This is a genomic window from Herbaspirillum seropedicae (genome assembly GCF_001040945.1).
GTDB lineage: Bacteria > Pseudomonadota > Gammaproteobacteria > Burkholderiales > Burkholderiaceae_D > Herbaspirillum > Herbaspirillum seropedicae.
The window spans coordinates 5,018,843-5,134,185 of sequence record NZ_CP011930.1; the positions used below are offsets into that span (position 1 = coordinate 5,018,843).

At 63.7% G+C, this 115,343-nt stretch carries 101 protein-coding genes and 2 riboswitches (1 of these 103 cut by a window edge); of the genes, 44 read left to right on the forward strand and 57 right to left on the reverse strand.

All coding sequences use genetic code 11. From position 1 onward, the window contains the following. Window positions 1-11: 11 nt before the first annotated feature. Window positions 12-1,148, reverse strand: a complete 1,137-nt coding sequence (locus ACP92_RS21910) for a gamma-glutamyl-gamma-aminobutyrate hydrolase (RefSeq protein WP_013236312.1) — start codon at window positions 1,146-1,148, stop codon at window positions 12-14. Window positions 1,149-1,441: 293 nt separating this feature from the next. Between ACP92_RS21910 and kefF the strand changes: the two genes are divergently transcribed. Together kefF and kefC are read left to right on the forward strand one after the other, a co-directional pair. Beyond that, window positions 1,442-1,963 carry a glutathione-regulated potassium-efflux system oxidoreductase KefF gene (kefF, locus tag ACP92_RS21915; protein WP_013236313.1) on the forward strand — a complete coding sequence of 174 codons (522 nt, stop codon included), beginning with the start codon at window positions 1,442-1,444 and terminating at the stop codon, window positions 1,961-1,963. A 69-nt stretch (window positions 1,964-2,032) separates the two neighbouring features. Further along, window positions 2,033-3,853, forward strand: a complete 1,821-nt coding sequence (gene kefC / locus ACP92_RS21920; RefSeq protein ID WP_013236314.1) for a glutathione-regulated potassium-efflux system protein KefC — start codon at window positions 2,033-2,035, stop codon at window positions 3,851-3,853. Between the two features lie 197 nt (window positions 3,854-4,050). Here the strand turns inward: kefC and ACP92_RS21925 are convergent, their stop codons facing one another. From ACP92_RS21925 to ACP92_RS21945, 5 genes are all read right to left on the reverse strand, one after another. Beyond that, on the reverse strand, window positions 4,051-5,535 hold the full coding sequence (locus ACP92_RS21925) for a DegQ family serine endoprotease (RefSeq protein ID WP_013236315.1): 1,485 nt from the start codon (window positions 5,533-5,535) through the stop codon (window positions 4,051-4,053). Between the two features lie 209 nt (window positions 5,536-5,744). Then, window positions 5,745-7,079, reverse strand: a complete 1,335-nt coding sequence (locus tag ACP92_RS21930) for an ATP-binding protein (protein ID WP_013236316.1) — start codon at window positions 7,077-7,079, stop codon at window positions 5,745-5,747. Then, window positions 7,076-7,732 (reverse strand): response regulator, encoded by a 657-nt coding sequence (locus ACP92_RS21935; protein ID WP_013236317.1) that lies wholly within the window; start codon window positions 7,730-7,732, stop codon window positions 7,076-7,078. Before ACP92_RS21935 ends, ACP92_RS21930 begins: the two co-directional genes overlap by 4 nt. A gap of 22 nt (window positions 7,733-7,754) precedes the next feature. Beyond that, window positions 7,755-7,949, reverse strand: a complete 195-nt coding sequence (locus ACP92_RS21940) for a DUF2905 domain-containing protein (RefSeq protein ID WP_006461312.1) — start codon at window positions 7,947-7,949, stop codon at window positions 7,755-7,757. 10 nt (window positions 7,950-7,959) lie between these two features. Further along, on the reverse strand, window positions 7,960-9,120 hold the full coding sequence (locus ACP92_RS21945; RefSeq protein WP_041311319.1) for a class I SAM-dependent methyltransferase: 1,161 nt from the start codon (window positions 9,118-9,120) through the stop codon (window positions 7,960-7,962). Between the two features lie 72 nt (window positions 9,121-9,192). On the opposite strand from ACP92_RS21945, the gene ACP92_RS21950 reads away from it, so the two are divergent. The 4 genes from ACP92_RS21950 to ACP92_RS21965 all read left to right on the forward strand — a co-directional run bounded on the left by ACP92_RS21950 (window position 9,193) and on the right by ACP92_RS21965 (window position 11,203). Beyond that, window positions 9,193-9,960 carry an SDR family oxidoreductase gene (locus tag ACP92_RS21950; protein ID WP_013236319.1) on the forward strand — a complete coding sequence of 256 codons (768 nt, stop codon included), beginning with the start codon at window positions 9,193-9,195 and terminating at the stop codon, window positions 9,958-9,960. 17 nt (window positions 9,961-9,977) lie between these two features. Next, on the forward strand, window positions 9,978-10,373 hold the full coding sequence (locus ACP92_RS21955; RefSeq protein ID WP_013236320.1) for a dihydroneopterin aldolase: 396 nt from the start codon (window positions 9,978-9,980) through the stop codon (window positions 10,371-10,373). A gap of 126 nt (window positions 10,374-10,499) precedes the next feature. Then, a complete protein-coding gene (locus ACP92_RS21960) occupies window positions 10,500-10,793 on the forward strand; it encodes a type II toxin-antitoxin system HigB family toxin (protein WP_041311320.1) in 294 nt (97 codons plus the stop codon). 17 nt (window positions 10,794-10,810) lie between these two features. Next, the gene (locus ACP92_RS21965) at window positions 10,811-11,203 is read left to right on the forward strand and encodes a helix-turn-helix domain-containing protein (protein WP_041312347.1); all 393 of its coding nucleotides are present in this window, start codon (window positions 10,811-10,813) and stop codon (window positions 11,201-11,203) included. Window positions 11,204-11,289: 86 nt separating this feature from the next. On the opposite strand, the gene ACP92_RS21970 is transcribed toward ACP92_RS21965, so the two are convergent. The 3 genes from ACP92_RS21970 to ACP92_RS24765 all read right to left on the reverse strand — a co-directional run bounded on the left by ACP92_RS21970 (window position 11,290) and on the right by ACP92_RS24765 (window position 13,552). Further along, the gene (locus tag ACP92_RS21970; RefSeq protein WP_013236323.1) at window positions 11,290-11,922 is read right to left on the reverse strand and encodes a YitT family protein; all 633 of its coding nucleotides are present in this window, start codon (window positions 11,920-11,922) and stop codon (window positions 11,290-11,292) included. Continuing rightward, window positions 11,915-13,105, reverse strand: coding sequence for an amino acid aminotransferase (locus ACP92_RS21975; RefSeq protein ID WP_013236324.1), 1,191 nt, complete (start codon window positions 13,103-13,105; stop codon window positions 11,915-11,917). Before ACP92_RS21975 ends, ACP92_RS21970 begins: the two co-directional genes overlap by 8 nt. Before the next feature lie 96 nt (window positions 13,106-13,201). Continuing rightward, window positions 13,202-13,552, reverse strand: coding sequence for a hypothetical protein (locus ACP92_RS24765; RefSeq protein WP_013236325.1), 351 nt, complete (start codon window positions 13,550-13,552; stop codon window positions 13,202-13,204). Between the two features lie 30 nt (window positions 13,553-13,582). On the opposite strand from ACP92_RS24765, the gene ACP92_RS21980 reads away from it, so the two are divergent. From ACP92_RS21980 to ACP92_RS24090, 14 genes are all read left to right on the forward strand, one after another. After that, window positions 13,583-14,506 (forward strand): LysR family transcriptional regulator, encoded by a 924-nt coding sequence (locus ACP92_RS21980; RefSeq protein WP_013236326.1) that lies wholly within the window; start codon window positions 13,583-13,585, stop codon window positions 14,504-14,506. Between the two features lie 177 nt (window positions 14,507-14,683). Continuing rightward, on the forward strand, window positions 14,684-15,646 hold the full coding sequence (gene ttcA, locus ACP92_RS21985) for a tRNA 2-thiocytidine(32) synthetase TtcA (protein ID WP_013236327.1): 963 nt from the start codon (window positions 14,684-14,686) through the stop codon (window positions 15,644-15,646). A 428-nt stretch (window positions 15,647-16,074) separates the two neighbouring features. After that, complete coding sequence (gene rfbG, locus ACP92_RS21990) at window positions 16,075-17,148, forward strand: CDP-glucose 4,6-dehydratase (protein ID WP_013236328.1); 1,074 nt, start codon at window positions 16,075-16,077, stop codon at window positions 17,146-17,148. 54 nt (window positions 17,149-17,202) lie between these two features. Continuing rightward, on the forward strand, window positions 17,203-18,213 hold the full coding sequence (gene galE / locus ACP92_RS21995) for a UDP-glucose 4-epimerase GalE (protein ID WP_013236329.1): 1,011 nt from the start codon (window positions 17,203-17,205) through the stop codon (window positions 18,211-18,213). A gap of 14 nt (window positions 18,214-18,227) precedes the next feature. After that, window positions 18,228-19,244 (forward strand): dTDP-glucose 4,6-dehydratase, encoded by a 1,017-nt coding sequence (rfbB, locus tag ACP92_RS22000; protein WP_013236330.1) that lies wholly within the window; start codon window positions 18,228-18,230, stop codon window positions 19,242-19,244. Further along, complete coding sequence (gene rfbC / locus ACP92_RS22005) at window positions 19,241-19,786, forward strand: dTDP-4-dehydrorhamnose 3,5-epimerase (protein ID WP_013236331.1); 546 nt, start codon at window positions 19,241-19,243, stop codon at window positions 19,784-19,786. Before rfbB ends, rfbC begins: the two co-directional genes overlap by 4 nt. A 520-nt stretch (window positions 19,787-20,306) precedes the next feature. Then, complete coding sequence (locus tag ACP92_RS22010) at window positions 20,307-21,305, forward strand: GHMP family kinase ATP-binding protein (RefSeq protein WP_013236333.1); 999 nt, start codon at window positions 20,307-20,309, stop codon at window positions 21,303-21,305. Continuing rightward, the gene (locus tag ACP92_RS22015; protein ID WP_013236334.1) at window positions 21,305-22,294 is read left to right on the forward strand and encodes a GDP-L-fucose synthase family protein; all 990 of its coding nucleotides are present in this window, start codon (window positions 21,305-21,307) and stop codon (window positions 22,292-22,294) included. Before ACP92_RS22010 ends, ACP92_RS22015 begins: the two co-directional genes overlap by 1 nt. Window positions 22,295-22,378: 84 nt before the next feature. Further along, the gene (locus ACP92_RS22020; RefSeq protein WP_240727276.1) at window positions 22,379-23,533 is read left to right on the forward strand and encodes a DegT/DnrJ/EryC1/StrS family aminotransferase; all 1,155 of its coding nucleotides are present in this window, start codon (window positions 22,379-22,381) and stop codon (window positions 23,531-23,533) included. Between the two features lie 3 nt (window positions 23,534-23,536). Beyond that, window positions 23,537-24,259 (forward strand): sugar phosphate nucleotidyltransferase, encoded by a 723-nt coding sequence (locus ACP92_RS22025; RefSeq protein ID WP_013236336.1) that lies wholly within the window; start codon window positions 23,537-23,539, stop codon window positions 24,257-24,259. Then, window positions 24,256-24,843, forward strand: a complete 588-nt coding sequence (locus ACP92_RS22030; RefSeq protein ID WP_013236337.1) for a D-sedoheptulose-7-phosphate isomerase — start codon at window positions 24,256-24,258, stop codon at window positions 24,841-24,843. Before ACP92_RS22025 ends, ACP92_RS22030 begins: the two co-directional genes overlap by 4 nt. 164 nt (window positions 24,844-25,007) lie before the next feature. After that, on the forward strand, window positions 25,008-25,598 hold the full coding sequence (gene gmhB, locus ACP92_RS22035; protein WP_013236338.1) for a D-glycero-beta-D-manno-heptose 1,7-bisphosphate 7-phosphatase: 591 nt from the start codon (window positions 25,008-25,010) through the stop codon (window positions 25,596-25,598). Window positions 25,599-25,608: 10 nt separating this feature from the next. Next, entirely contained in the window at window positions 25,609-26,757 is a 1,149-nt protein-coding gene (locus ACP92_RS22040) for a glycosyltransferase (protein WP_013236339.1), read from the forward strand. Between the two features lie 106 nt (window positions 26,758-26,863). Then, window positions 26,864-27,934 (forward strand): class I SAM-dependent methyltransferase, encoded by a 1,071-nt coding sequence (locus ACP92_RS24090; RefSeq protein WP_013236340.1) that lies wholly within the window; start codon window positions 26,864-26,866, stop codon window positions 27,932-27,934. A 97-nt stretch (window positions 27,935-28,031) separates the two neighbouring features. Here the strand turns inward: ACP92_RS24090 and ACP92_RS22050 are convergent, their stop codons facing one another. Then, window positions 28,032-28,952, reverse strand: coding sequence for a hypothetical protein (locus ACP92_RS22050; protein WP_156181821.1), 921 nt, complete (start codon window positions 28,950-28,952; stop codon window positions 28,032-28,034). 47 nt (window positions 28,953-28,999) lie between these two features. Then, window positions 29,000-30,049, reverse strand: coding sequence for a glycosyltransferase family 4 protein (locus ACP92_RS22055; protein WP_013236342.1), 1,050 nt, complete (start codon window positions 30,047-30,049; stop codon window positions 29,000-29,002). A 268-nt stretch (window positions 30,050-30,317) separates the two neighbouring features. Between ACP92_RS22055 and glmU the strand changes: the two genes are divergently transcribed. Further along, window positions 30,318-31,676, forward strand: a complete 1,359-nt coding sequence (gene glmU / locus ACP92_RS22060) for a bifunctional UDP-N-acetylglucosamine diphosphorylase/glucosamine-1-phosphate N-acetyltransferase GlmU (protein ID WP_013236343.1) — start codon at window positions 30,318-30,320, stop codon at window positions 31,674-31,676. A gap of 49 nt (window positions 31,677-31,725) precedes the next feature. Here glmU and ACP92_RS22065 read toward each other — a convergent pair whose 3' ends face one another. Both ACP92_RS22065 and ACP92_RS22070 read right to left on the reverse strand, forming a co-directional pair. Continuing rightward, window positions 31,726-32,772, reverse strand: coding sequence for a glycosyltransferase family 4 protein (locus tag ACP92_RS22065; protein WP_013236344.1), 1,047 nt, complete (start codon window positions 32,770-32,772; stop codon window positions 31,726-31,728). 172 nt (window positions 32,773-32,944) lie between these two features. Then, window positions 32,945-33,424 (reverse strand): Lrp/AsnC family transcriptional regulator, encoded by a 480-nt coding sequence (locus tag ACP92_RS22070; protein WP_013236345.1) that lies wholly within the window; start codon window positions 33,422-33,424, stop codon window positions 32,945-32,947. Window positions 33,425-33,583: 159 nt separating this feature from the next. On the opposite strand from ACP92_RS22070, the gene glmS reads away from it, so the two are divergent. Next, window positions 33,584-35,401 (forward strand): glutamine--fructose-6-phosphate transaminase (isomerizing), encoded by a 1,818-nt coding sequence (gene glmS, locus ACP92_RS22075; RefSeq protein WP_013236346.1) that lies wholly within the window; start codon window positions 33,584-33,586, stop codon window positions 35,399-35,401. Between the two features lie 413 nt (window positions 35,402-35,814). Here the strand turns inward: glmS and ACP92_RS22080 are convergent, their stop codons facing one another. The 11 genes from ACP92_RS22080 to ACP92_RS22130 all read right to left on the reverse strand — a co-directional run bounded on the left by ACP92_RS22080 (window position 35,815) and on the right by ACP92_RS22130 (window position 50,559). Further along, entirely contained in the window at window positions 35,815-36,726 is a 912-nt protein-coding gene (locus ACP92_RS22080) for a DUF4365 domain-containing protein (RefSeq protein ID WP_013236347.1), read from the reverse strand. A gap of 156 nt (window positions 36,727-36,882) precedes the next feature. Further along, window positions 36,883-39,456 (reverse strand): DEAD/DEAH box helicase, encoded by a 2,574-nt coding sequence (locus ACP92_RS22085; protein WP_013236348.1) that lies wholly within the window; start codon window positions 39,454-39,456, stop codon window positions 36,883-36,885. Continuing rightward, window positions 39,449-40,420: a HamA C-terminal domain-containing protein gene (locus ACP92_RS22090; RefSeq protein WP_013236349.1), complete on the reverse strand. Its 972-nt coding sequence runs from the start codon at window positions 40,418-40,420 to the stop codon at window positions 39,449-39,451. Before ACP92_RS22090 ends, ACP92_RS22085 begins: the two co-directional genes overlap by 8 nt. A 989-nt stretch (window positions 40,421-41,409) precedes the next feature. Continuing rightward, window positions 41,410-41,751, reverse strand: a complete 342-nt coding sequence (locus tag ACP92_RS22095) for an MFS transporter (RefSeq protein ID WP_041311325.1) — start codon at window positions 41,749-41,751, stop codon at window positions 41,410-41,412. A gap of 135 nt (window positions 41,752-41,886) precedes the next feature. Next, entirely contained in the window at window positions 41,887-42,468 is a 582-nt protein-coding gene (locus ACP92_RS22100; RefSeq protein WP_013236351.1) for a mechanosensitive ion channel family protein, read from the reverse strand. Between the two features lie 163 nt (window positions 42,469-42,631). Beyond that, window positions 42,632-43,153, reverse strand: a complete 522-nt coding sequence (locus tag ACP92_RS22105) for a DUF2846 domain-containing protein (RefSeq protein ID WP_013236352.1) — start codon at window positions 43,151-43,153, stop codon at window positions 42,632-42,634. Continuing rightward, complete coding sequence (locus ACP92_RS22110; RefSeq protein WP_013236353.1) at window positions 43,143-46,364, reverse strand: CusA/CzcA family heavy metal efflux RND transporter; 3,222 nt, start codon at window positions 46,362-46,364, stop codon at window positions 43,143-43,145. Before ACP92_RS22110 ends, ACP92_RS22105 begins: the two co-directional genes overlap by 11 nt. Window positions 46,365-46,393: 29 nt before the next feature. After that, entirely contained in the window at window positions 46,394-47,656 is a 1,263-nt protein-coding gene (locus ACP92_RS22115) for an efflux RND transporter periplasmic adaptor subunit (protein WP_041311327.1), read from the reverse strand. Window positions 47,657-47,663: 7 nt separating this feature from the next. Next, window positions 47,664-48,950 carry a TolC family protein gene (locus tag ACP92_RS22120; RefSeq protein WP_013236355.1) on the reverse strand — a complete coding sequence of 429 codons (1,287 nt, stop codon included), beginning with the start codon at window positions 48,948-48,950 and terminating at the stop codon, window positions 47,664-47,666. 68 nt (window positions 48,951-49,018) lie between these two features. Then, complete coding sequence (locus ACP92_RS24445; protein ID WP_013236356.1) at window positions 49,019-49,372, reverse strand: hypothetical protein; 354 nt, start codon at window positions 49,370-49,372, stop codon at window positions 49,019-49,021. 263 nt (window positions 49,373-49,635) lie between these two features. Further along, window positions 49,636-50,559, reverse strand: coding sequence for a LysR family transcriptional regulator (locus tag ACP92_RS22130; RefSeq protein WP_013236357.1), 924 nt, complete (start codon window positions 50,557-50,559; stop codon window positions 49,636-49,638). A 303-nt stretch (window positions 50,560-50,862) separates the two neighbouring features. Here ACP92_RS22130 and ACP92_RS22135 point away from each other — a divergent pair, with 303 nt between their 5' ends. From ACP92_RS22135 to groL, 3 genes are all read left to right on the forward strand, one after another. After that, entirely contained in the window at window positions 50,863-51,498 is a 636-nt protein-coding gene (locus ACP92_RS22135; protein WP_013236358.1) for a hypothetical protein, read from the forward strand. 147 nt (window positions 51,499-51,645) lie between these two features. Further along, a complete protein-coding gene (locus tag ACP92_RS22140) occupies window positions 51,646-51,963 on the forward strand; it encodes a co-chaperone GroES (RefSeq protein WP_013236359.1) in 318 nt (105 codons plus the stop codon). A 48-nt stretch (window positions 51,964-52,011) separates the two neighbouring features. Beyond that, window positions 52,012-53,634, forward strand: coding sequence for a chaperonin GroEL (groL, locus tag ACP92_RS22145; protein WP_013236360.1), 1,623 nt, complete (start codon window positions 52,012-52,014; stop codon window positions 53,632-53,634). Between the two features lie 110 nt (window positions 53,635-53,744). Here groL and ACP92_RS22150 read toward each other — a convergent pair whose 3' ends face one another. The 7 genes from ACP92_RS22150 to ACP92_RS22180 form a co-directional block, all read right to left on the reverse strand. Then, entirely contained in the window at window positions 53,745-55,181 is a 1,437-nt protein-coding gene (locus ACP92_RS22150) for an FGGY-family carbohydrate kinase (RefSeq protein WP_013236361.1), read from the reverse strand. Further along, the gene (locus tag ACP92_RS22155) at window positions 55,178-55,492 is read right to left on the reverse strand and encodes an L-rhamnose mutarotase (RefSeq protein ID WP_013236362.1); all 315 of its coding nucleotides are present in this window, start codon (window positions 55,490-55,492) and stop codon (window positions 55,178-55,180) included. Before ACP92_RS22155 ends, ACP92_RS22150 begins: the two co-directional genes overlap by 4 nt. Then, the gene (locus ACP92_RS22160; RefSeq protein WP_013236363.1) at window positions 55,492-56,520 is read right to left on the reverse strand and encodes an ABC transporter permease; all 1,029 of its coding nucleotides are present in this window, start codon (window positions 56,518-56,520) and stop codon (window positions 55,492-55,494) included. Before ACP92_RS22160 ends, ACP92_RS22155 begins: the two co-directional genes overlap by 1 nt. Continuing rightward, complete coding sequence (locus ACP92_RS22165; RefSeq protein ID WP_013236364.1) at window positions 56,517-57,575, reverse strand: ABC transporter permease; 1,059 nt, start codon at window positions 57,573-57,575, stop codon at window positions 56,517-56,519. Before ACP92_RS22165 ends, ACP92_RS22160 begins: the two co-directional genes overlap by 4 nt. After that, a complete protein-coding gene (locus ACP92_RS22170; protein WP_013236365.1) occupies window positions 57,566-59,206 on the reverse strand; it encodes a sugar ABC transporter ATP-binding protein in 1,641 nt (546 codons plus the stop codon). The genes ACP92_RS22165 and ACP92_RS22170 overlap by 10 nt, the downstream gene beginning before the upstream one ends. 65 nt (window positions 59,207-59,271) lie before the next feature. Continuing rightward, window positions 59,272-60,306: a rhamnose ABC transporter substrate-binding protein gene (rhaS, locus tag ACP92_RS22175; RefSeq protein WP_013236366.1), complete on the reverse strand. Its 1,035-nt coding sequence runs from the start codon at window positions 60,304-60,306 to the stop codon at window positions 59,272-59,274. Between the two features lie 93 nt (window positions 60,307-60,399). Further along, window positions 60,400-61,203: a DeoR/GlpR family DNA-binding transcription regulator gene (locus ACP92_RS22180; RefSeq protein WP_013236367.1), complete on the reverse strand. Its 804-nt coding sequence runs from the start codon at window positions 61,201-61,203 to the stop codon at window positions 60,400-60,402. 263 nt (window positions 61,204-61,466) lie between these two features. Between ACP92_RS22180 and ACP92_RS22185 the strand changes: the two genes are divergently transcribed. After that, a complete protein-coding gene (locus ACP92_RS22185; RefSeq protein ID WP_013236368.1) occupies window positions 61,467-63,593 on the forward strand; it encodes a bifunctional rhamnulose-1-phosphate aldolase/short-chain dehydrogenase in 2,127 nt (708 codons plus the stop codon). An 81-nt stretch (window positions 63,594-63,674) separates the two neighbouring features. Continuing rightward, on the forward strand, window positions 63,675-64,970 hold the full coding sequence (rhaI, locus tag ACP92_RS22190) for an L-rhamnose catabolism isomerase (protein ID WP_013236369.1): 1,296 nt from the start codon (window positions 63,675-63,677) through the stop codon (window positions 64,968-64,970). Between the two features lie 62 nt (window positions 64,971-65,032). Here the strand turns inward: rhaI and ACP92_RS22195 are convergent, their stop codons facing one another. The 7 genes from ACP92_RS22195 to ACP92_RS22225 form a co-directional block, all read right to left on the reverse strand. Beyond that, the gene (locus tag ACP92_RS22195; RefSeq protein WP_013236370.1) at window positions 65,033-65,962 is read right to left on the reverse strand and encodes an amidohydrolase family protein; all 930 of its coding nucleotides are present in this window, start codon (window positions 65,960-65,962) and stop codon (window positions 65,033-65,035) included. Between the two features lie 50 nt (window positions 65,963-66,012). Continuing rightward, window positions 66,013-67,308, reverse strand: coding sequence for an MFS transporter (locus ACP92_RS22200; RefSeq protein WP_013236371.1), 1,296 nt, complete (start codon window positions 67,306-67,308; stop codon window positions 66,013-66,015). Window positions 67,309-67,388: 80 nt separating this feature from the next. Continuing rightward, window positions 67,389-68,315, reverse strand: a complete 927-nt coding sequence (locus ACP92_RS22205; RefSeq protein ID WP_013236372.1) for a hydroxyacid dehydrogenase — start codon at window positions 68,313-68,315, stop codon at window positions 67,389-67,391. Beyond that, the gene (locus tag ACP92_RS22210) at window positions 68,312-69,001 is read right to left on the reverse strand and encodes an RraA family protein (RefSeq protein ID WP_013236373.1); all 690 of its coding nucleotides are present in this window, start codon (window positions 68,999-69,001) and stop codon (window positions 68,312-68,314) included. The genes ACP92_RS22205 and ACP92_RS22210 overlap by 4 nt, the downstream gene beginning before the upstream one ends. Window positions 69,002-69,038: 37 nt before the next feature. After that, window positions 69,039-69,959 carry an SMP-30/gluconolactonase/LRE family protein gene (locus tag ACP92_RS22215; RefSeq protein WP_013236374.1) on the reverse strand — a complete coding sequence of 307 codons (921 nt, stop codon included), beginning with the start codon at window positions 69,957-69,959 and terminating at the stop codon, window positions 69,039-69,041. Further along, complete coding sequence (locus ACP92_RS22220) at window positions 69,956-71,293, reverse strand: MFS transporter (RefSeq protein ID WP_013236375.1); 1,338 nt, start codon at window positions 71,291-71,293, stop codon at window positions 69,956-69,958. The genes ACP92_RS22215 and ACP92_RS22220 overlap by 4 nt, the downstream gene beginning before the upstream one ends. A gap of 11 nt (window positions 71,294-71,304) precedes the next feature. After that, window positions 71,305-72,252 carry an amidohydrolase family protein gene (locus ACP92_RS22225; RefSeq protein WP_013236376.1) on the reverse strand — a complete coding sequence of 316 codons (948 nt, stop codon included), beginning with the start codon at window positions 72,250-72,252 and terminating at the stop codon, window positions 71,305-71,307. A 127-nt stretch (window positions 72,253-72,379) separates the two neighbouring features. Between ACP92_RS22225 and ACP92_RS22230 the strand changes: the two genes are divergently transcribed. Continuing rightward, on the forward strand, window positions 72,380-73,303 hold the full coding sequence (locus ACP92_RS22230) for a LysR family transcriptional regulator (RefSeq protein WP_048348635.1): 924 nt from the start codon (window positions 72,380-72,382) through the stop codon (window positions 73,301-73,303). An 11-nt stretch (window positions 73,304-73,314) separates the two neighbouring features. Here the strand turns inward: ACP92_RS22230 and ACP92_RS22235 are convergent, their stop codons facing one another. Further along, a complete protein-coding gene (locus tag ACP92_RS22235; protein WP_013236378.1) occupies window positions 73,315-73,983 on the reverse strand; it encodes a GntR family transcriptional regulator in 669 nt (222 codons plus the stop codon). A gap of 201 nt (window positions 73,984-74,184) precedes the next feature. Here ACP92_RS22235 and ACP92_RS22240 point away from each other — a divergent pair, with 201 nt between their 5' ends. The 3 genes from ACP92_RS22240 to ACP92_RS22250 all read left to right on the forward strand — a co-directional run bounded on the left by ACP92_RS22240 (window position 74,185) and on the right by ACP92_RS22250 (window position 77,159). Beyond that, entirely contained in the window at window positions 74,185-75,051 is an 867-nt protein-coding gene (locus ACP92_RS22240) for an NAD(P)-dependent oxidoreductase (protein WP_013236379.1), read from the forward strand. Between the two features lie 30 nt (window positions 75,052-75,081). After that, window positions 75,082-75,720 (forward strand): 4-carboxy-4-hydroxy-2-oxoadipate aldolase/oxaloacetate decarboxylase, encoded by a 639-nt coding sequence (locus ACP92_RS22245; protein WP_013236380.1) that lies wholly within the window; start codon window positions 75,082-75,084, stop codon window positions 75,718-75,720. 113 nt (window positions 75,721-75,833) lie between these two features. Next, a complete protein-coding gene (locus ACP92_RS22250) occupies window positions 75,834-77,159 on the forward strand; it encodes an MFS transporter (protein ID WP_013236381.1) in 1,326 nt (441 codons plus the stop codon). Between the two features lie 150 nt (window positions 77,160-77,309). Here ACP92_RS22250 and ACP92_RS22255 read toward each other — a convergent pair whose 3' ends face one another. Beyond that, entirely contained in the window at window positions 77,310-78,059 is a 750-nt protein-coding gene (locus ACP92_RS22255; protein WP_013236382.1) for a glucose 1-dehydrogenase, read from the reverse strand. A 191-nt stretch (window positions 78,060-78,250) separates the two neighbouring features. Between ACP92_RS22255 and ACP92_RS22260 the strand changes: the two genes are divergently transcribed. Both ACP92_RS22260 and ACP92_RS22265 read left to right on the forward strand, forming a co-directional pair. Further along, on the forward strand, window positions 78,251-79,150 hold the full coding sequence (locus ACP92_RS22260) for a LysR family transcriptional regulator (protein ID WP_013236383.1): 900 nt from the start codon (window positions 78,251-78,253) through the stop codon (window positions 79,148-79,150). A gap of 4 nt (window positions 79,151-79,154) precedes the next feature. Continuing rightward, window positions 79,155-80,288 (forward strand): TraB/GumN family protein, encoded by a 1,134-nt coding sequence (locus ACP92_RS22265; RefSeq protein ID WP_081441930.1) that lies wholly within the window; start codon window positions 79,155-79,157, stop codon window positions 80,286-80,288. A gap of 28 nt (window positions 80,289-80,316) precedes the next feature. On the opposite strand, the gene ACP92_RS22270 is transcribed toward ACP92_RS22265, so the two are convergent. Next, a complete protein-coding gene (locus tag ACP92_RS22270) occupies window positions 80,317-83,658 on the reverse strand; it encodes an Ig-like domain repeat protein (protein ID WP_013236385.1) in 3,342 nt (1,113 codons plus the stop codon). A 676-nt stretch (window positions 83,659-84,334) separates the two neighbouring features. Beyond that, window positions 84,335-84,571: a hypothetical protein gene (locus ACP92_RS22275; RefSeq protein WP_041311333.1), complete on the reverse strand. Its 237-nt coding sequence runs from the start codon at window positions 84,569-84,571 to the stop codon at window positions 84,335-84,337. Between the two features lie 484 nt (window positions 84,572-85,055). On the opposite strand from ACP92_RS22275, the gene ACP92_RS22280 reads away from it, so the two are divergent. Further along, entirely contained in the window at window positions 85,056-85,742 is a 687-nt protein-coding gene (locus tag ACP92_RS22280) for a YitT family protein (RefSeq protein ID WP_232284881.1), read from the forward strand. Between the two features lie 128 nt (window positions 85,743-85,870). Then, window positions 85,871-87,115, forward strand: a complete 1,245-nt coding sequence (locus tag ACP92_RS22285) for a nitrate regulatory protein (protein ID WP_013236388.1) — start codon at window positions 85,871-85,873, stop codon at window positions 87,113-87,115. A gap of 17 nt (window positions 87,116-87,132) precedes the next feature. Here ACP92_RS22285 and atzF read toward each other — a convergent pair whose 3' ends face one another. The 7 genes from atzF to ACP92_RS24935 form a co-directional block, all read right to left on the reverse strand. Continuing rightward, window positions 87,133-88,548 (reverse strand): allophanate hydrolase, encoded by a 1,416-nt coding sequence (gene atzF, locus ACP92_RS22290; RefSeq protein WP_013236389.1) that lies wholly within the window; start codon window positions 88,546-88,548, stop codon window positions 87,133-87,135. Beyond that, window positions 88,545-92,168, reverse strand: a complete 3,624-nt coding sequence (gene uca / locus ACP92_RS22295; protein ID WP_013236390.1) for an urea carboxylase — start codon at window positions 92,166-92,168, stop codon at window positions 88,545-88,547. The genes atzF and uca overlap by 4 nt, the downstream gene beginning before the upstream one ends. Window positions 92,169-92,277: 109 nt before the next feature. Next, the gene (locus ACP92_RS24770) at window positions 92,278-92,913 is read right to left on the reverse strand and encodes an urea amidolyase associated protein UAAP2 (RefSeq protein WP_013236391.1); all 636 of its coding nucleotides are present in this window, start codon (window positions 92,911-92,913) and stop codon (window positions 92,278-92,280) included. 15 nt (window positions 92,914-92,928) lie between these two features. After that, window positions 92,929-93,660, reverse strand: a complete 732-nt coding sequence (locus tag ACP92_RS24775) for an urea amidolyase associated protein UAAP1 (protein ID WP_013236392.1) — start codon at window positions 93,658-93,660, stop codon at window positions 92,929-92,931. A gap of 1 nt (window position 93,661) precedes the next feature. Further along, on the reverse strand, window positions 93,662-94,438 hold the full coding sequence (locus ACP92_RS22310) for an ABC transporter ATP-binding protein (RefSeq protein WP_013236393.1): 777 nt from the start codon (window positions 94,436-94,438) through the stop codon (window positions 93,662-93,664). Next, window positions 94,435-95,250: an ABC transporter permease gene (locus ACP92_RS22315; protein WP_013236394.1), complete on the reverse strand. Its 816-nt coding sequence runs from the start codon at window positions 95,248-95,250 to the stop codon at window positions 94,435-94,437. The genes ACP92_RS22310 and ACP92_RS22315 overlap by 4 nt, the downstream gene beginning before the upstream one ends. A 147-nt stretch (window positions 95,251-95,397) precedes the next feature. Beyond that, window positions 95,398-95,498, reverse strand: a riboswitch (guanidine-I (ykkC/yxkD leader). A 75-nt stretch (window positions 95,499-95,573) separates the two neighbouring features. Beyond that, window positions 95,574-95,720: a hypothetical protein gene (locus ACP92_RS24935; protein WP_167578371.1), complete on the reverse strand. Its 147-nt coding sequence runs from the start codon at window positions 95,718-95,720 to the stop codon at window positions 95,574-95,576. A gap of 446 nt (window positions 95,721-96,166) precedes the next feature. Beyond that, window positions 96,167-96,266, forward strand: a riboswitch (guanidine-I (ykkC/yxkD leader). A 67-nt stretch (window positions 96,267-96,333) separates the two neighbouring features. On the opposite strand from ACP92_RS24935, the gene ACP92_RS22320 reads away from it, so the two are divergent. The 8 genes from ACP92_RS22320 (at window position 96,334) to ACP92_RS22355 (ending at window position 106,940) form a co-directional block, all read left to right on the forward strand. Beyond that, complete coding sequence (locus tag ACP92_RS22320) at window positions 96,334-97,410, forward strand: putative urea ABC transporter substrate-binding protein (protein ID WP_013236395.1); 1,077 nt, start codon at window positions 96,334-96,336, stop codon at window positions 97,408-97,410. A gap of 149 nt (window positions 97,411-97,559) precedes the next feature. Further along, the gene (locus ACP92_RS22325) at window positions 97,560-98,480 is read left to right on the forward strand and encodes a TorF family putative porin (protein WP_013236396.1); all 921 of its coding nucleotides are present in this window, start codon (window positions 97,560-97,562) and stop codon (window positions 98,478-98,480) included. 195 nt (window positions 98,481-98,675) lie between these two features. Next, on the forward strand, window positions 98,676-99,383 hold the full coding sequence (locus tag ACP92_RS22330) for a gluconate 2-dehydrogenase subunit 3 family protein (RefSeq protein ID WP_013236397.1): 708 nt from the start codon (window positions 98,676-98,678) through the stop codon (window positions 99,381-99,383). 50 nt (window positions 99,384-99,433) lie between these two features. Then, entirely contained in the window at window positions 99,434-101,215 is a 1,782-nt protein-coding gene (locus ACP92_RS22335) for a GMC family oxidoreductase (RefSeq protein WP_013236398.1), read from the forward strand. Between the two features lie 10 nt (window positions 101,216-101,225). Further along, window positions 101,226-102,674 (forward strand): cytochrome c, encoded by a 1,449-nt coding sequence (locus ACP92_RS22340; protein WP_013236399.1) that lies wholly within the window; start codon window positions 101,226-101,228, stop codon window positions 102,672-102,674. A 174-nt stretch (window positions 102,675-102,848) separates the two neighbouring features. Then, window positions 102,849-103,358: a sigma-70 family RNA polymerase sigma factor gene (locus ACP92_RS22345; protein WP_013236400.1), complete on the forward strand. Its 510-nt coding sequence runs from the start codon at window positions 102,849-102,851 to the stop codon at window positions 103,356-103,358. Then, the gene (locus ACP92_RS22350) at window positions 103,355-104,335 is read left to right on the forward strand and encodes a FecR domain-containing protein (RefSeq protein ID WP_013236401.1); all 981 of its coding nucleotides are present in this window, start codon (window positions 103,355-103,357) and stop codon (window positions 104,333-104,335) included. The genes ACP92_RS22345 and ACP92_RS22350 overlap by 4 nt, the downstream gene beginning before the upstream one ends. Window positions 104,336-104,441: 106 nt before the next feature. Further along, window positions 104,442-106,940 carry a TonB-dependent receptor gene (locus tag ACP92_RS22355; protein ID WP_013236402.1) on the forward strand — a complete coding sequence of 833 codons (2,499 nt, stop codon included), beginning with the start codon at window positions 104,442-104,444 and terminating at the stop codon, window positions 106,938-106,940. A 10-nt stretch (window positions 106,941-106,950) separates the two neighbouring features. On the opposite strand, the gene ACP92_RS22360 is transcribed toward ACP92_RS22355, so the two are convergent. From ACP92_RS22360 to ACP92_RS22370, 3 genes are read right to left on the reverse strand one after another with little or no spacing between them, the layout of a single operon-like run. After that, window positions 106,951-107,775 (reverse strand): alpha/beta fold hydrolase, encoded by an 825-nt coding sequence (locus ACP92_RS22360; protein ID WP_197516708.1) that lies wholly within the window; start codon window positions 107,773-107,775, stop codon window positions 106,951-106,953. Window positions 107,776-107,828: 53 nt separating this feature from the next. Beyond that, the gene (locus tag ACP92_RS22365) at window positions 107,829-108,137 is read right to left on the reverse strand and encodes a YciI family protein (protein WP_013236404.1); all 309 of its coding nucleotides are present in this window, start codon (window positions 108,135-108,137) and stop codon (window positions 107,829-107,831) included. Between the two features lie 12 nt (window positions 108,138-108,149). Continuing rightward, complete coding sequence (locus tag ACP92_RS22370) at window positions 108,150-108,776, reverse strand: FMN-dependent NADH-azoreductase (protein ID WP_013236405.1); 627 nt, start codon at window positions 108,774-108,776, stop codon at window positions 108,150-108,152. Between the two features lie 153 nt (window positions 108,777-108,929). On the opposite strand from ACP92_RS22370, the gene ACP92_RS22375 reads away from it, so the two are divergent. Next, complete coding sequence (locus tag ACP92_RS22375; RefSeq protein WP_013236406.1) at window positions 108,930-109,886, forward strand: LysR substrate-binding domain-containing protein; 957 nt, start codon at window positions 108,930-108,932, stop codon at window positions 109,884-109,886. A 24-nt stretch (window positions 109,887-109,910) separates the two neighbouring features. Here the strand turns inward: ACP92_RS22375 and ACP92_RS22380 are convergent, their stop codons facing one another. The 5 genes from ACP92_RS22380 to ACP92_RS22400 form a co-directional block, all read right to left on the reverse strand. Beyond that, the gene (locus ACP92_RS22380; protein ID WP_013236407.1) at window positions 109,911-112,001 is read right to left on the reverse strand and encodes a TonB-dependent receptor; all 2,091 of its coding nucleotides are present in this window, start codon (window positions 111,999-112,001) and stop codon (window positions 109,911-109,913) included. 493 nt (window positions 112,002-112,494) lie between these two features. Further along, window positions 112,495-113,544: an NAD(P)-dependent alcohol dehydrogenase gene (locus tag ACP92_RS22385; protein WP_013236408.1), complete on the reverse strand. Its 1,050-nt coding sequence runs from the start codon at window positions 113,542-113,544 to the stop codon at window positions 112,495-112,497. Between the two features lie 315 nt (window positions 113,545-113,859). Continuing rightward, complete coding sequence (locus tag ACP92_RS22390; RefSeq protein ID WP_013236409.1) at window positions 113,860-114,312, reverse strand: DUF2442 domain-containing protein; 453 nt, start codon at window positions 114,310-114,312, stop codon at window positions 113,860-113,862. Continuing rightward, the gene (locus ACP92_RS22395) at window positions 114,309-114,737 is read right to left on the reverse strand and encodes a hypothetical protein (RefSeq protein ID WP_013236410.1); all 429 of its coding nucleotides are present in this window, start codon (window positions 114,735-114,737) and stop codon (window positions 114,309-114,311) included. Before ACP92_RS22395 ends, ACP92_RS22390 begins: the two co-directional genes overlap by 4 nt. 223 nt (window positions 114,738-114,960) lie before the next feature. Next, a protein-coding gene (locus tag ACP92_RS22400; RefSeq protein WP_013236411.1) for an aldose epimerase family protein crosses the window boundary here: on the reverse strand, window positions 114,961-115,343 show its final stretch. It continues 682 nt past the right edge of the window; the window shows 383 of its 1,065 coding nt (coding positions 683-1,065); the start codon falls outside the window, past its right edge; its stop codon occupies window positions 114,961-114,963.

Genomic DNA, 115,343 nt, shown 5'->3' on the forward strand with positions numbered 1-115,343 from the left:
CTTGCCGCCCCTCAGAAGCGGGTCTCGCGCGCCGCCCGCAGGAAACTGTCGAGCACTGGCGTGCAATCGAGCAGTTCGGGACTGCCGGCGCGGTGGAATTCCGGGTGCCATTGCAAGCCCATCACGAAGGGCGCCTTGCGGTAGCGGATCGCTTCGACGATCTGGTCGGGACCGGATACCGCCTCCACCGACAGGTCGCGGCCCAGGTCGCGCACGGCCTGGTGGTGGATGGAGTTGACCACGGCGTTCTCGGCCTTGAGCAGATTGGCCAGCGACGAGCCCTGCGGGAAATGCAGGGTGTGGTAATTGCTGTCGTATTGCTCGTTGACGTGGGGGATGGCGGTGGGAACGTCGGTGGCGATGTCCTGGTAGAGCGTGCCGCCGAAGGCCACGTTGATCAGCTGGCAACCGCGGCAGATGCCCAGCACCGGCTTGCCCGCCTCGATGAACTCATGCAGCAGCTCCAGTTCGTACATGTCGCGCACGCGGTCGCCACTCCATTCGGGACGGGTCGCCGACTGCGCATAGCTCTGCGGCGAGACGTCCGCGCCGCCCTGCAGGACCAGTCCGTCCAGATGCTTGGCGTAGTCGCGCAAGCGGATGTTGCTGGGGTGGACCAGGCCGTTGGTATTGACGGTGGGGATCATGAAGACCAGCACGTCGCGCGACATGACCCACTGGGCGATCGATTCTTCCAGGTATTGCAGGGTCTTGCTGCGCAGCCCCTTGGCGCCCGCCTCGGGGTGGAAGATGCGGGCCGACACGCCGATCTTGAGCGTACGCTGCATGACACGGCGACCCGCCTTGTCCGACAGTTGCCGCAAGCGCGCCGTCAGGAAGCGCCAGGTCTGCGCCCACGGCGCATCGCCGGCGTGATGCGGCGGCGGCACGGCCGAGTAGGGACTGTGGGCAGACTGCTGAGCCTGCTGGGCCTGGCCGGCCGGCGCAGATTCGGGACTGGGCTGGGCTGGCGGGACGGCTGGCGGGGCCGCCGCTGCGACCGGAGCCGGAGCGGCAGGAGCGGCAGCAGCCGGCGCAGGAGTCTGCGAGGCGGCCGGTGTGCCAGAGGCGTCGGCGGAGACAGGCTGGGCCGGGGTGGAGGGTCGGTCGGGCGGCAGGTTGGCTTCGGAGTCTTGGATGTCGGACATGGCTGCAATCAGGGGTCAATAGGGGGCACTGCGGCGAGCGTCATCCTCAGCCGCGCAAGGCTGCGGCGGAGAATCCGGGGAGTGGCTGAGTATAAGCGCATTGCCGGGCTTTGGACACCTGCGCGCGGGCAGGCGCTTTCCGGCAAAACGCCGTGACGCCGTAGCAAGCAGTTTCGTACAAGCCGGGCGCGTGCTTTCGTGGCAAACTCCTTGCGCTCACCAGAGCAGACAACACCAAGCCCGCCCATGTTCCGGCCAATTTTGCAGCTCGTTTCTCCCTTGCCCGATTCCCCATGCCCAAGGCCCTCATCCTCTACGCCCATCCCACCGCCGAGCTGTCGCGCACCAATCGCCTGCTGCTCGATGCGGCCGCGCGCCTGCCGGAAGTGCAGATCCATGACCTCTACGAACACTACCCCGACTTCCACATCGACGTGGAACACGAACAGCAATTGCTGGGTACGGTCGAGCTGATCGTGATGCAGCATCCCATCCACTGGTACAGCATGCCGGCCCTGCAGAAGCAGTGGCTGGACAGCGTGCTCACCCGCGGCTGGGCCTTTGGCCACGGCGGCCATGCGCTGCACGGCAAGCGCTTCTGGCTGGTGGCCACCACCGGCGGAGAGGAAGCCGCCTACCGCCCCCAGGGCCGCCACGGCCATCGCTTCGCCGACTTCCTGCCGCCCTATCAGCAAACTGCCGCGCTGTGCGGCATGCAATGGCAGGAACCGCTCATCCTGCATGGCGCACACCATATCCCGCCGGAACAATTCCAGCGCCATCTGCAGCATTATCTGGCGGGCCTGCAAGCATGAGCCCGCGCCCGCTCCACCCCTTCTTGCCTTTGCCCTTGCCCTTCTTCACGCCCACGACTGGAACTGCCCATGGATGAACAACTGCTCATCGCCCTCGTCTATCTGCTCGCGGCGGTGGCCGCCGTGCCTATCGCCAAGCGCCTGGGGCTGGGCGCCGTGCTGGGCTATCTGCTGGCCGGCATCGTCATCGGTCCGTGGGGACTGGGGCTGATCACGGAGGTCAAGCATATCCTTGAATTCTCGGAGTTCGGGGTGGTGCTGCTGCTCTTCCTGATCGGCCTGGAACTGGACCCCAAGCGGCTCTGGGCCTTGCGCCGTTCCATTTTCGGCTGGGGCAGCATCCAGGTCGCGGCGGTCTCGCTGGCCTTGCTGGCGGCGGCGCTGGCCGCTAGCGTGCCCTGGCGCATCGGCCTGATCGGCGCACTGGGGATGTCGCTCTCATCGACCGCCATCGCCCTGGCGACCCTGGGCGAGCGCAAGCTCACGGCCACGCCGGCCGGTTCCGCGGCCTTTTCCATCCTGCTGTTCCAGGACATCGCCGCCATCCCCATGATGGCCGCCGTACCACTGCTGGGCGTGGCGGCCAGCCAGGGCAGCGGACAGGGCTGGCTGCACGCGGGCCAGGTGGCGCTGGTGATTGCACTGCTGATCTTCGGCGGGCGCGTGCTGATGCGCCCCATCCTGCGCATCATCGCCAAGACCGACATGCGCGAGATCTTCACCGCCTTCGCGCTGCTGCTGGTCATTGCCACCTGCCTGCTGATGCAATCGGTGGGCATGTCGATGGCGCTGGGGACCTTCCTGGCCGGCGTGCTACTGGCCGATTCCGAATATCGCCACGCACTGGAAAGCGATCTCGAACCCTTCAAGGGCCTGCTGCTGGGCCTGTTCTTCATTGCCGTGGGCATGTCGGTGGATTTCGGCGTCTTCTTCGCCCAGCCCTGGCGCATCCTCGGCATGGTCCTGGGTTTCCTGGCCATCAAGACCTGCGTGATGTGGGCGCTGGGACGCTGCTTCGGCATCCCGCGCGGGCAGCAATTGTTCTTTGCCTTCCTGCTCTCGCAAGGCGGGGAGTTCGCCTTCATCGTCTTCGGCGCAGCAGTCACGGCCAAGGTGCTCACGCCCGAGACCTCGTCGCTACTGGTGGTGGTCGTGGCGCTGTCGATGCTGGTCACGCCGCTGCTGTTGCTGGTGCATGACCGTCTGCTGGTGCGCTGGATGGAAGGCGGCAAGCGCCGCCCCGAGGACAAGATCGATCCCCAGGACCATGCGGTCATCATCGCCGGCTTTGGCCGCTTCGGCCAGATCATCGGGCGGCTGCTGGCGGCCAATGGGATCGGCGCGACCGTGCTGGACCATGATCCGGACCAGATCGATTTCCTGCGCAAGTTCGGCTTCAAGGTCTTCTATGGCGACGCCACCCGCATCGACCTGTTGCGCACCGCCGGGGCGGACAAGGCGCGCGTGCTGGTGATCGCCATCGACGATGCGCAGGCAGCGCTGGAGATGGTGGACAAGGTGCGCGAGGAATTCCCGCACCTGCAGATCGCCGCCCGCGCCCGCAATGTCACCCACTACTACGACCTGATGGATCGCGGCGTCACGGTGCTGGAGCGCGAGACCTTCGAGAGCGCCCTGCACATGGGCCGCCAGGTGTTGCAGCAGCTGGACTTCGGCGCCTATCGCGCGCGCGAGGCGGCCATGAAGTTCCGCGCCCATAACCTCAAGACCCTGGAAGCGCTCTACCCGCATTACAAGAACCAGGCGCAGATGGTGTCCATGGCCGTGCAGGCGCGCGAGGAACTGGAAGCCATGTTCGCCGGCGATCGCCAGGCCATGGAGCGCGAGCACAGCCATGACCAGTGGCGCGGCGAGCCGCCGCCGCAATAAAAAAGGGCCGGAGACGCTTGCGCGCATCCGGCCAAATCCCTCACTGCTTACTGCTTACCACTTACTACGAGGCTACTGCTCACTACTTGCTACTCACTGCTTACTGCTTACTACCTACTGCTCACCGGTACTACTCACTGCCAAACACAAAACCACACAAATCATTTAAATCATTTAGCTAATTCAACTCATCGGACTCAATTCAGCGCCAGCGGCACGAAGATCTTTTCGTCGCCGCGCTCCACCAGCAAGGCCACGTTCTTGCCCGCGTCGGTGGCCAGCTTGCGCAGCTGCGCCACGCTGGAGACCGGGGTGCCATTGACCGCCAGGATCACGTCCCCGCTCTGGATACCCGCCACCGCTGCCGGACCGCTCACGTCTTCCACCAGCAAGCCCTTCTGCCCGCCCAGCTGGGCCTGTTCATCCTTGTCCAGCGGACGCACCGCCAGGCCCAGGCGGCCCTGGTCATCGGACTTGCTGGCCTTGGCGTCATTCTTGGCCTGCTTCATCTCGCCCACGGTCACATTGATGGTGCGCACCTTGCCGGCACGCATCACTTCCATGGGCTTGGTGCTGCCCGGCGGCGTATCCGCCACCAGGGTCGGCAGATCCACGGAATGGTCGATGGCATGGCCGTTGAAGCTGATGATCACGTCGCCAGCCTGCAGCCCCGCCTTGTCAGCCGGACTGCCCTTTTCCACCGAGCTGACCAGCGCACCCTCGGCCTTCTTCAATCCGAAGGAATCCGACAGGGCCTGGTTCAGATCCTGTACCGACACGCCCAGGCGGCCACGCGTTACCTTGCCATGCGTGACCAACTGCTGTTCCACCTTCATGGCCACGTCGATGGGGATCGAGAACGACAAGCCCTGGAAGCCGCCCGTCTGGCTGTAGATCTGCGAATTGATGCCGATCACCTGGCCGTTCAGGTCGAACAGCGGGCCGCCGGAGTTACCCGGATTGACCGCCACATCGGTCTGGATGAAGGGCACGTAGTTGTCATCCGGCAGGCTGCGCGACTTGGCGCTGATGATCCCGGCCGTGGCCGTGTTGTCAAAGCCGTAGGGGGAGCCGATGGCCAGCACCGGCTGGCCGACCTTGACCCGGGACGGATCGCCGATCTGCACCGTCGGCAGGTTCTTGGCGTCGATGCGGATGACGGCGATATCGCTCTGCTTGTCGATGCCCAGCACCTTGGCCTTGAACTCGCGGCGGTCGGTCAGCTTGACCACCACTTCCTGGGCGCCATCGACCACGTGGGCATTGGTCAGGATCAGGCCATCCGGCGAGATGATGAAACCGGAACCCAGGCCGTGCATGATGCGCGGCTGCTGCGGCATCTGCAGTTGCGGGCCGAAGCGCTTGAAGAATTCGGAGAAGGGATCGTTGGGGTCGAGACCATTGTCGTCATCATCGGCCACCTTGCGCGCCTTGCCAGTGACGCTGATGTTGACCACGGCCGGACCATAGCGCTGCACGATGCCCGAGAAATCGGTGGCCGCCGCGACCACCGGTCCGGCCGGGGCAGCGGGCGCGGAATTGGACGCCACCAGCGGGGCGTTGACCGCGGCCGCGTGCGCCGACGGCAGGTCGGCGCCGCGAAAATAGACGTAGCTGCCGCCGACCACTGCGGCAATCATGACAGCCAAAGTGTTACGAACGAAAACGATGCGACGGCTCATCTTCTTCTCCTTGATCGAACGGGTAATCGATGGTCGGGGCTGGCTCGCCGCACTTGGCGGCGTATCGGCCTCAACCGTTGGAGTGAAGATTAAGCAGTGAAAATTAAGACAAACTTAAGGCCGGATGAATGCTGACTTAATGCTGGCTTAACGCTGGAAAAAGGAGCATTCATCCCAGCTAAATGCTCCCTTTCCGGGAGCAAGCGCCCTCACGCAGGCGATAGCGGAAACACCACCCGCGCCTGCAGCCCATGGCCGGTATTGCGCAACTCCACCGGCACGCGATGCAGGTCGGCGATCTGGCGCACGATGGCCAAACCCAGCCCGCTGCCGAAGGCGGCCCGGCTGCCGCTGCCCTCTTGGCTGTGCTGGGCGCGATAGAAACGGTCGAACACACGCGGCAGTTCGCTCTCGGCGATGCCCGGCCCGCTATCCTGGACCACCACCGTGCAATATCCGGCTGTGGACAGATCAACGCCGACATCGACCACGCCGCCGGCCGGGGTATAGCGCAAGGCATTGTCCACCAGGTTGTTGAAGAGGATGCGCAAGGCATCGGCATTGCCTGTCACGCGCAAGGGCCGGCCATCGTCGCCCTGGTCCGACAACCCCAGGTCGATGCCGCCATGCTCGGCCACCGAGGACAGGTCGCCCACCACGCTCCCCAGCAAGGCGCGCAGATCGACTTGCGTGAAGCTCATGGCATCGGGCTCTTGCCGGGCCAGCGTGAGCAGCTGGTGGACCAGATGGGTAGTCCGTTCCAGCCCGTTCTTGAGATCGGCGAAGGCGGCGCGGCGCTCCTCCTCATCGACAGCGCGCTCGGCCAGCTGCGTCTGCAAGCGCAGGGCGGTGAGGGGCGTGCGCAATTCGTGGGCGGCATCGGCAACGAAGGCGCGCTGGGTCTCGGTGGCGTGCTTGAGCCGCGCCAGCAGATCGTTCAAGGCGTGCGTGAGCGGCTGGATTTCCTGCGGCATGCCCACATCGGCCAGCGGCTGCAGCGAATTCATGTCGCGCGCGGCCACCTCGGCGGCCGCCTTGCGCACCGGCGCCAGCCCACGGCTGACCGCCACCCACGAGAGCACGCCGATGAGCGGGAACAGCAACAGCAAGGGCACCACCGTCTTGACCGCCATCTGCGCCGCGATCTCATCACGCGCACTCTGCGGCTGCGCCACCTGCACCACGGTACTGCCGATCTGGGCGCTGTAGACGCGCCACATGCCGTTAGGCCCGCTGACGTTGGCAAAACCCAGTTCGGCCTGGCGCGGCATGGCGCCGCGTGCATGCGAGTGATAGATGACCGCGCCACGGCTATCCCAGATCTGCATCATGATCTCGTCTTCCAGCTCGGGGAACTGCTGGCCCGGCGAGATCGGCGAAAATGCCTGGCGCGGCAGCGAGGCGGCGATCTGGCGCATCTGGTAATCGAAGATCTGGTTGGCTTCGCCACGCGCCTGGAAATACAGCGCCACCCCGGCCAGCACAATGATGGAGAACAGGCCCAGGCCCAGCCACAGCAGCAGCTTGTTGCGCACCGAGTTCATGCCGGCACCAGATAGCCCACGCCGCGCACGTTCTTGATGAAGTCGCTGCCGACCTTCTTGCGCAGGGCGTGGATGTGGACTTCGACGGCATTGCTCTCGATGCTGTCATCCCAGCCATAGAGCTTTTCTTCCAGCTGCGCGCGCGAGAGCACCACGCCAGGGCGGTCCATGAAGGCCTGCAAGAGCGTGAACTCGCGCGCCGACAGGTTGACCGGCTTGCCACTGACCGTCACTTCATGGGTCGCTGGATTCAAGATCACTTCGCGCACCTGCACCAGGCTCTCGGCGCGCCCCGCCTGGCGGCGCGAGAGGGCGCGCATGCGGGCCGACAGTTCTTCCAGGTCGAAGGGCTTGATCAGGTAATCGTCGGCGCCGGCATCGAGCCCGGCCACGCGGTCGGCCACAGCATCCCGCGCCGTGGTGATCAACACAGGGATGGCATTGCCGCGCTCGCGCAGCGTGCGCAAGACCGCCAGCCCATCCTTCTGCGGCAGTCCCAGGTCCAGCAGCAGCATGGCGTAGTCCTCGGTGCGCAGCGCCACGTCGGCCGACTTGCCATCCTGCACCCAGTCGATGGCAAAGCCATCCTGGCGCAAACCCTTGCGCACCGCTTCGCCCACCATGGGATCGTCTTCCACCAGCAATACGCGCATCTCAGGGCTCCTTGGATCAATCTCAGAGTAGCTTCGCCAGCAGGAAGACCACCACCGAGATCAGGATGGTCGAGGCGAAGGGCAGCGAAAAGATGCGGCCAAACAAACGGAAACGCAAGTCCCCCGGCAAGCGGCCTATCCCCAGTTTTTCCAGCCAGGGCAACAGCGTCGAGAAGACGATGACCGAGAGAAAGATGACGACGATCCAGCGAATCATGCGCCTCTCCTCAGAGCCGGTGGGTACGGTCGTGGCGCAGCATGCGCTGCGGCCATTCGACATTCTTGCCAATGGCCAGCACCTTGAACAGCTCGCCCATCTCGGCCGGGGAAATCAGTTTCTGCATGCCATTGGCCAGCGGCAGGTAGCGTGCGCTGTCCTCGGGCGAGGTGCGCAGCAGCAGCTCGCCGATGCCGGCATTGAGCAGGAAGGCGCCCTGGCTGGTATAGGCCAGCACTTCGGCGCCCTCTTCCACGGCGGCCACCGCCATGGCAGTGAAATCGACGTGGGCGGTGATGTCCTGCAAGCCCGGCCAGTAGAAGGGATCGGTATGGGCGTGATGGCGGTAATGGCACATCAGCGTGCCCTGGTCGCGGTCGTGCAGATAATATTCTGCGGCCGGGAAACCATAGTCCGGGAGGATCGCCAGCGCACCCGGCCCGCTGGCCAGCATGCGGCCCAGCGTGTGCATGAAGCCGATGGCCACCGGCGCGACTTCGGTGAGATAGCCTGGCGGCAATTCGTGGGCATCGGGAATCTGCGCCAGCGGCAAGTCGTCCACGCTGCGGTCCTCGAAACGCAAGCGGCCTTCTGCATCGAGCGCCACGCCGCGCTCCTGCCAGCCTTGCTCGGCCTTCACGGCCAGGCGCACCGGCATGGCGTCGAGCACTTCATTGCCGACCACCACGCCCGAAAATGTTGCCGGCAAGGCATCGAGCCACTGCACCAGCGGCGCAAAGGCGGCCAGTGTCTGCTGTTGTCGTGCGCGCAACTGGGCCGAGATTTCCACGATGAAATAGCGCTGCGGCAAGGCCGCGCGCGCTTGCAGTTCGGTCAGGATATCGTGGGCCAGCTTGCCGGTGCCGGCGCCGAACTCCAGCAGTACATTGTCCACTGACGGGCTGGCGGCGATCACCTCGGCGGCCAGGCTGGCCAGGGTCGCGCCGTACAGCGGCGAGATTTCCGGGGCAGTTGTAAAATCCCCCTCTTTGCCCAGCTTGGCCGAACCACCGCTGTAGTAGCCGACCTGCGGCGCATACAGCGCCAGTTCCATGTAGCGCTGGAAGGAGATCCAGCCGCCGGCCGCGGCGATCTCGCCGGCGATCTGGTGCTGGAGGGTGTGCGAGGCGGCCTGTGCGTCCTCGCCTGGTTCGGGTAGTTGCAGTTGCATGGGCCGTATTGTAGTAGAACTCATTTCATCGATCGTCGCGAGATGCGTTCTGGCGTATTGGAAACCGGGAACATGACATCACCCTCTTCTGCAGGCATCGCGCTGGTCACCGGCGCGGCACGGCGCATCGGCCGCCACATCGCCCTGGCCCTGGCGCAGTCGGGCTGGGACGTGGCCGTCCATTACAACCGCTCGCGCGAAGAAGCCGACACGCTGGTGCGCGAGATCGAAACCCTGGGCCGACGCGCCCTGGCCGTGCAGGCCGAGCTGGGCGATGAAACCCAGGTGCGCAGCCTGCTGCCCCAGGCCGCCCCGCTGGGACGCATCTCCTGCGTGGTCAACAACGCTTCGCTATTCGATTACGATGACGCCGCCAGCTTCGGCAACGAGCGCCTGTTGCGCCACATGAGCGCCAACGTCGGTGCGCCGGTGCTGCTGGCGCAGGCCTTGTACGAGGCCACGCCGCAAGGCCAGCAGGCCGTCGTCATCAACCTGCTGGACCAGAAACTGTACAATCCCAATCCCGACTTCCTGTCCTACACCCTTTCCAAGGCGGCGCTGCACAGCGCCACCACCCTGCTGGCGCAGGCGCTGGCGCCCAAGGTGCGGGTGGTGGGCGTGGCGCCGGGCCTGACCATGGTCTCGGGCGACCAGACCGAGGAACAGTTCGGAAAAGCCCACCAGGTCACCCCGCTGGGCCGTGGCAGCACGCCCGAGGACATTGCCGCTGCGGTCTGCTACGTCGCTTCGGCGCGGGCCGTGACGGGTACCACCCTGCTGGTCGATGGCGGCCAGCATTTGCTTCCCCTTTCGCGCGACGTCATGTTCGTGGCGAAATAACCTTTATATTTCTGATCATGCTCTTCCTGTCCCATCCTTCCCTGCAAGATTGCCGCCGCCTGTTCCTGCGCAACTACGAGGTGTTCATCAACATCGGCGTGCACGAGTTCGAAAAGAAGGGTGAGCAGCGCATCCTGATCAACGTCGACCTCTACGTCCCGCTGGCCGAGACCACGCCCACCGCCGACCACCTCGACGAAGTGGTGGACTACGACTTCATCCGCTCGACCATCGCCCAGCGCATGGCCCGTGGCCATATCCACCTGCAGGAAACCCTGTGCGACGACGTGATGACGGCCATGCTGGCCCATCCCAAGGTGCGTGCGGTGCGGGTGTCGACGGAGAAGCCGGATGTGTATCCGGATTGCGATTCGGTGGGGGTGGAGACCTTCCGTATCAAGACGGTTGGCTGATCCCACTGCCGTTGGCCCTGCCCGAACCCCGAACCCCGCCGCTGCGGGGTTTTATTTTTTCGAGAATGGCCTGCTGTTTGCCACTTCCGCGCCGCTCCCAAGGTGGTAGCATGCTACGGTGCGTCGATGCGCATCATCGCCCTCTCCACCTTACGGACTTTCTGGACCGCCCACCCTGCGGCGGAGACTGCGCTGCGCGCCTGGTACGCGCTGGCCAGCCGGGTGAACTGGAAGACACCCGCTGATATCAAGGCGGCCTACCGCAACGCCAGTTTCACCAGAAACAATAAAGTGGTGTTCAACATCAAGGGCAACGATTACCGCCTGGTGGTCGCCGTGCGCTATGACCAGGAATTGATCTACATCCGCTTCGTCGGTACACATCGCCAATACGACGCCATCGATGTCGAAACGATCTGAAGGAATGTCACATGCCCATGCAACTCAAACTGATACGCACCCGCAAGGATTACCGCGCCGCGCTGGCCGAAGCCGAGCGTCTGTGGGACGCGCCGGCCCGCTCGGCGCAAGCCGATCAACTCGATGTCCTGACGCTGCTGATCGCCCATTACGAGCGTGCGCACTTCGCCATCGATGATCCCGATCCCATCGACTTCCTGCTCCATGTGATGGAGGCGCGCGGTTTGTCGCGCAAGGATCTGGAGCCCTACCTGGGATCACGCGGCCGCGTCTCCGACATCCTCAACCGGGTACGTCCGCTGACCCTGGACATGATCCGCAAGCTCAGCGCCGGCCTGAACCTTCCGGCTGATCTGCTGATTCAGCCCTATCCGGTGAGGTCGGATTGCGCCGAATTGCTCAGCGCCTGAAGCCGCCAAGAGAAATGCCGTTCAGTCTGCACTGAACGGCATTATCAAGGTGACCAAGGAGCCCAGGCGATCCCGCCTCACCCTCGCTACATCCCCATATACCTTCCCGCCCGATGATTCAGGGCGATGATCAGGTTGGCCGTCACCGCTCCCAGAATGGAAGCCAGCAAGACCTTGGGCGCGACCACCCACAGCGAGCACAGCACGATCACCACATCCACGCCCATCTGCAGCTTGCCCGCCCGCAGGCCATAGCGATCCTGCAGGAACAGCGTGACCACGTTGATGCCGCCCAGGCTGGCGCCATGGCGGAACAGCATCACGAATCCCACCCCGATCAAGAGGCCGCCCAGGACGGCGCTGTAGAACAGGTCCAGCTTGCCGTAGCTGATGAAGTAAGGATGCATCAGCGAAAATCCCGACACCAGCGCGACTGCGCAGAAGGTCTTGAGCATGAAGCGCTTGCCCATGCGCCGCCAGGCGAAGTAATAGAACGGCAGGTTGATGGTGAAGAACACCGCGCCGAACGGCAGCCCCGTCAGGTAATGCGCCAGGAAGGCCAGTCCGGCCGTGCTGCCGGTCAACAGGCCCACCTGGGTATACATGTTCACGCCCAGCGAGATGAAGAGCGTACCGGCCACCAGCGCCAGCACGTCCTCATAGCTCCTGTGACGTACATCGGCCGCAGCCACCACGGCCTTGCCTGCCACTTCAGCCACGCAACACCTCGGCCATCGTCTCGGCCACGCGTGCAACGTTGCTGTCGTTCAAGCCGGCCACGCAGATGCGGCCGGTACCCACGGCATAGACGCCGAACTCTTCGCGCAGGCGATCCACCTGCGCAGAGGACAGGCCGGTATAGCCGAACATGCCGTTCTGGCGCAGCAGGAAAGAGAAGTCCTGGTCCGGCACGGCGCTCTTCAATTGCGAGGCCAGCTTCACGCGCATGTCGCGTACGCGCACACGCATCTCTTCGACTTCGCCGCGCCATTGCGCAGCCAGCTTGTCATCGCCCAGCACATGCGCCACCAGCAAGGCGCCGTTGCGCGGGGGGCTGGAGTAGTTGCGGCGCACAGTCAGCTTGAGCTGGCCCAGCACGTTGGCGGCCTGGCCGGCTTGCGGGCAGAACACCGAGAGCGCACCGATGCGTTCGCTGTAGAGCGAGAAGATCTTGGAGAAGGAATTGCTGAGGAAGAACGGAATCTGGCGACGCACGGCCTCGCGCACCGGCCAGATGTCCTCGTCCAGGCTCTCGGCAAAGCCCTGGTAGGCCAGGTCGAAGAAGGGCAGCAGGCCGCGCTTTTCCACCACCTCGACGATCTGCTCCCACTGGGCGCGGGTCGGGTCCACGCCGGTCGGATTGTGGCAGCAGGGATGCAGCAGCACCACCGCGCCCCTGGGCAGCGAGTCGATCTTGGCCAGCATGCCCTCGAAGTTCAGGCCCTTGGTCTGGGCGTCATAGTAGGGGTAACGCTCGGTCTTGAAGCCGGCGCCTTCGAAGATGCCGATGTGGTTGTCCCAGGTCGGGTCCGGCAGCCAGATGGTGGGTTGTGGGAAGAAGCGTGCGATCAGGTCCGCCCCCACCTTGAGCGCACCCGAACCGCCCAGGGTCTGGACGATGGCCAGGTGCTCGGGCGCGGGCAGGTCCGCGCCGAAGAGCAGCTTGGCGACGGCCTGGCGATAGGCGCCATGGCCTTCCATGGGCAGGTAGACATACGGGGCATCGGCCTGCGCCACCGCCGCCGCTGCGGTGCGCACCGAGGGCAGCACCGGAACGACGCCCTTGCCATCGGTATAGATGCCGATGGAAAGGTTGACCTTGTTGCTGCGCTCGTCGCGCTGGAACTGTTCCATCAGGCTCAGGATAGGATCGCCGGCATAGGGCGGGAGATGCGAAAACATGAAGACCTCGTCAGATGAAGGAAACGCTGCTGCCGACACGGTCGCGCTGCGCCGGCAAAACCGCCATGGTAGCGCGGCGCGGAGAAAATTTCCCGCCTAGCGCAACAGTGACAGGTTTTTTTCAGGCGCAGGCGCCACACGCCGACGCAATCCAGGCTGACGGCGGCGCAGACCATCAGGGAGAAGCTGGCCGACGCGAAGTTGCCGGTATTGCGGGAGACGGCCAGCATCGAAAGGCCCGCTGACCTGCGAAAACGTTTCTACAATATCAACTCCTGGAAGGAGAGCCTTCACTAAATTAGAAAATAATTTATCCTGATTTAACGGCGACGGAGCCCGACAAGCGGGCCTGATCCGCATTAACATGCCAATTCGGCGCGATTCTTGAGCTTGCCCTGCCCTGACTACCTTGTCGTCATTTTGACCAACAACGACCTGGATTGTCATAAAGTGAAATCTTCCTGATTACCTTCTCCCATGCAAAGCACCTCTCTGCGCTATTTCTACCAGGTCGGCCGCACCGGTTCGCTCACGGCGGCAGCCGAACGCCTGGATGTAGCGGTCTCGGCGGTCAGCCGCCAGATCGCCAAGATGGAGGAAGAGACCGGCGTCCCCCTGTTCGAGCGACGCGCCCGCGGCATGGTGTTGACGCCCGCCGGGGAAGTGCTGATGGCCTATGCGCGCCGCAACCTGCTGGAGATGGAACAGGTGCTGGCCGAGGTCAGGGGCTTGCATGCGGTGGGTCAGGGCGTCATCACACTGGCCTGTTCGGAGGGCTTCGCCTGGGACCTGCTGCCCAACGTGACCGCCCAATTCCGCGAGCAATACCCGGGCCTGCAATTCAAGCTCCACGTGGTCGGCGCTGCCAGGGCTTCGCAGATGGTCATCGACGGCGAGGCCGATATCTCGGTCACCTACAGCCTGGCGCCGGCTGAAGGCCTGGCCGTCGCCTATCGCGAATCGGGGCCGGTGTTCGCCCTGATGAAGCGGGATCACCCGCTGGCCTCGCGCACGCTCTTGGCCTTGAGCGACCTGTCGCCCTACCCGCTGGCGCTGCCAGAGGTGGGCACGACCGTGCGCCAGCTCTTCGATATCGCCTGCAGCATGCGCGGATTGCTGTTCTCCCCGGTCTTCACCAGCCATTCGCTGGGCGCGGTGTACCGCTTCACCACCCGCTCGCCGGATACGGTGGCCCTGGGCGGCTTCCTGACCGTCCACGAGCGCGCCGAGGAAGACGGCATGATCCTGGTGGCCATGGCCGAGAGCGAACTGCACCAGCGCACGGTGCAGGTGCAGACCATGGCCGGCCGCAAGTTGCCGCCGGCGGTGGCGGCGTTCTCGGACTTTCTCATCGCCGCCCTGCGCCAGGTGCGCGCGCGCCAGGAACTGGGTGTGCGCTGAGGCGTCCGCGCGACGCTTGCAGCACGGCAAGCATCAGGAAAATGGCGAGAAGCGGCGCTGCATGAGAAAATGCCGGTCCTCCGCCCGCTCCCCGTGGTCACGCCATCCGCCCCGCGCTTGATGGCCGGCAACAGCGTTGATGCGGCAGCAACAGCCTACCGATTGAAGGAATTTCCCATGAACGACATGGCGGCCGCAGTGCCACTGTCCGATCCCATCCAAGCCGATGAGCTGGCGCAGGCCGGCTCCGGGCCCGCCGGCCAGAGCGAAGTGACCGCGCCCGGTTCGCGCCGCTTCGAGCTGCTGCAAAAGAACATCCGCCGCCTGACCGGGCGCGCCATCGCCGACTTCGACATGATCCGCGACGGCGACGTCATCATGGCCTGCATGTCCGGCGGCGCCGACAGCTACACCATGCTCGACACCCTGCGCTACCTGCAATCGGTGGCCCCGGTGAAGTTCGAGATCATCGCCGTGAACCTGGACCAGAAACAGCCGGGCTTCCCCGAGCACATCCTGCCCGAATACTTCGAACGCATCGGCGTGCGCTACCGCATCGTCGAAGAAGACACCTACAGCATCGTCAAGGACAAGATCGCCCCGGGCAAGACCACCTGTTCGCTGTGCTCGCGCCTGCGTCGCGGCATCCTCTACCGCGTGGCCAAGGAACTGGGCGCCACCAAGATCGCGCTGGGCCATCACCGCGACGATATCCTGCACACCTTCATGCTCAACATGTTCTACGGCGGCAAGATCAAGACCATGCCGCCCAAGCTGATCGCCGACGATGGCGAGAACGTGGTGATCCGCCCGCTGGCCTATGTGCGCGAGCCCGACATCAAGAAATACGCGGCGGCGATGCAGTTCCCCATCATTCCCTGCAACCTGTGCGGCTCGCAGCCCAACCTGCAGCGCCAGGCCATGCGCGAGATGTTGAATGAATGGGAAAAGACCAACCCGCTGTGGATCAAGAGCATGTTTACCGCCATGGGCAATATCGCCCCCTCGCACATGCTGGACCGCAGCCTGTTCGACTTCACCCACTTCACCCCAGGCCCGGGCAAGGAAGCCAGCGGCGACACCCTCTTTGACCGCGACGACAAGGTAGAAGACGGCCAGTCCGTCATCAACCTGCTCTGAAGCAACATTTGATGCAATGACGCGCGATGCGGCCAGACGATACACACCGTCTCACCTCATCAACTGGAAAGCCGCTCCCCAAGCGGCTTTGAGCGCCCCTCCCCTGCCTGCACGGAGCGTTCGACGTAAATTTTTGTTACCCCCAGGCTATAGTTCCGGATTGGACGACAAATACCCTCCTGATCCTCGCTTGAAGCCCAAAAACCGCATGTTCTAATCGGGTCATTCGCAGTCAGATGCCGCGAGGCAGGTCTGCCTGGATCAAGATAAACACAACCAAGCAGTCGAGGTTTCGCAGGGAAACGTGATCCCGACACGAAAAATACCGGGAGGCTGGCCACGAGCATGGCCCGGCCATACGCGTGAAACATCGCATTCGCTCCTCTGCACCCGAACGACTCTCTGCCATACGTGTAAGAGGCTGCCTGATGGCTAACTTTTGGCGCGACAAGCGCGTTTTCATCACCGGTCACACCGGCTTCAAGGGAAGCTGGCTGACGCTGTGGCTGCACCTGATGGGCGCGAAAGTCAGCGGCTATTCCCTGCCTGCGCCCACCAGCCCCAGCCTGTTCCACCTGGCGCGCCTGCACAATTGCGTGCAGACCACCACCGGTGATGTGCGCGACCCCAAGCACCTGGCCGAGACCATGGCGGCGGTGCAGCCCGATGTGGTATTCCACCTAGCCGGACAGCCGCAGATCGAACATTCCTACCTGACTCCGCTGGACACCTTCGCCACCAACGTCATGGGCACGGCGCATCTGCTGGAAGCCGTGCGCAGCACGCCCAGCGTGCGCGCGGTGGTGGTGGTCAGCAGCAACAAGTGCTATGAGAACCGCGAATGGCTATGGGGCTATCGCGAAGACGACCCCATGGGCGGCCACGATCCCTTCAGCAGCAGCAAGGGCGCAGCCGAACTGGTGACGGCGGCCTATCGGCGCTCCTTCTTCTCGGCCGATCCCGACAGTCCGGTCGGCGTGGCCAGCGTGCGCACCGGCAACGTCATCGGCGGCGGCGACTTTGCGGCAGACCGCCTGATCCCCGATTTCATCCGCGCGCTGGAAACGGACCAGCCCGTCACCATCCGCCAGCCGCATGCCGTGCGGCCCTGGCAGTTCGTGCTGGAGCCGCTGTCGGGCTACTTGCAGATCGGCAAGATGCTCTACGAACACGGCGCCAGCTACGCCGAGGCCTGGAACTTCGGCCCCACCGACACCGACCTGCAGACAGTGAGCCAGCTCTGCGCGACCTTCAACCACTCGCTGCAGAAGAACGATGTCGAACCCGTCGAGGTCCGCCTGGAACAGGCCGGCGCCACCCTCTCCGAAGCGGTGCTGCGGCTGGATACGTCCAAGGCGCGCCAGCGCCTAGACTGGATTCCGCGCATGGAGCTCTACACGGCGCTGGAACTGACCGCGCAATGGTATGCCGGCTACCTGAACAATGAAGACCTGCGCGCCCTGTCCGAGAATCAGATTGCCTTCTACCAGAGTCTGACATAATTGCGGGATCGCGCTCGCGCATCGCTTTCCGATCCTGAACAAGACCTTTCGCTCATGAATATCCTCGTCACTGGGGGAGCCGGCTACATCGGTTCCCATACCTGCGTGGAACTGCTCAAGGCAGGCCACGAGGTCATCGTCTTCGACAACTTCTGCAACAGCAGCCCGGAATCGGTCAAGCGGGTGCAGCAGATCACCGGCAAGACGCTCTCCCTGGTCAAGGGCGATATCCGCAACCGCGAGCAGCTCGAAAGCGTACTGCGCGAATTCAAGTGCGAGGCGGTGATCCATTTCGCTGGCCTCAAGGCCGTAGGCGAATCGGTCGAGCAGCCCCTGATGTACTACGACAACAACGTGGTCGGCACGGTCCGACTGCTCGAAGCGATGCAGGCCACGGGCGTGAAGACCATCGTGTTCTCGTCCTCGGCCACGGTCTACGGCGATCCGCAATACCTGCCGCTGGACGAAGCCCATCCGCTCTCGGCCAGCAACCCCTATGGCCGCAGCAAGATCGTCATCGAAGACATGCTGCGCGACTACTACCGCGCCCATCCCGACTGGAAGATCGCGCTGCTGCGCTACTTCAACCCGGTGGGCGCGCATGAGAGCGGCCTGATCGGCGAAGACCCGGGCGGCATTCCCAACAACCTCATGCCCTTCGTGGCCCAGGTCGCCATCGGTCGCCGCGAGCGCCTCAACATCTGGGGCGGCGACTATCCCACCCCCGACGGCACGGGCGTGCGCGACTTCATCCACGTAGTGGACCTGGCGCGCGGCCACGTGGCCGCCCTGCAAGCGCTGGACGCGCCGCAATGCTTTGCGGTGAACCTGGGCACCGGCGTGGGCTACAGCGTGCTCGACGTGCTCAAGGCCTACGAGAAGGCCTGCGGCAAGACCCTGCCCTATGCCATCGCCGAGCGTCGTCCCGGCGACATCGCCTCGTGCTACGCCAATCCCGCCGAAGCCAAGCGCAAGCTGGGCTGGGAAGCCACGCTGGGACTGGAGGCGATGTGTGCTGATTCGTGGAAGTGGCAGCAGATGAATCCGAACGGCTTCAAGGCCTGAAGCCTCGCCAGACCATGCTCTTCGTCACAGGCGGCGCCGGTTTCATCGGCGCCAACTACATCCTGCATTTCCTGGCGGCCCCGCACGATGAGGCCGTGCTCAACATCGACAAGCTGACCTACGCCGGCAATCCCGACAACCTGGCCAGCGTGGCCGGCGATGCGCGTTACCTGTTCAGCCAGACCGATATCTGCGACACCGCGGCCATTGCCCGCCTGTTCGCGCAGCACCGCCCGCGCGCCGTGGTCCACTGCGCCGCCGAGAGCCATGTGGACCGCTCCATTGCCGGCCCGGCGGTGTTCATCCAGACCAATGTCAACGGCACCTTCAGCATGCTCAGCGCGGCCTACGACTACTGGAGCACGCTGCCAGCGGCTGAGCAGGCGGCCTTCCGCTTCCTGCACATCTCCACCGACGAGGTATTCGGCAGCCTGGCCGCAGACGCGCCGCCCTTCACCGAAACTTCGCCGTACGCCCCCAACAGCCCCTACTCCGCCTCCAAGGCGGCTTCCGACCATCTGGTGCGGGCTTTTCACAGCACCTATGGCTTGCCGGTCCTCATCACGCATTGCTCCAACAACTACGGGCCGTTCCACTTCCCGGAAAAGCTCATCCCGCTGGTGATCACCAACGCCCTGGCCGGCCAGCCTCTGCCCATCTATGGCGACGGCCAGCAGGTGCGCGACTGGCTGCATGTGGCCGATCACTGCCGCGCCATCGAACTGGTCCTGGCCCGCGCCCGTCCGGGCGAGAGTTATAACATCGGCGGCAATAGCGAGAAGACCAATCTCGAGGTGGTCCTGACCCTGTGCGACCTGCTCGATGAACTCGCCCCCAAGGCGCAAGGCCAGTACCGCGACCAGATCTGCTTCGTGCAAGACCGCCCCGGCCATGACCGCCGCTACGCCGTCGACACCAGCAAGATCCAGCGCGAGCTGGGCTGGTCGCCGCAGCACGCCTTCAGGCAGGGGCTGCGGCAGACCGTGCAGTGGTTCCTGGCGGCACGCCATGCGTCCGGAGCGAGGCCATGAAGATCGCCGCCACCCTGCTCCCCGGCGTGCTGGTGCTGGAACCCACGGTCTTCGAAGATGCGCGCGGCCATTTCTTCGAAGCCTTCAATGCGCGCCAGTTCAAGGCCCTCACGGGGCTGAGCCCGGAGTTCGTCCAGGACAACCAGTCGCACTCCAAAGCCGGTGTGCTGCGCGGCCTGCACTACCAGCTGCACCAGCCGCAGGGCAAGCTGGTGCGCGTGATCCAGGGCGAGATCACCGACGTGGTGGTGGACCTGCGCCGCCAGTCGCCCAGTTTCGGGCAATGGGCCAGCGTCACCCTGTCGGCGCAGAATCGCCGCCAGCTGTGGATCCCGGAAGGTTTCGCGCATGGCTTCCATGTCCGCAGCGACATTGCCGATGTGCAATACAAGACCACCGCCTACTGGTCTGCGCCGGATGAGCGCTGCATCCGCTGGGATGATCCCGATCTGGCCATCGACTGGCAACTGACCGCCCCGCCCCTGCTCTCGGACAAGGACCGGCAAGGCGTGTACTGGCGCCAGGCCGAGCTTTTTCCCTGAAATCGCAACGATCGGCGCGCGGCATTGCCTGCTGTCACTACCCTGATCCGCCCTGCCCATGCGCCTGCCCGGCGCGCACGCTAATACAAAAGGTGGACCGGAAAATCCCCTGTAATCCCGCCATCCGATCCGGCCAATCCACGTAGACTCCTCAGGATGCCCCTCTCCCGCAGCCCTGCTGCGACAAGGAGAACAGGCGGAGAACAGTCGTTTTGCCTTGCCCAATCGATGCATGATGGAAAGTCTGGCCGATGGCATTGCAAGCGCCATGAGGAGATATCCAACGTGCCAGAAGCAAAGAATATCGATGTCCTGCCCGGCAATCCCGACCGTCGGCGCGCTCTCCTGCCGCATGGGCTGACCCGGAGCGGCGCCGCTATTTTCGGCCTGCCCGACGGCGCCCAGCCGTGCATGCAAGGCATGACCAGGCCACCGCGCAAGATCCTCGGAGACTGAACCCCGGCGGCGGCGCCTGGCGCTGCCCATCCCTTCTGCAGGGCCAACAGCACGGATAACGATAATGATCATCACCCGTACCCCTTTTCGCATGTCCTTCTTCGGCGGCGGCACCGACTATCCGGGCTGGTATGCCGAACATGGCGGGGCCGTCCTGGCCACCAGCATCGACAAGTACTGCTACATCACCTGTCGCCACCTGCCGCCGTTCTTCGAGCACAAGCACCGCATCGTCCACTCCCTGATCGAGAACGTGCAGACGGTCGAGGAGATCAAGCATCCGGCCGTGCGCGGCATCCTCGGCTGGACCGGCTGCGAGCGCGGCCTGGAAATCCATCACGACGGCGACCTGCCGGCGCGCTCCGGACTGGGCTCCAGCTCTTCCTTCACGGTCGGCATGCTGCATGCGCTGGCGGCGCTGGAGGGGCGCTATGCATCCAAGCAATACCTGGCCAGCACCGCCATCCATATCGAACAGAACGTCCTGGCCGAAAATGTCGGCTCGCAGGACCAGGTGTCGGCGGCCTATGGCGGCTTCAACATGATCGAATTCCATCGCAACGGCAGCTTCTCGGTCTCGCCGGTGGTCTTGCGGCAAGAGCGGCTCAATGAATTCCACAGCCACCTGATGCTGTGCTTCACCGGTTTTTCCCGCATTGCCTCGGAAGTGGCCAAATCGCAGATCGACAACCTCAAGCAGCGCCAGGCGCAGCTGCATCGCATGCGCGAGATGGTCGATGAGGCCATGTCCATCCTGCAAAGCGAGCATACCTCCATCGATGAGCTGGGCAAGCTGCTGCACGAAAGCTGGCTGTGCAAGCGCTCGCTCTCCGACAAGGTCTCCACCAGCGAAATCGACTACCTGTACCAGGAAGCGATGCAGGCAGGCGCCATCGGCGGCAAGATCATGGGCGCGGGCGGCGGTGGTTTCCTGATGCTCTTCGTCAAGCCCGAACAACAGCCGGCCGTGCGCGAACGCCTGAAGCACTTGATCCATGTCCCCTTCAAGTTCGATGACGGCGGCACTCGCATCGTCATGTACAACCCCACTGGATTGAATTGATGACGCTTTCCACTCCCGCAGCGCTGCCGGCCGACATGCCCTCGCGCGACGCCTCCATCTTCGTGGCAGGCCACGCCGGCCTGATCGGTTCGGCCATCCTGCGCGCATTGCAACAGGCCGGCTACCGCAAGCTGATCACCCGCACCCGCGCCCAGCTGGAGCTGCGCGACAAGCAGCAGGTCGACGCCTTCTTTGAAGCGGAACGTCCGGACTACGTCATGCTGGCCGCCGGCAAGGTCGGCGGCATCCTGGAAAACCAGAGCTTCCCGGCCGACTTCATCAACGCCAACCTGGCCATTTCGCTCAACGTGCTGGAGGCGGCCCATCGTTGCGGGGTCAAGCGCCTGGTGATGTTCGGCTCTTCCTGCATGTATCCGCGCGAAACGGCGCAGCCGATGGCCGAGACGGCGCTGCTGAGCGGCCACCCGGAACCGACCAGCCTGCCCTATGCCATCGCCAAGCTGGCCGGCGTGCAACTGTGCCTGGCCTACAACCGCCAGTATGGCCAGCAGCGTTTCATCCCGCTCATTCCCAACAGCGCCTACGGCCCCAATGACAACTTCGACCCCAAGTCGGGGCATGTGCTGTCCTCGCTGATGGCGCGCTTCCACCAGGCCAAGCTGGATGGCGCCGAGGCCGTCACGCTATGGGGCAGCGGCACGCCGCGGCGCGAATTCATCCACGCCGATGACATCGCCGCCGCCGCACTGCTGATGATGCGCGAGCAATTGCCTGCGCTCACGCTGCCCCTCAATGTCGGCTCGGGCAGCGACATTTCCATCCGCGAACTGGCCCAAGCCATCGCCGGCGTGGTCGGCTATGAAGGCCGGCTGGAATGGGACAGCAGCAAACCCGACGGCGCCCTGCGCAAGCTGCTCGACAGCAGCCTCATGCACCAGCAAGGCTGGCGCCCCCAGGTGGGATTTGCCGAAGGACTGCGCGATACTTACGCCTGGTATGTGCAGAACAAGGCCGGCCGCGCCGTCTGACCGGCGCATGGGATTTCCCGACAACGACAAGCAATGCTCTCCCTCACCCTCGCATAACGGAACCGCATGATGAAATACCCACTGATGAGAAACAATATCCTGCGTGAAGACCTCGATGCCGTCATCGAGCATCTGCGCCAGGACGATCCCATCCTGACCAACGGACCGAACGTACGCGCCTTCGAGAAGGAATGGTCCGAGTGGCTGGGCGTGAAGTACAGCGTCTTCGTCAACTCCGGCGCCTCGGCCAACCTGCTGAGCATGGCCGTGCTCAAGCTGCGCCACCCGGAAGGCGGCGAAGTCATCGTGCCTCCACTGACCTGGATCTCCGACGTGGCCACGGTCATCCAGAACGGCTTCACGCCGGTCTTCGCCGATATCGATCCGCGCTCGCTGGCCATGGCCCCGGAGCAGATCCTGGCCAAGATCACCGAGCGCACCCGCGCCGTGTTCCTGACCCATGTGCAGGGCTTCGACGGGCTCACCGACGAACTGCTGGCCGAGCTGGAACGCCGCAACATCCCGCTCATCGAAGACGTCTGCGAATCGCATGGCGCTACCCACAACGGCCAACGCCTGGGCAGCTTCGGCTGGATGTCGAACTTCTCCTTCTACTATGCCCACCACATGAGCACCATCGAAGGCGGCATGGTCTGCACCAACGACCCCGAGGTCTACCAGCAGGTGCGCATGCTGCGCTCGCACGGCATGGTGCGCGAAGCGACCGATGACGACTTGAAGCTGGGCTATCGCCAGGACAATCCGCAGCTCAATCCGGACTTCATCTTTGCTTTCCCGGCCTACAACGTGCGCAATACGGAAATCGGCGCCATCATGGGCCGCAGCCAGCTCAAGCGCCTGGACGCCAACTGCGCGCGCCGCACCGCCAACATGATGCGTTTCCTCGACCAGATCGACAGCCAGCGCTACCGCGTCGATTTCAAGACCGAGGGTTCCAGCAACTACGCCTTCAACCTGGTGCTGCGCGAGGCCGACGACGTCTTCGTCGAGCGCCTCATGCAGACCATGCGCAGCAACGGCATCGAATTCCGCCGCGGCAGCGCCGGCGGTGACAACCAGGTGCGCCAGCCCTACCTGAAGGGCATCGTGCCGGCCGACCACTACCTGCAATTCCCGCAGACCGAGCACATCCATTTCTACGGCTTCTACATCGGCAACTTCCCCGACCTGTCCGACGCCGAAGTGGATGACATCTGCCGCATCCTCAACGCGGTCTGAGCCATGACGATACAGTCCGCCGTCATCCTGGCCGGAGGCCTGGGCACCCGTCTGCGCAGCGCCGTCCCTGACCTGCCCAAGCCGATGGCGCCGATCGAGGGCCGTCCCTTCCTCGAATACCAGCTCGACTACTGGATCGCCCAGGGCATCGCTCACTTCGTGCTGGCCGTGGGTTACCGGCACGAGGCCATCAGCGGGCACTTCGGCCAGCAGTACCGGGGCGCGCGACTGGACTACGTGGTCGAGGAAACACCGCTGGGCACCGGCGGCGGCCTGCTGCTGGCGCTGCAGCGCTTGCCGGCGGACCAACGCTTCCTGTTGCTCAATGGCGATACCTACTTCGCCGTGCAGTTGCCGGCGCTGGAACAGTTCGCCCTGCAGCAGGACAGCGACTGGTGCTTCTCGCTGTTCCGCACCGGCCAGACCAGCCGTTACCTGGGCATGGGCGTGGCTGCCGATGGCCGCATCACCGAACTCAAATCCAGCCAGGATGGCGACGAATGCCTGGCCAATGGCGGCGTCTATTGCATCCACCCGCGCGCCCTGGCCAGCCTGGGCGTGCAGGCCGGCGCCAGCACGTCGCTGGAAAACGATCTGTTCCCGCGCGCCTTCGCCGCCGGGCAGCGCATGGTGGGACTGGAATTCGACGGCAGCTTCATCGACATCGGCATCCCCGATGACTACCACCGCGCCGCCACCGTACTCAATGCAAAGGAGACCCCATGAGCTCGCCACTGCTGCGCCTGCAACGCAACCTCGACGCTTCCATCCGCGCCAAGCAACAGCTCATGCAGGAGAGCGCCACCCTGGCCGTCTTCGACGCCGCCGTGGCCGCCACCATCGCGGCCTATCGCAATGGCCGCCGCATCTACATCGCCGGCAACGGCGGCTCGGCCGCCGATGCCCAGCACCTGGCGGCCGAGTTCGTCAGCAAGCTGGCGCGTGATCGTGCGCCCCTGCCAGCCGAAGCGCTGACCACCGACAGCTCCATCCTCACCGCCATCGGCAATGACTATGGCTACGAGCAGGTGTTTTCGCGCCAGCTGGCCGGCAAGGCGGTGGCTGGCGATATCTTCCTGGGCATCACCACCTCGGGACGCTCGCCCAATATCCTGCGCGCGCTGGAGCAATGCCGCGCCATGGGCGTGCCCAGCATCCTGTTTACCGGCCGCGACGGCGGACCGGCGCGGCCCCTGGCCGACCACGCCATCGTCGTCCCCGGCGAGGCCACCAGCACCATCCAGGAATTGCATATCGTATTGGCGCATACCCTGTGCGAGAGCGTGGAAGCGGCCCTCTTCGGCGAATGATCTTCAGCAAAGGACGATCCATCATGTCTTACCACATCCTCGTCACCGGCGGTGCCGGCTATCTCGGCTCGAAGCGACCGGATTCAAGAACGAATTCTCCCTGGACCGCGGCATCGCCGAACTGGTCAAGGGCTACACCATGACCAAGAACACCAAGTACGGCAATGTCTGAACCCGCACGCCCCTGCGTCTTCATCGATCGCGATGGCACGCTCAATGTCGAGAAGAACTACCTGCACCGCTACGAAGACTGGGAATGGATCCCAGGTTCGGTGGAGATGCTGATGCAGCTGCATGCAGCCGGCTTCCTCAATATCGTGGTGACCAACCAGGCCGGCGTAGCGCGCGGCTACTACGACGAGCAAGCCATCAGCCGCCTGCACGCCCAGGTCGACGCCGGCATGGGAGAGGCCGCCGGCTGCATCGACGCCTACTATCACTGTCCGCATCATCCGCTGCATGGCCAGGTGCGTGACTGCGATTGCCGCAAACCCGCTCCCGGCATGCTCTTGCGCGCCCAGCGCGAATGGAACATCGACCTCTCGCGCTCATGGATGGTGGGCGACAAGCTCAGCGACATACAGGCCGGACTGGCCGTGGGTGCGCGCTGCGTGCTGGTGGCCACCGGCTATGGCCGCGAAGAACGCGACCACTGTCCCCCCGGCGTCCTGCTGGCCGACGATTTCGCCCGCGCGGGTGCGCTGATCCTGCGCGAATCCCGCCAGGCCGGCGCAGCCAGCGCCGCTCTTGCATGAGGTCAATGACGTGACGACTCCCACTCCCCGCATCCTGTTCATCTTCCTGGAGTTCCCCGACTGGCGCCTGGCGCGCAGCCTGGGCTATCCCACCCAGATGGGCGTGGAGCAAGCGCTGCGCCAGAGCGGCGCCGATGTGCTCAGCATTCCCAGCATGTTCCGCATGGACAATACCAGCCGCGGCAACTGGCTCTCCCGCTTGCGCCAGATGGTGGGCCAGCGGACCTATGACCAGGTCTGGATCGAACTGGTCCATGCGGACTACGACGAGCAGTTCCTGTCCTGGATCAGCGGCCTGGCGCCGGTGCGCCTGGGCTTTGTGATGGAGTCGCTGCAATACGAGCCCTATGTGTACGAGCTCGAACCCAAGCTCAAAGAACGCAAGGAGCGCGTGGTGCAGCGCCTGTCCTACATGACCCACGTGCTGCTGGCCGACGAACAGGACGCCACCGACCTGAACCGGGATGGCAAGGTCCAGGCCATGTGGTGGCCGCAGACGGTGCCGCGCGACAGTATCCAGGTCGCCTCCCGCCCAGCCCAGCCCTATGCGGTCTTCTACGGGGCGCTGTATGGCAAGCGGCAGAGCTGGCTCAAGCATCCACAGCTCGATGGCCTGCTGGTGCAGCCGGGCCCTTCGCTGGAATACCAGACCGAATTCCCGGCCCTGTTCGACCGTCTGCAAGCCCTCACCACCGAGGCGCTGGAACAAGGCCTGCAGGCCACGCCGGTGGTGCTGGAGCGCTATCTGCAACTGCTGCGCACATTGCGCCAGGATATCTTCGCACTGTGGCTGCGCAGCCTGCAGCAGGGCGTGGCGGTGGTGAATCTGCCGTCCTTCTTCCAGGGCTTCCCGGGTCGCGTCTACGAGGGCATGGCGGCGGGCAAGCCGGTCATCTCCTGCACCATCCCGGGCCGGCCGCGCACCAACGCCCTGTTCGCCGACGAGCAGGACATCCTGCTCTACGACCCCGAATCACCGGAACACCTGGCCCACCAGATCCGCCGCCTGCAGCAAGATCGCGCATTGGTGCAGCGACTGGTCGGCAATGCCCGCCACAAGCTGCTCACCCTGCATACGGCTGAGCTGCGGGTCAAGCAGATCCTGCGTTGGCTGGAAGACGGTGTCGAGACCGATTTCAGTCGTGTAGAGGCGGCATGAACTGCTACAATCGTTTGCACCTACGGCCAGCACGAGGATGTGAGCCGACCCAGGGCAGCGTCGCCGGAAAGCCCTTCCTTTTCAAGTTCTTCTCATAGGAACCATCGTGACAGCAGCAAGCTTCTTCATCAAACCGGGATATCGGGCCCGTACTCAACCGGAATACTACGCCGACGTCCACGATGACGGCACCATCTGGCAACCGGAGGTCTATCCGCTGGCAGCCACCCTGGCGCGCCAGTACGGTTGCCGCTACATCATCGATATCGGCTGTGGACGCGCGCGCAAGCTGTCGATGATGTACCCCGAGTTCCAGATCATCGGCATGGACTTCGGCAGCAACCTGGAGCACTGCCGCGCCCAATATCCGTTTGGCAACTGGGTCGAGGTGGACCTGGAAAACAGCGACGGCGTGCAATTCCCGCCCGAGGTGCTACAAAACGCGGTGGTGATCAATTCCGACGTGATCGAGCACCTGGTCAACCCGACCCGCCTGATGGCCCTGATCCGTTCCTACCTGGTGCATGCCAAGGTCGCCGTGATCTCGACCCCGGAGCGCGATCTCGAACGCGGTACCCACGACATGGGTCCGCCGGCCAATCCCACCCACATCCGCGAGTGGAACCTGGCCGAGCTGGAAACCATGCTCAGCAGCGAAGGCCTGCGTCCGGCCTATTGCGGCCTGACCATCAGCAACGACCGCGACATGCTGCGCAAGACCTCGCTGGCGGTGGTGCCGGGCTTGTCGCTGAACTCGTCGGCGGTGCGCGAGCTGGGTGCGTTCTGCGAAAAATGGCTGGCGGCTTCGCCGGAGATGCGCGACGCCGGCAATGGACAGTACCTGCAGAACCTGGCCCAGCTGGAACGTGAAATGGCCTCGGCGCAGTCCGCCGCGCAGCCGCTGCTGGCGCCCATGAGCCCGCTGGAAATCGGCATGGAGCACATTGCCGCAGCCCGTTACGAGGAAGCCTTCAAGGTCCTCACGGAAGCCCTGCAGAACGACGGCGAGAATCCGGCGGTGGTGTTCCAGCTGGGTCGCCTGGCGGCCATCTGCAACATGCCCGAGGATGCCAAGGAACTGTTCTACCAGGCCGCATTGCGCGCACCGGAAATCGTCAAGGACATCTTCGATTTCTACCAGGAGCAATTGGCGCGGGCCCGCGCCGGCCTGGAATGAAGACCACGGCATGGACGTGAAAAAAGGCTCCCGCGGGAGCCTTTTTCCATGGCGCCGACAGGGCCGGCGCAAGCTAGATCAGTGAGTGCAGTACAGCTCAGCTATTGAAACGATGCTGCGCCGTCAGGCTCAGGCCGAAGTCTTCGTAGCCAGCCAGTTCCTTCAACGGCACCTGCTCGACCATGAGGGCGTCGCCCACCAGCTTGTCCTCGTAGTATTCGCCATCGAACAGTCCGGGGAAACGCATCATCGTCATGACCAGTTTTTCCAAGGGCCCCGGGCCCAGGTAATAGGCCCCGCCCATGGCCCAGTGCCGCCAGAAGGGCTTGCCATAGGAGATGGTGTTGAGGGCCTTGTCCTGGCACTTGTTCCAGTGCCAATTGCGGTCATGGGTGGTGCCCGAGACCGGCACACCCGCATACACATTCAGGGTATGCAGCTGGTCCAGCAGTTGGCGCGCACGCACCGGATCGAACAAGGTCTGGTCATCGTCCACCTTGAGGATGCCGACGTTGCGACCCACGTTCTCGTAGACCCAGGTGCAGGCCGCCACGGTCTTGCGCGGCAGACCCTCGTAGTTATCGGGCGCGGCCACCTGCACGGCGCGTGGATGGTTGATGGCCTCGGTATCGTGACCGGAGATGATCAGGCTTTCGATCCCCGCTTCCTCGTACTGGCGCTGCAAGCTCAGGGCCTTCTGTTCGTACTTCTTGCAGCTGATGATCAGGGCCAGGTTCTTGATGGTGGAGGCGTTGGCGACCAGGTCGCGGTATTCGCGGATCAGGTCTTCGTTGTAGGGATTGAGCGCCACCGCGCGACGCGCATGGGCCACCGCGCCGGGCTTGTCGCCGCGCAGCTTGCTGACCTGCCCACGCTTGTACTCGAGCACCCACAGGAAACCTGAAGGGATATAGGGATTGTCCTGCTCGATACGGACGCACTCGCGCAGGATGCCATCGGCATTGAGCACGGTCGGGCGGATGTTGAGCAGCTCGGAGATGCGTTGATTGAAATCCATGATGGGCAAACGTTGGCTAAGGATGTGGGGATCAGGTACTGGGCGGATCAGAATCCCATCTGCTTGACGGCGATCTGCGCCTGCACCCGATAGATCAGGCGTTCGAAGGCGTCGGCCCAGTCACTGGTGAGATTCTTGAGCAGCAGGCTCTTGCCGGCCCGGGTGATGCGACGGCGCACATCGTCGTGATAGAGCACCATCTGCAGGTTCGAGGCCAGCAGCTCCATATTGCCCATCGGGTGCATCATGGCGTTGACGCCGTGCTTCAGGCCGATGTGGCGATAGGTCTCCAGGTCCGACAGGCAGACCGGGACTTCCAGCTCGAAGGCTTCCCAGATCGTCAGCGGCTGGGACTCGCTGGAACTGGCCAGCACATAGGCGTCCGCCGAGGCCAGGTAGCGCAGGGTTTCTTCGTTGGGCTGCTCGCCCAGGAAGCGGTAACGCTCCGGCAGTGCTTCAGCCAGCTTGCGCGCGCCATCGCCCAGCTGCAGGTACTTGCCGATGAAGACGCACTCGATCTCGGCACGCTGCGCGCTGCTCATGGCATTGACGGCCAGGATGGTGTCTTCCATACGCTTGCGCGGTTCAATGGTGCCAATGCAGACGATGCGCTTCTTGTCCTTGGGCTTGGGCTGCAGATCCTGCTGGCGGTAGATGGCGTCGTTCCAGAACGGCAGCACATGCACCATGGCCGGACTGTCGAAGAGGAAGCTGCCATAGACGATGCGCTGGAACTCGGTCTGGAAGACGATGTGCGAGGCGCTCTTGAAGCCCTGCGCCATCTGCGGATAACGCAGCAGCAGGTCACGGCCGACCTCGGCCTCGTGCACCCACCAGATCACCGGGCAACGCGGCGCCAGCTCGCCCACCAGCGAACCCGACAGGATGCAGTTGGACACGATCAGATCAGGCTCGCCGGCCAGGTCCTTGACGATGGGAATGCCCAGCGCTTCGAACTGCTTGCGGATCTCGCCCTGGCCATCGATACGCGGCAAGACCGACACCTCGTGGTTCTGCACCAGCCGCTCGGCCAGGCGCAGCATGGCCGTGCTGGCGCCGGTGGTGTAGAACTCGTCGTTCAACAAAAGAATCTTCATGCAATGTCCAAAGAGGGCGCGACCGCAGGGCCGCCAATCGCTTATCGCTTATCCGTGAGGATGCTGCGCCGCCGCCAAAAGATTTCCCTGACGCAAAACACGCGCAGCAAGCCGCAATCTGCCATCTTAATGAGCCATGCAAGCCTCAAAGGGCGGAGCACACGCGCAAATGCCCTTCAGCTTCCTTTTTGACCACAAGCAGCCCGGCAGCGCCGGGGCTGCATGCTAGACTTTGCCTTTTCGGCAAGTCCACCAACCCCGCTACGCCATGAACATCGTCATCCTCGCTGCCGGCATGGGCAAACGCATGCAATCCTCCCTTCCCAAGGTCTTGCACCCGCTGGCCGGCAAGCCCCTGCTGGGCCACGTCATCGACACCGCCCGCGCGCTCGCACCGTCTCGCCTGTGCGTGATCTACGGCCACGGCGGCGACGCCGTGCCGCAGGCCTTTGCCGACCGCGACCTGGCCTTTGCCCGCCAGGAACCGCAGCTCGGCACCGGCCATGCCGTCATGCAGGCCCTGCCGCACCTGGAAGACGGCGTCCCCACCCTGGTGCTGTATGGCGACGTCCCCCTGACCACCGCCGCCTCCCTGCAAAGGCTGCTGGCCGCAGCCGGTCAGGACAAGCTGGGCGTGCTCACCGTGACCCTGGACGACCCCACCGGCTACGGCCGCATCGTGCGCGAGAACGGCAAGATCACCCGCATCGTCGAGCAGAAGGACGCCAGCCCCGCCGAGCGCGCCATCACCGAAGTCAACACCGGCATCATCGTCGCCCCCACTGCCCGCCTGCGTGACTGGCTGGCCAAGCTGTCCAACGACAACGCCCAGGGCGAGTACTACCTCACCGACGTGATCGCCGCCGCCGTGGCCGATGGCGTGGACGTGGTCTCGGCCCAGCCCGATGACGTCGCCGAGACGCTGGGCGTCAACAGCAAGGTGCAACTGGCCGAGCTGGAGCGCGTGCACCAGCGCAACATCGCCACCGCCCTGCTGGAAGCCGGCGTGACCCTGGCCGACCCGGCCCGCATCGATGTGCGCGGCACGCTCGACTGCGGCCGCGATGTCAGCATCGACGTCAACTGCGTCTTCGAGGGTTGCGTGAGCATCGGCGAAGGCGCCAGCATCGGCCCCCACTGCGTCATCCGCAACGCCAGCATCGCCGCCGGCGCCAGCATCAAGGCCTTCACCCACATCGAAGATGCGGTGGTTGGCGCGGGTGCGCAGGTCGGCCCGTATGCGCGCCTGCGCCCCGGCACCGAGCTGGCCGACGAGGTCCACATCGGCAACTTCGTCGAGGTCAAGAACAGCGTCATCGGACTGGGCAGCAAGGCCAATCACCTGGCCTACGTGGGCGATGCGGACGTGGGCAGCAAGGTCAATATCGGCGCAGGCGTGATCACCTGCAACTACGACGGCGCCAACAAATTCCGCACCACCATCGAGGACGAGGCCTTCATCGGCAGCGACAGCCAGCTGGTCGCCCCAGTAGTCGTGGGCAAGGGCGCCACGCTGGGCGCAGGCACCACGCTGACCAAGGACGCCCCGGCTGGACAGCTGACCATCTCGCGCGCCAAGCAACTGTCCCTGCCGGGATGGCAGCGACCGGTGAAGATCAAGAAGTAAGGTCTGCGGCGGCAAGCCGCCTCAGCAGCTCAAGTTCAGCAGCTCAGCCTCAATAGCCGAGCTTCCTGAGTTCCGCGCCCATGGCGGCGCGGGCAATGATGCGTTCGAACTCATCGGCCCAGTCGCGGGTGAGGTTCTTCAACAGCAGGCTCTTGCCCGCGCGCGCCAACTCCCGCGCCAGCGTGGGACGGGTCAGCAGTTGCTGCAGGTTGGCGCTCAACACCGCGGTCTGACCGACCGGATGCATCAGCGCATTGCGGCCATGCTGCAGGCCGATGTGGCCATAGGTTTCCAGGTCCGAGAGGCAGACCGGCACTTCCAGCTCGAAGGCTTCCCAGATGCTCAGCGGCTGCGATTCGCTATAGCTGGCCAGCACATAGGTATCGGCCGACGCCAGGTAGCGCAATACCTCGTCATTGGCCTGCTCCCCCAGGAAACGGTAGCGCTGCGGAGCCGCATCGGCGATCCGGCGCGCCTGCTCCGGCAATTCCAGGTACTTGCCGATGAAGACGCACTCCACCTCCTCGCGCAAGGCCGGCGGCATCGCCTCCACCGCCAGGACCGTATCTTCCATGCGCTTGCGCGGCTCGATGGTGCCGATGCAGACGATGCGCTTGCCGCGCTTGGGCTTGGGGCCCAGGTCTTCCTGCCGATAGATGGCGTCATTCCAGAACGGCAGCACATGACAGCTCGCCGGACTATCGAAGAGGAAGCTCTGGTAGACCTTCTGCTGATAGCTGGTCTGGAAAACGATCTGCGACGCATGCTGGAAAGCCGGCGCCAGCGCCGGAAAGCGCAGGATCAGGTCGCGCCCCACCTCGGCCTCATGGATCCACCACACCACCGGCACCTTGGGCCCGGCCTCGGCCACATGCAGGCCAGCCATGAGCGTATTGGCCACCACCACATCCACGGTAGTGACGTTGTGGACGATGGGAATGCCCAGCGCCTCAAATTGTTTACGGATTTCTCCCTCGCCATCGCGGCGCGGCATCACCATCACCTCATGCTGCTGAACCAGCCGCTCAGCCAGCCGCAGCATCGCAATGCTGGCGCCGGTGGTGTAGAACTCATCGTTGAGCAGGAGGATTTTCATGGGCAGGCAAAAAAGGCAAAGGTGAGAAGGATGAGGACAACATCAAGCTCATGGCCCCGATAGGGCAGACCGACAGCATAAGCCCACCCACGCCAGCCAAAGGCCGAAGAACCACCGCAAACCCGCGCGATCTCGGCCCTTTGCATGCGCCGCGCACAGGCTGCAAGCCGATTCAGCTGGCCGCGTCATCGATGGGAATAGCCGTCTCGAACTTGCTGCGATGGATGGAGAAATAACTGCGCACATTGCGCACATTGCGCTGCGAGGCAAACAGCCGGTGCGCCAGCGCATGATAGGACGACATGTCCCGCACCAGCACCACCAGCACGAAATCCGGCCCCGGCGAAACCCGATAGCACTGCTGCACCGCCGGCTCATCGGCCACCAGCGCCTCGAAGGCCTGCTGCTCCTCCTCGCCCTGGCGATCCAGCGTGATTTCCACCACCGCCGTGAGCGCCGCCGCCACCTTCTGCGCATCCAGCAAGGCCACCTGCCGCGCAATCACGCCCCCCTCAACCAGGCGCTTGACCCGGCGCAGGCAGGTCGGCGGCGAAGCATGCACCCGCGCAGCCAGCTCCTGGTTGGTCTGGCTGGCATCGGCCTGCAAGGCCTTCAGGATGCGGCGGTCGAGGTCGTCGAGTTCAAATGTCATCAGGATGGGCAATATTCATTCAAATATGCACCTAATTTTAATGAATATTTCATGAGTTTTGACGTCAGCAATATTAATTCATTAGTCACTATTTTTAGAAATCATATTTCACACCCCCTCGCCTAATATGCATGCACATTCTTTCACACGAGGTATTCCATGTGCGGCATCGTCGGCGCGGTTGCGCAGCAAAACGTCACCCCCATCCTGCTCGAAGGCTTAAAGCGCCTCGAGTATCGCGGCTATGACTCCTGCGGCGTAGCGCTGCACGTGGACGGCAAGCTGCAGCGTTCGCGCAGCACCTCGCGCGTGGCTGAACTGCAGCAGCAGATCGCGCAGAGCGGCCTGTCCGGCTTCACCGGCATCGCCCACACCCGCTGGGCCACGCACGGCGCGCCCGCCACGCACAACGCCCACCCGCACTTCTCGCGCGACCGCATCGCGCTGGTCCACAACGGCATCATCGAGAACCACGACGAACTGCGCGCCGAATTGCAGGCCGTCGGTTACGTCTTCGAGAGCCAGACCGACACCGAAGTCATCGCCCACCTGGTCGACCACATGTATGACGGCGACCTCTTCAACACCGTGCAACAGGCCGTGCGCCGCCTCACCGGCGCGTACGCCATTGCCGTGTTCTGCGCCGACGAACCGCACCGCGTCGTCGCCGCGCGCCAGGGCTCACCACTGATCGTGGGCGTGGGCGAAGGCCAGAACTTCGTCGCCTCCGACGCCATGGCCCTGGCCGGCACCACCGACCAGATCATCTACCTGGAAGAAGGCGACGTCGTCGACCTGCAATTGCAGAAAGTCTGGATCGTCGACGCCGCCGGTCGCCCGGCCGAGCGCGAAGTGCGCACCGTGCAGGCCTACACCAGCGCGGTCGAACTCGGCCCCTACCAGCACTACATGCAAAAGGAAATCTTCGAGCAGCCGCGCGCCATCGCCGACACCCTCGAAGGCGTGGTCGGCATCATGCCCGAGCTCTTTGGCGACAAGGCCTACAAGGTCTTCAAGGAGATCGACTCGATCCTGATCCTGGCCTGCGGCACCAGCTACTACGCCGGCCTGACCGCCAAGTACTGGCTGGAATCGATCGCCAAGATCCCCGTCAACGTCGAGATCGCCAGCGAATACCGTTACCGCGACAGCGTGCCCAATCCGAAATCGCTGGTGGTGACCATCTCCCAGAGCGGCGAAACCGCCGACACCCTGGCCGCATTGAAGCATGCGCGCAGCCTGGGCATGCAGCACACGCTGACGATCTGCAACGTCGCCACCAGCGCCATGGTGCGCGAATGCGAACTGGCCTACATCACCCGCGCCGGCGTGGAAGTGGGCGTGGCCTCGACCAAGGCCTTCACGACGCAACTGGCCGCCCTCTTCCTGCTCACGCTGGCGCTGGCCCAGACCCGCGGCCTGCTGACGGAAGAACAGGAAGCCGAGCACCTCAAGGCCATGCGCCACCTGCCGGCGGCATTGCAGAGCGTGCTGGCGCTGGAGCCGTCCATCGTCGCCTGGGCCGAATCCTTCGCCCGCCGCGAGAACGCCCTGTTCCTGGGCCGTGGCCTGCATTATCCGATTGCCCTGGAAGGCGCGCTCAAGCTCAAGGAAATCACCTACATCCACGCCGAAGCCTATGCCGCCGGCGAACTGAAGCACGGCCCGCTGGCGCTGGTGACGGACCAGATGCCGGTGGTGACCATCGCGCCCAATGACGCGCTGGTGGAAAAGCTCAAGTCCAACATGCAGGAAGTGCGTGCGCGTGGTGGGCAGTTGTATGTGTTTGCGGATGGTGATTCGCACATCAGCTCGGCAGAGGGACTGCATGTGATCCGTATGCCGGAGCACTATGGGGTGTTGTCACCGATCTTGCATGTGGTGCCGCTGCAGTTGCTGTCGTATCACACGGCATTGGCTAGGGGGACGGATGTGGATAAGCCGCGGAATTTGGCTAAGTCGGTTACGGTGGAGTGAGGGGACTGGGCGGTGGAACTTTTGTTTCGTACAATCAATGTCAGAGATATGCAATTAAAGTCTGAGACAAGTCTTTAGTACGGCTCTAGGATTGAAAATCCTTATGTTGGTGGTTCGATTCCGCCCCGGGCCACCAAGAATGTTCTAAGCAAAACCGCCAGCCCTCGCCGGTTGGCGTTTTTCATTTCTGGGACTGAAAATCTTCGGCTTCGACCTATGTTTGCTTTCCGCCTGCCGATTTTTCCTCCTCGCATACCAGCTCTCCCAAGTCCAAAAACATCCGCTTCAGGCTCCTTCTTGGCTTCCGAGATTTGACCGCCTCTGCACTTAGCCAAGTGAAAAGTCCGACAGTAAAGTCGTCGAGCGAGCACTTGGGAGCGCCTTGCTGACTAAGAACATACGCTGACATCGAATCATTCTGCACCCTCCAAATAATCCGACACCAACAAAAAAGCTCTTCCCAACTGGTTTAGCCTAAGCTGCAGCCGATAACAATCGACTTCTCCACTGTCATTTTTGTATGGATAAATCTCCTTCTCTCCAGCAGATTCATATTCAAAACCATTGTCATGGTCGGCCATTCGAGAGACGACAGAATAGATATCTTGATTGTCCTCACAATTTTCATCATAAAAATCGACATCGATGCTTGCTACCGACCAAGGAAATAGCGTTTCGACCAACTCCTTCATTGGGCGGTGCATGTAATACTGAAACCACTCTTTGCTTAAAGTCTCGCGTCCGTATTTATCATAGACGTACACTGTCACGTTGCCACGTCGCAACCCTTTGTTAACCCAGTCCTCAAGTTCAACAGATACCTTCATGCCCGCCTTAACATGGCGCATTAACGATGCATCGATAGCCAACCTTCGCATACGATTCTGAGCAGGAGATCCAGCAAAAACTTTCGCTAAAGCAGCGCGTGTTTTTTTACCTAGTTTATTTTCCTTAGGAATAGCGATGGTCCAGGACTTCCCCGCGCGACGAACCTTGCCCTCATCAACGAGAACCCAATAGGTCTCATTTTCCTCATCGAAATGCGCAACCAATATGACCGGCAAAGAGTGATTGATCCAATATTCTAGATGCGTGAGGCTTCCTCGAAACACGTATGCATCTTCACGCTCGACAAAATGGCTTGGCCCCGTTTTAATTTGCAACGCAACTAACTTCCCGGTCGGCTCGTCCTGTACCAATTCGATATGTGCATCAATTCCCATATCAACTAACGGCTGTTCACGAAAAATCCAACCGAGTTCTTTCAAAACTATTTTCTGAACTGCATTGACACCAATTTGTTCTTTAGGATCGTACCGTGCCATTTCATCTTCGCCTTCTTAAATCAGCAACTAGCAATACTTGAATATAAAACCCCGGAGCGGTCCGCCCCCCGAATGCCTAAGCAAAAACGCAAGCCTCCGCGGGTTGGCCTTTTCGTTTCTGAGGGCACGAATCCATGCTCCGGTCTACTCTCGGCCTTAGGCCGAAGTTTCTAAGCCAATTCGCTTTATCTCGCTAACGATAATGGGAGACAACTTAAGACTCGCACCCTTTAGATTTATTAGCCTACGTTTGATAGCGACAGCGTCTAAGTCACTTTTCCCTAGCAGGTCTGTCAATTCTCTTGCTGCAATTCTGGATAGCCCTAGCTCCATGCATCCAATCATCGTTCCACTGCATGCGCCTAGCTCCAAAAATAAGGGAATAGGCGGAACATCGAGCTCTCGGTCAGGAGATACCACGCCGACGGCATGCTTCAATAGATCAATGTAGCAACCGATGTATCGCACGTAATGAAACCTCAGCTTATTCTCCACATCATCTAGCACCTTGATAATGGTTTTCCCTGGTTCCGGCTCCTCGTCACCATTCACCTCGGCCTTTCTACGCTCATATTGAATTTGGTGTTCTATCATGTCCCTCAAGGAACTCCCCCGCATCCAACTTAAGGCGAACCAGCCAAAGTAATATTGCTGATTGGTCTCTTTCCCTTCTAAATGGCGGTGAATCAAATCCATGATGGACTCGAGACGTTCTTTGACTTGACCAGACTGCAGCGGATGATGGGGCACAAGCTGTGCCGTTCCTCCCCTTTTCACCACAGCTAAGAGGACGTCAAACATTGCCTGCTGTCGTAGGGGTGATACAGAGGAATTGCGCTTCAATAGTTCCGGGGGGAGCATGACCTTGTCCAGATGTTCTCGGATTGCATCACTTATGGAAACGGCGCTTTCCATTGCAATCCCCCTCGTCGCACGCTCAATCGTCTGTTCCATGACGCCCTCTTTTGCGTCGATGAATAGTCGTGCAAAAACACTCTCAGCGAAATTCGTATCCTTGGCACCTGAAACATGGTTCTCGTCACGTATGAAATCCATCACTTCTGTATGCGAAGTGGTGAAGGCTTTACTCAACGAAGGCGTGACCTCCTTTTGCCTCACCTCTTCAACTGGCTGCCTATCCCATTTTTTATATTCAATCAGGAACACGTTGCCGTGTGTGTCCTTAGACAACCTTCCTGCTCGGCCAGCCAAATTCCAGAAATCATCTGGCCCCATTGGCTTTCCCATCCCCTTCTTTGGATTGCGGATGAAGATATTTCGAGCAGGAAGATTTACTCCCTGTAGCAAAGTCGATGTACAAACCAGATATTTAAGGGCGCCATTGGCAAAGTATTCTTCAATAGCCTTCGTGAGGGTGGTCGGCATACTGCCGTAGTGATAGGCAACACCTGACTTAATAGAATCGACAAGTGCATATTGAGGATGGACGTGTTTCTTAACAAATTCTGAAAGCTCAAGGAGAGCTTCTGTCTGCTTAACAAAATTGTCTTTACCGCCTAAGGCGGCTGCTATTGCCTCCGCCATTTTTTCGGCAGCAGCTTTTCCTGATGCGTAGACGAGATTTTGCCCTTCGTCTCCAAGGGTCATCACAGCGGTCAGGAAGCGTGCTCCGGCATTTGAAACCGGCTCTCCTTCCAAGTCCACATTCTCTAGTGCTAATGGCTTCTGGTTTTCGCGATGAAGCGTTAGCTGTAGATGCTGCTTTTTCTTCGCGCTTTTGAAGTTCACATAGATTAAATTTTGCCGCACTGGACGCAGAGTAGTCTCTACAGATGGCAACTCACCTAATCCCATAAGCGAGCCAATAGAAGCACCACTTCGTGAGCCGGGTGTTATGAATAAAATCTGCGCTTGGGGTGCTCGTTCATTTACATCCTCGAGACACGATAACAGGAGCATTCCACGCGAGCCATCGGCGATTTGCTGTGCCTCGTCAACTATCAAGCAATCTAATGCCAGGTCGGCTTCATCCATTGCAGTTCTAAGCCGCTCTTGGGTAAAGACGAAAATGCGCGACTGGGTCGCTGCCAATCTTTCGTCTGCACGTGGAATACTGCTGATTACTGGAGGATTCTCGAAGCCCGTGAACGCCTTGATTAAGGATGCATGCACCTCATGAATTAGCGAACGCGTTGGAACAACATAAGCTATGTCTAACAGGCGGTCCGAATTACCGAGAAGCGACTTCAGATAGAGTTGAATCAAGAACGACTTGCCAGCAGATGTGGGCGCAGCGATGCTAAGGAATTGCTGCGTTTTTAGCTCATCCCATACATCGGCCTGGAAGTCAGTCAGCAAGATTTCTTTGCCGAGAACCGAAACATAATTCTCGTCTCGCCGCACCTCCTCACTGAGCTTAAGATTCCAGGGTAACCTCCCATGCGCAAGATTGTTCCCTTTTAGAAAGTCGCTAGCCGGAAAATTCCCCAACATTGCCAAGATGTGCTCGCATACAGCTCGCTGGCTGGTCTCCAAGGGGAGTGTTGCGAGGGCGTATACGATATCTTGAGACAATGTCGAATATTGCTTGCTTCCAGACTGTGCCAGTATGAGGGCCGACCGCAACAGCTTATTTCGCTCACCTATATCGATGCTGGGAGTTCTTCCCGAGAGGGACGCTAGGCTTTCCTTTTGCAGCGTCTCATAGGCAATCTGAAATTTCTGGCTGCTAGCTACGCGCTGAGCCAACTGTAAATTGAAGTTACCCATGAAGTTCCCTATTGAATTCATCCCGGAACGACTGCACATCGGGCAGGGGAAGGAAAAATAAATCAACGGCGGCCAGCGAAATCTCGTGCCTTTCTAAGTGAGATTGGGCAGTGCGTAGCTTCTGGCTTAGACTTTTCCGATAGAGCTCTTTGAAATACTCTTCCGCTTCCTCCACACCCTTTTTAGCCAATTTGTTATAGGCGGCGTAGTCATAGCCAATCAGAATTGCAAATCTGTCGCTACGACGGTTACCTTCATCTGTATCGTAAGGATGAAGAAAACGAAGAAGGTACTCCTGCAGCTCTTCGGGGAAGCCGTCTAAATCTATATTCCCACTGGTAAGCTGAAGCTCATTGTCCATCCGCCCATCTGCATTCTTAGCAAGCCAGCTTATAGATTCGGCAGCGTCTGACATCGCGCTGGCAAAGGACTCGTGCATTTTTGACTCGCCGAAGAACATCGTCAGCCGCTCGCCATGCTCATCCCACATTGCATGAACGCCGTCGGCCCCATGTATTGGCATTGAAGGCGATGTCTTCAAGCGCATCTTCGACAGCACGAGCGGTGCTTTCAGATAATGCTCAATGAAAACGTAAAGCAGTAGTTCCCCACCTTCACCTGACCGACTACTGGACTCCTTTGTTTTGATGAACAGAGCCTTCGCCCAGTCGGCAAGGTCTTCTGTTTCGCGAGCGTCATATGTACTCAGCCGATCTTTCTCTTTTGCTCTACGACGCTGCAGCTTGGTGGCGCAAAAACCGGTAATTTCTCTCATGAGCATTTTCACCAACTCAGCAACCGATGGCTTCCCGCCCTTGAACGCCGGATACAAGAAATGGGCCGAAACCAGAGGCAGGCCCTCCTCGTGAACACTACAATTTTTTATCCTTGCATCAACATTCCGACGCCCCAATAAGTTATCAAAATGTCTACCAGGTTGATGCTCATCAACATGCACTGTCATTCGTGAAGTTCCCCTTGCAGAATTTGCATCAACGTCCCCACGTTGATGCCCAATGTCGAGCTTACAACTTAACTAAACTTTACCGTTCTACGGCACTTTTGTTAATTATTCTTAGGCAAGAATTTGCAATAATTTTTGACTTCTTTTCATCAGAACTGCATGTCCCTATAAGAAAGGACAAATTCATTAATGATTCCTCACGACCGCATACGTTGCCACTCCACAACTTTAATGGGTGCCTGATCGGAAGAAGACCCTACTGCACCATGAAGAAATTGTGACAGAGGACCCAAAACGACCATTACTATTGCGTGGTCGACCGTGTCAAGAAGGAAAATGAGACCTTGGGCATGCAGCCAGGACAGGCGGCTTCGTGCCACACCTTTTACGTCCACCATGAAAAAAACCACAGGTGCGGGCTTGAAAGGACTACTTGTGATACGCCTTGAGGTGCTGGGTCGTCCTTAAATGGTCGAGCAGATGCGCTTCAATTGCGATTGCGCGAAGCGGTTGGCAGTACCGGCACCGCAACCTCCTCCGCCGCGACCATATTGCGACCGGCGTCAGGCTTATAGACCGTTACCGGCGATGCGCTGTTCGGCGCCTCCTTCTTTCCTCACGCTCACGGCGCTCATGCTCGCTCGGAAATGGTCGCCCATCGAGAGTGCACTCATAGTCTGCTTCGGCTTCTTTTTTACTCTTGGTCATTTTCAAGTCGCTATGTGTAGGTCCTAGAAAGACCCCGGCCGCTGAGGCGTATTACACGCCGCAGCACCGGATACCAATGATGCGTAGGAATTGCCGAGCACCCGAGGACGGTCTTAGGCCGCAAGCCAATACATGCTGATCAGATTTTCATGTAACGCCTGCATCTGACAAAACAAGCATGCCGCTAATTCGCCCATGCTCCTCTCATGAAAATCACGACTCAGATATCACCACTGCAACCTCTTGATGCGCACGCACCGCCCATCACCTCGCCGCCACAATCAAGCTAACGGCAACACAAACCATTGCCCAACTGAAAGCCTGCGCCAAGGAAGCCGGCGTATGATGCCCCCAGCCAGACTGAAAAACACGCTACCAGTAACCGCCACCCCAAGCACAGCGTTAATCTGCAAAGCGGAATTCACAATCCCCGCCACCATGCCGGCACCGCCTGTCGGTGCACAATCGATCAACGATCGCACCAGCGTCGGAACCGCGATCCCCTGGCCGAAGCCGATCAACCACAGCGCGACCACAACATCAAAAAGGGCGGGCGCTTGCCCAGCGGGCGTAGTAGCCACCACTGCACTGAGCACCAGCGCGCCAACAATCTCAAGCGCCATCCCCAATACGAGCACCCATTGCCCAAACCGACGCGTCGCAGCGGGTGTCGTCAGTGGGCCGACGAAGAAACCCAAGCCGCAAGGAACGAACCATGCCCGCAGCCTGATCCGAAATCATCAGCAACGACGATGATGTCAGAACAAAGACCCAGACCCATCACTCCACCTACGCACGATCCGCTGGAAGAACAGGCTGTTAGGCAGTTGCAAGGTCGTCTCGCCCCCCTCGTGCTCCTCCGCAAGGGTGGTATAGACCAGGTTGATATCGAGCACCCGTCCCTTTAACCCCGGCTTGTCGCCACCTTCGAGAACCTCGATCACATCGCCGACCCGGAATGGCTGGGTGGTGTAGATCAGAATGGCGCAGAACAGGTTGGACAGCACGCTCCACGCGGCAAAGAACGCCACTGCACCCACTGCCGCAAATCCGGTAAAGGCAGACCATAGCGCGGCGCTGGAAACACCCATGCGCTCCAGCGCCCACAGCAGCGCGCCCCCATAGACAAAGAACCCGAGCACGCGCTGCGTCAGTGCGGCCGCTTTGTTAGGAAAACCGTAGGTGAGCGCCAGCCTGCCGATCAGCATCCTGGCCACGCGCATGATCGCCAGCGCGCCGAGCACGATGAGGATGACCTCTGCGGTCGGCACCAGGACATCGAACCAGTCGGCCAGCCATTGAGGCAGGCCGTCATGTATCGATTGCAGAAATTTACTCATTCAACTCCTCTTTTATCAGGGACGGAATCTCATCGACTTGCCTGAATAGCTCAACGATGAATAGCGGCGGATCGAAAATTATAAAAGAGCGAGGGATAGGACACCGAGGATCGACCAAAAAAAGGGGCGCACAATGCGCCCCCTACTCCATGATCAGATTCGCTCAGTCGGTGTTGGTGACGACCAGATCAAGCGGCCGCATCGACTCTCGCGCACGTCCTCGGCTGACCGGCTTGATGGTCGGCTCGACCGAAAACAGGTGCTCTACGATCTGGTATTCCAGGAAGGCCTCCTTTGCCATCTCGACCGGGATCGATACGGCCTCACTCTCTTCCGCAGTCAGCTTGATCGTATGCGTTCCCGGCCTCAGCTTTATCCGGGCAAAGGTCTTCGGCCCTAACTCTGCATGCAATGCGTCATCCACGAATATCCGCGATTTGATGCTGCGCTGCTGGGAATACGGCCTCGTCACGTACAGATAGCCCCATCCCTCGGGCGCAGGCGCCAATGCCTTGGCCTCATCCTCATGGATATCCTCATGCAGCGGCACCGCTACGCAGGTGCTGGACTGCTGCAAGATCGTGCAGGGCACGCTGTCACGTGCAGGAGCAGCACATGCGGACATCAAGATCGCTGATGCTACCAGCAGCGACACCCGGACAGAACGCCTGGTATCAGTAACCATGGTGATTCCCCTTCAAGGTGGATGACTGCTTGACCCAGAACTTCCAGAACGGCGGGCGCGACGGCGGGCCTGCGGGATTGTCTTCTTCGTCCTTGTCATGGGCCAGCTTGTACAACAGCGGCAGCACCAGCAAGGTGAGCGCGGTGGAGGACAGGATGCCTCCGATCACCACCGTGGCCAGGGGACGCTGCACCTCTGCGCCGGTGCCTGTGGCCAGCGCCATCGGCACAAAGCCCAGCGAGGCCACCAGCGCGGTCATCAAGACCGGACGCAGACGCGTCATCGCGCCCTCATGAATGGCCGCATCCAGCGTACGCCCTTCTTCCCGCAGGCTCCGGATGAAGGAGATCATGACCAGGCCGTTGAGCACCGCAACGCCGGACAGGGCGATGAAGCCCACCGCGGCCGAGATCGACATGGGGATGCCGCGCATGGCCAGCGCCAGAATGCCGCCCGTCAGTGCAAACGGGATGCCGGTGAACACCAGCAGGCCGTCTTTGACATTGCTGAACATCGCAAACAACAGCACGAAGACCATCAGCAAGGCGACCGGGATGACGATCTGCAAGCGCTGCGTGGCCGATTGCAGGTTCTCGAACTGCCCGCCCCAGGTCGTCCAGTAGCCGGCGGGCACCTTGACCGCAGACTGCAGCTGGCGCTCGGCCTCGGCCACGAAACCACCCAGATCGCGCCCGCGCACATTGGCGCTGACCACGATGCGGCGCTTGCCATCCTCGCGGCTGATCTGGTTGGGGCCGGGGGCGATCGTCAGGGATGCGACCTCACCCAGCGGCACATAGCTCACGCGCGTGGCGCCCTCCTGTGGCGGCAGGGCGATCGGCAGCCGTCGGATGGCTTCCAGATCGGTACGGGCCTGATCCGGCAGGCGCACCACGATGCCGAAGCGGCGGTCGCCCTGGAACATCGTGCCGGCTTCCTTGCCGCCGATGGCGGTGGCGACGGTGTCCTGGATGTCAGAGACGTTGAGGCCATATCGGGCCGTCTTCTCACGGTCGATCTCCACCGTCAGCATGGGCAGGCCGGTGGTCTGCTCGATCTTCACCTCGGTGGCGCCGGGGATCTTCTCGAGGACGGCCGATATCTTGCTGGCGGTGTCGTTGAGCACCTTCATGTCGTCACCGAAGACCTTCACCGCCACATCGCTGCGCACGCCGGAGATCAGTTCGTTGAAGCGCAGCTGGATGGGTTGCGAGAACTCGTAGCTGTTGCCGGGGATCTTCGCGACCTCGTCCTGGATCGCCTCCAGCAGCTCCTCGCGGCTCTTCTTCGGTTCGGGCCACTGCTCTTGCGGCTTGAGCATGATGTAGCCATCCGATATGTTGGGCGGCATCGGGTCGGACGCCACTTCGGCCGTGCCGGTGCGGGCGAATACGCGCTCCACTTCGGGGAATTTCTGCTTCAAGGTCTTCTCGATCTGCTTCTGCATCTCCAGCGACTGGCTCAGGCTGGTGCCGGGGATGCGCAGCGCCTGGATCGCCATGTCGCCTTCATTGAGGCTGGGCACGAATTCCGAGCCAAGACGGCTGGCGACGACGCCGCAGACAAGGATCAGCGCGCCGGCAAAGGTGAGGACGACGGGCTTGTTTTCCATGATCGTCTTGAGCATCGGCTCGTACAGACGCTTGGCCCAGAGCATCAAGATGTTCTCTTTCTCGGCGACCTTCTCGCCGATGAACAAGGCGATGGCGGCGGGAATGAAGGTGACCGAGAGGATCATCGCGCCGATCAGGGCAGCCACGACGGTAAAGGCCATCGGCGTGAACATCTTGCCTTCCACGCCGGTGAGCGCAAACATGGGCAGGTACACGATCATGATGATCAGCTGACCGAAGATGAGCGGACGGCGCGCTTCCTTGGCGGCGGCGAACACTTCGTGGAAGCGCTCGCTGCGCGTCAAGGTGCGGCCATGGTGTGCCTGGGCGTGCGCCAGCCGGCGTACGCAATTCTCCACGATCACCACGGCGCCATCGATGATGATCCCGAAATCCAGCGCCCCCAGACTGAGCAGGTTCGCGCTCACCTTGTTGGAGACCATGCCCGTGAACGTGAACAGCATGGCCAGCGGAATCACCATTGCGGTGATGATGGCGGCGCGGATGTTGCCGAGGAAGACGAAGAGCACGGCCACCACCAGCAAGGCGCCTTCGACCAGGTTCTTCTTGACCGTGGCGATGGCCTTGTCGACCAGGACCGTACGGTCATAGACGGTGACGGCTTCGACGCCCTTGGGCAAGCTGCGGTTGATCTCTTCCATCTTCCTGGCGACGGCCTGCGAGACCTTGCGGCTGTTCTCGCCGATCAGCATGAAGACGGTGCCGAGCACGACTTCACGGCCATTCTCGGTGGCCGCACCGGTGCGTAGTTCACGTCCGATCTCGACCTCGGCCACATCGCGTATCCGGATGGGAACGCCTTTGACGTTGGCCAGAACGATGTTGCCGATGTCGTCGATCGAGGCCACCTGGCCCGGCGCACGGATCAGGTACTGCTCGCCACGCCGTTCGATGTAGCCGGCGCCGACGTTGCTGTTGTTCTTTTCCAGCGCCTTGATGATGGTATCCATCGTCATGCCGTAGGAGGCTAGCTTTTCCGCGGACGGTGCGACCAGGTACTCCTTGGCGAAGCCGCCGATGGTGTTGATTTCGGTCACGCCGGGGACCAGGCGCAGTTGCGGCTTGATGACCCAGTCCTGGATTTCCCGCAGGTCCGTCGCGGTATAGGGGGTGCCGTCGGGCTTGCGCGCGTCGTCCCGGCTTTCCACCGTCCACAGGTAGATTTCACCCAGGCCGGTGGAGATCGGTCCCATGCCCGGATCGATGCCCGGTGGCAGCTGGCTCCTGGCCAGCTGGATGCGCTCATTGACCAGCTGGCGGGCGAAGTAGATGTCCGTGCCATCCTTGAAGATGACCGTCACCTGCGATAGGCCGTAGCGGGACAGGGACCGCACCTGCTCCAGGTTGGGCAGGCCGGACATGAGCGTCTCGATCGGATAGCTGATGCGTTGCTCGGCCTCCAGCGGCGAATACCCGGGTGCGGAGGTGTTGATCTGGACCTGCACATTGGTAATGTCGGGCACGGCGTCGATGGGCAGCTTCTGGTAGCTGTAGACGCCATAGGCGCCCATTCCCAGCACCGCCAGCAGGACCAGCCATCGATGCTCGATGGCGAAGCGAATGATGCGTTCAAACATGATTATCGTCTCTCTCGAAGTCGCCGGTCTTAGTGGCTATGTTCGGCGGAACCCTTGCCCAGCTCGGCCTTGATGGCGAAGCTGCCGGTGGCGGCATATTCGTCGCCGGCGTTGAGGCCGGAACGGATTTCCACGAACTTGCCGTTGCTGCGTCCGGTGACGACCTGCTGGGCCGCAAAGCCGCCAGGCACGCGCACGAAGATGACGCTCTTTTCTTCCACGGTCTGCAGCGCCTCCGCGGAAACCGCCACGGGAACCTGCGCCTCGTCCGACACGACCTCGACGTTCACGAACAGACCGGGGCGCCAACTGTCGTCCGGATTGGGCAGGATCACGTGGGCCTTGGCGGTGCGGCTCTGTTCGCCGATCAGGGAGCCGACGTAGGAGATCTTGCCGCTCGCGCTGGCGTCGAAGGCGGTGGCGCGAACGGTGACCTTCTCGCCCGTGCGGACGAACTGCATGTCCTTGGGCGAGACGATGATCTCGGCCCATACGCTGCTGAGGTCCGAAATCAGGAAGGCGTTGGCGTCTTCCTTGACCGCCTCGCCCAGGCCCAGGTGTTTTTCCACAACGACGCCATCAAATGGCGCGCGGATTTCATAACGGTTCAGGCCACCGGAGGATGCCGTCGCGCCGATGGCGCGCAGCTTCTGCTGGGCGTTGCGCACGGCCACTTCGGCTTCACGCAATGCGGCCTGGGCTTGCAGGTAGTCTTGCTCGGCGGAGATCTTCTGTTCCCATAGCTGCTTCTCGCGTTGATAGGCGGTCCTGGCCAGCGCCAGGCGCTGCTCGGCGTTGAGCATTTCAGAGCGCTGCTCCGACACGGCGCTGCTGTTGATCACCGCCAGAACTTGTCCCTTCCTGACTTTCTGGCCCAGCTTGGCCGAGACCGATTCCACGATGCCGGCCACCTGCGGCACGACGTGCGCGGTGCGATCTTCGTTGAAGCGGATCTCGCCCGGCAGTTGCACGCTGCTGTTCAAGATCATGGGGCCAGCGGTCTTCACCTCGATGCCGGCGGTCGCGATCTGCTCAGGGTTCAACGCGATCTTGCCCTCTTCGCTGGAGGGCTCAGCGTCGTGGTGCTCCCCCTCGCCGTGTTCTGCGGCGTCCTTGTGCTCGCTGCCTTTCTCTTCGCCGTGGTGCTCGTTATCCTTGTGGCCGCCCTCCTCCTGGTGTGCGGGGGATTTTTCTGCGCCGGCTGGAGTGCCGGCCTGCATCAGGCTGATCCCCGACAAGATGGCGGCGATGGCGATGATCGCCGCGATGGCGAATTTCTGCTTCCTGGTCATGTTGTGCTCACTCTGTTGAAGGGGTCTCATTGCCGGCCAGACGATCCAGGTCTGCGGCGGCTTGGAATGCGGTAGAAAGCGCTTTCCAGTACTGCGCCTTGGCCTGGAAATAGGTGCGCTGTGCGTCCAGCACATCCAGGTAGGCGAACTTGCCCAGTTCGAATCCTGTGCGCGCGGCCTGGTAAGCGCTTTGTGCGCCGGGGACGATCTCGTTGCGCAAGGCGACGGCTTCTTCCCTGGCGTTGCGCAGGCGCTCGAAGCTCTGGGCGGCCTCGCTCTGCATCTGCACCTCCACGATGGACAGCTCGTCGCGGGCGATGTCGACGCGCTTCAAGGCTTCCAGCTCGTTGCCCTTGTTGCTGTCCAGCACGGGGATGGGAACGGAGAATCCGACCACCCACATGTTTCTGGCATTGGACTCGTCACGCTTGTTACCGAAACTGAGAGTTACGTCCGGTGTGCGCTTGCTGGTCTCTATCCGCGCCAGTGCGCGGCGGCGCTCCACTTCCAGCTGCGCCAGCTGCACCGCCGGACCTGCGGCCACCTTCTCGGTCAGCTGTGCGATTGACGGGAGCGCTGGCAAGCTTTCGACGCCGCCGTCAGTGAGCTGGAATGCATTTCCAACCGAACCCCAGAACGTCGCCAGTTTCTTCTGCGCAAGCAGCACATCGCTGTCGGCCTGATGCAATTCCAGTTGCGCACTGGATTCGGCCACTCTGGCCTTGGTCTGCTCGACCGGCGATATCTTGCCCGCCGTGACGCGACGGCTGGTCATGTCCGCCGAGGTCTTGGCCAGTCCCAGCAACTCCTTGGCCAGACGCTGGCGCTCCATCGCGACCATGACCTCGTAATAGGCCGCGATCACGCCTGCGCGAATCTCAGTGCGCTTGGCGGCGTAGTCCAGCAAGGCCATCTCCCGCGTGCGCTGGGCGGCCTCGATGCGGGCGCTGCGCTTGCCACCGAGTTCAATGGGCTGGGTGAGCTGGTAGGTGGTGGTGCGGCTGGACTTGCGGAAGTCCTCCATCAGGGCCGAGAACTCAGGATTGGGCCGTGCTCCCGCCTGGATGATGGTGGCCTCGACCGCCTCGATTTCCTTGCGGGCGGCGGCCAGGGTCTTGTTCTGCTCGAGCGCCAGGCTGATGGCTGCCGGCAGCGACAGCAAGCGGGGCTCGCTGGCAAGAGACGAGGCGGTGTGGGGTTGGGGGTGTTCCGTGTTTGCAGGCGCAGTGTCCTGCGCATGGCTGACGCCGGCTGCAAGCAGCCCGAGCGCCAGCAAAATGCTGTGCCGATACATCGAATTCTCCGGTGATGAAAAGGGGAATCCGGCGAGAGCGCGTGGGGGTGCGGGTCAGTCTCGCCGAGTCAGGCGGCGAGCAGCCAGTTGGGCTTGTCGGGCCCTTCGGCGATATGGGAGGCGGGATGGTGGACGTAAGCCGGATGCGCCTTTTGCTGAGGAGCCAGCGGAACGGCCACGCTCAAGCGGCAGATCTCCACCGACTTGATGCAGGAAAAATGGCACAGTGAACAGTCAGCGTCGCTAACGCTGGGCGCTGGTTTCTCGGTCCCTGTTGGCGCATCTGCTGTTGCAGACGGATGTTCGTGATGCCCCAGATGGGTCGTGATCCGTTCGCCTTCTTCCTGGCAATACGCCGCCACTGCCGCCCAGGAGAGCTGCATCGGCAACAACAAAGCAAGCAGGACAATCAGTGCGCGCATGGGAAGAAAAGGAGGATGGCTGCCGACCGGGCCGGTCGTTAGCGACGCGCGTGGCGAGCGACATGCCAGTCATCGGCGGCGATTATGCATCATGACAGGCCCACTGTCAGTGCGAAAAATCGTCGGGGTGGATTCTACGGCGAGGCTGCGTACAAAAAGATTGCCCAGTGATTACAGCTTTGTAATGAATGCCGTACGGAAAATGGAAGGCCTGGCCCCATGCCGGCGCTGCCCCCCTGTCATCCCCCCTGTCATCCCTCCTGTCATCCCTCCTGCCTGAGCGGATGCCGGCGGCGGAAATAGTCTTGAATATGCTCCACGCACACCAGCACCTTCTGCGGCACCTGGTCACGGTAGTTGGTGGACAGGAAGGCACAGTAGCCATTGGCCGTCCACTCCGGCAGCACCCGTTGCAGCCGGCCGGCGTCGAGGTCTTCCTGCACCTTGGTCTGCAGCAGCCGCGCCACGCCATGTCCCTGCAAGGTCAACTTGTGCAATGAATGGGTGTGGTTCACCGAGATGCGCGGTGTCAGGCGCATCTGCACCTGCTGTCCGTGGCGGTCACGCAGGCCCAGTTCCATGGTCGACCCCAGCGGCGTAAAGAACATGAACTCATGCCCCATCAGATCCTCGGGCGTGCGGATGGGGGCGGATCGTTGCAGGTAGGCCGGCGCTGCGCACAGCACGGACTCCAGCGGGGCCAGGAACACATCCTCCGGCCCGGGCGCCTTGCCTGCGCGCAAGGCGATATCGACGCCCTTTTCCATCAGGTCGACGTTGTGGTCATTGACGTCGATATTGATGCGTAGTTTGGGATACTGCTGGATGAGACCTTCCAGCGCCGGCACCAGATATTCGGAAGCCATGAAGCTGGAGGTGGCGATACGCAGTTCACCGACCACTTCCTTGTGCAGGTTTTCGGCGGTCTGGCGGGCCTCATTGGCCAGCACGACGATGCGCGCGCAATTGGCATAGAAGGTCTGCCCGGCTTCGGTGAGACTGAGCTTGCGGGTGGTCCGATGCAATAGCGTCATCCCCATGGCGGCTTCGAGGGCGCTGATGTGCTGGCTGACGGAAGAGGAACTCAGCCCCAGCGCGCTGGCCGCCCCGGAGAAGCTGCCCATTTCAACTACCCTGGAAAAGATCACCATGCGCGGCAGGTAATCCATGACATCGTTTTTTATCATTGCGGTTTCGTGATTGCGTTGCGCGAGGCCCCGGACTTCGGGCGCTGCCACCGCAAACCCGCATGCTGTCTTGGCACAGGCCGTTTGGGGGGAATGCCTAGGCCAGGCAAGGATGAGACTCTAGTGCAGATCGGTGCTTTTGATTAGCGGCAAAAAATTAAGAGATGTGTTCAGCAGAACCGTGGAATGGAAGCGATCCTCCCGCCACCGCGAGGGATTGAAATTCCAACTCGACAACTTCTAGAATAAATAAAGAAAGTTGCCGACACCCTTGCCACCGTCCCGCTACAGGAGATTTGATCGATGGAAATCTTCGACGACGTCACGGCCCAGATGGAGGCCATCCGGCTGCCGCTCTATGCGGTCAGCGTCAGCGCTGCCCATGCGGCGGACAGTCCGCTTTATCTCTTCCTCCACTGGCATGGTTTTCAACGCGCCACCCCGCTGCACCTGCCGGGAATATCGATTCCGCCCAGGCCCGTGCCCAGCTCACTGCTGCAGGTGGACGGCCCCTGGTATTCCGATCTGCTGCGCGACGAAGTGGTGCTGCAGCTGGCCTGGCGGCTGGGCGCCTGGGATGTCAGGCGCACCTACGCGCGCGCCTGCAATGAAATCGGTGCGCCGCCCCGAGAGGCGCTGCAATGCCGTCAGGCTTTCGGTGAGGGGGACGAGGATCACCCCGTCACCCTTGACGAGACCCCGCAGGGGCGACGCGATGCGATGCAGCTCGCGGCCCGCCGGGGCTACTGGCGCTGGCTGTTCCATCCGGTCAAGGGCGGCTTGTGGTCGCAGCTGGCGCAGGATGACGAAACCCTGGCCAGCGATGGCGCACGCGCCGGCCCCTGTCCCGTGGCGCCGCTGCCGACCGAGGGGCGCGGGCGGCAGACGGTCTATCGCATGGGGCGCATTACGCGGCTGATCCTGCCGCGCCGACTGTAACAATCAGTTACAAATTGAGTCCGAAGCGGGCCTTGATAAGGCCGCCAGTGAGACCTATTTCCTGCATCGCCGAATTTGCAAGGCCGGGATCGCCAGATCCCTGATTCTCTTTTCTTCACGTGACATTGACCATTCTGGAGATTGAACATGAAACTTCGTCCCCTTTATGACCGAGTGATCGTCAAGCGAATCGAACATCAGCGCCAGACCGCCTCGGGCATCGTCATTCCCGACAGCGCCACCGAAAAGCCCGAGCAGGGCGAAGTGCTGGCCGTGGGCAATGGCCGCGTGCTGCCCGACGGCAGCCTGCGCGCCCTGCAGCTCAAGGTCGGTGACCTGGTGCTCTTTGGCAAGTACGCCGGGCAGACCGTCAAGCTCGATGGCGAGGAACTGCTGGTCCTGCGCGAGGAAGACATCTTCGGTGTCTTCGAGCCTGCTGCTGCGCAGGACAAGAAAGCCGCCTGACGCGGCGCATTCCCGATCCTCCCATTCCCTAGTTCGTGGAGACCTAACATGAGTGCGAAACAAGTGAAGTTTCATGACACTGCCCGCGCCCGCATCGTCAAGGGCGTCAACGTGCTGGCCGACGCCGTCAAGGTGACGCTCGGCCCCAAGGGCCGCAACGTGCTGCTGGACCGCAGCTTCGGTGCACCGGTGATCACCAAGGACGGCGTCTCGGTGGCCAAGGAAATCGAATTGAAGGACCGCCTGGAAAACATGGGCGCCCAGGTCGTCAAGCAGGTCGCCTCCAAGACCGCTGACGTGGCCGGCGACGGCACCACCACGGCCACGGTGCTGGCGCAGTCCATCGTGCAGGAAGGCATGAAGTATGTCGCCGCCGGCATGAATCCCATGGACCTCAAGCGCGGCATCGACAAGGCCGTGACCGCCGCCATCGATGAGCTCAGGAAGATCTCCCGCCCCATCACCACCAACAAGGAAATCGCGCAGGTCGGCGCGATCTCGGCCAATTCGGACGAGGCCATCGGCAACATCATCGCCCAGGCCATGGACAAGGTCGGCAAGGAAGGCGTGATCACGGTGGAAGACGGCAAGTCGCTGGAGAACGAGCTCGACGTGGTCGAAGGCATGCAGTTCGACCGGGGTTACCTGTCGCCCTACTTCATCAATGATCCGGACAAGCAGCTGTGCCAGCTCGATGATCCGCTGGTGCTGCTGTATGACAAGAAGATCTCCAGCATCCGCGAACTGCTGCCGGTGCTGGAGATGACGGCCAAGGCCGGCAAGCCGCTCTTCATCGTGGCCGAGGATATCGATGGCGAAGCATTGGCCACCCTGGTAGTGAACTCGGTGCGTGGCGTGCTGAAGGTGGCTGCGGTGAAGGCCCCCGGCTTCGGCGACCGCCGCAAGGCCATGCTGGAAGACCTGGCCGTGCTCACTGGCGGCACCGTCATCTCCGAAGAAACCGGCAAGAGCCTGGAGAAGACCGCGCTGGAAGACCTGGGCAGCGCCAAGCGCGTCGAGGTGCGCAAGGACAGCACCACCGTCATCGATGGCGCAGGCGCCCAGGACAAGATCGATGCACGCGTCAAGGCGATCCAGGCCCAGATCGAGGAAACCACCAGCGACTACGACCGCGAGAAGCTGCAGGAACGCGTGGCCAAGCTGGCCGGCGGCGTGGCCGTGATCAAGATCGGTGCGGCCACCGAAGTGGAAATGAAGGAAAAGAAGGACCGTGTCGACGACGCCCTGCATGCCACCCGGGCGGCGGTGGAAGAAGGTATCGTGCCTGGTGGCGGCGTGGCGCTGCTGCGCGCGCGTGCGGCCATCAGCAAGCTGGAAGGCGCCAATGCCGACCAGAACGCCGGCATCCAGATCGTCCTGCGCGCCCTGGAAGCGCCGCTGCGCGTGATCGCCGCCAATGCCGGCGACGAGCCTTCGGTGGTGGTGGCCAAGGTGTATTCCGGCAAGGGCAACTTCGGCTATAACGCCGCCAATGGCGAGTACGGCGACATGGTTGAACTGGGCGTGGTCGACCCCACCAAGGTCACCCGCACCGCCTTGCAGAATGCGGCCTCGGTGGCGTCCTTGATCCTGACTACGGATGCGACCGTGGCCGAGGCGCCGGCGGAGGAGAAAGAAGCCAGCCCTGCTGCCGCCGCCCTGGATATGTGAACCGGGGGTGTGATCCGGATAGATCGCACCGTTGATGAGGAAAAAACTGACGCCCGCGTAATGCGGGCGTTTTTTTCGGATGGCGCGTATCCCTTCCTGATCGGGAATCCCTACGCGGCTACCCGCTCAAGTTCACCGAGCTTGCGCAGCCAATCCTCCCGATAGGCCGCCAGCCCGCGCAGCGCAAGCGGCTCGGCCGGCAACAATGCGGGCAGCGTGGCAGTTTCCGGAGCGCGCTCCCATCGATCCAGCAGCCACCCGCCCAGGGTCGTCCCACTAGCATCGCTGGAGCGATAGACCGTGCGCGAGACCAGCGCCGCCAATAGCGCTGCGAAGTGCGGATTGGCCGTAAAGCTGCCTTCGACGACGATCTCGCCCGGAGCGTCCAGCGCATCCAGGCAATACGCGGTCATCAGCGCGCAGTACAGCGTGGCCAGGGCATAGCGGCTGCCGGGCTGCTGCGGCGCCTGGCCGACGATGCTGCCGCGGCGTCCGGCAAACGGGCCGCCGCATTCCGAAAAGCAAGGCAAGGCAAAGACCTGCGCATCGATCAGGGCCTGCAATTGCTCAGCGCTGCAGGGGAGATCATCACCGGCAATCTGTGCGAATTCCCGTCCTCCCATGAAGCGCATGCAGGCCACTGGTGCGCCCAGCACGTTGACGTTGGCGAGCATGTCGGCCTCTTCCCGTAGGCCGCTCACGCACCCATCGAGCGCGGCGGCGATGAGCCAGGTGCCGCTGGAGAGCACGATGCGCGGCCCGCCGCCAGTGCCGCGCAGATAGCGCAGCAAGGAGGCATTGCTGTCATGCACGCCGCACAGGACGGCGCAATCGGCAGGCAGGCCGGTGCGCTGCGCCAGCTCGGGACGCAAGGGCCCCAGCCTCTCCCAGGCCGCACGCAAGGGCGGCATCAGCGGTGTCCAGTTGCATTGCGCCAGCAGCGAGGAATAGCACTGCTGTCCCGGCTGCCACAGGTCGGTATGGCAACCCAGCGAACTGAGCTCGCCCGCGGCCACCCCCGAAAGCCGCCAGGACCAGTATTGCGGATACATCAGCAGATAACGGGCGCGGGCGAAGGCGTCCGGATAGCGCTGCGACTGCCAGTAGAGCTGCCGGCCCAGGTTCAAGCCCATCCCCAGCAGCGGCGAGGCACTCTGCGCGAAGGGCGGGCGCAGCGATTCGTAGGGACGATGCGCGGGCGGCAGCGCAAAGTCGTGTTCGTAATCCGCCACCGGCAGCACGAGGCCCGCCTCATCCACCAGCGCCGCCGTCGCCCCATGGGTGACCGGGACGATGGCGCGGATGCGCCATTGGCGCGCCAGGGCGGCGAGATTCTCCAGCAGCCAGGCCTCGATGGCGGCCACGTCGTGGTGCGGATAGGGACCGTCCTGGCGCGGCTGGTTGGGACGACGTCGCACGGCCAGCTCTTGCCCGTGCTCATCGACCAGGGTCAGCTTGATGTTGGTCTTGCCGATGTCGAAGACAGCAATGGCGGCGACGGCGGCGGCGACGGCGCTCGAGGCGTTATGGGTGGCGGCTTGCATCATGGCAGATGGAACATCGGGATCAGGGGCTGCGTCAGCGGTTGATGGTTGCGCGAGGTCTCCATCAGGTCGGCCATCGAGGTCCACCAGCGCTGCATCAGGGGATTGAGCGGCAGGCTGTCCATGCAATGCTCCGGCGTTCTGCGCAGCACCGCGAAGAGCTTGCCGCTGTCGGCATCGAGGAAGATGCTGTAGTCGCGCACGCCGGCCTGGTGCAGCAGCACGGCCAGTTCCGGCCACAAGGCGTCATGCCGGGCGCGATACTGCTCGGCGCAGCCAGGGCGCAGCTGCATGGTGAAGGCGATCTGCTCCATCAGCGTCCTGCCCCCTGCCGGCCGCGCAGCAGGCGCGGTATCGCAATGGTGGCCAGCAGCAGCGCGCCGACCACGATGGTCATGATGATGCCAGGGATATTGGCCAGCGCCAGCCCATAGGTGAGCATGCCCATGACCAGCACCGACAGCATCACGCCGCCGATGCTGCCCGTGCCGCCGGCAATGCTCACGCCGCCCAGGATGACCACCGTGATGATCTCCAGCTCCCAGCCCATGGCGATGTTCGGACGGGTGCTGCCGATGCGTCCGGTCAGGAAGAAGGCCGCCAGGCCCGCCATCGCACCGGTCAGCACGAACAGCGCCAAGCGGTAGCGGTCCACCGCCACGCCGGAGAAACGCGCCGCCACGGGATTATTGCCGATGGCATAGAGACGGCGGCCCCAGCGGGTGACGTGCAGCAGCACGGCGAACACCACGGCGGCCAGCAGCCAGACCACGAAGGGGCGCGGCAGGACATCGAAGAAGTAACCCTGGCCCCAGTCGCCCAGCACCTCCGGGTATTGGGTAAAGGCCTGGTCGCCCAGCACCACGCTGGCCAGTCCACGGAAGAGCGACATCGAGCCGATGGTCACCACGATGGACGGCAGGCCCAGGCGCGTGACCAGCGCGCCATTGAGCAGGCCGCAGGCGGTGCCGGTGGCGATGGCCACCAGCAGCAGCCCCAGCGGCGGCACGCCGGCCTGGTTGGCCAGGCCCATGGCCACCGAGGCCAGCGCGATGATGGCCGAGACCGAGATGTCGATCTCGCGGCAGATGATCAGCAAGGCCATCGGCAAGGCGATCATGGCCTTCTCGCTGAAGTTGAAGGTGCTGTCGGCGAGATTGTAGGGATCGAAGAAATGCGGCAGCAGCAGGCCATTGACCGCGCACACCAGCACCAGCAGGATGGCCAGCAAGGCCTCCCAGTGGCGCAGCAGGTCGCGGGGCTGGAAGCGCGCCTTCTCGTCGATGCGATAACGGGACCGTGGCGGGGACGCCGGCTCGTTCATGCTGCTCATGCTGCTCATGCTCTACTCCCGGTAATGACGGACTTCTGCCCGTGCAAGGGCAGGATCTGCTTGCGGCGGCCCTGCTTGCCGCGGGCATTGAGCACCACGGCGCAGAGGATGACCAGGCCGGTCAGGGCGCTCTGCCAGAAGGGCGAGATGCGCATGATCGGCAGCGCATTGTTGATCACCGACAGGAACAGCGCGCCCAGCACGGCTCCGCTGACCTGGCCGACGCCGCCGGCGATGCTCACGCCGCCGATCACGCAGGCGGCGATCACGGTGAGTTCGAACCCGTAGGCGATCTCGGTATAGGCCACCGCATAGCGCGCCACCCACAGATAACCGGCCAGCCCCGCCATGGCGCCGGAGAGGCCATAGGTCCACAGCAAGCGTCCACGGCTGGCAATGCCGACATAGGCCGCTGCGGCGGGATCGTTGCCGATGGCGTAGAGGTCGCGGCCAAAGCGCGTATGGCGCGCCAGGAACCAGATCGCCACCACCGCCAGCGCGCCCAGCCAGACCAGGTGCGTCAGGCCGCCCAGCCGCGCCAGCGGGAAGGCGATGAAATCGGCCGGCATGTTGCGCGAAGACACCCACGCGCCGCCCGAGAGCACGAACACCATGCCGCGATAGACGCTCATGCTGCCCAGCGTCACCACGATGGGCGGCAACTCCAGGTAGCCGATCAGCCAGCCATTGAGCAGTCCCAGCATCAAGCCGATCAGCACCGCCATGAGGATGAACACGCCCACCGGCAGCGCCGGGAAATGCATCGCCAGCAGCGCCGACATCATGCCCGACAGCGCCAGGTTGGAAGCCACCGACAGGTCGATGCCGCGGGTGAGGATCACCAGCATCTGCGCCAGCGCCAGCATGATGGTGATGGCGCTGTCGGTGAGCAGGTTGTCCATGCTCTGCGCACTGAGGAACACCGGTGCGCGCACGCCCACCAGCAAGATCAGCACCACCGTCAGCAGCGCCAGCAGGGGTTCGCGGCGCTGCCATAGCGGTTCTCCGGCCTCGCGGCCGGGGGCGCTGGAAGCGCGCAGGGAAGTCAGGAAATTCAATGCCATGTGGCCTCTCCGGCAAGGGTTGCGGTTGCAGCGTCGGCGTGCAGGCCGCCCGAGGCAGCGGCGGCCAGCGCCTCGGCGCTGGCTTCGGCGCGGCTGAAGACCTGTTGCACGCGGCCCTGGTGCATGACCACGATGCGGTCCGACATGCCCATCACCTCCGGCAGTTCCGAAGACACCAGGATCACCGCCAGGCCCTGCGCCACCAGTTCGCCGATGAAGCGATGCACGGCGGCCTTGGAGCCGATGTCGATGCCCTTGGTCGGCTCATCCAGGATCAGCACGCGCGGCTGCGTGGCCAACCACTTGGCCAGCACTACCTTCTGCTGGTTGCCGCCCGAGAGCTGCGCCACATGCTGGTGGAAATGGCTGGCCTTGAGTTCGAGCTGTTCGCACAGGCGGCGGGCGATGTCGATCTCGCGGCGGCGATGACGACGCAGGAAGAAGCCGATGCCAGGCAGCACCGGCAAGGTGATGTTCTGGAAGATCGGCAGGGACAGCAAGGCGCCCTGGCGCTGGCGGTCTTCCGGGACATAGGCCAGGCCATGGGCGATGGCCTGGGCGGGCGAGCACAGCTTGACCTCGCGGCCATCGATCCAGACGGCGCCCTGCGCCTCGGGTGACAGCCCGAACAGCGCATGCATGACCTCCGAGCGCCCGGCCCCGACCAGTCCATAGAAGCCCAGGATCTCGCCAGGCCGCACGGCAAAGCTGACGTCATCGAATTCGCTGGGGTGGGACAAGTGCTTGACCTCCAGCACCGGCGCGGTCTGGTCCTCGGTGTTGCTGGCGGCGCGGCTGAACACCTGGCCGACCTCGCGTCCCACCATCAGGGCCACCAGTTGCTGCTCGGTGATGTCGGCCAGTTCGCCGCTGGCGATGAAGCGGCCATCGCGCAGCACCGTATAGCGGTCGGCCACGGCATAGATCTCGTCGAACTTGTGGGAGATGAAGATGACCGCCGTGCCAGCGCGACGCAGTTGCCCGATGATCCGGTACAGCTCGCCGATCTCGTGGTGCGACAGCGCAGCGGTGGGTTCGTCCATGATCACCACTTGCGCCTGTTGCGACAGGGCCCGTGCGATCTCCACGAAATGGCGCTGCGCCACGCTCAGGTCCTTGACCCGCGCGCGCACCGGCAGGTCCACTTCGAGACGGGCGAACAAGGCGCGCGCCTCGTCCTCCATGCGCCGCCAGTCTATGCGCCGGGGCGTGCCGCACAGCGGCTGGCGACCGATCCAGATGTTCTCGGCCACGCTCAGTTCCTCGAACATCACGGTCTCCTGATGCACAGCGGTGATGCCGCCGCGCATCGCATCCTGGGCGCTGGCAAAGCGCACTTCGCGCCCACCCAGGTGGATGCTGCCTTCGTCGGGCTGATGAATGCCGGTGAGGATCTTGACCAGCGTGGACTTGCCCGCGCCATTCTCGCCCAGCAGCGCCATGACTTCACCGGGGCGCACCGTGAAGCCGACATCCTGCAGCGCTACCACGCCCTGGAAGCGTTTGCCGATGCCGGACAAGGACAGCACCGGCGCGGTGCTGTCATCAGCGACGGCGCGCATGGCGCTGCGCGCAGGCGCCTGGGGAGGATGCAATGCAGTCCCTGGGATGGACATGACGTGACTAGACATGAATAGACCGTGAGCGTAAGCAGAGGAAGAAAGGAGCGCCGGGCGCTCCCGCTGGCGGCGGATCGTCAGAAGATCTTGGCGAATTTGTCCACGTTGCTGGCGTCGTAGGTAAAGGGCGGCGCCAGGGCTGCCTCGCCTGCGGCGTCCAGCTTGATGCTGCCCATGCGTCCCACGGCAATGCTCTCGCCTTCCTTGCCCTGGGCCTTGCCCTTGACGAACTGGTAGGCGGCATAGGTCGCGGCGTAGCCGAGGTCGATCGGATTCCAGATGGCGAAGCTCTTGACCGCGCCGCTCTTGACGTGGCCTGCCATCTCCGAGGGCAGGCCCAGGCCGGTCACGTAGACCTTGCCGACCAGCTTCTCATCGACCACCGCCTTGCCGGCCGCATTGATGCCCACGGTGGTCGGCGCGATGATGGCCTTGAGGCCAGGATGGCTGCGCAACAGGCCAATGGCTTCGCGATAGCTCTTGTCGGACTGGTCGTCGCCATAGACGGTGGCCACCAGCTTCATGCGCGAGAACTCGGGACGGGCCAGCGCCTTCTTCATCTCGCCGATCCAGATGTTCTGGTTGGTGGCCTGCGCGGTGGCCGACAGGATCGCCACGTCACCCGCGCCGCCGATGGCCTCAGCGGCCATCTGGATCTGCTTCAGACCAATGAGCTCGGCATTGGAGGGATTGAGCTGCATCAGGCGGCCGCCCTTGGCGATGCCGCTGTCGAAGGACAGCACCTTCACGCCACGCTGCATGGCGCGCTTGGTGATGGGCACCAGCGCATTGGCGTCGTTGGCCGAGATGACGATGGCGTCGACCTTCTGGCTGATCAGGGAATTGACGATCTCGATCTGCCCTTCGGCGGTCGGTGTGGTCGGGCCGGTATAGATGACCTCCACATCACCCAGTTCGCGCGCGGCTTCCTTGGCGCCTTCATGGGCGGCGTCGAAGAAGCCGTTGCCCAGGCTCTTGACCACCATGGCGATACGTACCTTCTCGGCCGCATGGGCGGGGGCGGCGGCGATCAGACCGATGGCGCCGGCGGCCAGGGCCAGCAACGCTGCGCGTAAAGGCCGTGCGGCCGCATTGAACGTGTTGCGGGTCATGTCTTGTCTCCTTGTTGGATGAGTAAGTTGCGGCCCTGTCTGCGCAGGCGCCGTGTTGCAATCAAGCTGCGATGTGCTTGTTACGGATGAAGCTCAGCCGACCAGGGCCAGCCGTTCGTGCTCGGGCGCCACCGTGACGACCTTCACCCCGGCCTGCTCCATCATCTGCGCGGCAGCGTCCGAGATGCCGGTGTCGGTGACCAGGCAGTTCACCCGGTTCAGGCCGCACAGGATCAGGCCGGCCTTGCGCGAGAACTTGCTGCTGTCGGCCAGCACCACCAGCTGTTCGGCCTGGCCCAGCAAGCGCTTCTCGGCCTGGATCAGCAAGGGATCGGCTTCCATCAGGCCCAGCATCGACACGCCGTAGATGCCCATGAACATCTTGCTGGCGTAGTGATGCTGGGTGATGTCGTTCTCGAAGGGACTGAGGATGACGTTCTGCTCACGATAGATCTGGCCACCCGGAACGATGATCTGGTTCTCGCTGGTGGTGAGCAGGCGCTCGGCCATCAGGAAGGAATTGGTCAGGATCTTCAGGCGCTTCTGGGCCAGGTACTCGGCCATCAGGAAGGTGGTGGTGCCGCCATTGATGATGATGGTCTCACCGTTGTCGCACATCTCGGCTGCATGGCGGGCGATGGCGCGCTTCTGCGCCGGCTGCCGCGCCAGGCTGGCCTGGAAGGTCTCGCCGGAGAGCGCAAAGGCGCTGCGCTTCTGGGCCAGGCGCTCGGCCCCGCCACGGGTGCGGGTGAGCATGTCGCGCTCGGCCAGCCAGGCGATATCACGCCGCACCGTTGCCGCCGAGGCATTGAGCAAGTGGCAGAACTGCTCGACGGTGAGCGCCGTATGCTCGCCCAGGAGCGAAAGCAGGCGCTTGCGGCGATTGTGATTGATCATCTCTGTCTCCATGATGATTGCCGGCAACCCTGGTCTTGGCCAGGCGCCTTGTCCGGCGTTTTTCGTTATGGAGCAAGACTAAGCGATCGCCAAAAAGCAAGTCAACAATCAATCAATCAACTTGATGATTGATTTACAAACAATCAGAAAGTTGATTGCAGATCGATTGACTCTGATTGCTGGCTGCTTTTTACTAGCCTCCATGCTGTTCAAGCAGGATTCTTGCGCCATTGCGCGCAACCATAACCAGAACTGGAGACCCCATGACTATCGCTTCACCGACCGGACTCGCCCACCCCAAGGCGGGCCAATCGCGCATCGCCTCGGCCTGGGATGAGGCCTACGCCGCCACCCTGGACGAGCCGCAGCTGCTGCTGTACCGCTCCAACCTGCTGGGCGCGGACAAGGAGATCACCAACTTCGGCGGCGGCAATACCTCGGCCAAGATCGCCATGCCCGATCCGCTGACCGGACAGACGGTGGAGGTGCTGTGGGTCAAGGGGTCCGGCGGCGACCTGGGCAGCATCAAGCTGGACGGCTTCGCCACCCTCTACATGGACAAGCTGGAAGCCCTGCGCAGCCGCTATCGCGGCCTGGAGCACGAAGACGAGATGGTGGGCTACCTGCCGCATTGCACCTACAACCTCAATGCCCGCGCCGCCAGCATCGATACGCCGCTGCACGCCTACATCCCGCGCCGCCATGTGGACCACATGCACCCGGACGCGGTCATCGCCATCGCCGCCTGCAAGAACAGCCGCGACCTGACGGCGCGCATCTTCGAAGGTGAGCTGGGCTGGCTGCCCTGGCAGCGTCCGGGCTACGACCTGGGCCTGAAGCTGGAACAGCTGGTGCGCGCCCAGCCGCATCTGAAGGGCATCGTGCTGGAAGGACATGGCCTCTTCACCTGGGGCGACAGCGCCCGCGAATGCTACGAGAACACCCTCAACGTGATCCGCCGCGCCGATGCCTGGCTGGCCGCCAACAGCCGCACCCCGGCCTTCGGCGGTGCGCGCTACCAGGCGCTGCCGAAGGCCGAACGCGCCGCGCTGGCGGCCCGCATCATGCCCTTGCTGCGCGGCAAGATCAGCAAGGGTGAATACAAGCTGGGCCACTTCGATGACAGCCAGGCCGTGCTCGACTTCGTCTGCAGCAATGACCTGGCTGCGCTGGCCGCGCTGGGCACCTCCTGCCCGGATCACTTCCTACGCACCAAGATCCGCCCGCTGGTGTTGGATTTCTCCCCGCAACAGCCTGACCTGGCCGCCCTGGAAGCCAGCCTGGACGCCGCACTGGAAGCCTATCGCCAGGACTACGCCGCCTACTACCAGCGCTGCGCCCGCCCCAACAGCCCGGCCATGCGCGATCCCAATCCGGTGATCTATCTCATTCCCGGCGTGGGCATGCTGTCCTTCGCCAAGGACAAGGCCACCGCCCGCATCGCCGGCGAGTTCTACATCAATGCGGTCAACGTCATGCGCGGCGCCAACGGCGTGGACAGCTACGTGGGCCTACCGGAGCAGGAAGCCTTCGATATCGAATACTGGTTGCTGGAAGAAGCCAAGCTGCAGCGCATGCCCAAGCCCAAGAGCCTGGCCGGACGCATTGCCCTGGTCACCGGCGGCGGCGGCGGCATCGGACAGGCCGTGGCGCGCCAGCTGCTGGCCGAAGGCGCCTGCGTGATGCTGACCGATATTGATCAATCCGCGCTCGACAGTGCGCAACAGAGCCTGCTCAAGCACGGTGGCCCGGACGCCATCGGCGTGGTGCGCGCCGACATCACCAGCGAAGCGGATGTGACGACCATCCTCAACAGCGTGGCGCTGCGTTTCGGCGGCATCGATCTGCTGGTCTCCAATGCCGGCATCGCCTCGGCCTCGCCACTGCAGGACACCAGCCTGGAAGTGTGGCAGCGCAATCTCTCGGTGCTGGCCACCGGCTACTTCCTGGTCAGCCGCGCCGCCTTCTCCAGCATGCTGACCCAGGGCCTGGGCGGCAGCATCGTCTACGTGGCCAGCAAGAATGGCCTGGTGGCTTCGGCCGGAGCCTCGGCCTATTGCACGGCCAAGGCAGCCGAGATCCACCTGGCCCGCTGCATCGCGCTGGAAGGCGCGCCGCATGGCATCCGCGTCAACGTCGTCAATCCCGACGCCGTCATTCGCGGCTCGCGCATCTGGGACGGCAAGTGGAAGGAAGAACGCGCCGCCTCCAACAAGATCGAGGCCGACGACGTCGAGGAATTCTATCGCCAGCGCAGCATGCTCAAGCGCAGCGTGTTGCCGGAGGATATCGCCGAAGCGGTCTACTTCTTCGCCAGCGAGAAGTCCGCCAAGAGCACCGGCAACATCCTCAACGTCGATGCCGGCAATGCCGGGGCCTTCACGCGCTGATGCGCAGCCCTGGCCCTCTCTTCAGCAATCCGTTCAACAATGATGACGATGCCCAAGGATGGCGTCGTCGCAGGAGACAGCATGAGCTATCGTATCGATCCCCAATTCATCGCCGAGCAGAACGCCCGCGCGCACCAGCAACTGCAATCCGACTACGAAGCGCTGGCCGGCGTGCTATCGCGGCGCGGCTGCGACATCGAAGCCCTGACCGGCCAGGCGCAAGCGTTTGCCGTGGCCCTGCCCAGCTGGGGCGTGGGCACCGGCGGCACCCGCTTCGCGCGCTTCCCCGGCCAGGGCGAGCCGCGCAACGTCTTCGACAAGATCGACGATTGCGGAACCATCCACCAGCTCACCCGCGTTACCCCCGGTGTGTCGCTGCACTTTCCCTGGGACCGCACCACCGATGCCCGCGCCTTGCGGGAGGCGGCGACCCAGCATGGCCTGCACTTCGATGCGGTCAATTCCAACACCTTCCAGGATGCCGCCGGCCAGGCCCACAGCTACAAGTTCGGCAGCCTCACCGCCTTGGACCCCGAAGTGCGGGCGCAAGCCGTGGCGCACAACATCGATTGCATCGAACTGGGACATGCGCTGGGCTCGAAGGGACTGACCGTCTGGATCGGCGACGGCGCCAACTTCCCCGGCCAGAGCAATCTGCGCGGCGCGCTGGAGCGCTATCTGGAGAGCATGCGCGCCATCTATGCCGCGCTGCCTGCGGACTGGCTGGTCTACATCGAGCACAAGCTCTTCGAACCGGCCTTCTACGCCACCACCATCGCAGACTGGGGCACCAGCTTTGCCTGCGCCACCGAACTGGGGCCCAAGGCCAAGTGCCTGGTCGACCTGGGCCACCATGCGCCCAACACCAACATCGAGATGATCGTGGCGCGCCTGGCGCAATTCGGCAAGCTGGGCGGCTTCCACTTCAATGACAGCAAGTATGGGGACGACGACCTGGATTCGGGCAGCATCAATCCCTTCCAGCTGTTCCTGGTCTTCAACGAATTGCGCGACGCCGCCCAGCGCGACGGCCAGGCCTTCCGCCCGGCCTACATGCTGGACCAATCGCACAACGTCACCGATCCCATCGAGAGCCTCATGACCAGCGCGGTGGAAGTGCAGCGCGCCTATCTCCAGGCCGCATTGGTGGATACGCAGGCGTTGTCGCATCACCAGAAGAACAACGATGCGCTGATGGCCGCCCAGACGCTCAAGCAGGCCTTCCGCACCGATGTGAGCGCGATCCTGGCCATGGCCCGCTATCGCAGCGGCGGCGCCATCGATCCGGTTGCCTTGTATCGCGCCAGCGCCTATCGCGATCACAAGCGCGAAGAACGCCCGGTGGTGGCCGGGCGCAGCAGCAGCGGCATTGTCTGAGGACTGGCCGACCCTATCGGCGCATCGCCGCCACCACCGGACGGTGGCGGCGATGGCCCCACTCAGGCAAAGCCGAACAGCGCTGCCGGATTGCTCACCAGGATCTGCTGGCGCAAGGCCGGATCAGGCGCCCATGCGGCCAGCAGGTCGAACAGCACGGCGTCATCCGGCTTGATCTTCTCGGTCGGGTGCGGCCAGTCGCTGCCCCACAGGGTGCGTTGCGGCGCGGCCTGCAGATAGGCCTTGGCCAGCAGGCTGGTGTCGGGATAATCGGGCGGCCCTTGCAGGGTGTCGGCATAGGGTTCGGACAGCTTGATCCAGGTATTGCCCTTGGCCAGCAGGCGCAGCACCGCTTGCGCGCCAGGATGATCAAGACCGTCCGGTTGCGGGATGCGTCCCAGGTGGTCAATGACCACCTGCGTAGGCAGCGCGGCCAGGACGGCCTCATGCTGCGCGATCTGCGCCCCCGACATCAATACCTGCACATGCCAGCCCAGCGGCGCGATGCGCTCGGCGGTGCGGCGCAGGCGTTCCACGGTGGTCACGCCCCAGCTCTGCGCAGAGAGGAAATTGACGCGTACACCGCGCACACCCAATCGATCCATTTCCTTCAATTGCGGGAGATCGACATCGTCGTCGATCACCACGATGCCGCGCGCCTGCGCGCCGAACTGGGTGAGCGCATCCAGCAGGCAACGATTGTCGCTGCCATAGGTGGAGGGCTGCACCACCACATGCCGCGCAATGCCCAGCTTGGCCATCAGGAGCCGGTAGTCGGCCACGGTGGCCCCGTCCGGACGTCCGCCGCGCCAATGCGGCGAGACCGGAAAGCGCGCATCGTAGATATGGTGATGGCTGTCGCACGCCAGCATCGGGGCCTTCAGCCTGGGCGGCTGGCTGCCGGCGGAATTGGGAACGGATTGCGCAGTCGCGCTGCGCACGCCGGCACAGGCCAGCATGGCCCCGGCGATGAAGCTTCTTCTATCGAGCATGCTTGTCTCCAGCGGCGCTGGCGGGCGCCGCCATGTTCATGGCTTGGGGTTCAATGGCCCGCGCGCGACTTGCGCGACAGGAATAGCAGGATGCCCACGCTCACCACCGACAGACCCACCATCGGCAACAAGGCCATGGCATAGCTGCCGGTGGCGTCCTTGACCCAGCCATAGACGTTGACCATGAGGCCGCCGCCGATCAGGTTGGAGACGGCGTTGATGCCCGCCAGGCCAGCGGCTGCCGAACCCGTAGCCAGCCAGCTGGAAGCCATGGCCCAGAACGGTCCCTTGAAGGAGTAGGCGCCGATCAACACCATCGTCAGCAGCAACACCACCGGGGCCAGCGAATTGGCCAGCGACGCCAGCGCCAGTCCGCCACCGATGAGCATGAGCGGAATGGCGGTATGCCAACGGCGCTCGCCGGTACGGTCGGAATGACGGCCCCACCACACCATCAGCACCGAGGCGATCAGGTAGGGAATCGAATTGACCAGGCCCGTCTGCATCACCGACAGACCGAAGGACTTGAGCAACTGCGGCTGCCACACGTTCAACACCGAACCCGCCGCCGAGGCGCAGGCGCAGACCAGGGCCATGCCCCACACATGCGGCTGGCTGAACAGCTTCCACAAGGGGATGTGCTGCTTGGCGGCGCGGCTGGCGGCCTCCTTGTTCATGGTCTCGGTCAGCCACTGGCGCTGCTCATCACTGAGCCAGCGGGCCTGATCGGGACGGTCGGTCAGGAAGGACAGGCAGACCAGTCCCAGCACCACCGTGGGCAAGCCCTCCAGCATGAACAGCCAATGCCAGCCGCGCAGTCCGCCGATGCCATCCATCTGCAGCAGCAGCGCCGACACCGGCGAGGCCACGAAGCTGGCCGCCGGGATCGCCACCATGAACAGCGCCACGATGCGCGCGCGGTAGGCCGAGGGCACCCAATAGGTCAGGTACAGCACCACGCCGGGGAAGAAGCCGGCCTCGGCTGCACCCAGGATGAAGCGGACGAAGTACAGGGAGTTCGGTCCTTGCACCAGCGCTGTACAGGCCGAGATCAGGCCCCAGGTGATCATGATGCGCGCCAGCCACTTGCGGGCGCCGAACTTCTGCAGCGCCAGGTTGCTGGGCACTTCGAAGATGAAATAGGCGATGAAGAAGAGGCTGCTGGCAAAGCCGAACATCTTGGGCGACAGGCCAAGGTCGTGATTCATCTGCAGCGCGGCCATGCCGATATTGCCGCGATCGATGAAGGCGAACAGGTAGCACAGCATCAGGAAGGGCAACAGCCGCCATGTGACCTTGCGCACGGTCTCTTGTTCGAGCCGCTTCTCGTTCTGGATGGTCTCCATTTGTCTCTCTCGGAAGGAGGGCTCAGCCGGTCTGGCCGGCTGGCCGATTGCATTGTAATTGTTGATCAGTCCCTTGTGCTCTACGCGCCAAGCACGGCCAGGACGTTACTGGCTGCGCCCGTCCCCATGGCGATATAGGCATCGGAGGTGACACCGCCGATGTGGGGACTGAGCACCGCATTGCCGACGCGCTGCAGCGGATGGGGCGCGGTGAATGGCTCCTTCTCGAAGCTGTCCAGTCCGGCCGCGCGCAGCTTGCCGCTGTCGAGCGCAGCGATCAGGGCCTGTTCATCGATCAGGCCGCCACGGGCGGTGTTGACGAGGATGGCGCCATCCTTCATGCGGGCCAGCGACTGGGCGTTGATCATGTGCTTGTTCTCGGCGGTCAGCGGGCAGTGCAGCGAGACCACGTCGGACTGCGCAAAGAGCGTATCGAGATCGACCAGTTGCACGCCTTGCGGGGCTTCCTTGGCATACGGGTCATGGGCCAGCACCGGCATGCCCAGCGCCGCCGCCACCGCCGCCACGCGACGCCCGATAGCGCCCAAGCCGACCAGGCCGAGCGTACGCCCTTGCAGCTCCAGGCTCTTGTGGGTGGACTTGTCCCAGTGGCCTTCACGCATGCGCTGGTCCAGTCCCACCACGTTCTTGGCGCAGGCCATGATGAGGGCCCAGGTATGCTCGGCCACGGCCGGCGCATTGGCCCCGGCGGCGGCTTTCACGGCGATGCCGCGTTGCTGCGCGGCCTGGCTGTCGATGGAATCGATGCCGGTGCCGTGCTTGGAGATCACGCGCAGGATTGGCGCCGCATCCATCACGCGCGCGCTCACGCCGCCATAACGCACGATGATGGCCACCGGCTGATGCAGCTGGGCCAGCTTGACCATGTCGTCCTCGGTGGGCTTGGCGCCGGCGTAGACCAGCTCATAATCGCGCAGCAGTTCGACCGCCGCCTGCGCCAGGTCGACACCGGTGACGATCACCACTTCCTTCTTGGCTGCACTCACAGCGATTCTCCTTCGGCCAGCACGCCGCCCTTGCGCAGCGCGCCTTCCAGCCAGCTCGGACGCAGCGGGCCGCCGCCACGGATCTCGGTGAGACGCTTGGTTTCGTCAGCCACCTTCTTGGCGGCCGCCTCCAACAGCGAGCCAGCCTTTTCACGCTCGACCACCACCACGCCGTCGGCATCGCCCACGATCAGGTCACCCGGTTGCACGGCGGTGCCGCCCACCGAGATGGGCCAGTTCACGCGGCCCGCGATGTTCTTGGTCGGGCCGTTCGGATTGGCGCCCACGGCATACACCGGGAAGCCGATTTCGCGGATGGCTTCGATGTCGCGCACGGAGCCATAGATGATGATGCCAGCCAGGCCGCTGGCCTTGCACTGCGAGACCATGATCTCGCCCATCAGCGCGCAGGTCTCATCGCCCTTGCCATCGATGACCAGCACGTCGCCCGGCTTGGCGATGGCCATGGCGGCGTGGATCATCAGGTTGTCGCCCGGACGGACCTCGACGGTCACCGCCGGTCCGGCCACGCGCATGGACGGCGACAGCGGTGCAACGCGGCTGCACAGGGTGCCGCGGCGGCCGGCCACGTCGGCCAGGATGGAAGCCGGGAATTGTGCGGCCTTGGCGACGACGGAGGCGTCAACGCGTTCGATGTCGCGGATGAAATCAGGTTGCGTGCTCATGGTGATCCTTTAATGAAAATGAAGACAGCGGCCACGCTCAGGCGTGGGAATACATGGGCAGACCAGCCACCGGCACGTCGGCGCGCAGGATGGACCCGGTCTGGGATTCGGTGATGAAGAGGCTCTTTCCATCCGGCCCGCCAAAGGCCAGGTTGGTGGTGGAGATGCCTGCGCTAGAGCGGATGCGCAGCAGCGGTTCGGCAAACTTGGACAGCCGCCAGATGGAACCGAAGCCGGTGTGCGCGATGTACAGGTTGCTCTCCGCATCCAGCGCCAGGCCATCGGGACCCGCCATGCCGCCATGCAGGTTGGCGAACACGCCGACCTTGCCGACCACGCCGTTGTGATGCAACGGGATGCGCCAGATCTGCTGCGCCCGCGTGACCGCCACCAGCAGGTGGTTCAGGGCCGGGTCATAGACGATGCCGTTGGGGCTGGGGATGGTATTGATCAGGCAGGTCAGTTGGCCATCCGGCGCGAGCCGGTAGACGCGGCCAGTGGGGTCCTGCAGGCCGGTCTGGCCTTGGTCGGTGAAATAGATCTCGCCCTTGGGGCCGAACACCAGGTCATTGACACCCTTGAAGCCTTCCGAGCCCACCGTCTCCAGCAGCGGCGTGACGGTACCGGTATCGGGATCGAGCTGGACCAGGCCGCGCTTGTAGTCGGTGATGACGATGCGGCCGGTCTTGTCGATCTTCAGGCCATTGGGCCAGCCATCGTACTCGGTGACCAGTTCCCACTGACCGTCCATGGTGATGCGGAAGATGCGGCCATAGGGAATGTCGGTCACGTACAGGCGACCCTGGCGATCGAAGGAGGGACCTTCGAGGAAGGAATCGATGGGCAGGCCGCCGCGGTTGGCGTCGCCCCAGGCGTTCTTGCGGGGAGTACGGAAATGCTCGGGCAAGCGCGTGAAGACGCTGGCCTCGACCACGGGAGGCGGGGCAAAGAAGCTCATGCTGTTTCCTTGGAAGTGGGAGGAACGCGGGACGGATCGCCCAATGCCAGCGTGATGACAGCACCCAGCAGCAAGGCGCCGGCCACGAAGATCAAGGGATAGGTAAAGCCCTGGGTGGCTTCGCGGATGAAGCCGATCACCGACGGTCCGACAAAGCCGCCCAGGTTGCCGATGGAGACGATCAGCGCCAGGCCGCCAGCGGCGGCGCGTCCGGTCAGGAAGCCCGAGGGAATGGCCCAGAAGGTCGCCTGGAACGACAGGATGGACGCCACCGCCACGGTGATGGCCAACATCTTCAAGAGCGGCGTATGCAGGAAGGCCGAGATGCCCAGCGAGAGCGCCGCCAGCACGATGGCGCCGGCCACGAAGAACAGGCGTCGCTCACTGCGATTGGCCAGGCGCGCCCACAGCGTCATCGCCACGGCGCCGACCAGGTACGGTATCGCCGCCACCAGGCCGACCTGGTGCGAAGGCAGGCCGAACTCGCGAATGATCTGCGGCAGCCACAGGCCGATGCTGAGCGAACCGATGATGCCGCAGAAGTTGGCGCCGGCCAGGGCAAACACGCGCCAGTTGGTGAAGGCGTCCTTCAACTTGTTGCCATGGCGGGCGGCCAGCACGTTCTGCTCGGTGGACAATTCATTTTCCAGCCACTGCTTTTCATCAGCGCTGAGCCACTTCGCCTTGGCCGGACGGTCCGGCAGCAGGAACAGGCACATCACGCCCAAGAGCACGGCGGGCAAGGCTTCCAGCAGCAGCAGGACCTGCCAGCCCTTGAAGCCCCACATCCCGTGCAATTCCATGAGCGCGCCCGACAGCGGCGAACCGATGATGTTGGCCACCGGAATGCCGATCAGGAAGAAGGCCGTCGCCTTGCCCCGCCACGCGCCCGGGAACCACTGGGTGAAGTACAGGTAGATGCCTGGCGTGAATCCGGCCTCGGCCATGCCCAGCAGGAAGCGCGCCAGTGCAAAGCTCTTGGGACCGACCACGAAGGCCGTGGCCATCGAGATGAGACCCCAGGAAATCATGATGCGCGAGATCCACATGCGCGCGCCGAAGCGATGCAGCGCCAGGTTGCTGGGAATCTCGAAGAAGAAGTAGCCGATGAAGAAGAGCCCCGCGCCCAGACCGAACTGCGAGGGTGTCAGGCCGAGGTCCTTGTTCATGGTCAGCGCGGCGAAGCCGACGTTGATGCGGTCCAGGTAGCTGACCACGTAACACAGGAGGATGAAGGGGATGAGGCGACGCATCACCTTCTTCATGGTGGCGTCTTCGCTGACCGCGGCGGTGGCGACCGCCGAGGCGGCGGGAGAAATGGATGCTTGCGACATGGGGCGCTCCGTCAGAATTGGTAGAGGCGGGCGGGATTGGCGACCAGCACGGTGCGCACCATCTCTTCGGAACCCAGCCAGGAAATCATCACATCGAGCAGGCGCGCATCATCGGGCTTGTGCTGCTCGGTCGGGTGCGGCCAGTCGCTGCCCCACACCAGCTGCGTCGGCGCCAGTTGCACCAGCGCGCGGGCCAGCGGCGCGACATCGTCATAGTCAGGCGCGCCACGCTTGCTGTAGAGATAGGCGCCGGAGAGCTTGACGCTGGCGCGTCGCTCACGCATGAGTCCGGTGACGAAATCGAATACCGGATGGGTCGCATCGGCCTGCAAGGGAATGCGGGCGAAGTGATCGAACACCAGCGGCACCGGCAGCCGCGCCAGCATCGCGCGATGGGCCAGCAAGACCTCATTGGGCATGTTGGCCTGCAGGTGCCAGCCCAGCGGCGCCATCCGGCGCGCCAGCGGCTCCATCATTTCCACGGTGGTCACCGAGCCCACGGCCAGGTTGAAGCGCAGACCGCGCACGCCGGCCTGGTGCAGGCGCTGCAGCTCGGCGTCGCTGACCTGGTCATTGACCACAGCCACGCCGCGCGCCGAGCGACCCAACTGCGCCAGCGCATCCAGCGTGCAGCTGTTGTCCACGCCATAGGCAGAAGGCGTGACCACCACGTTACGCGTCGTGCCCAGCCGTTGCTGCAACTGGCGGTACATCGCCACCGTCGCCGGCGCATGCACCAGCTTGGCCCCGGGCGCCCATGCGAAGCGCGGGTCATAGATGTGCATGTGGCAATCACAGGCATCGTCGGGCAAGCGGCTCGCAGCGCGCTGGCTGCCGGAAGAATGCGGATAGGCGTCGGCCTGGGCCAGTGCGTGCGGCAGGTGCATGGCAGCGCCAAGGCTGAGGGCGAGCTGGCCGCTGCGCCGCAGGAAATCACGCCGGGAAGGCAGGTCTTGCATCGTACTGGTCTCCAGGTTGTTGTCATCGCCGCGTGGGCGAGGGTTCTTTTGGAGGGCAGTCTACGTGCGCGAATAGTTAATGTATATTTGCTTTTATTTTGTTATCAATAACTTTCAGGAATGAATCATGGACTTCCGCGATCTCAAGTATTTCACCGTCATCGCCGAGGAAGGGCATGTGGGACGGGCCGCCGAACGGCTCTACAAGACGCAGCCGGCGCTGACCAAATGCATCGATCGCCTGGAAGAACAACTGGGGGCGCCGCTGTTTGAACGGCTCGGTCGCGGCATTCGCCTCACTGCCGTCGGCGAGGCGCTGCTGAACCGCGCGCGCCAGATCAGCCTGATGATGGACGAGACCGCCCGCGAGATCGGCGACTATGCCCATGGGCGCGAAGGCAACATCCGCCTGGGCTGCGTGCCCACGCTGGCCGAACATGTGCTGCCGGGGGTGTGCCAGCAGTTGCTGGGCGAGGCGCAGAAGGTCACGATAGACCTGAAGGTGTCCATGAACGACGCCCTGCTGGCTGGGCTGAAGGCGGGAGAGCTGGATATCGTGCTGGGTCCGATGATCCAGGATGATGAGCTGTTCCATACTGAAGAGATCATGCAGGACCAGATGGTGGTCATGGCCAGCCCGCAACATCCCATCTTCGACAAGAAGATCCGGCTGCGCCATCTGCTGGACTACCAGTGGGTGCTGCCGGCGCAATCGGTGCTGAGCCGTCAGTGGCTGGACAATGTCTTCGACCGCCACCACCTGCCCCGCCCCAAGGTCCAGATCACGCCCACGGTGCTCAACATGATCCTGCCGCTGATCGAGCGCAGCAACCTGCTGGGCTTTGCCTCCAAGCTGAACCTGTCGGAAGGGCGTGATCACCTGCGCGAAGTGGTGCTCAAGGAAACCACCATGCTGCGCCGCATGGGGCTGACCTACCGGCGCGACATGTATCTCTCGCCGGCGGCACAGCGGCTTATCCGCATCCTCCATGAGGCGTCCTTGCAGCACTGGGATGCGGACAAATCCTGGAACGCATCTCACGCCTATTGATGAAATGGGTTCTAGTCAGGCGCGCCCATGTCCTCGTACTGGCTGCGGCGGCGCATGAAGCGGTGATAGGACATGCGCAGATGCAGCTGCATCACCTGGCGCGCCAGCTCTGCGTCGCGCGCCTGCATGGCCAACAACAGATCCTGATGATGGTGCAGGCTCTGTTCCAGTTCCGATTTCTCGTAGAGATGGAATGAACGCACGATGATGGGCATGTCGATGATGGTCTCCAGCATTGCCCGCAGTCGCGGCGAGGCCGAGTACTCCAGTATCGTGCGATGGAAGATGCTATTGGCCGCCTGAATCTTCTCCACGGAATGGAGGCCGCCGCTTTTGATGGCCTGCGCCATTTTCTCGTTGCTCTCCCTGAGCAGGGCCAGCATCTTCTCATCGCCACGTTCTGCGGCCAGGCTTGCGGCATAGGGCTCCAGCAACATGCGCAACTGGAAGGTCTCTTCGATATCCCAATCACTCCAGGCCGCCACATGAATCCCTTGGCCGGCATCGGCGGTGGCGAGTCCATCTTCGACCAGGCGCCTCAAGGCCGTGCGCACCGGGGTGCGGCTCACGCCCAGCTCGCGGGCCAGCGGTTCTTCCTTGAGCTGGGTTCCGGGCTTGTATTGCCCTCCCACCAGACGCTGCCGAAGGACCTCGTAGACCTTTTCCTTTCCGCGCTCCACCGTTGTGACTCCTGATTCAAATGTCGTGGGCGGATTCTATATGGCGCATCGCAAGCGCGTCCAATGGGCCGCCAGCGATACCCTCGCTTGTTTCAAAAATGTATCCATTTCGGATTTTTAACCGGATCATGATGGCGACGATTGCTTTATTTGTTCTTTTTTTGTATTCTGACCAAAAGCAATCAAAACCAGGAGACCGCAATGCATATTGCAATCATCGGCATGGGCGAAGTAGGTCGCTGCTATGCCAAAGCCCTCTATGACGCTGGCTACGAGCTCAGCCTATGCGAGGCATTCCCTTCTGCCAGCGCCACCGGACTGGCTGCGCAGTGGGGTATCCCGCTCCATCAAAAAACGGGGAATTGGCTCGAAAATGTACAGTGGGTGCTTTCTTGCGTGACGGGCTCGCAGGCCTTGGCCGTGGTGGGACAAGTGACCCCTTTCCTCAAGAGTGGCGTCGGCTTTGCCGACCTGACCACGGCCAGCCCGCAAACCAAGCGGGAAGCCTCTGCATCGGCGGCGCAGTCGGGCTTGCGCTACATCGATGTGGCGATCATGGGAGCCATTTCCCTGAAGTGGGAAAAGACGCCTCTGCTGGCCGCGGGTGAAGCCGCCAGCGCATTCAAGGAAATGCTGGAGACGGCTGGCGCGCGGGTGCAGGTCATCACCGATGGCAACCCAGGGGACGCGATCTCGCTGAAGATCCTGCGCAGCATCTTCACCAAGGGCATGGAAGCGCTGGCTGTCGAACTGTTGATGAGCGCCGAAAAGCAGGGCGTACGGGAAGAGCTGTATCACCAGCTCAAGGACATCGACGAGACCCCCTTGCGCGACTTCATCGACATGCTGGTACGCACCCATGTGATGCATGCAAAGCGTCGCGCCCACGAAGTGCGCGACGCCAGGAACGAGCTCGACCAGCAGCAGTTGCCCTCGCTGGTGCTACCTGGTGTCGAAGAGCGCTTCGACGCCACCGCTTCCCTGCTCGAAAAACACCCTCTGGGGCTGGATCAGCCCGATGTCGAGCAGGCCCTTGCCTGGCTCCTCCGCAATTCGGCAGCGACCTGAGCTGCATCTCCTCCACACACAGGACTCATCATGATCACCAAAGAACAAATCCAGCAATTGCGCGCGCTTGGCTCCGCTACCGTGTACGAGGCGCAGGGGGCCAAGGGCGCCCTGGACCACGGCATGAAGCCGATCGACCCGGCCTCGCGCCTGGCCGGTCCGGCACTGACAGTGGATGCGCGCCCTGGCGACAACCTGGTGTTGCACTATGCCGTGCTGCAGGCAAAGCCCGGGGATGTGCTGGTCGTCGACGCCAAGGCGTTCATGGAAGCCGGTCCATGGGGCGACGTGCTCACCGTGCTGGCGATGAAGAAGGGCATCGCCGGCCTGGTGGTCAATGGCTGCGTGCGGGACGCCAATACCATCATCGACCTGGGTTTCCCGGTGTTCTGCCGTGGCCTGTCGATCAAGGGCACCGGCAAGCATCAGCCGGGCAAGGTCAACGTTCCCATCGTCATTGGCGACGTGCTCATCCATCCCGGCGACATCATCGTCGGCGACCGTGACGGCCTTGCCGTAGTGGCCCAGTCTGAAGTCGAGATGACGATCGCCAGCAGCATGGTGCGCGAAGAGAAGGAACAGAAGATGCGTGAAGCCATCGAGAACGGCGCCTCCACCGTCGAGCTGATGCAACTGGACACGATCCTGAAGCAATACGGCATGGTCTGAGCCCCCTGCTGCAAGCCGGCGCCAGACCGGCAGCAAAGACACTGCGGCCTGGAGATACCGTCAGGCCGACCCATACAGATAACAGCAAATCCAGATTGCTGAAGGAGACGTTCATGGAAGCAGCAGCAATTCAACACACGAAAAAGAAGACCCATTTCCGCTGGGTCGTCGGCGCACTCATCTTCATCGTCTACACCGTCGCGGCGGCTGACCGCGCCAATCTTGGCGTCGCACTTCCTTTCCTGCGCAAGGAATTCGTGATGTCCAATACCGAAGCGGGCGCACTGGCCAGTATCTTCCTGTTCGCCTACAGCCTGGCGCAACTGCCCTCGGGACTGGCCTATACGCGCTTTGGCATCCCCCGCGTCTTCTCGCTGGCCATGCTGGCAACCTCGGTCTTCACGGGCCTGATCGGCACCGCCTCCTCGCTGCTGGCGCTGAAGATCTTCCGCTTCGGCCTGGGTCTGGCCGAAGGCCCGCTGCCCATCGGCATCACCTCGACCATCAACAACTGGTTTCCGGCGCGCGAAAAAGGCACGATGACCGGCATCTTCCTGGCCGCCGCCAAGTTTGGCCCGGTGCTGGTTCCTCCGGTCTGTGCGGTGATCATGTACTACTGGGGGTGGCGCCACATCTTCTACTTCTTTGCGGTTCCCGGCGTCATCCTCTCGGTCGTGTGGCTGATGGTGGTGAAGAACCGTCCCTCGGAAAGCCCGCACGTCTCGGCGGAAGAACTGGAGCACATCAACGATAGCCAGGGCGCTGCCGCCGGCCAGGATGCTGACCCTGCCGTGACGCGCGACTTCGCCCTGCTCGACCGCATCATCCGCAGGAGCAAGGTCGCCACCATCGAGACAACCAAGGGCGTCTTCTGCTCCTGGAACATCATGGGAGCGGCGCTGGGCTATTTCTTCATGACCGCCATCGTCAACGTCTTGCTGGCGTGGATTCCGACCTACCTCATCAGCGTGAAAGGCTATTCGATCGCCAACATGGGGATGGTGGCCGCAGCTCCCTGGGTGGGCGCGGTGATCGGCAACCTGCTGGGCGGGGCGATGACCGACCGCTGGCTGGAGAAGCGCAGAAAGCCCGCGATGATGATGTCAGCCTTCTTCACCACCATCATGATGGTCATCCTGATCAACTCCCCCGCCGACCCGCTGCTCTATGGCGCGCTGCTGCTGCTGACGGGGATCTTGCTCAACATCGGCTATTCGACCTACATGGTGTATCCGATGGGGATGACCTCGAAGAAGGTGTATCCCATGGCCTGCGCCATGGTCAATACGCTGGGTCAATTGGGTGGCGCCTGTGCACCGCTGGCGGCAGGCTTCCTGCTGGACAGCTACAGCTGGAACCATGTCTGGATCTTCATGGCCGTGTGTTCCATCCTCTGCTTCATCACCATACTGACCATTCGCGAACCGGTACAGGGCTGATACATCGCCACCTGGCGGCAAGCCGAAGCATATCCTGCCTCTATCCGCAATGCGATAGCGTGACCTGGGACGGATTCCTTCGTCCCAGGGCAATGGCTTTGCCTCAGCCTTCGTCCCCGCCCGGCAGGCAGGCCGCGCCTGTCTGCACCATCACACCTGCGCCATCCCGCCATCGACGAACAGCTCGATACCATTGACGAAGCTGGCGGCGTCCGAGGCCAGGAAGGCGACGGCCTTGCCGATTTCCTGAGGTTCGCCCAGGCGGCCCAGCGGCACCTGGCTGGCCAGGTAGTCGAACAGGCCTTGGCGGGCATCGTCGGGCACCAGCTCACCCAGGCCGGGGGTACGGATCGGGCCGGGGCTGACCACGTTGACGCGGATGGCGCGGTCCTTCAGGTCGAGCGCCCAGGAGCGGGCGAAGTTGCGCACGGCGGCCTTGCTGGCGCTGTAGACGCTGAAGTTGGCCGTGCCCAGGACCGAGGTGGTCGAGGAGGTGAGGATCACCGACGCGCCATCGACCAGCAAGGGCAAGGCCTTCTGCACGGTGAAGAGCACGCCGCGCACATTGGTGCCGAAGATGCGGTCGAAGTGCTCTTCGGTGATCGCCCCCAGCGGCATCATGTCGCCGCCGCCTGCGTTGGCGAAGAGGATGTCGAGCCGGCCGGCGCTCTTGGCAATCTGTGCATAGACGGTGTCGAGCTCCGACAGCACCGAGGCGTCGGCGCGAATGCCGGTGGCGGCAGCGCCGATGCTGGCCACGGCCGCATCCAGTTCGGCCTGGCGACGGCCGGTGATGAACACTTGCGCGCCCTGCGCTGCCAGTTCCTGCGCGGTGGCCAGGCCAATGCCGGAAGTGCCGCCAGTGACCAGTGCGATCTTGCCATTGAGTTGCTTGTTCATGATGTTTCCTTTTCGATTCAGGTTGAGGGTGTCATTCAGTTCGGTCTGCCATGCCGCTGTCGTTGGCGTTCTGCGCCGTGGGCTGCAAGGCATGGCTGCACTTTATCGACCCGGCGTTTATGGATAAAGTGTGTAAAATGAAAATGACTATGCACATCCATAGATAATGAAAAGGCGGCGAGGAAGCGACCATGGATCAACTGTTGGCCATCCGGGCCTTTGCCCGGGTCGTGGAGGCGGGCAATTTCACCCGCGCGGCGGATTCGCTGGACATGCCCAATGCGACCTTGAGCAAGCTGGTGCGGGAACTGGAGGCGCACCTGGGCGTGCGCTTGCTGCAGCGGACCACGCGGCGCGTGAGCGTCACGCCGGAGGGACTGGATTACTACGAAAAGACCGGCCGCCTGGTGCGCGACCTGGAAGACATCGATACCTCCTTCAATGCCGCGCGCGGCAATCCGCGCGGCAAGCTGCGCATCGATGTCGGCGGCTCCACTGCGCGGGATGTGCTGATTCCGGCGCTGCCGGATTTCCTGGCGCGCTATCCGGACATCAGCATCGACCTGGGCGTCTCCGACCGGCCGGTGGACCTGATCGGCGACAGCGTCGATTGCGTCATCCGGGGCGGGCCACTGGACAATTCTTCCCTGGTGGCGCGCCAGATCGGCCAGGCGCGCATGGTCACCTGCGCCACGCCGGCTTATCTCAAGCAGTTCGGGGTGCCGGCCTATCCGGATGAACTCAAGAATGGCCACCGCCTCATCAGCTATCTGTCGCCGCAGAGCGGGCGCGCCTTTCCCTTCCGCTTCGAGCGCAAGGGCGAAAAGATCGAGATCAAGACCGAGCATCGCATCGGGGTCAATGAGAGCAATGCCCACCTGGCGGCGGCGCTGGCCGGCCTGGGCATTGTGCAGACCTTCCGCTATGCGGCCGGGCCCGCCCTGGCGCGGGGCGAACTGGTCGAGATCCTGACGAAATGGCGGCCAGCGCCCTACCCCTTCCATGTGGTCTATCCGAACAACCGGCATGTCTCGCATCGCCTGCGGGTCTTCATCGACTGGCTGATGGCCTACCTGCCAGCGAAATTCTGAGGGCATGGCCGGCGCTGGCCGGCTGTCAGCACGCGCAGAGATCGGGGAGCCGCCGGATGGCTGCTGTTGTTCTTATGAAAACGTCCTTGTTCATCGAACCAGTCTTGTCACAGAAACGTCGGCGATTTGTCAGCTCTTTTTAAACTGGGCTCTCTATGATGAAGCCATCGTTCCTGCCGAAGACCTGCCGACCATGAACCTCATCCGGACCCGCGCCATCCTGCTCAGCGCCCTGCTCTTTTCCGCCCAAGGCGCGATGGCGCAAGCGGTGCCGCAGGACTGCCCGCCGCAGGTCAAGGTCTCGCCTGAAGAAATGAAACGGCTCGCCCATAGCGCGCAGCCGGACCGCGGGCCGTTGTGGGAAATCAGCAAGGATGGGCATCTTTCCTACCTCTACGGCACCATCCACTTGGCAAGGCTGGAATGGGATTTTCCTGGCCCCACCATCCTCAAGGCCTTGCGTTCGGCCCGCACGGTGGTCGTGGAAATGGATATCACGCGTCCCGGCATGGCCGCGACGATGCTCGCGCCCATGCCGCAGCAAGCTGCCGATGTGTCTTCGCCCCTGTACCAATCATTGCTGGCGAGAACAGACCAGCAATTGCGCAAGGCATGCGCCGATCCGGAGAATTTCAAGGGCGCCAGCCTGGCCTCGAAGATGGCGTCGCTCACGCTGCTGTCGGCCCGGCGTCGCGGCTTGTATGCTGACTTTGCCATCGATGCCGCCTTGATTGGCTTTGCCCGTTATACAAGGAAAGACATCATCGAACTGGAGCAGCCATCGGACCAGCGGCGCGTCATCAGCCAGACCCAGCTGGCTTCGCTGGAGCGCAATCTTGACGACGTGGAGAGCGGCAAGACCGAAGATGACCTGAGCGCGCTGGCGCTGGCATGGGAACGCGGTGATATGGGCGGCATTGCGGAACTGTGCAAGCAACTGCAATGCCAGGGCGAGCAGCAGTACTACGAGCAACGTAACAAGGTATTCGCGGCCGGCATCGCCAAGGCCATGGCGGGGCCAGGTCCGGCCTTCATCGGCGTGGGCTTCCTGCACATGCTGGGTCCGGACAGCGTGATCGACCAGCTCAGGGCGATGGGATTCGAGGTCCGCCAGGTCGCCATGTCTGGAAAAAGTTAGTTTCCGCACAGCCCCCTCCCCGGCCTGGCTAGAAGCGCCCGCTCACCTGGAAGTTCAGGGACTGCGAGGTCGTCATGGCGTTGGCGGCGTTGTGCGCGTAGAGCAGCATCAGGGCCAGGCCATTCTTGAGCAGCAGCCGTCCACCCAGCGTGAGCAGCCATTGCCTGCTGTCCTGGACGCCGTCGCTGTAGCTATAGAGCGGGCTGGACAGGGAGGGATCGGCATAGCGCATGGTCGCCGTTCCCGCCGCTTGCAGGCTGCGCTGGTAGGCCACCCTGGCCTGCGGCGTCAATAGCCCCACGGGCAGGGTCACATCGAACTGTGCGCGCATGCCGAGGTAGGCCGCATCGTTGCGCAGGGACTGGCTGAAATAGCTCAGTGCACCCGCGCCGCCGCTTTCGCTATAGCGGTCCAGGGTGGCGCGGGCCAGGTCCAGCCGCACATAGGGAGAGACCAGCCAGTCCTGGCCGCGCCACTCATAACCCATGGTAGTCGAAGCAAACACCTGGCGGCCTGTGCGCGAGCCGGCGGCAAGGACGCCGGTATCGGCGATGTAGCGGGACAGATCGAAGCGCAGCACGCCATAGCCGGCCAGCACGTCCACGTACAGATCATCGGCCGGACGGGTGCTGGCATAGAGCACGCCCATGACGCCCTGGCTACGGCTGCTGGCGCTGTCATCATCGGCGCGATAGGTGCTGAGGCTGTAGCCCGCGCCCATGCCCAGCGTGAGGGTGCGACTGATCCGGTAGTCGCCGCCCACACTCACGCCCGAGGTGGCCAGGCGCGCGCTGCTCTGGCCGGCGCTGTCTTTCTGGTTGACCAGGTCGAGTGCGCCGCTGATCCACCAGGCGATATCGCCCCGGGAAACAGCTTCGCTGACTTGCGGCAGCTCGGGCAGCTGATCGTCCGCGCCGCTGGTGCTGGCCGTGCTGGACGCTGCCAGCGCCGTGTTGCGCAAGCCGGCGCGCAGGTAGGCCAGCTCGCTGTCCCGATAATTGACGATGTCGCCGCCGCGCGCCCAGGTGGAGGGTTCACGGCGTGGATCATTGGTCTGGCCGAAGCTGAGGCCGAAGGAGGACGGGGCGGCGCCCTCGCCATGCAAGGCTTCCAGGCGCTGCGTGAAGTTGGCCAGATGCGCCGTGGCGAAGCGCTGCACCGCCTGGGTCTGCGCGCGCACCATGGCGCTGACGGCGGTGCTGCTGGCCGGGTCGGCCAGCGTGGCATAGCTGAAGCCGCCGGCCACGGTCACCGTGCCGCTGGCGGCGGTCACCACCAGATCGACCGTTCCGGCGGTATGCGCGCTGGTGAGCACCACCAGTTCGGTCTCGCTGCTGGAGACGATGGGCGCGGCGCTGCCGCCGAAACTCACCGCGCTCGCACCTGCCAGGCGCAGGCCGCTGATACTCACCCGGGTGTTGCCCAATGCGCTGCCGCTGGCGGGCGTCACGCCGGTCACTGCGGGACGGATGCTGAGCACCGCCACGCTCACGCTGGTCGAACGGGTGCTGTTGTTGTTGCTGTCGCCGTTATAGACGGCTGAGAGGTGATGACTGCCCAAGGTCAGCGTATTGAGGGTGAGGCTGGCGCGCTGGCCAGAGAGGCTGACCGTACCCAGTATGGCTGCGCCATCCATGAAGCTGACCGTGCCGGTGGGCGCTATGCCGCCCGCCACGGTGGCGGTCAGCGTCAAGGGCGCCTGTTCGTTGAGGGCGCTCGCTGAACTGGCCAGCGACAGGGTCGGCGTGGACCTGCCGATGCCCACGACCACACCGGACGAGTTGGCGCTGGCGTTGTTGCTGTCACCGCTGTAGTGGGCAGTGATCGTGTGGCTGCCGAGGGCCAGGGTGGACATGCTGAAACTGGCCGCACCAGCAACCACGTTGACCGTGGCCAGGGTAGTCCCGCCCTCCCTGAAGACCACACTGCCGCCGGGAAGACTGCCGCTGCTGCCACTGATGACGGCATTGAACGTCACATTACTGCCCAGGCTGGCGCTGGCCGGCGTGGCGCTCAGGGTCACCGTGGCCGCGACCTTGTTGATGGTCACGGTGATGGCGCTGCTGGTGGCGGCGGCATGGTTGCTGTCGCCAGCGTAACTGGCTCTGATGATGTGCGCGCCGGGAGCAAGCCTGCCCAGCGACAGCGACGCCGCGCCAGCCAACAGGCTGGTCGCGCCCAGCGTGACGCCGCCCTCGGTGAAACGGACCAGGCCGGTGGCGGCGGCCCCGCCAGTGAGGGTGGCGTTCAGGATCAGCGTGGCGCCGTAGCTCACCGAGGTGGAAGAGGCTGACAGCGTCAGTGCGGGCGTGCGTGGGGTCACCGTGACCGTGGCGACGGCGGAACTGGCAGCGGCGTTATTGCTGTCGCCGCCATACTGGGCTTCCAGGCTGTGCGTGCCGATGACCAGGGTGCGGGTCGAGAAGACGGCGACGCCGCCGGAGACGATGGCGCTGCCCAACACGACGCCGCCGTCAGTGAAGCTGACTGTGCCGCTGGGCAAGCTGCCGCCCACCGTGGCCGTCAACGTGACGGGAGTGCCGAAGGCGGTATTCGATGTCGAGGCGTTGAGCACTACCGTCGAACTGACCTGCCCCACGGTCAGGGTGGTGGCCGACGCAGTCGCACTGTTGTGGTTGCTGTCGCCGGAGTAGACGGCGCTGATGGCGTGGCTGCCCACCGAGAGTCCCGGCAGAGGCAAGCTGGCGCTGTTGCCGGACAGTGCAATCGTGCCGATGGTGGCGCTGCCGTCCTTGAAGAGGATCGTTCCGCCGGGAGAGAGTCCACCGTTGAGCGTGGCCGTGACCGTGGGCGTTGCGCCATAGACGATGGCGTTGGACGAGGTACTCACGGAAAGCGTCGGACTGAGCGGAGAAACACTCACCGTCAAGGCGGCTGAACTGGCCGCCGCATTGTTGCCGTCACCGGCGTAGCTGGCGGTGATGAGGTGGGCGCCAGCCGTCAGATTGCCCAGCGAGAGCGTGGCGGTGTTGCCCGATAGCGTGGCGGCGCCGAGGACAGCGCCGCCCTCGTGGAACTCGATGCTGCCGCTGGGCGCGTAGCCATTGCTGAGTGCGGCGTTGAAGAGGAGATGGCCACCGTAACTGATGGCGGACGCGGAGCTGCCCAGCGAGAGCGTGGGCGTGGCCGCCGCAACGGTGACGGTGAGCGGCGCAGAGCTCGTGGCGTCGCCATCGAAGATGGCCGTCAGTGCATGGCTGCCCGGCGCAAGCGTGCTGATGTTGAGGCTGGCGGCATAGGAAGAGACCGCCACGGTCCCCAGCGTGACCGCGCCGTCCATGAAGCTCACCGTGCCGCTGCCGGCAATAAGTGCCTGCCAGGTTGGCGGTGAGCGTGAGCGCTGCGCCATAGGCAGGGCTGGTCGATGAGCTGCCCAGCGAGATGGAAGTGGGCGTGGGCGCGACCGCCGTCACGGTCCATTTGCTCGATCCGATCAGCTGACGTCGCGCATCGTAATAGTCCAGCGTGACCGTCGATGTGCCGGCCACGGTGGGTGTTCCTGAGACGACGAGATCGAAGAAGCCAGGACCGACGCCCACCAACAATCCGCTGTCCCAATTGTCGTAGGAATAAAGGGTCTGGTAGCAGCCGCCGCAGTTGGGTGTGAAGCTGGCGCTATAGGGAACGCCCACCAGGGCGTCAGGCAAGGCGTTTACCGTCTGCGTCTGCGTCTGCGCCCGCGCGGCCGGCCAGCTCCAGAGCAGCAGGAAGACCAAGGCCATCCATCTGCACACGACTGGCCAGCGGCCGTCACGCCAAGCATTTCCCCCTGCCCCCCGTGGTGAATCCACTACCGCGCCTTTATCAAGATGTGAGTGTCTGACGTTATGCGCGCAGGGAGATAGGCGGTCCACGCACTATCGGCGTAATGGCATGTAAAACGAGGAAAAGGGGCAGTCGCGGCCAGGAGGCGCGCAGCCGCGGCAGATGCGCTGCGAGCGCGGCGCGACTATGCGGATGATGGAAAATCAGTCGGAGGGGACGGCAGGGATCGCCGGGACCGGCGAAACCCGCAGGGGGAAGGATCAGGGGAAGATCAGTTCCAGGCCGAACATTTCGCTGACGAAGAAGGTAGCGACGCCCAGCAGCAACAGCGACAGCACGAAGATCAAGACCACCTGCCCGCTGGCGCGCAGCACGGCGCGGCGCTCATTGATCCTGCCCTTCTTGCCCTGGTCGTAATGCCACTTGATGGCATAGAACATGCCGGTGCACAGCACGATCACCTTGAAGGTGACGAAGAGTATTGGGACCCAATCCATGATGTCGATGATTTCCGTTTGCTGGAGAGACGAAACTCCGATGACGCGCCGGAACTGGGCATGCGTATCGGCTACCACCTGGCCCTTCGCTGATCCTTGTTGCGCCGGAACCTGGCAAAGGCGTGTCACTGTCTCCCCGTAACACTTGCACTTCTTGCACGTGCCTGGGCATTGTACCCAGTCCGCTCGGGGCGGGTCCAGAAGACAAGATCCATACAAGGGCCACCCAAGCCAGGATGCGCCAGCAAGCGATGTGCTGCGCCGGCTTGCCCACAGGCATGTTTCCTGCTTGAGCGAAAGTGTTGCAGGGATGCCGCGCCCCCCATCCGGACGTCGCCGCACTGCAACAAATCCTTTACCATGCGCCCCAGCGGCGACTGTCAGCGACAGCAGGCAGTTGCGATGCGAGGGCGATACCGGCTTACCCGCCGGGGTCGCTCTTGCCTGACGCGTTCGTTATCCACGATAGATGATTGGTATCGCCATGAGCACTTCGACCACTTCCACGGCCGCTTCTTCGGCCTCCCGCCCCATCGCCCCCGTCGCCCCCGCGCCCGTACGCGGCCCTGCCGCCAGCCCGGTGCGCCACAGCTGGATCGACAACCTGCAAGGCCAGTTCTTTGGCGTGGTCATGGTGGCCTTTGGCATGTCCATGCTGCACAGCCTGGGGCTGATCATCGGCCAGATCGCCGGGGTGGCCTTCCTGGTCAGCTATGGCAGCGGCATCAGCTTCGGCCTGGCCTTCACCCTCATCAACCTGCCCTTCTACCTGCTGGCGGCGCTGCGCATGGGCGCAGCCTTCACCTGGCGCACCCTGGCGGCGGTGACGGCGGTGTCGCTATTGACCAATATCGCCGGCAACTACATCAGCTATCGCCACCTTGATCCCGCCGTGGGAGCGGTGCTGGCGGGGCTGTGCGTGGGCATCGGCCTGATCGCCCTGTTCCGTCACCAGGCCAGTTGCGGCGGCATGAGCATCCTGGCGGCCTACGTGCAGGAGCGCACCGGCTTCAAGGCCGGCTGGCTGCTGATGGGCTTCGACCTGGCGCTGTTCGCCACGGCGGCCTGGTTCCTGCCGATGGAACGGGTGCTGTATTCGCTGGCGGGGGCAATCACCATGAATCTCTTCGTGGCCTGGAATCACCGCTATGAGTGGTACATCGCGCGCTAAAGACGTGCAGCGCTGCCCCGTACCAGCGCGCGCGGCGGGTTGATTCCATTACAATTCCGGAACACCGGGGCGTTGCATGCATCTTGCTTGCCCCCCAGCCTGCCCTGCCCCTCTTTTCCTGCGCGTCCATGAGCAATGTCCTGACCTACCTGATCACCGCCCGCCGCTGCGAAGTGGAAGAGCTGCAACGCCTGTCCCGCACCTGCCAGATGGTCTTGACCGTAGGCCAACTGATCCACTGCCTGCAGCAGGAGCGCGGCCTCTCCAACCTCTATCTCGGCTCGGGCGGCCAGCGCGACGCCGCTGCCCGGCAGGCGCGGGTGGCCAACAGCCAGGCCGCAGCCGCCGAGTTCCAGGACTGGCTGCATTCCATCGAACAGGACAATGCCCTCTCCAACGGCGCGCGCCTCTACACGCGCATCGCCTTTGCACTGCATGCGCTGGAGGGCCTGCCCCGGCTGCGCGAAGAGATTTCGGCGCTGCGCTGTTCGCCCACGGAAAGCTATGAGCGCTTCAAGACCGTGGTCGGGGCACTGCTGGCGCTGGTCTTCGAGGCCGCCGATGTGGCGGTGGATGCGCAGATCTCGCGCCTGCTGGTGGCGCTGTTCAATCTGATGCAGGGCAAGGAATTCGCCGGCCGCGAGCGCGCCGCCGGGGCCGCTGCCTTTGCCACCGGCAAGATTACCCGCGAGCAGGAACAGAGCATCGAATACCAGATCGAGATGCAGGAACAGGCGCTGCGCCGCTTCGAGTCCTTCGCCGAAGACGTGCGCGCCCCCTGGCAGGCGCTGCAGGCCGGCCTGCCGCTGGCCGAGCTGGAACGCCTGCGCCGCAAGCTGCTCACCAGCCACGAGCGTGGTCTGGATGCCGAGATGGCCGACGCCTGGTACCAATGCTGTTCGGCGCGCATCGATGGTCTGCACCAGATCGAGATCCACCTGGCGCAGTTCGTCCAGGCGCGCTGCCAGGCCAAGATCACCGAACTGCAACAGGAACTGGATGACCAGGACCAGCTCTTCAGCCAGCAGGACCGGCTGGACCCGCTCACCCCGCTGGCGGGCTTTTCCGCGCCGCTGGACGAACAGGCCCTGGCCGACGGCGTCGGCTCGCACCTGGCCCACAGCATCGTCGACATGCTGCGCAGCCAGTCCGAGCGCTTGCAGAACCTGACCGCCGAACTGGCCACCGTGCGCGACAGCCTCGAAGAGCGCAAGCTCATCGAGCGCGCCAAGGGCGTGCTGATGATGAAGCAGGGCTTGAACGAAGAAGCCGCCTATCGCCTGCTGCGCAAGCATGCGATGAACCAGAACCGGCGTATTGCCGAGGTGGCGCAGGCCATCCTGTCGCTGACCGAGATCCTGCCGGAAGCCTGAACGCCCCCGGCGCACGCTCAAGCCGCCCGCCGACGATCCTCGATCTGACGCTGCCCGACCAGTGGTCGCCCATGGGCGCGCTGCAAGGCGTCGGCCACGCCCAGCAGAGCCTGGTCGCTGAAGGCCCGGCCGAATACCGTGATGCCCCAGGGCAGGCCGTTCTTCATGAAGTTCATGGGCGTGGCCACGGCGGCATAGTCCAGCATGTTCATGAAATTGGTATACCAGCCCAGGTCGGAATTGCGCTGCACCGGTTGCTCGCGCAATTCTTCCAGCGTCACCGGACGTGGATAGGCGGGCGTGACCACGCAATCGACGGTGGCCAGGATGCGGTCGCATTCCGCCTTCAATTGCTGCAGGCGATATTGCGCGCGGAAGGTATCGACGGCGCTGTACTGTGGCGCCTTGCGCAGCACGTCGCGAATTACCGGCAGGATGTCATCGGGCCTTTCCTGCAACAGCGCTTCGATGGTGCTGTAGCGCTCGGCCACCCAGGGTCCTTCATAGAGCAGGCGCGCCGCTGCCAGGAAGGGACTGAAATCGATGGGCACGGCCACGCCGCCGATGGCTTCCATCTGCGCCAGTGCCTCCACGAACAGGGATGGGCTCTCGCTGCACCCGAGGAATTCCAGCTGGCGCGGCACGCCAAAGCGCAGGCCCTGAGGCGGCGGCTGGAAGGCCGAGGCGTCATTGTGCGGCAGGTTGGCGCGGCTGTATTCGTCGCGCTCGTCGGGCTGGCCCGACTGCGTGCACAGGGCCAGCAAGTGGCTGGCTTCGGCCGCCGTGGCGGTGAAGAAGGTCACGCAATCCAGCGTGCGGCAGGCCGGCACTACCCCGGCGGTGGATAGCAGGCCTTTGGTCGCTTTCAATCCAACCAGGTTGTTCAGCGCAGCCGGCACGCGCCCGCTGCCGGCCGTGTCGGTGCCCAGCGCAAAGCTGGACAGGCCCAGCGCCACCGCCAGCGACGAGCCGGAGGACGAGCCACCGGAAGGATAGTCCGGATGCACGCTGTTGCGGCAAGCGCCATAGGGCGAGCGGGTGCCGTTCAAGCCCGTGGCGAATTGGTCGAGGTTGCATTTGCCGACCGGGATCGCCCCCAGCGCGATCAGTTGCGCCACCAACGTAGCGCTCTCGCGCGGGACGTAACTGAAGGCCGGACAAGCGGCCGTGGTCGGGACGCCCGCCAGGTCGATGTTGTCCTTGATCGAGAAAGGCACGCCATACAGCGGCAGGCTGTGCGGGGATTGCTGCTCCAGCGCCTGCAGGTAGGGCTCGGTCTCTGCTTGGCTCAACAGATGGATGTAGAGCCGGTAGGTCGGGTTGAGCGCCGCAGCGCTCTCGCGCAGGCGCTGCATCACCGTGCGCGGGTCCAGGCTGCCGTTGCGATAGGCGGCGGTGAGCGCATCGATGCGCAAGTCGAAGGAATGGATCATGCGACCTCCTCTTCCGTGTCTTCCATGACCAGCACGCACTGGCCAGCGCGCACCGGGCTGCCGGGCTGCACGCGCACCTCGGCGACAACGCCGGCTGCGGGCGCGGCGATATGGATTTCCATCTTCATCGATTCCAGGATCATCAGCAGCTCACCCTGCGCCACGCGCTGGCCAGGACTGACCTTGACCTGCCACAGGTTGCCGGCGATGGGGGCATCGACGGCCATCTGACCGTCCTGCAGAGGCGCGGCTTCCTGCGCGATGGCGCTGCTTTCCTCGCTCTCGTAGTTGGCCTGGCCGCTGGCGATCCAGCGCTGGCGCTCGGCATCGAAAGCGGCTTGCTGGTGCTGGCGGAAGGCGGCGATGCCGTCGGCTTCGCGCTGCAGGAAATCCTGGTAGTCCGCCAGATTCAGCTGCGTCTCTTCGATGCCGACCTCGAAGCGGCCCAAGGGGAAATCACGGCGGATGGTCTGCAATTCTTCGGCCGTGACCGGATAGAAACGGATCTGGTCGAAGAAGCGCAGCAGCCAGGGCTTGCCACGGAAGGCCGCGACTTCGCGGTAACGGTTCCACATCTGCAAGGTGCGGCCCACGAACTGGTAGCCGCCCGGCCCTTCCATGCCATAGATGCACAGGTAGGCGCCGCCGATGCCCACCGAGTTCTCGGCGGTCCAGGTGCGCGCCGGGTTGTACTTGGTGGTGACCAGGCGATGGCGCGGGTCCAGCGGCGTAGCCACCGGTGCGCCCAGGTAGACGTCGCCCAGGCCCATGACCAGGTAGCTGGCGTCGAAGACCGTCTCGCGCACCGCGCCGATATCCTTGAGGTCGTTGATGCGGCGGATGAATTCGAGATTGCTGGGACACCAGGGTGCATCCTTGCGCACAGTGGTCATATATTTCTCGATGGCGAGCTGGCAGGCCGGATCATCCCAGGACAAGGGCAGATGCACGATACGCGACGACACCGTCAGGTTTTCACTGGCGCAGACGGCGTCCCATAATCCGGCGATGGTCTGCAGCAGCGTCGGCAAGGGCAAGGCTTCCGGCTGGTAATGCACCTGCAAAGAGCGGATGCCGGGAGTCAGGTCGATCACGCCCGGCAGGGCCTGTTCTTCCAGCGCGGTGATCAGGGCATGCACGCGGAAGCGCAGCACCAGGTCCAGTTGCGGGCTGCCCACTTCCAGCAGCAGGTTGGCGTCGCCCGACAGGCGCGCCACCAGGCGTCGTTCATCCTGGCCCAGGTCCAGCACGATGGGCGAGGCCAGCGGCGCCGGTGACCAGTCCACCGGCTGAGGCTGCAGGCTGGCCACGCCGGCTTGTGCGGCCAGGGCAATGCGGCGCGCCGTATTCACCTCCACCGGCACGAAGCGGACCTTGTCGCCGGCCTTGAGCTGGCCGATCTGCCAGAGATCGGCCTCGATCACGGTCACCGGGCAGACGAAGCCGCCCAGGCTGGGACCATCCGGCCCCAGGATCACCGGCATGTCGCCGGTAAAGTCCACCGCGCCGACGGCATAGGGATTGTCATGGATGTTGGAAGGATGCAGGCCCGCCTCGCCGCCGCTGTCACGCACCCATTCCGGCTTGGGGCCGATCAGGCGTACGCCGGTGCGGCTGGAATTGAAATGGACTTCCCAGTCGGTGGCGAAGAAGGTCTCCATGTAGGCCGGCGTGAAATATTCGGGCGCACCATGCGGACCATAGATCACGCGGACCTGGCGCACTGCCTCCAGCGCGGGATACAAGGCGGCAGGCAGGGTCTGCCCGGCCTGGGTCATGGCGTCTGCGGCCAGCGGGGCGAGGTGCAGGATGTCGCCACTGGCGAGGGCGCGGCCCGCATGGCCACCGAACTGGCCCAGCGTGAAGGTGCTGCGGCTGCCCAGATAAGTCGGCACCTGCACGCCGCCGCGCACGGCCAGGTAGCTGCGCGCACCAGCCCCGCTGATGGCGCCGAGCTTGAGCGTACTGCCAGCAGCGATGTGCAGCACGGTGGCCATGGGCTGCGCCACGCCATCGAGCAGCACGGGAATGACCGCGCCGGTGACCACCACCATGGCGGCGGTATTGAAGCGCAGGATCGGACCGCTCATGGTCACTTCCAGTCCGGCCGCCTCCTCGGCATTGCCCAGCAGGCGGTTGCCCAGACGCAGGGCGCGCTCATCCATGGGCCCCGAGGGCGGCACGCCGACGGCCCAGTAGCCGATGCGGCCAGGATGGTCCTGCACGGTGGTCTGGGTGCCGGGCGCAAGTACCTCCACCGTATCGGCGCGATAGACCAGTTGTTCCAGGCAGCGTGTCCACGGTTGTCCGCTGGCAAAGGGAACGTCGGCCAGGATCTGGCGCAGGTAGTGCTGGTTGGTTTCCACGCCATACAGCAGGGTCGCGCGCAGCGCCGCATCCAGCGCCAGGCGGGCCGCTTCGCGGGTGGGCTGCCAGCTGATCAGCTTGGCGATCATGGGATCGAAATACGGGGCGATCTCGCACCCGGCCTCGACCCAGGTATCGATGCGCAGCGCCTGGCCATCGACGGGCGGAAAATCGACCGCAGTCAGCAGGCCCGGACAGGGCTGGAACTGGCGACCCGGGTCTTCCGCATACAGGCGCGCCTGGATCGCGTGACCACGCGGTTGCAGGCCGGCTGCCAGTTGCGCCAGCGGCGGCAGGTCGCCAGCGGCCAGCTCGATCATCCAGCGCACCAGGTCGACACCCCACACTTGCTCCGTGACGCCGTGTTCCACTTGCAGACGGGTGTTGACTTCGAGGAAGTAGAACTGTCCGGCCAGGCTGTCATAGACGAACTCCACCGTGCCGGCACTGCGGTAGTTCACCGCCTTGGCCAGCTTGATGGCCGCCGCGCACAAGGCTTCCGCCATGCCATCGGGCAGGTTGGGGGCGGGGGTTTCTTCCAGCACCTTTTGATTGCGCCGCTGCACCGAGCAGTCACGCACACCCAATGCGATCACCTCACCCCGGCCATCCCCGAAGACCTGCACTTCCAGATGACGGGCGCGTTCGATGTATTTCTCGATGAAGACGCCGGCATCGCTGAAATTGTTCTGACCCAGGCGACGCACCGAATCGAAGGCATCGGCCAGTTCGGCATCACTGCGGCAGACGCGCATGCCGATGCCGCCGCCACCCGCGGTGCTCTTCAACATCACCGGATAGCCGACACGGGATGCAGCAGCCAGCGCATCGTCGATGCTCTCCAGCAGATCCGTGCCCTCCAGCATCGGCACGCCCTGTTCACGTGCGAGTGCGCGTGCGGTGTGCTTGAGCCCGAAGATGCGCAACTGAGCAGGCGTGGGACCGACGAAGGCGATGCCGGCAGCTTCGCAGGCTTCGGCGAAGGCGGCATTCTCGGAGAGGAAGCCATAGCCGGGATGGATGGCCTGGGCGCCGCTGTCGCGGGCGGCGGCCAGGATCTTGTCCACGGCGAGATAGGTCTGGGCGGCCGGGCCTTCGCCCAGCGAAATGGCGCGGTCGGCCTGCAGCACGTGCAGGCTGCCCAGGTCGGCTTCGGAATAGACGCATACGCCGGTCACGTCCAGCGTGCGCAAGGTGCGCAGGATGCGACAGGCGATGGCGCCACGGTTGGCGATGAGCAGATGGTCGAACATTCAAGTGGCCTAGAAATCCGGGTCGTCCCGTGATTCGGAAAACCGGCTCGCGGTCGTCCGCGAGGGGTGCAGGGCTAGGTGCAGGGCTGCGTACGGGCAAGCAGCGGGCTTAGTCCCACACCAGCACTTCGGCGGCGGTGGGGTTCCAGCCGTTGCAGGGGTTGTTCAGCTGCGGGCAGTTGGAGATCAATACGATCAGGTCCTGCTCGGCGCACAGCTCCACGTACTTGCCGGCGGCGGAGATGCCGTCCTCGAAGGTGAGACCGCCCTCGGGCGTGACCGGTACGTTCATGAAGAAGTTGATGTTGGCGCCGATGTCGCGCTTGTTGAGGCGGCCATCATGCAGGCAGGCGCACAGGAAGTTGTCGCGGCAGCTGTGCATGTAGCGCTTCTCCAGCGCATAGCGCACCGTGTTGCTCTCTTGCGCGCAGGCCCCGCCCAAGGTGTCATGACGGCCGCAGGTGTCGGCCACGATGGTGGCCAGTGCACGCCCCAGGTTGGAATACAGCACGCTGCCCGCGCCCAGGTAGGCGCGGTTCTGGCGGCGCAGCGTGCGCTGGGGATCGTAGCGCTCACGCGGATTGGCGGCGCTGTAGAAGAGCGTATCGATGGCCTGGTTGCCTTCCAGGTCCAGCAGGCGCACGGTCTGCCCGGCGCTGAGGTTGAAGAGATAGGGTTCGCCCGCCGGGATCACGTGACGGAACACGGCTTGTTCGGGGGCGCGCTGGCTTTCGATGATGTGCATGAGATTCTCCCTGGCTCAGAGATGGAAGCGTTCGGTGTTATGGAAGGCGCGCGCGTTCTCGGGGCGCGCATGGCGGCAGGCATGGGTGCTGTCGTCGCTGTGCGTCTGCAGCCATTCCAGCCGGACCGGACGCGGCGCATAGTGCGGATGCGGGTCCATGGGATGCTGCAGGGCCGTCAGGATGATGAGCGTGTCCATCGGCGCGGCCAGCTCGAGGTAGTCTCCTGATTTGGAATTGCCGGGCACGAAGTGGAAGACGCCTTCGGCATCCACCTCCACGCGCGAGAACAGGTTCACCACCATCAGCAGGTCTTGCAGGTCGAGGTTCCACTTGCCCATTTCCACCAGCAGGTTGTCCACGCCATTGCGATAGAAACCGTTGCGCAATTCCTGGTAGCGGCCCTGGCCGTATTTCTCGCGCACTTCCTCGGCATTGAGCACGCCGCCGAAGCTGTCATGCCAGCCGCAGGTATCGTCGGTGATGGCGGCCAGCACGCGGCCCATGTCGGAGTACAGGCAATGCCCGGCCTGCAGGCGCGCGGTGTGCTGGCCCTTGAGGGTGTCGGGCAGGTTCAGCCGTTCGCTGGGTTGCTGGGCGTTCAGCATCATCATGCTGACGTTGGCGCTGCCTTCGATGTCGGTGATGCGCAGCGACTGGCCGCGCTTGAGGATGAAGGAGGTATGGCCGCCGCCGGGCAGCACTTCTTCGTAGAGTCTGGCTTGCAGGGCCAGGGGATCCTTGCTCATGTCAGCTTTCCTTTGCAGTGATGAGGGAGGCCAGCTTGCCGGCCTGTTCGCGGGCGCGGGCCTCGTTGAGGGCGATGTCGTAGGTGATGTGGGCGCCATAGGCTTGCGGGTATTGCGGGTCGACGCGCACCTTGTCGAAGACCAGCAAGCGGGTGCCGAGGGTGAAGCCTTCGGAGAGGTCGTGGGTGACCATGAAGACGGTCAGGCCGCTGTCCTTCCACAGGTCCAGCAGCAGGGTGTGCATCTCCTTGCGGATGCCCGGATCGAGCGCACCGAAAGGTTCATCCAGCAGCAGCACGCGGGGACGCACGATGAGCGCCTGGGCAATCGCCAGGCGCTGCTGCATGCCGCCCGAGAGGCTGCTGGGATACAGCTCCAGCGCATGCCCGAGGCCCACGCGATGCAACAGCTGCGCCGCCTCCTCCCGTGCGCGCCGCTTGGTGCCGCCGAACAGGCGGCCCAGCAGCGCAGAGCGCGGCAGCTCCAGGCCGATGGCCACGTTGTCTAGCACGTTCAGGTGCGGGAACACGGAGTAGCGCTGGAACACCACGCCACGCGTGGCGTCGGGCTCGGCGGGAAAGGGCTGGCCTTGCAGCAGCAGTTGGCCCTTGCTGGGACGCTCCTGCCCCAGCAGCAGGCGCAGGAAGGTCGACTTGCCACAGCCGGAAGCGCCCACCAGGGTGCAGAACTGGCCCTCTTCCACGCGCAGGTTCAGGCGTTCCAGCACCACGTTCTGGTCGTATTGCTGCCAGACGTTGCGGATCTCGATATAGCTCATGCGCGGCCTCCTTCGGCCCAGGGGAAGAAGCGCCGGTGCACGGCGCGCAGCAGCCAGTCCATCAGCCAGGCCAGCAGGGTGATCCAGACCACGTAGGGCAGGATCACGTCCATGGCCAGATAGCGGCGCACGAGGAAGATGCGATAGCCGAGCCCCGCCGTGGCCGAGATCGCTTCTGCGGAAATGAGGAACAGCCAGGCCGCACCCAGCGACAGCCGCAGCGAGACCAGCAGGCGCGCCAGCATCTGCGGCAGCGCCACGCGCAGTACCACGGTCCAGCTGTTGGCGCCCAGCGTCTGGGCCTTGATCAGCAGTTCGGCGGGAATGGCGCGGCCCGTGTGTTCCAGGTCGCGCGCCAGCAAGGGCGTGACGCCGATGACGATGAGCATCACCTTGGACAATTCATCGAGTCCCATGACGATGAACAGAATCGGCAGGATCGCCAGCGGCGGCACCATGGACATCACCGTCAGCAGCGGCGAGAAGCCGGCGCGCAATACCGGGAAGACCCCATTGACGATGCCCAGCACCAGCCCGGCCAGCGCGGCGATGCCCAGGCCCAGCAAGACCCGCTGCAGGCTGGCCAGCGTATCGGCCCAGAACAGGTAGTCGCCGGTGCGCGGGTCTTCCATGAAGGCCATGTGGCGCACCGCATCGACCATCTGCATGAGGCTGGGCAAGAGCTTGTCATTGGGATTGTCGGCCAGGCGCGTGGCCGAGCCGACGGCATAGAGCAGGGCCAGGATGAGGAAGGGCAGCAGCGTGAGCAGCCATTGCCCGGAGCGGCCCGGATGGCGATTCAGGAAACGCATGACGCGCCTCCCTGCGGCACTGACCGGGACGGGAACGGAGGCAGCACAGCGGCTGCCGGATGGGACCTGGGGAGATGAACAGCGATCACGGGTAACTCCGGTCGGGTTGAACAAAAGCAGGAGCAGCGCAGCACCTGTGGTGCAACTCTCTCCCGGGCTTTTGTCCCGCCGTGTAACCTCGACCGAGGTCGCCGGCTCTCGGACCAGTCATCTGCCTGCGGCAGACCGGAACCCTAGCCAGCTATTTGAACTTCCTGCGCAGCCATCGGATCAGCGATGCGGGCTGCTCTGCATGTCAGTGGATTTCAGCAAATTCCATACCATCATCGCCCGCGCAGCCAGCGCAAGGCATAGCCCAAGGTTTCGATGAGCAGCAGCGAGCTGCGCATGCGGCCGCACAGCGGCAGCGCCTGTGCGAGCTCATTGGAAAAGGCGATGGGGAAAACGGCAGCGTCGCTTGATCGGGTCATGGGCATGGTCTACTCCTGCGAACATGGCCTGGCCGTCCAGGGATGGTTGTCGAGGCCGCACTCACTTCCTGTACTCCTGTGCGCTCGACCCAAGTCGTCTTGGCTCGCCCTATGCGAGAACGACAATCTTGCATGCAAGTTCCAGGCCAAGCCGTCGCGCACTTGCACGCAGGGCGCAAACCCGCTCCAGTACTGGGCCGTAGACAATCGCGCAGCAAGCCGTGGACAAGCCGAGCGCAAGCATGGTGCAGGCCGGCACCGATTTGGCGCGCCGCTGCTGCGCCAGCATCGTTCATGTCCGGCACGTCGAACGTGCTTCCGACAGGCTTGCTATTAATAGCGAAATCCGCACTCGCGCATCGCGCCGGCCTCGCCACGGGATTGGCATGAACCTTGCTGAAAAGCGAGTGGGAGCCGGTGATACCGGTCTTGTGTAAGCACAATTTGCAATGGACAGCTAGGGTTCCGGTTCGCTGTTGCGGATGTCTGGTCCGAGAGCAGTCGACCTCGCAAGAGGTTACACGGCGGGAGAAAAGCCCGGGAGATGACGCGTTCGCAAGGACCGCGCCGCTCCCGGGCTTTTTTCCAATAAACCCTTCGAGGACCCTACGCCGTGTACAACATTTCCCGAATCCTTGGTGGCGCCGCCATCGCCCTGGCCGCCTTCGCGGGCGCGCTTTCCTCCGCCCACGCCGCACCCCGCACCGACTTCAAGGTCTGCACCTCCATCTACGCCGGCTGGATGCCCTGGGGCGAAGCCCAGGCCCAGGGCATCCTGGCCAAGTGGGGCAAGAAGTACGGCATCACCATCAACGCCGTGCAGTTGAACGACTACGTCGAATCGATCAACCAGTACACCGCCGGCAAGTTCGACGGCTGCACCATGACCAACATGGATGCGCTGACCATTCCCGCTGCCGGTGGCGTGGATTCCACGGCCCTGATCGTGGGCGACTATTCCAATGGCAACGATGGCATCGTCCTGAAGGGGAAGAACAAGAAGCTGGCCGACATCAAGGGCCAGTCGGTGCAGCTGGTGGAATTCTCGGTCTCGCACTACCTGCTGGCGCGCGCGCTGGAAACAGCCGGCCTGCGCGAGCGTGACGTCAAGGTGGTCAACACCAGCGACGCCGACATCACCGCCGCCTTCGCCACGCCTGCCGTCACCAGCACGGTGACCTGGAACCCGATGCTGTCCTCGATTGCGGCCTCGCCCGATGTCTCGCTGGTCTATACCTCCAAGCAGCTGCCCGGCGAGATCATGGACCTGATGGTGGTCAACACCAAGACCCTGCAGGAGAACCCCGCCTTCGGCAAGGCATTGACCGGCGCGTGGTACGAGATGATGGCCATCATGAGCGCCAAGGATGAACGCGCCACCCGTGCGCTCACCGCCATGGGCAAGGCTTCCGGCACGGACCTCGCCGGCTTCCAGGCGCAGCTGGCGGCCACGGCCATGTTCTACCAGCCCAAGGCGGCGCTGGAGTTCGCGACCAAGAAGGAACTGCCCGGCATCATGGGGCGCATCGCCAAGTTCAGCTTTGACCACGGCATCCTCGGCCCCAACGTCAAGAGCGCCGACGGCATCGGCATCGCCTTCGACGGCAACGTGGTGATCGGCGACAAGAAGAACGTCAAGCTGCGCTTTGATCCGGCCTACATGAAGATGGCGGCCGATGGAAAACTCTAAATCGTTTGCGCGCATGCGCCCGTAGTTCCCCCAGTACCAGCATCACAAGAATGCCTTGCGCGGGTCCGGCAACGGACCCGCCGGGCCCTGCTCGTGCCTCGCTTTCACACTGATCCAAGCTGATCCAGTCCAACCCAACGGAGAGAACCTTGACTACCTACACCGCTTCCCTGTCGCGCCTCGGCGCCTTCAGCGCCACCCTTGCCGCCCTGCTGGCCTGCGCCCCAGCGCTGGCCGAGGACGCCCCCGCCGCCGCGCCCGCCGGTCCCTGGACCATCACCAAGCACATCGACCTGGCCTCGCGCTACGTGCTGCGCGGCGTCACCACCACCTATGGCAATGGGCAGCCGCTGGGCAACAGCGGCGCCGACGCGCCCGAATCGGACCAGCCCGCGCTGCAATGGGGCATCGACTTCGTCCACAGCAGCGGCTGGAGCTTTGGCTACTGGGCCTCGACCATCAACTATTCGTACAAGCAGCTGGGCAATTCCTACAGTGACCGCAGCATCACCGAATTCCAGAAACCGCGTTCGGTGGAAAACGATCTCTACTTCGCCTACGCCGGCAACATCAGCGGCGACCTCGGCTATACCCTGGGCATGACCGGCTACTACTATCTCAACGGCAGCCATGCCAATGCGCTGGAGACCAAGGCGGGCCTGACCTGGGGCGCGCTGTCCTTGAACGCCCAGACCCTGCTCAACGACGTGGTCTGGGGCAACAAGGGCGACACCTACTGGACCCTGGCCTACACCAAGCCGCTGCCCTATGACATCACCTTCACCGGCACCCTGGGCGCCTATACCTACAAGCGCGAAGGCAAGTACCTCGGCACCCGCGATACCGCCACGGGAACAGCCTGCGGCGCGGGACAGGCGTTCGCGGTCAATGGCTGCTTTGCCGGCAACGGTCCCAGCAGCGGCGGCCTGCGCCACCTGACGCTGGGCCTGTCGGCGCCCTTCCCCAACTCGCCCATCACCTGGTCGCTGCAGGCCATCCTGGGCGGCTACAACCGCTTTGACGTCAAGCAGGGCAATCAGCTGGTGGGGATGTTGAGCTGGGGCTTCTGAGGCCGCTCGCACTGCCGCATCGCAGGGCTTGATCCCTCCCGGGTATCAAGCCCTGTCGTCGGCGCGTCAGACATTTCCGACAGCAAAAGCGCAGGATCACTGATCCCCCCTCCGCTTCAGCACGCGCATGATGGCGCAGCCGTGAGTCAGGCAAGGCCTTGCTCACGCTCCGGATTTCCTCCAAGGAAACGCGCCATGAAAAAAATAAGCATCTCCCCCGATCGCCGCCGTTTCCTGCGCGGCGCGCTCACCGCCGCACCAGTTGCCGCGCTGGCCGTGACCGCCGGCAGCCTCACGGCCAAGGCCGAGGGACCATCCCCCGACCAGCCTTACCAGCCAAGCTTCTTCAACCGCGACGAATTCGCCCTGCTCAGCGCCCTGGCCGACACCCTCATCCCGGCGGACGACACCGGTCCCGGCGCGCTGCAGGCAGGGGTGCCGGAATTCATCGACGCCCAGATGAACACACCCTATGGGCAGGGCCAGCTGTGGTACATGCAAGGCCCCTTCACGCCCGACGCGCCCCCTGAATTCGGCTACCAGCTGCCCTATCCGCCACGCGAGCTGTACAAGAAGGGCCTGGCCGAATTCGATGCGGCCATCCGCCAGCAGTACGGACATGGCTATGTGGAACTCAATACCCAGCAGCGCGAAAAGATGATGGCCGAGTTCGAAAAGGGCGAGCAGGGCAGCCTGAAGATGGCCACCATCCCGCCCTCGGCGCTGTTCAACCTGCTGCTGCAGAACGTCCACGAAGGCTATTTCTGCGATCCCACCGACGGCGGCAACAGGGGCATGGGATCGTGGAAGATGATCGGCTTCCCTGGCGCACGGGCCGACTACTACGACTGGGTCGACCAATACGGCAAATCCTATCCGCTGCCGCCGATCTCGCGCGGCTGACCTGGGTCGCCGCCCTCCCCTGCACTGCCCAACCGAGAAAGACCAAGCCCATGGCCAACAAGAACATGAAGCCCGTCGATGTCGTCATCGTCGGCTTCGGCTGGACCGGCGCCATCATGGCCAAGGAAATGACCGAGGCCGGCCAGCGCGTGGTGGCGCTGGAACGCGGCGTCTATCGCGATACCTATCCGGACGGCGCCTATCCCAAGACCATCAATGAGCTGGAATACCAGCAGCGCTTCAAGCTGTTCCAGAACCTCAACAAATCCTCCTTCACCTTCCGCCGCAAGACCGGCGACAGCGCCATCCCCTATCGCCAGATCGCCATGTTCAAACCCGGCGAAGGGGTGGGTGGCGCGGGGCTGCACTGGTCGGGCTGCCATTGGCGCATCCTGCCCGAGGAACTGCGCATGCGCAGTCATTACGAAGAACGCTACGGCAAGAATTTCATCCCCAAGGACATGACCCTGCAGGACTGGGGTGTGAGCTACGAAGAACTGGAACCCTACTTCGATTTCGCCGAAAAGATGATGGGCACCTCCGGTACCGCCTATCGGGTCGGCGGCAAGGTGGTCGATGAAAGCGGCAATCCCTTCGAGGCCGACCGCTCCGATAACTTCCCGCTGCCGGCGCAGAAGGAGCAATACCAGGCGGCGCTGTTCCGCAAGGCGGCGCAACAGGCGGGCTTGCATCCATTCACCCTGCCCTCGGCCAATGCCGCCGCGCCCTATGTGAACCAGTACGGTTGCCAGATGGGGCCCTGCACCTTCTGCGGCTTCTGCTCCGGCTATGCCTGCTACAACTATTCCAAGGCTTCGCCGAACGTGAACATCATGCCGGCGCTGCGGCAGAGCAATCTGTTCGAGCTGCGCAGCAGCTGCAATGTGCTGCGCATCGAACTGGACAGCAGCCGCAAGAAGGCCACCGGCGTGACCTATGTGGACATCAACGGCGACACCGTCTTCCAGCCGGCCAGCATTGTCATCGCCAGCACCTTTGCCTACAACAATGCGCGGCTGTTCCTGCTCTCCGGCATCGGCAAGCCCTATGACCCGGTCAGCAATACCGGCGCGGTGGGGCGCAATATCGCCTTCCAGATGATGTCCACCATCAATGCCTTCTTCGAGCCGGGCAAGAACATCAATGGCTTCATCGGCGCAGGCGGCAATGGCGTGGCCGTCGATGATTTCAATGGCGACCATATGGACCATGGCCCGCTGGGCTTCGTGGGCGGCTCGCCGATCTGGTGCAATCCGTCCGGGTCCAAGCCGATCTCCGGCATTGCGGTGCCCAGCGGCACGCCCAGGTGGGGGCGCGCCTGGAAGCAGGCCGTCAAGGACAGCTATCTCAACACCATGTCCTTCGATGTGCATGGGGCCAACATGGTCTATCGCGATGTCTATGTCGATCTCGATCCCAACTACAAGGACGCCTTCGGCCAGCCGCTACTGCGTTTCACCTTCGACTGGAAGGACAACGATATCCGCATGAGCCGCTATGTCACCGACCAGGCGGTGAAGATCGCGCATGAACTGAAGGCCAGGGAAATCAAGGTCACCGTCAAGGACTTCGGCGCTGCGCCCGACCTGCGCAGCTACCAGACCACGCACTGGGCCGGCGGCGTGGCCATGGGCACGGACCCGTCCACCAGCGTGGTCAACCGTTACCTGCAGAGCTGGGATGTACACAATGTCTTTGCGGTCGGCTCGGGCGTATTCGCCCAAGGCATCGGCTACAACCCGACCGGCGCGGCGGTGGCCCTGACCTACTGGTCGGCGCGCGCCATCCGTGAGCAGTACCTCAACGACCCGCGACCGCTGGTGCAGGCCTGAACCGGGGACGATGATGAAACCACTGATCCTCATCCCGTCGCTGTTGCTGACTGCCGCGCTGGCCGGCGCCGCCGCTTTCCCGCTGGCCTTGGCCGAGCCTTCGCTGAGCGTGCCGATCCCGCCGCAACCGCCGGTGGGCGCGCGCCTGCTCAACCGCGAGATCAAGCCCCTGCGCCCGCACGCCACCCCGGCAGCCGACACCGCGCTAGCGCAGCGCATCGCCGCCCAGGGCAGCGCCAGCGCAGAAGACCAGCAGATCCTGCGCGGCGCCTACCTGGCGCGCGCCGGGGATTGCGTGGCCTGCCATACCAGCAAGGGCGGCGCGCCCTTCGCGGGCGGGCTGGCGCTGGCCTCGCCCATCGGCGCCATCTATTCCACCAACATCACGCCTGACAAGCAGCACGGCATCGGCGACTGGAGCTACGAGGACTTCGCCCGCCTCATGCGCACCGGCGTCACCAAGGCCGGCTACACGGTCTATCCGGCCATGCCCTATCCGTCCTACTCGCGCCTGACCGACGAGGACATGCAGGCGCTCTATGCCTACTTCAGCAAGGCGGTGCCGCCCTCGGCGCAGGAAAACCGCGCCAATGACATCCCCTGGCCGCTGTCGATGCGCTGGCCGCTGGCGCTCTGGCGCAAGGTCTTTGCGCCCACCCCGGCCCCCTACACGCCGGCCGCCGGCAGTGACCAGGAACTGGCGCGCGGCGCCTATCTGGTCGAAGGGCTGGGACACTGCGGCAGCTGCCATTCACCGCGCGCGGTGACGATGCAGGAAAAGGCGCTCAAGGAAGACGGCGGCAGGCTGTTCCTCTCCGGCGGGCAGGTGGTCGATGGCTGGAGCGTGCCCTCGCTGCGCAATGAGCATGGCGGCGGCATCGCCGGCTGGAGCCAGGCCGACCTGGTGGAATTCCTGCGCACGGGTCGCAACCAGTACACCGCTTCCTTTGGCGCCATGAACGACGTCATCGAGGATTCCATGCAATACATGAGCGATGCCGATCTCAACGCCATGGCGCGCTATCTGCTGAGCCTGCCGCCGCGCCAGCAGGCCGCGCCCTACCGCTACGATTCCGCCACCGCCCAGGCCGCCTACGATGGCCGCCCCGATGGGCCGGGTGCGCGCATCTATCTCGATCGCTGCGCGGCCTGCCATCGCAGCAATGGCACTGGCTACGGCAAGGCCTTCCCGGCGCTGGCCGGCAATCCGGTGCTGCAGACCAGCGACGCCACCTCGGCCATCCGCATCATCCTGCAGGGCGGACGCCAGCCCTCCACCGCCTCGGCCACCGCCGGCCTGGTGATGGCGCCCTATGCGCAACTGCTCGATGACCAGCAGGTGGCGGAGGTGACTTCCTATATCCAGACCGCCTGGGGCAACCGCGGCGGGACCACCACGGCGGCGGAGGTGGCAAAGGTCCGCAAGACCGCCGTGCCCGTTGCAGAGCGGGCGCCATGAACGGAAAACGCCATTTCATCTTATTGCCGCCAGCTCAACAATAGCAGCCGATTATTGCAAGAGGGCAATATCGCGTCACTCGCATCATGCACGCGGGCTGTTGCGCACGACATTTGTTCCAATATATAGTGAGAACCATTCGCATTAAGCAGACCGCCCCTGTGCGGCGTCCGAATGGAAATCCTCATGTCCCCCGCAGAGGCGCATCAAGAGATTGGTGGGCTCTATCGCGAGCATCACGGCTGGCTGGTGGCCTGGCTGAGCCGCCGGCTGGCCTGCCGCCACCTGGGCGCCGACCTGGCGCAGGACACCTTCGTACGCCTGCTGGGCCATCGCCCGCCGCCTGACCTGCGCGAGCCGCGCGCCTACCTGACCACCATCGCCAAGGGCCTGGTGGCCAGCCATCTGCGCCGACGCCAGCTGGAGACGGCCTATCTGGAAGCGCTGGCGGCGCTGCCCGAACCCAGCCAGCCCTCAGCCGAAGAACGCCTGCTGGTGCTGGACACCCTGTGCGAGATCGACCGCATCCTCGACCAGCTGCCGGCCCGTGCCCGCCAGGTCTTCCTGCTGGCGCAGCTCGATGGCCTGCCCTATGCCAGCATTGCCGGATTGCTCGGCATCTCGCTGAGCACCGTCAAGCGTCACATGGTGCTGGCCCTGCGCCATTGCCTGGCGGCGCTGTGAGAAGCCCGGCCCGAGCGGTCGATGGCATCGATGAGGCCATCCTGACCGAAGCCGCCACCTGGCTCATGGAAATGCACGAGGGACCGCTCGATGCGGCCCGCCGCAGCAAGCTGGCCCAGTGGCGGCAGCGCAGTCCCGAACATGAGCGGGCCTGGTCCAGGGCCGCGCTGTTGCAGGAGACCTTTGCGGCGCTCCCGCCTGGCGGCGCGACCGCGCTCAAGCAGGTCGGCCCCGCGGGCCGGCGCAAAGCCATCAAGCTGCTGGCCTATGCCCTCACGCTGGGGCCGGCGGGCTGGCTGGCCTATCACGCCCTTTCCGGACCGGAGCAGGGCGCGCGCATAGCGACGGCCATCGGCGAGCGGCGCGAGGTGCAGCTCGATGATGGCAGCCGCCTCTGGCTCAATACCGATACCCGCATCACGCTCGACTTCACCCCTGCGCAACGGCTGCTGAGGCTGCAACGCGGCGAGATCATGGTGCTCACCGCGCCTGACCGGCAGCAACCTCCGCGCCCCTTCCTGGTGGCCACGCGCCAAGGCAGCCTGCGGCCCCTGGGCACGCGCTTCACCGTGCGCGAACGCGACCAGGCGGTCGAGGTCGCCGTACTGCAAGGCGCCGTGGAAATCACCCCGGCCAGCAGCGCGCAGCAGACCGTCCTGCCCAGCGGCATGCAGACCCGCTTCACCCGCAGCGGCAGCGCTGCCCCGCGCCCCTGCGACGATACCCAGGCGGCCTGGAGCCGGGGCTTGCTCATTGCCGAGCGCATGCCCCTGGCGCAATTCATCGGTGAGCTGGGACGTTATCGCAGCGGCCTGCTGCAAGCCGATCCGGCCATCGCCGGGCTTGAGGTCTCTGGCGTATTTCCGCTGGCCGACACCGACCGCGTGCTGCGCCTGCTGGCGCAAACGCTACCGGTACGGGTGCAACAGCTGACCCGCTACTGGGTGCGCGTGCTGCCCGCCACGCCGGCCGGATAACAAAGATAAAAAAATTTTGCAACAGCGTGAGCCATTTCCGGATCTCGTGCGGCAGATCAGGTGAAGACCTGACTTCTGACCCCAGCTCCGTTACCGAAAGACGCTCATGCATCCTCATCACAAGCCTCCCCGCATCCTCCTGAAGCGCCCGGCGCTTTCCATCGCGCTGTCCTGTGCACTGGCCACGCTGGCCAGCCCGCAAGCGGTGCTGGCGCAAGCGCCCGCCAGCGCCAACGCCGTGCAGGCCTACACCATCGCCGCCGGCCCGCTCGCGCGCGCCCTCTCCAGCTTTGCCGCCCAGGCGGGTGTGGCGCTGTCCTTCGACGCCAGCCTGCTGGCGGGCAAGACCAGTCCCGGCCTGTCGGGCAACTACGGTGTCGAGGAAGGCTTTGCCCGTCTGCTGGCCGGCAGCGGACTGCAGGCGCAGCGACTGGCCGATGGCGCTTACACGGTCCGGCCTGCGGCTGCCGCAACAGGCGCGACGGCAGCCACTGCGCACGCCGCCCGCAGCGAGGCCGCCGCCCCCGCCCTGCAAGCCATCGAAGTGAACGCACAACGCACCAGCAGCCCGCTGGTGCGGCCGACCCGCCAGAGCAACACCGTGGAGCGCCAGGAACTGGAAGCGCTGCGCCAGGGTTCGGACAGCCTGGCCACGGTGCTCAGCAAGATCGTGCCCGGCATGGCCGATTCCAGCCACACCATCACCGACTACGGCCAGACCCTGCGCGGGCGCAACATGCTGGTGCTGGTCGATGGCATTCCCCTGAACACCAATCGTGACTCGGCCCGCAACATGGCCACGCTCAACATGAGCAGCATCGACAAGGTCGAGGTCCTGCGCGGCAGCAGCGCCATCTATGGCGCGGGCGCAGCCGGCGGCATCATCGCCGTGACCACCCGTCCCGCCGGTGGCGAACCCTATGTCGAAACCAGCTTCTCGATGCGCTCTTCGCTCTCGCACCTGGGCAGCGATGGGCTCGGCGGCGAGGTGACGCATTTCATGTCCGGCTCGTCGGGCGCGGTGGACTATGCCGTGAACCTGGGCCTGCAGCACCTGGGCGGTTCCTTCGATGGCAAGGGCAACCGGCTGGCGCCGGAGCCCAGCCAGGGCGACCTGTTCGACAGCAACAACTACACCGTGGGCGGCAAGCTGGGGCTGCGCATCGACCGCGACCAGCGCCTGCAATTCTCGGCCAGCCGTTATGTGGCCGAGCAGGACAGCCGCTATGGTTCCGACCCTTCAGTGGCGCGCCTGCCCGCCGGCAGCACCGTGGCGCGGCCACTGGAAGGACTGCAGCTGGCCGACCAGAACCAGATCCGCAACACCCTGCTGGGCCTGGACTACCAGAACAAGGACGTGCTCGGCAGCAGCCTCTCGACCCAGCTCTACTACCGCGACTACTTCACCCGCTTCACGCCCTTCGATGCGCGAGCGGTGGCCACGCGCGGCAACAACGTGGACCAGGTGATGCAGAACTCGAAAGTGCTGGGCGCGCGCGCCACCGTCGATACGCCGCTGTCGGAACGCAGCAGCCTGCTGTGGGGGATGGATTTCAACCAGGAACGCAGCGACATGCCCGACGACATCTTCAGCCCCAACGCCTATGACGCCAGCGGCGGCCTGGTCTTCCAGCGCACCGGCACGCTCATGTACATGCCGCCGCTGACCACCCGCACAGTGGGCGTGTTCGGTCAGTTGCGCCACAAGTTCAACCAGCAATGGGCGGTGGAGGGTGGACTGCGCTATGAACGCGCCCGCGCCAGCTATGATGATTTCGTGCCGCTGTCGCAAAGCCGCGCGGCCAATCCGCGGGCGGTGCGCGGTGGCGCGGTTTCCTATGACGCCTGGCTGGGCAATCTGGGCGCGGTATTCAAGCCGGTCAACGGCCATGAGTTCTATGCGTCCTTCAGCCAGGGCTTCCAGTTGCCGGATATCGGCGTGCAGATCCGCAATGCCACGCCGGCCTTCGACATCAACTCGTCCGCGCTGGAACCGGTCAAGACCAACAACTATGAACTGGGCTGGCGCGGCGCTTTCGGCGATGTGGTGGGCACGGCAGCGCTGTTCTACACCACCTCCAGGCTGGGGGATGTGCAGAGCTTCAACAATGGCCTGATCCTGACCCGCACCGAAGAAAAGATCCGCGGCATCGAGGCCAGCGCCGACTACCTGCCGGACGACTCGGCCTGGGGTGGCGGCGGCACCTTCACCATGATGTGGGGCCGCGAGACCCCGCAAGGCAGCAACCGCGACCAGATCATGACCGGCTATCGCATCCCGCCGATGAAGCTTACGGCCTACCTGCAATACAAGCCCGGCAGCCACTGGAGCAACCGCCTGCAGGCCAGCTACTATGCGGCGCGCGACTACCGTCTCAACGGCCAGACCAGCTTTGGCCGACGCGAGGTCGGCAGCTATACCACGCTGGACCTGGTGAGCCGCTACCAGCTCACGCCCAAGGACACCGTCACGCTGGGCATCGAGAACCTGCTCAACCGCTACTACCTGCCGGCCTACAGCCAGCTCATGCGCAACAGCAACAACACCAGCCGCCTGCCGGCGACGGGGGCGGTGCTCAACCTGAGCTACAGCCACCGGTGGTAAGCACTCCAGGTCAAGGCGACGGGTCTTGCGCCTGGATGGCTTGGGCGGCCTGTTCGATGAAATCGGCCACCACCTGCGGATGCGACACCAGCGACATGTGGCTGGAGATGAGCTGCCGCGTCCGCGCCCCAAGGAGGGTGGCCAGCTTGCGCTGCACCGCCGTGGGCAAGGCCTGGTCCCCCTCGGTGATCAGATACCAGCTCGGCTTGTCGCGCCAGGCGGCATGGACAAGCGGCTCGCCAAAGGCCGCGGCGGCGATAGGCTGCTGCACGGCGGCGAGGTGGCGCACCTGCTCAGGCGAGACGTCGCCGGCCATCACCTGGGCATAGGCCGCAGCATCATCCAGCCAGATCAGGCCATCGGCGTCGGGCTGCATTCCCGACATCGGCGCATGCAGCCGCTGCAACATCTGCGCCACGCTCTGGCCGCTGTCCGGCGCCAGCGCCGACAGGTACACCAGCCCGCGTACCTTGGACGCATTGCCCGCTGCCGTGATCACCGCGCCACCCCAGGAATGCCCGACCAGCAACACCTCATGCGGCTGCCGGTCGATCACCCGGCGCGTGGCGCTGACGTCATCCGCCAGACTGGAGAGCGGATTCTGCACGGCGGTGACGCGATAGCCCTTCTGCTGCAACAGGGCGATCACCTGTGACCAACTGGAACCATCGGCAAAGGCGCCGTGGACCAGGACGATATCGATGGCATTGTGCTTGTCGTTCATCATGTTTTGCGCTGCGCAGGACAGAGGGATCAGGAACAACATCGCTGCCGTCCCCGCCAGCAGTGCCAGCAGTTGCGCGCCGATGCGGCGCCAGTGAAAAGCGCTGATCATGGCTTGCGCCATGACTGCTAGAACCCATTTCATAAATAGGCGTGAGATGCGTTCTAGATGAAACGCGCCGACGGCGCCCACTGCGCCGGGAAAGCCGCTGCGGCCAGCGCCGGTTCGCAGGCGTGCGCCGTATAGCGGGCCACGCCCTGGGCAATGAAGCAATCCTGCGCCATCATCACCGCCAGTTCGGCCTCATCGGCACAGGCCGCCAGCACCAGGCCACCGCCGCCTGCGGCCAGGGGACCGGCAAGGAGTATGCGTCCCTGCCTGAGGTTGTCGGCCAGCCAGGCCTTGTGGGTATCGAGGTGCTGGTTCACTTCCTCGATGGGACGGAGATAGGTCAATACGACAGAGAAGATCATCGCGGCGCTCCTTCAGTTGGCAAACAGGCCCGCCACCACGGACGGGACTTCATCGAGTGCAGCGCGCATGGACTGGCTGCGCAGCTCCGCTCCCTTGATCAGCCGCTCGGCGCGCACGAAGCGCACGCGTTCGATGCCGAGGAAGCCGAAGAAGGCCTTCAGGTACGCCTCCTGGTGGTCCATCACGGCGGCCGGACCGCTGGAATACATGCCGCCGCGCGTGGAGGCGATGATCACGGCCTTCTCGCCCGACAATCCCAGCGGGCCGTTCTCGGTATAGCGGAACGTGCGTCCCGGCTGGGCCACGCGATCCAGCCAGGCCTTGAGCTGGCTGGGGATGGAAAAGTTGTACATCGGCACGCCCAGCACGATGACATCGCTATTCAGGAACTGGCTGACCAGCGTTTCGGAGAGCGCCTGTTCGGCGCGTACTTCTGGACTGGCGTGGTTTGCGCCGGGCTGGCGGAAACCGGCGGCGATAGGGCCATCCAGATGGGCAATAGGAGCGGCGGCCAGGTCGCGCACGCTGACCTGGGCGGTGGGATGCAGGATGCGCAGCTCTTCGACCACGGCCGCACTGAGCACGCGGGAGGCCGAGGCCTCGGCCAGGATGCTGGAATCGAGATGGAGAATCTTCATGGCAAGGTCCTTTCGGGAATCGGTAAGGGGACGACAGGCGCCACGATACCGAGCAGGAAAGGCTTGCACTAGCCACCGCCAGCGCACCAGATTGTTCCATCCATAGGACAATGAGCCATCTATAATCGGGGCTTTATTCCTGGCGGAGGCCTCATGGAAGACCTCAATGATCTGGCCCTGTTTGCCGCAGTGGTGGTGCATGGCAGCTTTTCGGCGGCGGCGCGCGCGCTGAACACGCCCAAGTCGCGTGTGAGCCGGCGCGTGGCCGAGCTGGAACAGCGGCTGGGGGTGCGGCTGCTGCAACGCTCCACCCGCGTGGTGCGCGTGACCGAGGTGGGGTCGGCCTTCTTCACCCATTGCGAAGCCATGACCAATGCCGCGCGCGCCGCCGTGGAGGTGACCGAGCATGCCGGCGCCCGCCCTGCCGGACGACTGCGGGTCAGCTCTCCCATGGGAGTGGCGCATGTGTTCCTGGCGCCGCTGCTGGCGCGCTTCCTGTGCGCCCACCCGGATGTGAGGCTGGAGCTGGAACTGAGCAACCGGCGCGTCGATGTGATTGGCGAAGGCTTCGACGTGGCCATGCGGGTCAGGAGCACGCTGGAAGATTCCAGCCTGGTGGTGCGCACCTTCGGCACCAGCCAGCAGGTGCTGGCAGCCAGCCCGGCCTATGTACGTGCGCACGGTCCCTTCGATACGGTGCAATCCCTGCAGGGCCAGCGCGGCCTGGGCCCCGGCGGCCTGCCCGGCCAGGCGCAGCGCTGGCGTCTGCAGGGACCGGACGGTGAGGTGGCCGAGATCGACTACGCACCGGCCATGGTCACCGATGACATGCAGCTGGTGATGCAGACCGCCATCGGCGGCGTCGGACTGGCGCTGCTGCCCTTCAATGTGGCGCACGGCGCCATCGCGCGCGGCGAGCTGGTGGTGGTGCTGCCGCAGTATCGCGGCGCCCCGCATCAATTGCATGCGGTCTTTCCCTCGCGGCGCGGGCTGGTGCCGGCGGTCCGCGCCTTCATCGAGTTCCTTGCGGTGGAACTGTCGCAAACGATGCAGCAGGAGAATGACGCCTTGCTGGCCCTGCTGGCCAAGAAGAAGAAACCCCGCCGGTGACTGATGGGGCGCTGCACAACGCTGTCAATACGTCAGCTTGGCCGACAGGTACGCCGCCCGCCCATCACCCGGTGCGTGGCGGGTCTGGTCATTGATCCACACATACTCGTAGTAGCGGTTGGCCAGGTTCTTGACCTGCAACTCCAGCGCCAGCGTGGGCGAGACCTGATAGCTGGCGCTTGCATCGACCAGGGTATAGCCGCCGAACTTGCCGCCGGTGTTGGCGGTCGTCAGGTAATAGCTGCCCTGCCCGTTCAACGAGGTCGATAGCTTCAGATAGTCGGTGGCCTGGTAATCGACGCCGCCGGAGAAGAGGTAACGCGGAACGTGGTCGATTTCCTTGCCGATGGTGGCCGGGGCGGTGGGATCGGGCGTGATGATTTCCGAACGCTGGCGTGAGTAGGCCAGCCACATCGTGGTGCGCTTGCCGGCGCGCAGGTTCAGCTGCAGGTCCACGCCGCTGCGCTTGGTGCGGCCGACGTTTTCGGAATCGCCCGTGGGATCGTTGAGGCGGCGCTTGACCTCGTCCGAGGCGCGCTGCTCCCACCATGCGAGGCGGCCATCGAGCCACTCGACCGGAGTGAATTTCACGCCGCTCTCCCAGCCATCGTTGATAGAGGGACGCAGATCGTTGTTGTTGGACTTGTAGGCCGCCGCGCCCGCGCCGACCTGGAAGGTGCGGCCCCAGTTGGCATACAGGCTGGCCTGCTTGATGGGGGCGTAGACGACGCTGAGCTTGGGTTGCCTGATCACGCCATAGTCCTGGATGCCATAGCGCACACCACGTGAGGGATCGCTAAAGCTGCCGCCGACCTTGTCGACCCGATAGCCGGGGATGATCTTGAAGGATTCCACCGGCTTGATCACCGCCTGCAGATATGCGCCGAAGGTATCGAAGGTGAAGTGATGATCGCGGGTCTGCGTCACCCGGACCTTGTTGACGGTGTTGAAGCGCGGGCTCTGGTCTTCCTGGCGCTCGACGTTGAATCCGCCCTCCAGAGCCAGATCATTCATCCCTTCCAGCGCCTTCCACTGTGGCCGATAGGTGGCCGTGGTCATGAGCCCGTAATGGGTTTCATCGATCAGCCGTTCCTGCTGCGAGGTGGTGGAGGAATAACGCAGCCAGCGCTGGTCGCGCACGCGGTTCAGGTAGAGCTTGGCGCCGACGGCAAGCTGGTCATCGATATCGCCATCGAAGTGCAGGCTGACCTGATCGAGCTGGCGGTTGCCGCCGTCGGATTGTGCATAGGCGTAGGAGGTACGCGGATTGGCGCGCGCATCCTCTGCCGTCAGATAGCCCGGCTCCTGGGCGTAGGCGTTGGCATGGCGGATGCTCAGGCCCGTGCGGTAACGGCCATCATCGCTGGTATAGAACCACTTGCCGGAAAAAGCGATGTTCTCGGCCTGGGCATGCTCGCGGTAGCCATCCGATTTTTCGTAGCCGAGGAAATAGTTCTGCGACCAGTTGCCGTTTTCCACGCCCTTGGCGACCTGGACCTGGCGTGTATTGAAACTGCCGTAGGTCAACCGCGCCTCGTCGTAGTTGCCGCCCTGGCGGGTGAGGATGTTGACGTTGCCGGCGATGTTGTGCAGGCCATAGCGTGCATCGTTGGTGCCGCGCACGACCTCGATGCCCGCCATGTCCAGCGGGAACAGCGTGCCCAGGAAGGGCATGCCGCCGGCATTGTCATTGCTGGGAACGCCATCGATGAGCAGCTTGACCGCATTGACCTCGCCCTCGCCATTGAAGCCCCGGAAGGACAGCTTGCCGGACTCGTTGCCCTGGCGGAATTGGGTCAGCATCACGCCGGGCGACTGCGCGAAGAGCTCCCAGTTGTACAACACCTGCTGTTGCTGCAGGCGGTCCGCACCGATCAGGTCGACCGAGGTCAGCACATTGCGCAGTTGCAGCGGGCCGCTGCGGCGGCCGCTGACTTCTACTGTTCCCAGGGTGAGCGCAGCGTCCTCGCTACTGGCAGTGGACTGGGCCAGTGCATCAGGTACAGCGGAGAAGGCCAGCAGGCCGCCCAGGGCGGTGGCGCGCACCAAGGGGCGCACGCGATGAAGGTGATCAGGACGGCGGGCGCGCCGGCGTCGGGCTGCAACGGATGTCATTGGTCTTGTCGTCGGAATGAGGGCATGCGGCAACGCCCGGCAGCCAGCGCCGCCGTCCCCTGCGATGCTGCACGGAAATCAGGAGCGGCAAGAATAAACTGGCATGCGACATTAATGAATGTGGCAATTTGTCGCATGCAGTTGGCATGCCCCGCTGTTCTTCTGCCGCTGATTGCCATCTACCCGTTCGTCCTGAGTAGCGGCATGGCCGCGTATCGAAGGCGCGCCTGCGGGTCAACATCATGCGCGCCTTCGATACGGCCCAGGAGGGCCTGCTCAGTCCGAACGGTTGTAGAGGATTGGAGAAGTAGATTCTTGTCGTCGAGTTGGCATCCGCGCTGTTCTTCTGCCGCTAATTGCCACCTACCCGTTCGTCCTGAGTAGCGGCATAGCCGCGTATCGAAGGCGCGCCTGCGGGTCAACATCATGCGCGCCTTCGATACGGCCCAGGAGGGCCTACTCAGTCCGAACGGTTGCTGAGGATTGGATGCGATCAGGCCGCCAAGCTGGCGTTGTCGATCACGAAGCGGTACTTGACGTCGCCCTTGAGCATGCGCTCGTAGGCGGTGTTGATCTCGTCGGCGCGGATGAGTTCGATATCGGCGACGATGCCGTGCTCGGCGCAGAAGTCCAGCATCTCCTGGGTCTCGGGGATGCCGCCGATGAGCGAGCCGGCCAGCGAGCGGCGCTTCAGGATGAGGTTGAAGACGTTGGGCGAGGGATGCGGCGTGGCCGGCGCGCCCACCAGGGTCATGGTGCCTTCGCGCTTGAGCAGCGCCAGGAAAGCGTCGAGGTCATGCGGTGCCGCCACGGTGTTGAGGATGAAGTCGAAGCTCTTGGCATGCGCGGCCATTTCCTCGGCGTTACGCGAAACCACGACTTCATCGGCGCCCAGCGCCTTGGCATCAGCGCGCTTGGAGTCGGAGGTGGTGAAGGCCACCACATGCGCGCCCATGGCGTGGGCGATCTTGATGCCCATGTGACCCAGGCCGCCGATGCCGACCACGCCCACCTTCTTGCCCGGACCCGCGCCCCAGTGGCGCAGCGGCGAATAGGTGGTGATGCCGGCGCACAGCAGCGGCGCAACCGCGGCCAGGTCGGCTTCCGGATGGCGGATGTTGAGCACGTAGCGCTCATGCACCACGATCTGCTGCGAGTAGCCGCCCATGGTCCAGCCGGGGGCGTCGTCGGTCTTGCCGTTGTAGGTGCCGACCATGTTGTCGCAATAGTTTTCCAGGCCTTCGTCGCAGTCCGGGCAGCTCTGGCAGCTATCCACGATACAGCCCACGCCGACCACATCGCCGACCTTGAACTTGCTCACGTGCGCGCCCACGGCGGCCACGCGCCCGACGATTTCATGGCCGGGGACGCAGGGATATTGGGTGCCGGCCCATTCGGAACGGATCTGGTGCAGGTCGGAGTGGCAGATGCCGCAATAGGCGATGTCGATCTGGACGTCGTGGGCGCCGGTGGCACGACGGGTAATGTGCAGGTGTTCCAACGGCTTGTCGGCCGCGTGGGCGCCATAAGCGTGTACTTGCATGGGATCTCCTGAGTAAGCTGGCGTTGAAGATGCACAGGCCGATAAAGGGGAGCCTGTCATGGGACGGGATAGTGTGGCGTAGCGGCAAGCTGCCGGACAGACCTATTGCTCGGTGATTTCTGCCTAAAAATCCACGACGGCAGCGGCAATGGTCGCGGCAGCGCTTGCCCGGAAAGACGCTGGCCACAGTGATTGCGCCCGATCCTGATGAAGCGGATCAGGCAGCCCGGGTTGGTTGGGCTGTGGGGGGTGGGGATTAGTTCCGATGCAGGGCCACGCCGAAAGCGCCGGGCCCATCGTATGCACGGCCGGCTTCTATCCAGCCGCACCAGACTTGCGCGGACGCCCGCCTTTCTTGCCATTTTCACGCACCGCCAGGGTCTTTGCGAGAGTGCTGCGTGCGCCGTTACGGGTAGCAATCACGGTAGAGGCCAGCTTCATCAGTGAAGTGCTGGCGGCCACCAGTCCTGCGATGGAGACATGCAGATCGCGTTCTTCCAGGCACAAGGCGCTGCCGGCGTAGCCGAGCTCGATCCGGCCCAGTTCGGCGCGGGTGAGCGAAGCCAGTTCCGCGTAATTGGCGACGGGAAGAAGAATCGCCGTCTGATCAGCGAAATGCACCGCCAAGGCCTCCCATTGCGGCAGATAGCTCACCTGCGTGGCATGGGGGGAGGCAGCGCGGCGTCGGCGTCCTACCGCAATGGCCTGTTCCATCACTTCTTCGGTGACCGGCTCGTTGTCCCGCTTCTTCGCCTTGATCGTCGTCATAGTTCAATCTCCAAGGGGCCGCGCTGGCCCACCAGTTGCAATAAGGTCCGGTCATGCCAGGGATCGTAGCGCGCCCATAGGATGTCCATGGCCGCCACCCGATACTGATTCGGGCTGACGATCTCTTCGGCCCGCGCATCCCACTGCTGGTTGTCCAGGCAGACGGTATGGCGGCTGAGCCACCAACACTGGCGCGCGCGCCGCACATGGACCGGCTCCTCGATCACTTGGCGCAGTTTTTCCAGCAAAGCAGCGCTGGGCGCATGAGCCAAGGGGATCACATCCCACAAGGCGACGCCGTTATGCCAGAAGCTGAACCGGTAACGCGCCTCCCATCGCCCGCTACCAACATGAACATGCGGTGGGCAATGTTCGTTGCGCGTAAATAGAGAAACCACCAAGCCTTGGTAAGTGCAGATTCTCATAAAACCTAGCCGTTAGGTTATTTGAAGGATGGCCCCAATGCAAGTCTTGCGGACGAACCAGGCCCCATGACGTAACAGCATGGAGCGTAGATACAACACCGGGTGACGGGAAGGGGAGCGATTGCGTCGCTGCCGTGAGCAGCACGCAATCGGAAGAGGCTAGGGAGGAAGAAGGGAGATGTCAGCAGCAACAGTCATCTATCACTGCCTTGTTCGAATTTTGTCAGTCCCGCACACCCAGCCGATAAGCGGTGGTCTGCCGATACACCTGCCCCGGCCGCAGGATCACGGCTTCGCACAAGGGGGTATTGACCTGGTCGGGATAGGACTGCGCCTCCAGGCAGAAGCCATCATGGATGGCATACGGCTGTTCGCCCCGGCCCTCGACTCCGGAGAGGAAGTTGCCACTGTAGAACTGCAGGCCGATCTCGGTGGTGGACACGCGCAGCTCACGGCCCGAGCCCGGCTCATAGACGGTGGCGACCTCGCGCAGGGCCTGGGCGATGCGGCCTTCGCCGGGGGCGGGCTCGCGCTCGCTGCGCAGGCAATAGCAATGGTCGAAGCCGCCAGCGAGCTTCAACTGCGGATCGGGCCAGTCCAGCCGGG

Bases quoted from the DNA above. Each gene is read 5' to 3' on its own strand.
- ACP92_RS22335 (WP_013236398.1), top strand. From the start codon at position 99,434: ATGGCCAACAAGAACATGAAGCCCGTCGATGTCGTCATCGTCGGCTTC.
- ACP92_RS22315 (WP_013236394.1), bottom strand. From the start codon at position 95,250: ATGCGTTTCCTGAATCGCCATCCGGGCCGCTCCGGGCAATGGCTGCTC.
- ACP92_RS22380 (WP_013236407.1), bottom strand. From the start codon at position 112,001: ATGACATCCGTTGCAGCCCGACGCCGGCGCGCCCGCCGTCCTGATCAC.
- ACP92_RS22010 (WP_013236333.1), top strand. From the start codon at position 20,307: ATGATCATCACCCGTACCCCTTTTCGCATGTCCTTCTTCGGCGGCGGC.
- ACP92_RS21975 (WP_013236324.1), bottom strand. From the start codon at position 13,105: ATGTTTTCGCATCTCCCGCCCTATGCCGGCGATCCTATCCTGAGCCTG.
- ACP92_RS21955 (WP_013236320.1), top strand. From the start codon at position 9,978: ATGCTCTTCCTGTCCCATCCTTCCCTGCAAGATTGCCGCCGCCTGTTC.
- ACP92_RS24770 (WP_013236391.1), bottom strand. From the start codon at position 92,913: ATGCACATCATCGAAAGCCAGCGCGCCCCCGAACAAGCCGTGTTCCGT.
- ACP92_RS22095 (WP_041311325.1), bottom strand. From the start codon at position 41,751: ATGGCGCTTGAGATTGTTGGCGCGCTGGTGCTCAGTGCAGTGGTGGCT.
- ACP92_RS21965 (WP_041312347.1), top strand. From the start codon at position 10,811: ATGCAACTCAAACTGATACGCACCCGCAAGGATTACCGCGCCGCGCTG.
- ACP92_RS22230 (WP_048348635.1), top strand. From the start codon at position 72,380: ATGGACTTCCGCGATCTCAAGTATTTCACCGTCATCGCCGAGGAAGGG.
- ACP92_RS22165 (WP_013236364.1), bottom strand. From the start codon at position 57,575: ATGGCATTGAATTTCCTGACTTCCCTGCGCGCTTCCAGCGCCCCCGGC.
- ACP92_RS22275 (WP_041311333.1), bottom strand. From the start codon at position 84,571: ATGGATTGGGTCCCAATACTCTTCGTCACCTTCAAGGTGATCGTGCTG.
- ACP92_RS22025 (WP_013236336.1), top strand. From the start codon at position 23,537: ATGACGATACAGTCCGCCGTCATCCTGGCCGGAGGCCTGGGCACCCGT.
- ACP92_RS22170 (WP_013236365.1), bottom strand. From the start codon at position 59,206: ATGTCTAGTCACGTCATGTCCATCCCAGGGACTGCATTGCATCCTCCC.
- ACP92_RS22080 (WP_013236347.1), bottom strand. From the start codon at position 36,726: ATGGCACGGTACGATCCTAAAGAACAAATTGGTGTCAATGCAGTTCAG.
- rhaS (WP_013236366.1), bottom strand. From the start codon at position 60,306: ATGACCCGCAACACGTTCAATGCGGCCGCACGGCCTTTACGCGCAGCG.
- ACP92_RS22050 (WP_156181821.1), bottom strand. From the start codon at position 28,952: ATGGATTTCAATCAACGCATCTCCGAGCTGCTCAACATCCGCCCGACC.
- ACP92_RS22070 (WP_013236345.1), bottom strand. From the start codon at position 33,424: ATGACATTTGAACTCGACGACCTCGACCGCCGCATCCTGAAGGCCTTG.
- rfbB (WP_013236330.1), top strand. From the start codon at position 18,228: ATGCTCTTCGTCACAGGCGGCGCCGGTTTCATCGGCGCCAACTACATC.
- ACP92_RS24765 (WP_013236325.1), bottom strand. From the start codon at position 13,552: ATGACAATCCAGGTCGTTGTTGGTCAAAATGACGACAAGGTAGTCAGG.
- ACP92_RS22020 (WP_240727276.1), top strand. From the start codon at position 22,379: ATGAGAAACAATATCCTGCGTGAAGACCTCGATGCCGTCATCGAGCAT.
- ACP92_RS22370 (WP_013236405.1), bottom strand. From the start codon at position 108,776: ATGAAGATTCTCCATCTCGATTCCAGCATCCTGGCCGAGGCCTCGGCC.
- kefC (WP_013236314.1), top strand. From the start codon at position 2,033: ATGGATGAACAACTGCTCATCGCCCTCGTCTATCTGCTCGCGGCGGTG.
- ACP92_RS21945 (WP_041311319.1), bottom strand. From the start codon at position 9,120: ATGCAACTGCAACTACCCGAACCAGGCGAGGACGCACAGGCCGCCTCG.
- ACP92_RS21950 (WP_013236319.1), top strand. From the start codon at position 9,193: ATGACATCACCCTCTTCTGCAGGCATCGCGCTGGTCACCGGCGCGGCA.
- ACP92_RS22280 (WP_232284881.1), top strand. From the start codon at position 85,056: ATGAGCACTTCGACCACTTCCACGGCCGCTTCTTCGGCCTCCCGCCCC.
- ACP92_RS21925 (WP_013236315.1), bottom strand. From the start codon at position 5,535: ATGAGCCGTCGCATCGTTTTCGTTCGTAACACTTTGGCTGTCATGATT.
- ACP92_RS22150 (WP_013236361.1), bottom strand. From the start codon at position 55,181: ATGATGCAAGCCGCCACCCATAACGCCTCGAGCGCCGTCGCCGCCGCC.
- ACP92_RS22015 (WP_013236334.1), top strand. From the start codon at position 21,305: ATGACGCTTTCCACTCCCGCAGCGCTGCCGGCCGACATGCCCTCGCGC.
- rhaI (WP_013236369.1), top strand. From the start codon at position 63,675: ATGAGCTATCGTATCGATCCCCAATTCATCGCCGAGCAGAACGCCCGC.
- ACP92_RS22200 (WP_013236371.1), bottom strand. From the start codon at position 67,308: ATGGAGACCATCCAGAACGAGAAGCGGCTCGAACAAGAGACCGTGCGC.
- ACP92_RS22385 (WP_013236408.1), bottom strand. From the start codon at position 113,544: ATGCAAGTACACGCTTATGGCGCCCACGCGGCCGACAAGCCGTTGGAA.
- kefF (WP_013236313.1), top strand. From the start codon at position 1,442: ATGCCCAAGGCCCTCATCCTCTACGCCCATCCCACCGCCGAGCTGTCG.
- ACP92_RS22250 (WP_013236381.1), top strand. From the start codon at position 75,834: ATGGAAGCAGCAGCAATTCAACACACGAAAAAGAAGACCCATTTCCGC.
- rfbG (WP_013236328.1), top strand. From the start codon at position 16,075: ATGGCTAACTTTTGGCGCGACAAGCGCGTTTTCATCACCGGTCACACC.
- ACP92_RS21940 (WP_006461312.1), bottom strand. From the start codon at position 7,949: ATGATTCGCTGGATCGTCGTCATCTTTCTCTCGGTCATCGTCTTCTCG.
- ACP92_RS22185 (WP_013236368.1), top strand. From the start codon at position 61,467: ATGACTATCGCTTCACCGACCGGACTCGCCCACCCCAAGGCGGGCCAA.
- ACP92_RS22030 (WP_013236337.1), top strand. From the start codon at position 24,256: ATGAGCTCGCCACTGCTGCGCCTGCAACGCAACCTCGACGCTTCCATC.
- ACP92_RS22160 (WP_013236363.1), bottom strand. From the start codon at position 56,520: ATGAGCAGCATGAGCAGCATGAACGAGCCGGCGTCCCCGCCACGGTCC.
- ACP92_RS22085 (WP_013236348.1), bottom strand. From the start codon at position 39,456: ATGGGTAACTTCAATTTACAGTTGGCTCAGCGCGTAGCTAGCAGCCAG.
- ACP92_RS22100 (WP_013236351.1), bottom strand. From the start codon at position 42,468: ATGAGTAAATTTCTGCAATCGATACATGACGGCCTGCCTCAATGGCTG.
- groL (WP_013236360.1), top strand. From the start codon at position 52,012: ATGAGTGCGAAACAAGTGAAGTTTCATGACACTGCCCGCGCCCGCATC.
- galE (WP_013236329.1), top strand. From the start codon at position 17,203: ATGAATATCCTCGTCACTGGGGGAGCCGGCTACATCGGTTCCCATACC.
- ACP92_RS22310 (WP_013236393.1), bottom strand. From the start codon at position 94,438: ATGAGCTATATCGAGATCCGCAACGTCTGGCAGCAATACGACCAGAAC.
- ACP92_RS22135 (WP_013236358.1), top strand. From the start codon at position 50,863: ATGGAAATCTTCGACGACGTCACGGCCCAGATGGAGGCCATCCGGCTG.
- ACP92_RS22270 (WP_013236385.1), bottom strand. From the start codon at position 83,658: ATGGCGCAGCGCTCACGCTCACCGCCAACCTGGCAGGCACTTATTGCC.
- ACP92_RS22115 (WP_041311327.1), bottom strand. From the start codon at position 47,656: ATGACCAGGAAGCAGAAATTCGCCATCGCGGCGATCATCGCCATCGCC.
- ACP92_RS22260 (WP_013236383.1), top strand. From the start codon at position 78,251: ATGGATCAACTGTTGGCCATCCGGGCCTTTGCCCGGGTCGTGGAGGCG.
- glmU (WP_013236343.1), top strand. From the start codon at position 30,318: ATGAACATCGTCATCCTCGCTGCCGGCATGGGCAAACGCATGCAATCC.
- ACP92_RS22355 (WP_013236402.1), top strand. From the start codon at position 104,442: ATGCATCCTCATCACAAGCCTCCCCGCATCCTCCTGAAGCGCCCGGCG.
- ACP92_RS22395 (WP_013236410.1), bottom strand. From the start codon at position 114,737: ATGAGAATCTGCACTTACCAAGGCTTGGTGGTTTCTCTATTTACGCGC.
- ACP92_RS22240 (WP_013236379.1), top strand. From the start codon at position 74,185: ATGCATATTGCAATCATCGGCATGGGCGAAGTAGGTCGCTGCTATGCC.
- ACP92_RS22110 (WP_013236353.1), bottom strand. From the start codon at position 46,364: ATGTTTGAACGCATCATTCGCTTCGCCATCGAGCATCGATGGCTGGTC.
- ACP92_RS22210 (WP_013236373.1), bottom strand. From the start codon at position 69,001: ATGAGCACGCAACCTGATTTCATCCGCGACATCGAACGCGTTGACGCC.
- uca (WP_013236390.1), bottom strand. From the start codon at position 92,168: ATGTTCGACCATCTGCTCATCGCCAACCGTGGCGCCATCGCCTGTCGC.
- ACP92_RS22220 (WP_013236375.1), bottom strand. From the start codon at position 71,293: ATGTCGCAAGCATCCATTTCTCCCGCCGCCTCGGCGGTCGCCACCGCC.
- ACP92_RS22360 (WP_197516708.1), bottom strand. From the start codon at position 107,775: ATGATCAGCGCTTTTCACTGGCGCCGCATCGGCGCGCAACTGCTGGCA.
- ACP92_RS21980 (WP_013236326.1), top strand. From the start codon at position 13,583: ATGCAAAGCACCTCTCTGCGCTATTTCTACCAGGTCGGCCGCACCGGT.
- atzF (WP_013236389.1), bottom strand. From the start codon at position 88,548: ATGATCCATTCCTTCGACTTGCGCATCGATGCGCTCACCGCCGCCTAT.
- ACP92_RS22195 (WP_013236370.1), bottom strand. From the start codon at position 65,962: ATGCTCGATAGAAGAAGCTTCATCGCCGGGGCCATGCTGGCCTGTGCC.
- ACP92_RS21960 (WP_041311320.1), top strand. From the start codon at position 10,500: ATGCGCATCATCGCCCTCTCCACCTTACGGACTTTCTGGACCGCCCAC.
- ACP92_RS22255 (WP_013236382.1), bottom strand. From the start codon at position 78,059: ATGAACAAGCAACTCAATGGCAAGATCGCACTGGTCACTGGCGGCACT.
- ACP92_RS24445 (WP_013236356.1), bottom strand. From the start codon at position 49,372: ATGCGCGCACTGATTGTCCTGCTTGCTTTGTTGTTGCCGATGCAGCTC.
- ACP92_RS22090 (WP_013236349.1), bottom strand. From the start codon at position 40,420: ATGACAGTGCATGTTGATGAGCATCAACCTGGTAGACATTTTGATAAC.
- ACP92_RS22120 (WP_013236355.1), bottom strand. From the start codon at position 48,950: ATGTATCGGCACAGCATTTTGCTGGCGCTCGGGCTGCTTGCAGCCGGC.
- ACP92_RS24935 (WP_167578371.1), bottom strand. From the start codon at position 95,720: ATGACCCGATCAAGCGACGCTGCCGTTTTCCCCATCGCCTTTTCCAAT.
- ACP92_RS21930 (WP_013236316.1), bottom strand. From the start codon at position 7,079: ATGAACTCGGTGCGCAACAAGCTGCTGCTGTGGCTGGGCCTGGGCCTG.
- ACP92_RS21910 (WP_013236312.1), bottom strand. From the start codon at position 1,148: ATGTCCGACATCCAAGACTCCGAAGCCAACCTGCCGCCCGACCGACCC.
- ACP92_RS22285 (WP_013236388.1), top strand. From the start codon at position 85,871: ATGAGCAATGTCCTGACCTACCTGATCACCGCCCGCCGCTGCGAAGTG.
- glmS (WP_013236346.1), top strand. From the start codon at position 33,584: ATGTGCGGCATCGTCGGCGCGGTTGCGCAGCAAAACGTCACCCCCATC.
- ACP92_RS22130 (WP_013236357.1), bottom strand. From the start codon at position 50,559: ATGATAAAAAACGATGTCATGGATTACCTGCCGCGCATGGTGATCTTT.
- ACP92_RS22340 (WP_013236399.1), top strand. From the start codon at position 101,226: ATGATGAAACCACTGATCCTCATCCCGTCGCTGTTGCTGACTGCCGCG.
- ACP92_RS22105 (WP_013236352.1), bottom strand. From the start codon at position 43,153: ATGGTTACTGATACCAGGCGTTCTGTCCGGGTGTCGCTGCTGGTAGCA.
- ACP92_RS22330 (WP_013236397.1), top strand. From the start codon at position 98,676: ATGAAAAAAATAAGCATCTCCCCCGATCGCCGCCGTTTCCTGCGCGGC.
- rfbC (WP_013236331.1), top strand. From the start codon at position 19,241: ATGAAGATCGCCGCCACCCTGCTCCCCGGCGTGCTGGTGCTGGAACCC.
- ACP92_RS22345 (WP_013236400.1), top strand. From the start codon at position 102,849: ATGGAAATCCTCATGTCCCCCGCAGAGGCGCATCAAGAGATTGGTGGG.
- ACP92_RS22140 (WP_013236359.1), top strand. From the start codon at position 51,646: ATGAAACTTCGTCCCCTTTATGACCGAGTGATCGTCAAGCGAATCGAA.
- ACP92_RS22390 (WP_013236409.1), bottom strand. From the start codon at position 114,312: ATGACGACGATCAAGGCGAAGAAGCGGGACAACGAGCCGGTCACCGAA.
- ACP92_RS22215 (WP_013236374.1), bottom strand. From the start codon at position 69,959: ATGAGCTTCTTTGCCCCGCCTCCCGTGGTCGAGGCCAGCGTCTTCACG.
- gmhB (WP_013236338.1), top strand. From the start codon at position 25,008: ATGTCTGAACCCGCACGCCCCTGCGTCTTCATCGATCGCGATGGCACG.
- ACP92_RS22055 (WP_013236342.1), bottom strand. From the start codon at position 30,049: ATGAAGATTCTTTTGTTGAACGACGAGTTCTACACCACCGGCGCCAGC.
- ACP92_RS21935 (WP_013236317.1), bottom strand. From the start codon at position 7,732: ATGCGCGTATTGCTGGTGGAAGACGATCCCATGGTGGGCGAAGCGGTG.
- ACP92_RS22225 (WP_013236376.1), bottom strand. From the start codon at position 72,252: ATGCAAGACCTGCCTTCCCGGCGTGATTTCCTGCGGCGCAGCGGCCAG.
- ACP92_RS22375 (WP_013236406.1), top strand. From the start codon at position 108,930: ATGGAAGACCTCAATGATCTGGCCCTGTTTGCCGCAGTGGTGGTGCAT.
- ttcA (WP_013236327.1), top strand. From the start codon at position 14,684: ATGAACGACATGGCGGCCGCAGTGCCACTGTCCGATCCCATCCAAGCC.
- ACP92_RS22245 (WP_013236380.1), top strand. From the start codon at position 75,082: ATGATCACCAAAGAACAAATCCAGCAATTGCGCGCGCTTGGCTCCGCT.
- ACP92_RS22265 (WP_081441930.1), top strand. From the start codon at position 79,155: ATGGCCGGCGCTGGCCGGCTGTCAGCACGCGCAGAGATCGGGGAGCCG.
- ACP92_RS22365 (WP_013236404.1), bottom strand. From the start codon at position 108,137: ATGATCTTCTCTGTCGTATTGACCTATCTCCGTCCCATCGAGGAAGTG.
- ACP92_RS22155 (WP_013236362.1), bottom strand. From the start codon at position 55,492: ATGGAGCAGATCGCCTTCACCATGCAGCTGCGCCCTGGCTGCGCCGAG.
- ACP92_RS22065 (WP_013236344.1), bottom strand. From the start codon at position 32,772: ATGAAAATCCTCCTGCTCAACGATGAGTTCTACACCACCGGCGCCAGC.
- ACP92_RS24775 (WP_013236392.1), bottom strand. From the start codon at position 93,660: ATGAGCAAGGATCCCCTGGCCCTGCAAGCCAGACTCTACGAAGAAGTG.
- ACP92_RS22180 (WP_013236367.1), bottom strand. From the start codon at position 61,203: ATGATCAATCACAATCGCCGCAAGCGCCTGCTTTCGCTCCTGGGCGAG.